The following is a 110183-nucleotide window of genomic DNA, read 5'->3' as shown; positions in this document are numbered from 1 at the left end:
GCTGCTGCGCGACCTCGCGATCAACCACCAGATTCTCGCGCTGCCGGCGGGGCGCACGGTGTTGCGCCTGCTCCCGCCGCTGACGATCGAGCGGGAACACGCCGACGCGGTCGTCGACGCCCTCGCGGAGGTGATCGGGTGATGGCGACCGGAACGGAAACCGAACGCGACGAGGCCGGCGGCGAGGAGCGTTCCGACGACGACGTCGTCGCCGGCGGCGGCTACCCCGCGGCCTGCGACACGGCGGCCCGGAAGCTGCTGTACGACATGGTGTCGATCCCCTCGCCGTCACACGAAGAGGAGCGCGCGGCCGAGCGCCTCGTCGACTTCTTCGAGGCGAACGGTCGGGAGGCGTGGATCGACGAGGTCGGCAACGTCCGGGCGCCCGCCAACGACGCCGTCCTACTGACTTCGCACATCGACACAGTGCCGGGAGACATCCCGGTCGAGGTGCGGGCGGCGCCGCCGGCGGGAGAGCTGCCGGACCCGTCCGACGTTCGCGTCGGCGAGCCCGGTGAGCCCGTGCTGTGGGGCCGCGGGGCGGTCGACGCGACGGGACCGCTCGTCGCCATGGCGGTCGCGGCGGTGAAGACGGGCGTCTCCTTCGTGGGCGTCGTCCGCGAGGAGGTCGACTCCGGCGGTGCGAGACACCTCATCGGCGACCGCGACGCGCCAGACGCGGTGATCAACGGCGAGCCGTCGGGCTGGCAGGGGATCACGCTCGGCTACCGCGGCCTGCTGGAGGGGACGTACGTGAACACGAGCGAGTCGGGTCACTCCTCGCGGCCGGAGCCGAACGCGATCCAGCACGCGATCGACTGGTGGCACGGCGTCGAGGAGACGTTCACCCCTGACGACCCGGAGACCGCGGTGTTCGATCAGGTGACGACGAAGCCCATCTCGATCGACGGCGGGCTGAGCGACGACGGGCTCGCGGTCGAGACGACGATGAGCGTCCAGCTTCGGGTCCCGCCCTCCCGCCCTGTCGACGAGATCCACGAGCTCGCGGAGGCAGAGCTCTCGACCGGGTCGGTCCACTGGGGCGAGCCCATGCCGCCCGTGATGGAGAGCCCCCGGACGGACCTGGCGCGCGCGTTCCGCGTCGCGATCCGCGGCGCCGGCGGCGACGTGCGGCTGCTCCGGAAGACCGGGACGAGCGACATGAACCTCTTCGCGGCCGCGTGGGACTGCCCGATGGTCACCTACGGCCCCGGAAACTCAGACCTGGACCACGCGCCGGACGAGCGGCTCCCGCTCTCGGACTTGGACCGTGCCGTGACCGTCCTGACCGACGTCTGTCGCAAACGCCTGTAACCACCGTCTCACCGACATTCGGAGACGGGCCCGTTTTTCAACGACACCACACCACACACCACACACGATGCCACTCGCCACCGACAACTTCCTCGACATCGACGACGTGACGCCGACCGAACTGGACGCCCTGCTCGACCGCGCCGCCGCGATGAAGGCGGGCGAGACCGATCCCCGACTCAACGACGCGACGCTCGGGATGATATTCGAGAAGCCCTCGACGCGCACCCGCGTCTCCTTCGAGACGGGGATGACGCGACTCGGCGGCCACGCGATGTTCCTCGGTCCCGACGACATCCAACTCGGGCACGGCGAGCCGCTGCGCGACACCGCGCGCGTGCTCGGTCGGTACGTCGACGGGGTGATGGCGCGGCTGTTCGACCACGAGGACGTGGAGACGCTCGCTGCGTACGCCGACTGCCCCGTAATCAACGGGCTCACCGACGAGGCACACCCGTGCCAGACGCTCGCCGACCTGCTCACCATCCGCGAGACGGTCGGTGAGGACGCCACCGTCGCGTGGGTCGGCGACGGCAACAACGTCGGGCAGTCGTTCGTCGTCGGGGCGGCGATGGCCGGAATCGACGTCACCGTGGCCACGCCCGCCGACTACGGGATGGACCCCGACGTCTTCGACCGCGCCGCCGAGTTCGGTGCGGACGTGACGCCGACCACGGACCCCGAGGCCGCGATCGAGGGGGCCGACGTGGTGTACACCGACGTGTGGATCTCGATGGGGCAGGAGGACCTGCGCGAGGAGAAGCTCGCCGCCTTCGACGGGTTCCAACTGAACGCGGACCTGCTGGCGGGCACCGACGCGAAGATAATGCACTGCCTGCCCGCGCACCGCGGCGAGGAGGTCACCGACGAGGTCTTAGAGTCCGACCGCGCCCTCGTTTGGGACCAGGCCGAGAACCGGATGCACGCGCAGAACGCGCTGCTCGTCGAACTGCTCGGCGGGGAGTAAGTGTGACTCAGCCGGGGTTGCACACTCGAGGGTCTATTGAACCCCTCTGCCGCAGATAGTTCGATGAGGTCGTGTTGCATAGAGCGGCGCGAGCCGGTCAGTGGCCCCTACTGACTGACGTGGAATCTGAGTAGGTGATACTGAGGAGAACTAAAACACGCCTGCCTCCGATACAAGTTATATCGGTTCGACACGTTTGGTAGCGAATGGGAAGTGCCGGGATCATCTCTCGTCGGTTCAGGGGCGAGAAGAACGCAATACCACAATTTCTGGATGGCGAGACAACAGGAATGCTCTCGGTCGGTCGTCGCCTGTTCGAGAATCCGTCTACCGTGGAACTCGCGGACGGACGGAAGCTTGGGTACGCAGAGACGGGAGCCTCGGACGGCAACCCGGTCCTCGCCTTTCACGGAATTCCCAATGGCCGGTTGGGGGCTGCCGTATTCGACCACGTCGGACGCGAACTCGGCGTACGTATCATCGCTCCCGAGCGCCCTGGCGTAGGCGTGTCAGATCCCGATCCCACTCGAGTGCTAATGGATTGGCCGGCCGACGTCGCCGAGTGTCTGGACGCACTCGGTATCGACGCTGCCCCCGCACTCGGAATTTCTGGCGGCGGGCCGTACGCTCTGGCGTGCGGCGCAGCAGCCCCCGAGCGGTTTCCTCGTATCGCCACCTGTTGTGGGCTCGGCCCAATCGAGTCGGCCACTCGCCCACTCCGTCTTCTATTACGTGGAGCGAATTCCCTGCCCTGGGCTATCCAGGCGTTCCTGGGTGTAGAGGTGCGTGCTGCCAAGTATGCGCCCGGGTGGACGATTGATCGGCGCGTCAAGGGCTCCGCGCCAAGGGACGAGGCGATATGGCGTGGCGACGTTGGTAAGCTTCTCGTCGCGTCGATGCCGGCCGCTTGCCAGGAGCACGGGACCAAGTCTTTCGTGAGAGACATCCAGTTGTCCGGGCGAGACTGGGGATTCCCACTCGACTCCATCGACGTGCCGGTCGGGATCTGGCACGGACAGGCCGACCGAATCAATCCGGTCGAAATGGGCGCTTACCTTCGGGACGTGATTCCCAACGCGGAATCGTACATATACCCTGAGCTCGGACACCTCTCCATCTTCGTAGAACACGACGCAGAACTGTTCGAGTGGCTAACACGGTAGACCGGCCGTCCGCGATTCGGTCGACTCAGTTCCGGTGCTCGCATCAGCTTACGGTCGTTCGACGAGGGCAACGCTCTCAGCGGGTCAGACAGAGACACGTCGGCCCGAGAGCAACGCCACCGATTCTTCACGTTGTGGATATCCGACCGCGTTGCTCGTCAACGGTTTATAAAGAAACCCGTGCGCTTCCACAGGTGCTTATAAATGTCCGCGCCGCGGGCTAGTTCCCGGTCCAGCGCAGGACCGCGAGCGTCCCCTCGTACAGGACGATCATCGTGAGCGTCACGATGATCGGTGCCATCCCCGTCGGGTCGGGGCTGAACAGGAAGGCGATTCCGAGGAACGCCCCCCAGAACAGCAGGCGCTTCGCCTCCAGCCACTGCCGGGTGACGAGGTTCATCATGATCGCGAGCATGATGAACAGCGGGATCTGGAAGACGATCGCCATGAACGCGAGCATGATGACGATGAGGTTGAACGTCTCCGCGAGTCCGAACGCGATCGTCGCGGCGTCGGAGGTGTAGGTGGTGAAGTACGAGAAGATCGCGGGCAACACGAGGAAGTGCGCGAACGCGATGCCGATCCCGCCAAGGACGAGGCTCGTCGGGACCGCCGCGAGGTAGTAGCGTCGCTCATTCTCGTACAGGCCGGGCTTCATGAACCGGTACGTCTCGTAGACGAACGCCGGAAGCCCGACGACGACGCCCGCGAGGCCGGCGACCTTCAGCCGCGTGAGCGGGAGTTCGAGGGGGCCGTACAGCCGCGGTCGGTTCACGAGCGGTTCAGGGATGTGGTAGCTCCAGAAGTAGTTTATCAGCTCCGTCGACTCGGTCACGACGACGAGCGTCGCGAGCCCGCCGAAGAGGAAGACGACGGCGAGCCGCCGCATCATCTCCTCGATGTGGGCCGCCAGCGGCATCTCCTCGTCGGACTCCGGCGACTCCAGTCCCTCGAAGGAATCGTCGGCGATGGGCGCGTCTTCGACCGTCGTCGGGATGCCGCCGTCGTGGAGGCCCTCAGCCTCTTCTTCGTCGTCCGATTCAGCCTCTGCGTCGTCGTTCGACTCGTCCTCTGCGTCGTCGTTCGACTCGACCGGATCCTCATCAGTCGACTCGACGCCGCCGTCGTCGGTCGCGTCCGCGACGTCGCCGGAGTCGACGTCGTCACCGTCCGCCTCGTCGTCGGAGGCGTCCGCGGCCTCGTCGTCAGAGGCGTCATCCTCGGGCGTGACCTCCGGAGAGCCCTCAGAGTCGACGGAATCGGTCCCGTCGTCGGGGACCGCGTCCGCGTCGGTGCCGTCGCCGTCGCTGGCGGCGTCGTCGGCGACCGAGTCGTCTTCGGGGGCCGACGGCTCGTCGCGCGACCGGTCCGAGTCGTCCATTCACTTCATCTACGCAACCGGGTGATTATAGGCCTTTTCGGATGGAGCCGAGAGAAGTCGGGGATCGCGGCCCGCGAGGCGGGTCGAAAAGGTTGATAACGGGGACGGACTTCGGTTCCCGTATGGCGAGTGCCCTCGACGAGGATACCCAGCAGTCGCTCGCGGAGGGACGCGAGTCCGCGAAAGCGTTCCTGCGATCGATCCAGAAGGATCTCCAGAAGGTGTTCGTCGTCTTCCTGCTGGGCTTCCTCGCGACGTTCTGGGCGCTCCGCGTGTACGTGTGGGAATTCCTCTACACCGTCACCAAATCGAACATGTCCCCGGCGGTCGCCGCCGAGGCAGACGTCATCGCGACCACCCCGTTCGAGGTGATCCTCCTCCAAGCGAAGATCGGTCTCATCGTCGGCGCGATCACCGCGATTCCGCCGCTGATCTACGTCTCCCGCGACGAACTCCGCGCTCGGGGTGCGTGGCCGAAATCGCCGGTGTCGCGCTGGAAGCTCGCCGCGATGGGACTCCTCGGCGTCGGTCTGTTCACCGTCGGCGTCGGGTACGGAGTGTACGCGTTCTTCCCGATCATGTTCTCGTTCCTGGCCGGCTTCGGGCTGGAAGCGGGGATCCAGCCCACCTACTCCATCGTGATGTGGACTGAGTTCATCGTCTTCCTCTCGCTGTCGTTCGGCCTCGCCGGGCAGATGCCGCTCCTGATCACCGGGCTCTCGTATTCCGGGATCGTCCAGTACGAGACGTTCCGCGACAAGTGGCGCTACGCGATCGTCGCCATCTTCGTCTTCGGCGCGGTGTTCTCGCCGCCGGACCCGTTCACGCAGCTGATGTGGGCGTTCCCGCTTATCGCCCTCTACGGCTTCAGCCTCTACCTCGCGAAGCTCGTCGTGACGGCCCAGCGGAGCTCAGACGGTATCGACGTGCTCGGGTCGGTCCGAAACCACTGGAACGTCGTCGGCGGCGCGGCCCTCCTCGGCGGCGGGCTCGTGTACGCCTTCTACGAGTACGGCGGCCGGACCGCGTTCAACGACCTCCTCCGGCTGGCCAACAGCGACTGGCGGTTCCTCGAACCCGGCGCCGGCCTCGGTGTCGACCCCGCGACTGCCGCCGGAGTCTACGCCTTCGCGTGGGGGCTCGCGTTCGTCGGCGTCGCGACGCTGTGGGCCGTCTACGTCGACCTCGACACGACGAGCGCGGGGTACCAGTACGGCGACCCCACCGCGATCGACGTGGGCGAACTCGACGCCGCCGGCGTGCTGGCGGCGCCTGGCGACGTCTTCACCGAGATGGACGAAGAGGAGTCCATCGCGCTCGCACAGGCCGCGATCGAAGACGACGACCCGGAGAAGGCACGGGCGATTCTCGACCGCTTCGACGAGGTGAACAGCGGCGACGAGGGAGAGGAGGGTAGCGACGACGCGTCGGGCGACGCCGCAGGGGCCGGCGGACCCGGAGGCGCCGGCGAGTCCGGCGACCAAGACGGGTTGGTGGGCACGATGCAGGACCGGACCTCGCGCGCGAGTTCGACGTTCCTCTCCGAACTCACCGACGGCAACGAGGACGAGGCCGAAGACGACATCGGCGGCTACTACACCGACCTCAAGTTCATCTTCGACTCGCTGCGGTCGCGCTCGTTCCGGCTCGTCGCCGTCTTCGGGGGCGTGATGGCGGCCGCGTTCACGTGGCTGTACCTCGGCGGGCTGGCGACGGTCCGGAACGACCTCGAACAGCGCGTGCCGGCCGAGATCGAGGGCGGGATCAACATCATCTCGCTCCACCCGGTCGAGGCGCTGATCTTCATGGTGAAGTTCTCGGTCCTGCTCGGTATCGTCGCCGTGTTCCCGGTCGTGCTCTACTACGCGTGGCCGGCGCTCCGCGAGCGCGGCTTCGTCGCCGGCCGGCTCTCGCAGGTGTACCTCTGGACGGGCGCCCTGCTCGGCGGGCTGCTCGGCGGCTTCGCGCTCGGGTACACCTACATCGCGCCGGGGCTCCTCGGGTGGCTCGTGACCGACGCGCGGCTCGCGGACATGGTCATCACGTACCAAGTGAGCGACTTCCTCTGGCTCGTCGTCTACACGACGATCGGGATCGGCTTCCTCGCCGACATCCCGATCCTCATGCTCCTCCTGAACAACGCCGGCGTCCCGTACGACGTGTTCCGGAGCCGCTGGCGCGAGGTCACCGTCGGGATCATGCTGTTCGCGGCGGTGTTCACCCCCGCGGACGTGATCACGATGTTCCTCGCGACGCTGCCGCTGATGGCGGCGTACGGGCTCGGGGTCGGCCTCCTGTTCCTCGTCACGTTCGGTGGGCGCCGGAACCTCTCGCCGCCCTCGAAGGTCGTCGATCGCTAAGCGGGACTGACCGCGGGTGACGACCGCCGAGCGTGGCGAACTCGCGGCGTCACCGGACCCGCCGACTCGGGGAAGTCACCGGATCGTCCACGCGGTCGACCACTTTCTACCGGTTTTTCGCTACGTCGTCCCGGTCTCGTACTCTCGTCTCCGATACACTCAATCGAGTATCACAGCCTCGGTCATCACCGTGGGGCCGGAAACAGCATCACGAACAACGAGGTCCGCGGAAGCGGCGAAAACGGTATCCAAGTCGACGACGCGAGAGTCCCCATCGCCGGCAACACGGTGCGAGACAGTGCCGAGGCGGGAATCCTCCTCTTCAACGCCTTCAACTCCGAGGTGAAAAACAACCTCGTCCGCGACAGCGGTATCAACGGCATCGAACTGGACATCGGCGCCGGCAACCACGTCGCCGGGAACCGGGTCTTCGACAGCGAGGGAGCCGGCATCATTGCGGTGGGCTTCCCTTCCCAACCCAGTGAAGACCACCGAATCGTCGACAACTTCGTGCGGAACAGCGACGGCGACGACGGTATCGAACTCACCGACACGACGACCGACAACGTCGTCATCGGTAACGAGTTCAGGAGGAACGACGAGGATCAGATCGACGACGACGGAACGAACAACACCGTCGTCGGAAACGTCGTCTGATCCGCTCTCCGCCCCGTTTCGAAGTTCCGTAACCGACAGGTACACGTCCGTCAGTTCCCTATCCGGGCGTAGATGAGCAAGGACTTCATCGAGGTTCGAGGCGCGGAGGAACACAACCTCAAGGACCTCGACGTCCGGATCCCACGCGAGGAGTTCACCGTCGTCACCGGGCTCTCCGGGTCGGGGAAGTCGTCACTCGCGTTCGACACCGTCTACGCCGAGGGACAGCGCCGGTACATCGAGTCGCTGTCGGCGTACGCTCGCAACTTCCTCGGCCAGATGGACAAACCGCAGGTGGAGGCCGTCGAGGGGCTCTCGCCCGCCATCTCCATCGACCAGAAGAACGCCGCGAACAACCCCCGCTCGACCGTGGGGACCGTCACCGAACTGCACGACTATCTCCGGTTGTTGTACGCGCGGATCGGCACCCAGTACGACCCTATCACGGGCGAGGAGGTCGGCGAGCAGTCCGCCCAGGACATGGTGAAACAGATCCTCGAACTCCCCGAGGGGACGCGTGCGAAGATCGCCGCGCCGGTCGTTCGCGACCAGAAGGGCGCGTTCGAGGAGCTGTTCGAGGAACTCGTGAGCGACGGGTACGCCCGGGTCGAGGTCGACGGCGAGCCCGTCGACCTGACGCTCGACGACCCCGACCTCGACAAGAACTACGACCACACGATCGACGTGATCGTCGACCGCGTGACCGTCTCTCCCGACGCCCGCTCGCGGATCACCGACTCCGTCGAGACGGCGCTGGAGGAGGCCGGCGGCGCGCTCAAGCTGATCGTCCCGGACCCGCCCGCGGACGTGCCGTTCGCCTCCAACGCGCGCTCGACCGGGTCGCTCGCGGCGGACGCCGACGTCGACGACCGGCTGATCGTCGAGTTCTCCGAGGAGCTTGGCAACCCCAACTCGGACTTTCAGTTCTCCGAGGTCGAGACGCGCTCGTTCTCCTTTAACAGCCCGTACGGGGCCTGTCCCGAGTGCGAGGGGATCGGCTCTACGAAGGAGGTCGACGAAGACCTCGTGATCGAGGACGCCTCGAAGCCGCTGAAACACGTCTTCGAGCCGTGGAGCTACGACCGGACCTACTACTCCCGCCAACTCGACAACGTCGCCGACCACTTCGGCGTCTCGCTTGAGACCCCGTTCGAGGAGTTGGACGAGACGATCCAGCGGCAGTTCCTCTACGGCACCGACGACCTGGTCCACTTCGAGTGGACGACGAAGAACGGCACCCGCGAGAAGACCGAGCGGTTCGAGGGTGTCATCCCGAACTTGGAGCGCCGGCACGTCGAGACCGACTCGGAGCGCGCCCGCGACCACATCGAGGAGTACATGGCCGTCACCACGTGTCCGGACTGCGAGGGTACTCGCTTAAAAGAGCAGTCGCGTCACGTGCTCGTCGACGGCACCCCGATCACCGAGGTGAACCAGATGTCGATCGCCGACGCCCGAGCGCACTTCGAGGGAATGGAGGCGCGGCTCGGCGAGCGCGACACAAAGATCGCCGAGGAGATTTTAAAAGAGATCCGCGCGCGGCTCGGCTTCATGGAGGAAGTCGGCTTGGAGTACCTCACGCTCGACCGCGAGGCATCGACGCTCTCGGGCGGCGAGAGCCAGCGCATCCGGCTCGCAACACAGGTCGGCTCTGGACTCGTCGGCGTACTGTACGTCCTCGACGAGCCGTCGATCGGGCTCCACCAGCGCGACAACGACCGCCTGCTCGACACGCTCACCGGCCTCCGTGACCTCGGGAACACCCTTGTCGTCGTCGAACACGACGAGGAGACGATGCGCCGCGCCGACGAGATCATCGACATGGGACCCGGCCCCGGCAAGCGCGGCGGTGAGGTGGTCGCACAGGGCGACTTCGACGACATCGTCGCGGCCGACGAGTCGATCACCGCCGACTATCTCTCGGGGCGCAAGGAGATTCCGGTGCCCGCAGAGCGGCGCGAACCGGACGGCGAACTGACCGTGCGAGGCGCCCGCCAACACAACCTCAAGGACCTCGACGTGTCGCTCCCGCTCGGCACGCTGACGACCGTCACCGGCGTCTCCGGTTCCGGGAAGTCGACGCTCGTCCACGACGTTCTTTATAAGGGGCTCGCCCGCGAGATGAACGACAACACCTCCGTCGACCCCGGCGAGCACGACGCCATCGAGGGCATCGAGGAGATCGAGACGGTGCGGCTCATCGACCAGTCGCCCATCGGTCGGACGCCGCGCTCGAACCCCGCGACGTACACCGACGTGTTCGACTACGTCCGCGAACTGTTCGCGGAGACCAAGCTCTCGAAGCGCCGCGGCTACGAGAAGGGCCGCTTCTCGTTCAACGTGAAGGGCGGGCGCTGCGAGGAGTGCGGCGGGCAGGGAACGGTGAAGATCGAGATGAACTTCCTCTCGGACGTGTACGTCCCCTGCGAACAGTGCGGCGGGGCGCGCTACAACGACGAGACGCTCGACGTTACGTATAAAGGCGCGACCATCTCGGACGTGCTCGACATGAGTGTCGACGAGGCGTACGACTTCTTCAAGAGCCACCAGGGACTCCAGCGCCGGCTGAAGCTCTTAAAAGACGTGGGGCTCGGCTACATGGAACTCGGCCAGCCCTCTACCACGCTCTCCGGCGGCGAGGCGCAGCGCGTGAAGCTCGCCGAGGAGCTCGGTAAGAAGGCGACGGGCGATACCCTCTATCTGCTCGACGAGCCGACGACGGGACTCCACAAGGAGGACGAGCGCAAGCTGATCGACGTGCTCCACCGCCTCGTCGACGGCGGCAACACGGTGATCGTCATCGAACACGAGCTCGACCTGGCGAAGAACGCCGACCACATCGTCGATCTCGGCCCAGAGGGCGGCGAGGGTGGCGGCCAGCTCGTCGCCAGCGGGACGCCGGAGGCGGTGGCCCGCACCGACGACTCTCACACCGGGCGCTACCTGCGCGACCTGCTCCCCGACGTCGACATCGAGGGACCGCGAGACGACCGGCGGAAGCCGGCGGCCGCCGACGACTGAGGGGGCTCCAAGGACTCCAGAGATTCCGAGAACTCCGGGGACTCCGGGGACTCCGGAGACTCCGGGGAGCGCGACAGACGACGGACGGACCGAGGGACCCGCATCGAGTCCCGGTACCGTTTTGTGTGCCCCACGTGCCCCACGTGCATGGACAGTCAGGCGGAGGGGGGCCAGGCGGAGATCGCCATGTCCCAGCGGCCCGGAAAGCGGTTCACCTCGCTGCCGGAGCGAGAGTGGCGCGACGCCTTCTTCGCACTCACGGCCGACGTTAGGGCCGCGGTCGCGACCGACATGAGTCGGGTGGAGCTGGAGGCGTTCCTCGACCGGCTCGACCCCGACGAGATCACGGACGTGCTCGGTTACGTCGACGAGTCGATCCGCGAGACGCTGCTCGACACGCTCAACGCCACTCGCCGCGAGAAGGTCGAGTTCCTGCTGTCGTTCGATCCCGAGAGCGCGGCGGGAGTGATGCATCTGGATTACGTCACCGTCGACGCCGGCCGGTCGTTCGAGGCGGTGACGGAACGCGTCCGGAGCTTCGAGGAGCGGACCGGGCGGATACCGACCATCTTCGTCACCGAAGACGACGTGCTCCTCGGCGAACTGCCGGGGTCGGCGCTCTCGACCGCCGATCCGGAGACGGATACGATCGCCGACTACGTGCGTGAGACGCCCTCGGTCCGGTACGACAGGGCGGACGAGGAGGTGTTGGCGGTGTTCCGGCAGAACAGCGAGCGGACCGTCGCCGTGCTCGACGAGGACGACGACATCCTCGGCGTGATTTACGCGAGCGACCTCCTGGGACTGATCGGCGAGGCCACCGGCGAACGGCTGTACGAGTTCACGGGCGTCGCCGAGGAGGAGAGCGTCCTCGACGGGCCCGGCGTGAAGATCCGCCGGCGGTACAAGTGGCTCATCCTCAATCTCGGGACCGCGTTCATAGCCGCGGCGGTGGTCGGCCTGTTCGAGTCGACGATCGCCACCATCGCGATCCTCGCCGCCTACATGCCGGTCATCGCCGGAATGGGCGGAAACGCGGGCACGCAGTCGATGGCGGTCACCGTCCGCGGCATCTCGCTCGGGCAGGTATCGCTGGCGACGGGCAAGCGCATCATCGCGAACGAGGCCGTCGCCGGGGCGGTAAACGGGATCATCACCGGCGCGCTCGTAGCGGTCATCGCGACGGCCCTCTCGTACGGTGAGTTCGGAATCCTGCTCGGTGCCGTTATCGGCGTGTCGATGATCGCGAACCTCGTCATCGCGGGGTTCTTCGGTGCGCTCATGCCCCTAACACTCGACAAGTTCGGCATCGACCCGGCGACGTCAGCGACGATATTCATCACCACGGCGACCGACGTGCTGGGGTTCCTCGTGTTCCTCGGACTCGCCCGGACTGTGTTGATCTGAGCGCCTCCCCGGGGCACGTCCGCGACCCGTGTCTTGATGTGTGTATGCGTCGTGGCTCCGATCGATGAAAGAGATCACGAGCGACGACGTGCCGGAGGCCCTCGGACCGTACTCGCAGGGGATCGTCTCCGGCGACACGGTTCACGTGTCGGGGAAGACGGGCGTGGATCCGGACACCGGTGAGGCCCCCGAATCGGTCGCCGAGCAGACGACGCAGACGCTCGAGAACGTCGCCGCGATTCTGGAAGCGGCCGGCACGACCGCGGACGCCATCGTGACGGCGAACGTCTACCTCACCGACATGGACGACTACGACGCCGTGAACGAAGCGTACGAGTCGTTCCTCTCGAAGCCGTACCCGGCCAGAACCTGCGTCGAGGTGTCCCGACTGCCCGCGCCGCTCGATATCGAGATCACGGTCACGGCCGAACTCGACGGCGACTGAGGCCCGACGAGGCCCGCGATGCGGGATCGACCGTCTCAGAATTTCTCTAAGAGGTCCTCGTAGAAGTCGGTGTCACGGTCGCCGGCGAGCTTCTCGACGATGAGCTCCGGCGTCGAGCGCGCAAGGTGCCCCTTCCGCGGGGAGCGGTTCACCCGGAGTTCGCCGTCGACGAGCCCGGCCGCCTCGATACCGTCGACGGCGATGTCGAAGTCGGCCGCGTCGCGGATCTCGCGGGCCAAGTGAGAGACGAACACCGCGGTGGCGTCCTGTCCGTCGAGCGCCTCCAGGATGCCCGCGATGATCTTCGCGGAGGCGCCGGGCTCCGTGATCGACTCCAACTCGTCGACGAGGACGAGGCGACCGTCGGCGCCCTCGACGAGGTCGCCGAAGTCTCGAAGCGTCGCCTCGAACGCGCCAGCGTCGAGCGTTCCCTGCGACTTCGCGTAGTAGTGGATCTCCTCGAACCGCTCGACCGTCGCCGACTCGGCGGGTACGGGCATCCCCATCTGCGCGAGCACGACGACGAGCGCCACGAGGTCGAGCGTAGAGGTCTTCCCGCCGGAGTTGACCCCCGAGAGCAGCGTCGCGCCCGACACGGCGTAATCGATCGGCTCGGCGTCGGCGAAATCGACGTCGAGGAGCGGAGAGCGGCCGCCCTCGATGCGGAATCCCGGATCGGGGGAGTCTGGCGCGACCACCTCCGGCATCGCGCAGTCGAAGTCGCGGGCGAACCGCGAAATGGCGAGCTCCACGTCGAGTTCGAGAGCGTCGCGAACGAGCGCCTCCACCGGCTCGCGCAAATCGCCGAGGTCGCTCGCCAACTCGGCCTTCAACCGGGCGGCTCGCCGGTCGCGGGCGGCGGCCAGTTCGGTGCTGAGTCGCGAGACGGCCGTCTCGTCGTGGTCGACCGGAAACGAGGGGTCGTCGCCGAAGACGCGGTCTGCGAGCTCCGCCTCCTCCGGCTCGAGGCGGAGCGCGTCGGCGAGGTGCTCGCGAGCGCGGGCCATCGCGTCGTCGTACTCGTCGGCGAGCTCCCGATCCAAGAGGGAGTCCACGCGGGCCCCCTGCTCGACGAGGGAGAGGAAGTCGGTCCCCTCGATGGTCACGTTGCGCTCGCGGATCGCCTCTCTGAGGCGGTCGTCCGCGACCGACTCCGCAGTCGACACCGCGGCGTCTAAATCGTCGACGGCGGCGGTCAGCCGCGACAGCTCCTCGTCGCCGACGATGGTCCCGTCGTCGTCGAGCCGCGCGAGGGCGTCGCGGAGGGCGTCGGGGTCCGCCGCGGCCGAGCGGTCGGCCGCCTCGTGGACCGCCGCGGCCGCCTCCAGTCGCTCGCGGTTCGCGGCGAAAAAGGACAGGAGGCGCTCGGGCACGGTCTCCGCGGGCGTCTCCAGCGCGTCCGGCCGGACGTGGACGTCGCCCTCGACATCGAGCCCGGCGAACTCCTCGTCCAAGACGATCACGGTCGCGTACGAGCGAGCGAGCTCGGAGACGTCGCGGGCGTTCTCGACGGTCTCGACCGAGAGCTCGGGGACGGCGGCCTCGGCCCGTGCGAGCGTCTCGGCGTCGGCAGTCGCGAGACAGCGGTCGCGAACCCTGACGGTGGGGGGATCGGCGAGCGGTTCGACGCCCGCGAGCGCCTCCCGGACCGCGGGGTCGGGAGCGCGGTCCATCGCCGACTCGACGAACGCCTGTGCCTCCTCGATCCGCGAGGCGGACGAACTGGGGTAGAACGTCTCCAGCCGCTTGGCGGCGTAGTCGGTGACCGTGCGCTCGCGCAGCAGGTCGATCGCCTCCCGATACACCTCGCGAGCGCGGTCGGTCGCCAGGACGCGGCCGTCGTCGCCGTGTCGCCGGCGGATCGCGCCGCGGGCGATCCGGGCCGCGCGGGCCTCGTTGACGCCCGGCGCGCGAGCGATCGCGGCGACGTCACCGGACTCGACGGTCCCGACCGGGTCGTCGAGCTCGCGCAACGCGGCGGCCGTCTTCGCCCCGACGCCGGGGATCGCCTCCAGATCCATCTACTCGCCGCTATCGCGGCAACGCGCAAAAGGATAGGGGGTCGCGATCCGAGCGACGCGGGAACCGGCCCGCGAATCGACCCGCCCGCGGCCGACGCGCTTTTTCCCGCCCCCCGCGAACGCGGGGGCATGAGTACTCACACCCTCGCCGCCGTCCGGGACGCGCTCGACCCCGAAACGGCGGCGAAGGCGGCGGCCGCACGCGACGCCCTCGGCGAGCGCGACGGGGTCCTCGTCGCCTTCTCCGGCGGCGTCGACTCCGCGGTCGTCGCCGCGCTCGCACGGGACGCCCTCGGCGACGACGCGGTCGCGTGCACGGCGCGGAGCGAGACGCTGCCGGCCGCCGAACTCGACGACGCCAAGCGGGTCGCCGGCGAAATCGGGATCCGACACGAGACGGTCACCTTCTCCGAACTCGACGACCCGAACTTCGTCGCCAACGACGGCGACCGGTGTTACCACTGCCGGACGATGCGGCTCGGTCGGATGTACGACGCGGCCAAAGAGCTCGGAATCGGCACGGTGTGCGACGGGACGAACGCCGACGACCCCGGCGAGGGACACCGGCCCGGCCTGCGCGCGGTCGAGGAGCTCAACGTGTCCTCGCCGCTGTTGGACGCAGAGATCACCAAAGACGAGGTCCGCGCGATCGCGGCGGCGTACGATCTGTCGGTCGCCGATAAGCCGTCGATGGCGTGTCTCTCCTCGCGGATCCCGACCGGACTGGCGGTGACTGAGGAGCGACTCACGCGCGTGGAGAAGGCCGAGCGAGTGCTCCGCGAGTGGGGGTTCGAGGGATTCCGCGTCCGCGACCACGACGGGCTCGCGCGTGTCGAGATCGCCCCGGACGAGCTTGAACGCGCCCTCGACCCGGCGTTCGCCGACGCGGTCCACGAACATCTCACCGATATCGGGTTCGACTACGTCACCCTCGACATGGCCGGCTACCGGACCGGGAGCGTGAGTCCGGGCGGCGAAGAGGAGGGCGATGACGCGGAGAGCGACGACAGGGGAAGCGACGCCGACGAGGGGGCCGGTGGAGACCGCGGAGACGACGCGGGCGGCGACCTCGATATCGGACGGCGCTACCCGCGCTGAGCGGCGGGAGCGAGCGCTTGCCGTCGGCATCGCACCTACGTTATCACCCGTGAGAGCCTGACGCGAACGCTTATTATCCGTGTTAGGAAACCGACAGCTATGAGCGAGGCACAGACGCTCGCGATCATCGCCGGGGGCGTCGGCGGCTCCGTCGGCGCGTTCGTCGGCGTTGCGGTCGGCGGGAGCGCGCTCTCGGCGACGCTGACGACGCTCGTGGTCGCGCTGCTGGTCGGCGGTGGCGTGGTCGCAAGCGCGGTCATCGCCGGCGACGTGGAGTTCTTCTCGAACGTCGACAGCGAATAAGCGGGGGAGGAGCTCCGAGTCGGTTCCTGATCCAAAATTGTCAGCGGATCACCGGTGAACGCCGGCAAATCCCGGCCTCGTCGGACCGGCGCGTCTCAGGCGATCTTGTCGTACTGCTCGGAGAGCTTCTCTGCGGCCTCGTCGAGCAGTTCGGTCTCGTACTCGTCGAGCTCCCACTCGACGACCTCCTCGACGCCGTTCGATCCGAGCTTCGCGGGGACGCCGAGCGCGGTGTCCTCGTAGCCGAACTCGCCGTCGAGCACGACCGAGCAGGGGAGCACCTCGCCGGTGTCGTTCAGGATGGCCTCGACCGTGTGCGCGACGCCGGTGGCCGGGCCCCACTGCGTGGCGCCCTTGCGGCTGATCACGTCCATCGCGGACTCCTGAAGGTCCGCGAGGATCTGTTCTTTCTCGTCGGCGTCGAAGCTCGGGTCGCGACCGTCGACGCGGACCTTCGAGAAGACGGGCGCCTGCGCGTCGCCGTGCTCGCCGAGGATCGTCGCCTCTACGTTCCGGACCGGCGCGTCGAAGCGCTCGGAGAGAACGTAGCGGAAGCGCGCGGAGTCGAGTCGGCCGCCGAAGCCGACGACCTTGTGTCGGTCGCGGTCGCCCGCCTCGTACAGGTGACGGTTCAGCAGGTCGACCGGGTTGGAGGTGGTGACGGTGACGAAGTCGTCGTTATGCTCGGCCAGCGACGAGCCGATGTCCTCCATGATGGGCGCGTTGTCGCCCGCCAGATCGATCCGGGTCTGCCCCTCCTGCCGCGGGATGCCGGCCGTGATCACGACGACGTCCGAGCCGGCGGTGTCCTCGTACTCGCCCTGCCGCACGGTCGTGTTCGAGTCGTACGCGACGCCGTGGTTCGCGTCGGCCGCCTGTCCGATCGTCGTCTCGCGCTGGTCCGGAATGTCGACGAAAACGAGCTCGTCGACCACGTCGCGCAGCGCGAGGTTGTAGCCGGCCGCGGCCCCGACGGTCCCCGCCGCACCGATGATGCTGACTTTTGTCATACCGTGTGAAGTGCGGCCGGCCGGCGAGTAAACGTTTCGGAAGCCCGTGATCGGTCGCAGCGATCCGGGCGTCTCCGGGCTCGGCCGGCGCTCCGATTCCGGCGGGCCGTCGCGAAAACCCTAACTCCCGCGGCCGCGCACTCCCACGTAGTGCCGACGTTCCGCTACCCGTGTCCCGGCTGTCGGACGACCAACAGCCTCCACGACGCCGACTGCGACTTCGAGGGCGTGAGCTGGCCGACCATCGAGAAGGCGTACACCGACCTGTTGACCGTCCTCACGGCCGAGGCCGACGGGATGACCGAGTCCACGCTCCGCGAGGCGGTTCACGGCGAGTGGGGCGGGCTCCACAAGGCCGCGCTCGACGCCTTGGAGCGCGAGCAGCGCATCGTCGAGGAGGGCGGTCGGCTTCGACTACTCACCGCCGCGGAGTTCAAGGAACTCGTCTCCGAGCCGACCCGCGACCCCATGCGGACCGTCTACGAGTACGGCTCCGTCCCCGGCTGTCACGACAACGCCGTCTTCGCGATGGTCGCGTGGTACGAGATGGTCGGGCTGTCGTGGCCCGAGACGCGCGAGAACGTCATCGAGTGGCTTCACGAGTCGGGCACGTGGGACCGCGGCGGCTTCGAGGAGTCGACGCCCGAGGAGCTCGTCGACGCCAAGCGCCACGTGTACGACGAGGGGTACGGCTGGAAGGAGAAGGGACAGGCGGCAAAGCGCGTCATCGAGCGTCACCTGTAGTTGTCGAGCGGGGAACGGGCGGTCGAGTTCGCGACTGCGCCGGCCCGCGTGTGACCCATTTTAAGTTGACGCGCGGCCTCTCGCCACCGTGACACACCCGGAGGCCGGACCGGCGTCAACCGACCCGACGGGCGGCGACGACGGTGACGCCACGGTCGCAGGCGACGCCGACCGTCCCCCGGCCGTCGCCAACCCGCGGCGCGCGCTCGCGGTCGTTATCGGCGTCGTGTTCATCGACCTGGTCGGGTTCGGGATCGTGATCCCGATCCTGCCGTTTTACGTCCGGTCGTTCGGCGTCAGCGACGCCTTCATCGGGCTGCTCGCGGCGTCGTACTCGCTGGCCCAGTTCCTCGCAGCGCCCACGCTCGGGCGGCTCTCCGACCGGATCGGGCGGCGTCCAGTCCTCCTCGCGTCGCTCGCGGCCGCCGGCGTCGCGTGGGTGACGTTCGGCTACGCCGGAGTGTCGGGGGCACGCTTCGGCACCGTGGCGGCGTTGGCGACGCTGTTCGCCTCTCGGACGCTCGCCGGGGCGATGGGCGGCAACATCGCCGCCGCGCAGGCGTACGTCGCCGACATCACGCCGCGAGACCGGCGTGCGGGCGCGCTCGGTCTCGTCGGCGCGTCGTTCGCGCTCGGCTTCGTCTTCGGCCCGGCGATCGGGGGGCTGCTCGCAGCCGACCCCGTGGTGGCCCGCGCGGACGCCCTCTTCCCGGCGTTCGTGCCGGCGACCGCGTACTCGCTGCCGAGCTTCGCGGCGGCGGGGATGAGCTTCCTCGCGGTCGCCATCGGCGCGCTCTTCCTCGAGGAGCCGAAGCGGACGCGCCCGGCCGGAGAGCACGCCGGCGGGCAGACCACCGCCATCGGGCAGTTCCGAGAGGCGCTGGCCTCGGCCACCCTCCGACCGCTGACTATCGCGTACTTCGTCGTCGCCGTCGCATTCGCGGGCGTGCAGGTGATGTTCATTCCGTACGTCGCGGACGCGTTCGGCTACGACGCGACGGCCGCGGCGTTCCTCCTCACCTACGTCGGCGTCCTCGGCGCCGTGAATCAGGGCGTGCTCGTCGGCCGGCTCTCGCGGATCATCTCCTCGCGGACGCTCGTCGCGACCGGGGCGGTCGTCCTCGCGGCCGCGCTCGTCGCGATCCCCGCGACCGGCGTCGTCGACCGGAGGGTCGGTGACGTGGCGATCGGCGGACCGGCGTGGCTCACGCTTCCGTTGGTGACGCTGCTCCTCGCGCTCGCGGCGCTATCGCTCGGGAACGCCCTGGTGAACGTCTCGCTCGCGACGCTCGTCTCCGCGTCCGCCGGCGACGAGGAACAGGGGGCCGCCTTCGGGGTGACCCAGGGCGCCTCGAGCCTCGGTCGAACTGTGGGGCCGCCGCTGATGGCGATCCTCTACACCGTCGCCGTCGCGTCGCCGTTTCTCATCGGCGCGCTCCTCCTCGTCCCGGTCGCCGCGGCGTTCCGCCGGGCAGGAGACTGAGCCGGCGACTCCGGCGCGGTGCGGACGCGAACCGCCCCCGCGCGACAGTTTTACCCCATCCGTCGCCGTCGTACTCGACAGATGGCCGTTGACACCGTCCCCGCGTGGCCCGCCGTCGGCTCGATCGCGGGCGGGGCCGGGGCGATCGGCCTCGCGTTGGCGATCCGCGAACACCGGGGACGCCCCGGTGTCGACTGGTTCCTCGGGGTGTTCGCCGCGCAGGCAGTGTGGTGTCTCTCGTACGGCGTCGGCCTCCTCGTCACGGAGCCGTCGCTTCGGGCCGTACTGGAGACGACGATGTGGCTCGGGATCGTCTGGACCGGCGTCGCCTTCCTCGGCTTCGCGCTGGAGTACACGGGCCGGAGCGACGTGGTTCGCGGTCGCCTGTTCGCAACGATCGTCGGTTTCGGGGCGCTCTCGACCGCGCTGCTCGCCACGAACCCGCTCCACGGTGCGTTCTGGACCGAGTTCGGGATCGACCCCGCGTTCGGCGTCGCGACGGTCTCGTACGCGTTCGGCCCGTGGGCGTACGTCGTCGTCGCCGTGGAATCCGTGCTCGTCGCCAGCGCGGTTTTCCTGCTTGTCGACACCCTGCTCAGCTACGGTCCGCTGTACCGGCGCGAGAGCGCAGCGGTCGCGCTGAGCTCGCTGCCGCCCGGGTTCGCGCTCGTCGCGTGGACGCTGGAGATCGGATCGGTGCCGCAGCTCCAGCTCGCGCCCCTCATGTTCGTCCCGCACGTGCTGCTCGACGCGTACGCGTTCAACCGCGCGGAGATGTTCGACCGCTACCCGACCACCAGCCGGGCCGCCGAGCGCACCGCGATCGACGACCTCGCCGATCCGATCGTCGCGCTCGCGCTCGACCGGACCGTGGTCCGTCTCAACCCCGCGGCCGGGGCATTGCTCGGCGTCGACGCCGAGACCGCTCGGAATCGCCCGCTCGATGCGTTCCTCGACCGCTCGATCGGCGTGAACGAGAATCCCGACGACGGGCGGTCCCGCGAGACGATCGAGGTCGAATCCCGAGACGGTGCGGAGCGTCGCACGTACGCGGTGTCGGCCTCGCCGTTAACCGATCCGAGCGGAACGCACGTCGGCTACACGGTCGTCTTCTCGGACGTGACGGAGCGCGAGCGCCGACGCCAACAGTTGGAGGTGCTGAACCGCGTCCTCCGACACAACCTGCGTAACGACGCCGGCGTCGTCCACGGCTACGGTGAACTGCTCGTCGAGCGACTGGACGACCCCGATCTGGCGCGGATGGCCGACGCAATCGAGCGTCGATCCGGCGCGCTGGCCGCGCTCGGCGAGAAGGCCGGCACCGTCGAGCGACTCCTCTCCGACGGCGAGGCGAGCGCGGTCGCGGTCGACGAACTCGTCGAGAACGTCGCCGCCGACGCCCGCGGAGGCGAGCAAAGAGGATCCGTCGACGTGGATATCGAGCGAGAGGCCGGACGCGGCGAGGGGGACTGGACCACCCGCGTCAGGGCCGACGCTCTCCGCGCGGTCGTCGAGAACACCGTCGAGAACGCGCTCGTCCACCACGACGGCGAGGGCGTCGAGCGCGCGGACGGTGGCCCGTGGGTCCGGGCGTCGCTCCGGCGAGAAGCCGACGGAAGCGACGCCGACGGCGACCGTCCCGCCCGGTTCGTCCTCACCGTGGCTGACGACGGGCCCGGCATCCCGGACCACGAGACAGCGGCCGTCGAGTCGGGGCAGGAAACGGCGCTCGAACACGGCTCCGGGCTGGGGCTGTGGGTGGTTGCGTGGGGTGCCGCCGCGGTCGGGGCGGACGTCGACTACGACGAGCGAGAGCCGCGCGGGACCGTGGTGACGGTGTCGATTCCGGTCGTAAACGGAGACGCGAGTCGGTGAGAAGTCCTGTCGAGAACTGCTCGGAGGGCGCCGTAATCGGCTGTTTCAGTCGCTCTGGATCCGCGGAGCGAGCATGAACGTCACGTTGCCGAGCCCCTCTGCGAAGCCGTAGTGGAGTTTGACGGGGAACTCCTCGCCGAGTTCGATGGTGACCTCGGCGTCGCCGGGGATGGCCTTGTTCATGTCCTTCAGGTAGTCGAGGCTGAACAGCGAGTCGGCGGGACCGGCGGTGAGCGCGATCAGGTCCTCGCGGGTGAGTTCGAGGTCGACGTCGTCGGTGTCGCCCTCGGCCTCGATGAAGAACGCTTCGTCGGCCTCATCGACGCGGAGGCGGATGTGGTCGGAGACCATGTCGGCGGCCTTGATCCCGCGGTCGATCTGAGCGCCCTCGACGACGATTTCGGCGGCCAGGTCGAGGTCCGGGATGTCCGGCTCCTGCCGGATGGAGTCGGGGTCGATGAGCGCGAGCGTGTACGAGAGCCCGTCGATCTCGATGTGGAGCTTGCGCGTCTCCTCGTCGAGTTCGAGGTGGATCAGGTCGCCGGATTTGGCCATGCCGGCGATGTCTTCGAGGCGGGCGAGGTTGACGCCGATGACGCCGCCGTCGGCCTCGTACGACTCGAATGCCGCGGCTTCGAGCGTGAGGTCGACCATGCCCACGTTGGCGGGGTCGACGGCGCGGATCGAGAGCTCCTCCTCGTTCAGGCGGATCTTACACTCGTCGACCAGCACGCTCACCGAATCGAGCGCGTCCTGAAACGTCGACGCGCCCACGATGGCCTTGAACATATACGTTTGGCTAAGGCGGTATCACCTAAAAAGGCACCCAATCGCACCGCCACGGAAACGCTCAAAGCGACCGGATGAGACGGGCGACGACGACCGCGAGCGTCACCAGCGCCCGCCACAGTCGGAGCCGCTCGAGCCGGTACGCGAGGGGGTCGTCTGTGGGGTCGTTTCCGTCCGAATCGTTGTCCGAGTCGTCGTCCGGGTCGCCGTCGCTCGACGGCGTTCTGGGGGCGTCTTCAGATGGCGGACTCACAGCCTCGTTGGGTGGGTCCACCCCGTCTCGGGTCCGTGGCGGGACCGACCCGGTCGCGGGCGGTCGGCCGTCGGGTCGTCGTTGGCTATCTGTCGGTTCGGGTTCGGTGCCGTCGGTCGGTCCGTGACCGGAGTCGGGCGCCGGTTCGTTCGTCGTCGAGCGCGCAGGCGACTCGTCGTGCATGGGTATCGCGGCCGGAGGGCGGCCGCACACGACGGTACGGGGTTAATTTATAAATATTCGAGCCGAATGCAAAGTGGAACTGAAAGTCGTCGCCGGCGGGTCACGACGAGCCGACCCGCTCCGGGTCGGCCGCGATCAGATCAGCGGTTCGACGATCTCGCGGCCCTCCGCGAGCAGTTCGTCGACCGCAGCGCCGCTGTCGGCCTCGGCGTACACTCGGAGCTTCGGCTCCGTGCCGGAGGGGCGCACGAGCAGCCACGAGCCGTTCTCTAAGAGGAGTTTGAACCCGTCGAGCGTGACGACTTTCGCGACGGGGGAGCCGCGGACCGACTCGGGGATGTGATCCTCTAGTTCGTCGAGGACGCCCTCCTTCCGGTCGTCCGGGCAGTCGAGCGACACCTTGCCGGCCGCGATCCGTCCGTACTCGTCGAGCAGGCCGTCCACCCGCTCGTCGAACGGCTCCGCGGCGTGGGTCCCGGCGGCGAGCAACGCCATCAGCACCCCGTCCTTCTCCCGGACGTGCCCGCGGAGGGTGAACCCGCCCGACTCCTCGCCGCCGAACAGCGCGTCGTGCTCGCCCATCGCCTCGGCGACCCACTTGAAGCCGACCGGGGTCTCGTACACCTCCTCGCCGTGCGCCTCCGCGATCCGGTCGACGAGGAACGTCGTCGAGACGGTCCTGACGGCGGGGCCGGAGTCGTCTTCGAGGAGGCGGTCGTAGGTGGCGGCGTAAAAGAGGTTAGCGTCGAGCACGCCGCGGTCGGGCGTGACGACCGCGATCCGGTCGGCGTCGCCGTCGTTGGCGATCCCCAGATCGACGTCGCTGTCGGGGTCGGTGACGCGAGCGGCCAGTTCCTCGAGGTGCTCGGCGCTCGGCTCGGGCGAATCACCCCCGAACGTCACGTCGCGCTCGCAGCGCAGTCGGACGACCTCGGCGCCGGCGGACTCGAGGAGCGCGTCGGTGACGCCGCGCCCGCTCCCGTGCATCGCGTCGTACGCGACCGTGAGCCCGTCGAGGTCGGTGCCGACGAGGTCGCGAGCCGCGTCAGCGTGAGCGCTCACGAGGTCGACCCGGGAAATCTCGCCGCGCTCGGCCTCGGGGAGCAGATCCGGCTCTGCGAGCCTGTCGACCACGTCCTCGGTGACGTCCGGGAGCGCGGGCGCGCCGTCGTGCGGGATGAACTTCACGCCGTTGTACTCGGGCGGGTTGTGCGAGGCGGTGACCATGCAGGCGCCGGCGAGCCCGCGGTCGACGATGGCGTACGCGATAACGGGGGTCGGCGCGTCGCGCTCGGGAAGGATGACGTCGAAGCCGTTGCCGGCGAGCACCTCGGCGAGGCTCTCGGCGAACCCCTCCGAGGTCTCGCGGGCGTCGTAGCCGACCGCGACCGGCTCGTCGTGCCCCGCCGCATCGAGGTGGTCGGCGATAGCCTGCCCCACGATCCGCACGCGCTCGTCGGTGAACGTGTCGAGCGTCGCCCGCCAGCCGTCGGTGCCGAAGGAAATCTGCTCCATACCTCCCACGTCGGCGGCCGGGACAATAATGCCCGGTGCCGCTCGCGATCCTTGCGCGGGCGCATCGGAGGCGAAGGAACGAGACGTAGTGAGCGGAGGGAGAGACAACGGCGTACGGGCTGGGAGAATGCGGACGGCGGCGACTGCGACGGCGAGCGATCAACGGAACTCGACCTCGAAGTCTGGCGACTCGCCGTTACCCCGGCGCGTTGAAGCTGACGTCGTCGTCGAGTTCGTTCGACATGCGCTCTAAGTACGAGTACACCGCGCCGTGAGGCGCCCCGTCCAGCAGCATCCCGACCGCCCGACGGACGACTTCCAGCTCCTCGGGCTGCCCGACCGCGCCCACCGTCGACCCGTAGACGACGACGTTCGCGCCGGATAGCTCCTCCAGTAGCTCTCGGGTGCGGCCGTTCTCGCCGATGATCCGACCCTTCTTGCGCTGGAGGTCGTTGTCGTTGCGGGTGTGCTCCGAGAGGTCGATGAGGTCGAACGTCCGGAGGTCGTGGTCGAGGATCGACAGCGCCGTCTCCGGCGTGAACCCCCGCCCGATCGCTTTGATGACGTCCGGTGCCACCATCGCGGCGACCGGGTCGTCGCGCTCCTCGATGGCGACGCTGCCCGACTCCGAGTCGACGTCGAGCCGCACGTTCGCTCGCTCCTCGATCTCTCGCATCGTCTCACCGCCGGCGCCGATGACGACGCCGATACGGTCCTGCGGAACCGTCACGTGTTGCATACGCTGAGATACCCGGCCAAGCCTTTTAAACGTGTTCCGGCGGCTCCGGGTGTGCGGTCCTGTGACGGGGATACTCGGCGGCTCGGGCGCCCGCCACGGTCTATTCGTCGGGCGTTTCGGTCGACGCCGCGTCCGGGTTCGGGTCCGAGTCCGGCTCCTCGCTCGACGCCGCGTCCGGGTTCGGTTCTGAGTCCGGCTCCTCGCTCGACTCCGGCTCCGTCACGTACGCGCGGAGGTCGGCGGGGTCGACGTCGATCCCTTCCCGGGTGAAGAAGGTCGCCACGTTCTCACAGTCGCGTGCGAGGAACTCGCCTGCGTTGGGGTGATGAACGGTCACCGCCTGCCCCAGATCGATGATCACCAGTTCGCCGTCGTGGATGATCATGTTGTACTCGGAGAGGTCGCCGTGGATCAGCCCGGCGCGGTAGAGCCGGCGCATGTACTCACGGACGACCTCGTAGGCGGTCTCGGGGTTCTCCACGTCGACCTCGTTGAGCCGCCGGGCGCGTTCGTCGGCGTGACCGACCAGTTCCATCACGAGGACGTTCCGCTGGACAGCGATGGGCTCCGGGACGCGCACACCGGCCTTGCGCGCACGTTTGAGGTTCGCGAACTCCTTGCGCGTCCACGCCAGCACGACCGCCTTCTTGTCGCTCGCGATTCCCTCGAACCGGGGGTCGCCCTCGAGGTAGTCGCGCATCTGCCGGAAGTTCGAGGAGTTGATCCGGTACACCTTCACGGCCACCTCGCGCTCCGGGGTGACGCCCTCCGGACCGCCGCCCGCGGCCGCGGAGCCGGGTTCCGGTCGCTCGCCCGCCTGCCCGCCGAGCGCCTCGAAGACGCTCGCTTCCTTCCCGGTCGACACCGGGCCGCCGAAGGCGTCGATGTAGCCGTCCTGCACGAGTTTGTAGAGGGCAGCCAGCGTCGCGTCGTCGAACACCGATTCCTGGAGTTTGAACTGCTCGGTGTCTTTGATCCGCTTGCGGAACTCGTCGAACTCCCGGTCCTGCCGGCGGGCGATCCGGTCCGCCTCAGTCTCTGAGACGTCCAGTTTCTCCCACTCGTCTCCGGGCTGATCGTCGGGCTCAAGCAGGACGAACTCCTCGCTCATTCGGTTGAAGTTCGACGCCGCGACGGATAAGCAGGCGGGTCCGACGGCGCCGATTCGAGCGCGAGTCGCCGCGTCCGGTTCGGTCGCGGTCGTGAAAGATGTCGGCCGTTCACAGCACGTCGAGCGCGTCCTCGACCGGCATGTGCCCGTCGCGGACCGCCTCCAGCACCCCGCGGCGCTCCGCCGTCTCGGGGTCGACTCCGTCGTCGCCGTCGGCGCCCACCTCGTCGAGGGTCACCTTCTCCGTCTCGCCGACGAACTCGGGGAAGTCGGTGCCGTCGGCGAGCGCTTTCTCCTTTTTCACCCGGTACGACCCGGCGTCGGTGGTGTAGAGGTCGCCGGGGTGGAAGAAGTACCAGTCCTCGCGGTCGAACCGCACCGCGATCCGCGCCTTCGCGCCGAAGTTTTGCGCGAAGAACAGCAGCGCCTCCACCTCCTCGCCGGTGAGGTAGATCGGGTCGCCCGCGCTCGACTTCGCCTCGATGGCGTAGAACGTCTCGCCGTCGCCGGCGAGCACGTCGGGGAGTTCCCGCTCCGTGGCCGACCCGCTCGCCGGCGCGCGCATCACGGCGAAGCCCGCCTCGTCGAGGGCGTTCACGAGTTCGCGCTCGCGACGGTCGCCCTTCCGGTTAGCGGACACGGTCGTCGTCACCCGGTTCTGTCATACGCGCCGTAGGAGCGAGGCGGTCAAAAGGGCGGCGGGTCGGCGTCCCGGTCACCCGCGGAGTCGCCACCACAGCGAGCGGAGTCGGTAGCCGAGCGAGTTCCGCTCGTACCCGTTCCACCCGCTCATCCCGCCCGCGAGCGTCGACGCTTCGTACCCCGCGTCGTCGAGCACGCGTGTCGCTCGTTTGGCGACGATCCCCATCTTGCAGACGGTGACTATCTCCCGGTCGTCGGGCAGTTCGCCGAGCCTATCGCGGAGGGCCGACTCGTCGCCGGCCCGGAGCGCGTCGTACACGGGGACGTTTCGACTCGCGTCGATCGCACCGTTCGCGTACGCCGACTCGGGGCGGATGTCCAACACGAACGGTTCGTCGTCGGTCCCGAGGCGCTCGCTCAGTTCGGCGGGGAGAATGCGGCTCATCGGCGCAGCCGCTCCGCGTGCTCGACGACGACCCGGGCCAACTGCTCCGTGCGCTTTCGGAGGTCATCGTCCGCGATTCCCGACCCGTCGACCACCGACGAGGCGCCCCGGATGCCGACCTCGTGGGGCACGGTCCACGCGTGGACGTTCCGGAACGTCGCCCGCAGATGTTCGAGAGTGCCGCCGTACGAGCCCCCGCCGGCGGTCGCCAACAGGCCGACCGCGGTGTACTCGTACTCCGTCGACCCGCAGAAGTCGTGGAAGTTCTTGAACGTCGAAGAGTAGGAGCCGTGGTAAACGGGCGTGCCGACGAGCACGCCGTCGGCCTCGCGCACCCGCCGTTTCAGCGCCTCGCTGTCGCCCTGTGCGTCCTCGTCGGGGTGGTACAGCGGGAGGTCGACCGCGCCCAGATCGATCATATCGGTCTCGGCGCCGGCGTCGGCCGCGGCGTCGAGCGCGACCGACAGGGCGGCCCGCGTGGTGCTGTCCGCGTGCCGGCTGCCGGAGATCGCGACGATTCGAGTCATACCCCCAATTCAGAGCCATCGGCAGAAAACAGACGCGATCGACGGGAATCGAGGGGGATCGAGGCGCATCGAGAACGGGAGTTCGAGCGTCTCGGCCGCGACCGACGCCGGCGACGGTGGGGGTATATAAACACCCATGAGAATGAGCAACACACCACTTGTCTTCCGGCCACCGTGTTGCGGTTTCCCATGCACTGAGCGGAAGGTTTATATAGAATCACAAACAATCAATGGCTGTAATGTCACAGCGCCAGCGGATGGGCAATCAGCCCATGATCGTACTTTCCGAGGAGTCACAGCGAACATCCGGAAAGGACGCTCAGAACATGAACATCACGGCCGGCAAGGCGGTCGCGGAGTCCGTCCGCACCACGCTCGGCCCGAAAGGGATGGACAAGATGCTCGTCGACTCCGGCGGATCGGTCGTCGTCACGAACGACGGCGTCACGATTCTGAAGGAGATGGACATCGATCACCCGGCGGCCAACATGATCGTCGAGGTCTCCGAGACGCAGGAGGAGGAGGTCGGCGACGGCACCACCTCCGCCGTCGTCGTCGCCGGTGAGCTCCTCGATCAGGCCGAGGAGCTCCTCGACCAGGACATCCACGCGACGACCCTCGCACAGGGGTACCGTCAGGCCGCCGAGAAGGCCAAGGAGATCCTCGAGGAGGAGGCCATCGAGGTCTCCGAGGACGACTACGACACGCTCGTCGAGATCGCCCAGACGGCGATGACCGGCAAGGGCGCCGAGAACGCGAAGGACATCCTCGCGGAGCTCGTCGTCGACGCCGTCATCGCTGTTAAGGACGACGACGGCATCGACACGGAGAACGTCTCCGTCGAGAAGGTCGTCGGCAGCTCGATCGACCAGTCCGAGCTCGTCGAGGGCGTCATCGTCGACAAGGAGCGCGTCGACGAGAACATGCCCTTCGCCGTCGAGGACGCGAACGTGGCCCTGTTCGACGGCGCCATCGAAGTCAAGGAGACGGAAATCGACGCCGAAGTCAACGTCACCGACCCCGACCAGCTCCAGCAGTTCCTCGACCAGGAGGAAGCGCAGCTTCGCGAGATGGTCGACCACCTCGTCGACATCGGCGCCGACGTCGTCTTCGTCGGTGACGGCATCGACGACATGGCGCAGCACTACCTCGCGCAGGAGGGCATCCTCGCCGTCCGCCGCGCGAAGTCCGGTGACCTCAAACGCCTCGCCCGCGCGACCGGCGGCCGCGTCGTCTCCAACCTCGACGACATCGAGTCGGACGACCTCGGCTTCGCCGGCTCCGTCGCCCAGAAGGACATCGGCGGCGACGAGCGCATCTTCGTCGAGGACGTCGAAGAGGCGAAGTCCGTCACCCTCATCCTCCGCGGCGGCACCGAACACGTCGTCGACGAGGTCGAGCGCGCCATCGAGGACTCGCTCGGCGTCGTCCGTACGACGCTGCTCGACGGGCAGGTCCTGCCCGGCGGCGGCGCCCCCGAGGCCGAGCTCGCACTGCAGCTCCGCGACTTCGCCGACTCCGTCGGCGGCCGCGAGCAGCTCGCCGTCGAGGCGTTCGCCGACGCGCTGGAAGTCATCCCGCGCACCCTCGCCGAGAACGCTGGGCTCGACCCCATCGACTCGCTCGTCGACCTCCGCGCTCGCCACGACGCTGGCGAGTTCGGCGCCGGTCTCGACGCCTACACGGGCGACGTGATCGACATGGAGGCCGAGGGCGTCGTGGAGCCGCTCCGCGTCAAGACCCAGGCCATCGAGTCCGCTACCGAGGCGGCCGTCATGATCCTGCGCATCGACGACGTCATCGCAGCCGGCGACCTCAAGGGCGGCGGCTCCGACGACGGCGGCGACGAGGGCGGCCCCGGCGGCGCGCCCGGCGGCATGGGCGGCATGGGCGGCATGGGCGGCATGGGCGGTGCGATGTGAGCTTCGCGTAGGCCACACCACACACCCAACACCGACCGCCGACCGCCGAACCGATCCGCCGATCAACATCGATCGTCGCGCCCCTCGCGGGCCCGACGACGCGCGCTTTTTATGACCGACCGACCGCGTAGCCGATGGCTCACCGTTGACGGGCGCCAAGTAGTCGTCCCGGCGACACGACGATAACACCGGTGTAACCACCCGACACGAGTGTTCGCGAGCCGTTAAGTGTCGGCCACGCGTTTACTTAGTCCACGAGGCGTGGACGCCGTGAGCGCGCGGTTCGGCGTGTCCCGTCCGATTTGATATATAATGTCACAGCAGAAAGCAGACTACGTAGACGACGCCGAGATAGACGACTCACTGGATCAGCTACCCGACGACGAGACGCTCGACGAGACGGTCGCGAACCTCGAAGCCAACGGGTTCGACGTCGTCGTCGTCGACTCCGCCGCGGAGGCGCTGACGGCGGTCGAAGCGCAGATCCCTGCGGGCGTGTCCGTGATGAACGGCCACTCGACGACGCTCGAAGAGATCGGCTTTGAGGAGCTCCTGAGCGAGGGGGACCACGAGTGGGAGAGCCTCCCGGACGAAATCTGGAGCATCGACGACGACGCCGAGCGACAGGACGCACGCCGACAGTCGCAGACGGCCGACTACTTCCTCGGCGGCATCAACGCGATTGCCCAGACGGGCGAGCTCGTCGCCGCCGACCTCTCCGGGAGCCGCATCGGAGCGTATCCGTTCGCCGCCGGCAACGTGGTCATCGTCAGCGGCGCGAACAAGATCGTTCCCACGCTCGACGACGCGTTCGACCGGCTGGAGTCGGTCGCGTACCCGCTGGAGAACGAGCGCGCACAGGAGGCGTACGGGGTCGAATCGGCGGTCGCGAAACAGCTCGTCTACCGGCGCGAGACGGAGGACGGTCGGACGACGATCGTGCTCGTTCGCGAGCAGCTCGGGTACTGAACGGCCGGCGCAGTTTCGACGGCGGCGTCACTCTCGATTTCTTTATACGTCCCGTGAGCGCCGCCGCCGCTTACGGAGTACTCTCGTCGGTCGCAAGAAAACGGGCCGGGAGGGATTCGAACCGGAGCTAGAGGTTCCTGCTCGCTTCGCTGCGCGGGCTGCCTCTAGCAGGGTTCGAACCCTCCCTCAGCACAACACCGTCGCTCGCGATAGTGCTCGCGGCGGTACAGCGGGCCGGGAGGGATTCGAACCACGCCCAGACGTGCTCGCTCACTTCGTTCGCTGCGCGCGACTGGTCTCCTCGAATCCCCCTGGCGTTTTCACTGCTCCCGTTGGTCGCAAGAAAACGGGCCGGGAGGGATTCGAACCCCCGACCGTCCGGTTAAAAGCCGGACGCTCTCCCTAACTGAGCTACCGGCCCAGACACGAATCGGTACGGACAGACCACGGATAAACGTTTAGAAACCACCCGCGGGGAGGGCCGTTGCTCGGCGGACCCGAAACGGTTTCCGGGCCGGTACCGTCGCCGCGAGCATGGACTTCGACATGCGCGCGTTCGCCGCCGACCTCTGTCGGTTCGCCTCCACCGCCGGCGAGGAGGCGGCCGCGACCGACTTCGTCGAGGGACGCCTCGATGACCTCGGCTTCGAGACGTACGTGTGGGACGCCGATCCCGACCGACTCGCCGACCACCCCTCCTTTCCGGACGACCTCGACGCCAGCGACGTGACTGGACGACGGAGCGTCGGCGGCGTGCTCGCGCTGGGCGGCGCGAGCGCGGCGGATGACGAAACGGGCGACTCCGCGAACGAGACGCCGACGGTCGTGTTGAACGGCCACATCGACGTGGTCCCGGCAGAGCCCGCGGAGTGGTCGAGCGACCCCTTCGAACCGGAGTGGGACGACGCGGGTGCCGACGACGGCGGCGAGACCCTCACCGCCCGCGGCGCGGCGGACATGAAGTCGGGGGTCGCGGCGTGCGTGGGCGCGGCGGTCGACGTTCGGGAGTCGGTCGCGGCCGGCGACCTCGACCTGCCGCCGGGCGGGCTCCGCGTCGTCGTCGAGGCGGTCGCGGGCGAGGAGGACGGCGGATACGGAGCGGCGACCGCGGCGCTCTCGAACCCCTACCCCTTCGAACGCGACGCGGCAATCGTGGCGGAGCCGACCGAGCTACGTCCCGTCGTCGCCACCGAGGGGTCGCTGATGGCGCGGTTGGAGCTGAGCGGGCGGAGCGCGCACGCCGCCACGCGCTGGCGCGGCGAGGACGTCCTCCCGCGGTTCGAGGCGATCCGAGGCGCGTTCATGGACTTGGAGACGGAGCGGGGCGAGGCGGTCGATCACCCCTTATACGCGGAGTTCCCGGTCCCGTGGCCGGTGGTCTGCGGGACCGTCGAGGCCGGGTCGTGGGCGTCGACGGTGCCGGCGACGCTCACGGCCGAGTTCCGGATCGGCGTCGCACCGGGAGAAACGGTCGACGAGGTGGAGGCGGCGTTCCGCGAGCGACTCGCCGATGTCGTCGCCGAGGACCCGTGGCTGCGCGAGCATCCGCCGTCGTTCGAGCGCTTCTCCGTGCAGTTCGAGGGGAGCGAGGTCGCCGTCGACGAGCCGATCGTCGAAGCGGCGCGGGCGGGACTCGTCGACGCCGGCCTCCCGAACCCGGAGCCGACCGGGGCGACCTACGGCGCCGACTCCAGACACTACGTCGCGGCGGGGATCCCGACCGTGTTGTTGGGGCCAGGGACCATCACGGAGGCGCACTATCCGGATGAAACGATCGCGTGGGGGGAAGTCGAGCGGGGACGGGCGGCGATCGCGGCCGCAGTCGGTCAGTTCGCCGAGCGCTACGGGGACTCGTCGGCAGCGAAGTAGTCGTCGAGCGCCTCGGCGACGAGCGCGCCGGGCTCGACGTTTTGATTCGAGGCGCGTCGGCGGAGCTCCACGTACGTGTCGAGCGGGAGCTGGAGGCCGACGTGGCCGAGTTCGACGCCCGCCTCGCGGACCGCGGTCTCGATATCGGTGCCGTCGTTGACGGCGGACGCGATGGACCGCACCTCGCGCACGGTGAGGTCGCCGTCGATGGCCGCCCACGCGAGCAGGTACCGGTCGGTACCGCCGAGGCGCGCGACGTGTTTCGCCGCGCTCGGCGCGATCCGACCGCTCGCGACTTGACGGCGGATCGCCCGTGGGAGGTCGTGGACGCGCGCCCACTTGCGGATAAACGCCACGGAGACGCCGTCTCCAGCGCGCTCGGCCGCCGTCTTGTACGAACCGACGCCGCGAACGAGCGCGGCGCAGGCGGCCGCGCCTCGCAGCATGAGCACGTTGTCCTCGTCGCCGACGTCGCCGGCCGCGAAGCGGGCCACCGTCTCGGCCGCCTCGGCGACGCTCTCTGGATCGTCGGGGTCGAAACCGACCGCCTCCGCGGCCCGCTCGCCCGTCACCTCGGGGTCGGCCCGAACGACGGGCTCGCCGACCGGAGAGCGGCGGTCCGCGCGGGAATCCTCGGTCATACGATTACCTTCGGGTGTACGTATATAAGCGGCCGGCACCGGGGCAGGATTCGCTCACGACCGGGACGCGCGGCGAGGAACCGGGAGACGGCCGACAGCGACCTCGAGCGGACGATAAGCGCTCTACGACAGCGAGTTAGGTATAAATAGATCCCGAGACGGCGTCTCCATTATTTATAAACGAACGGTGGCGCGTGCCGACGAGTCGTCCACCGGGCGCGAGTTGCACGCGCGAGAGACGGGAACTCGAAGTGCGACCGCGAGGGCTCGCGCTCGGGCGCTGAGGGTGGGTAGCGCAGAGAAATCGGAGAGATGGGCGTACCCGATTGCGACTGCGGGCGAGTCCACCGTGTCGTCACCACTGACAGCGTACTCGTTCGCTCGCTGACGCAACCCTTACGCCGCGTGAACGTCAAAACTGGGTATATGACCGACGAACGCGACGACGACCGCCACGAGTTCTCCGCGGGGCAGGGCGTCGACGCCAACTACGAGGAGTTCACCCTCGACCCCGAGGAGATCGACGCCGACCCGAACACGGTCGACCCCGTCGACTCGCGCGTCCTCACGGACATCCTCGACAAGCGGAACGTCGAGAGCGATTCCATCGACGTGGAGCGCCTGATCGACGTCGGACTCTCGTACATGGGGATCAACCGCTTCGAGGAGGCGACGGAGACGTTCGAGCGCGCCGCCAGCTTCGCCGAGGAAGACTCGCTGGAGGCCCAAGAGGCGTGGGTGAACAAGGGCGCGGCTCACGCCCAGTTAGAGGAGTTCGACCAGGCGGTCGGCGCCTACCAAGAGGCGCTGCGGATCGACGACGACTCCGAGCACGCCGCGACCGCCGAAACTAACCTCGCGTACGCGCTGTGGGAGTCCGGCCGCGGCGAGCAGGCGCTCGAACACGCCGAGCGCGCCGTCGAGACCGACCCGCGCTTCGCCGAGGCGTGGTACAACCGGGGGTTCCTGCTGGTCGAACGAGGCCTCGCCGAGGACGCCGTCACCTGCTTCGACAACGCGATCCGCCTCGGCTACCGGAGCGCGGGCGTCTTAGAGGAGAAGGCGCGTGCCCTCGAAGAGGCCGGCGAACACGAGAAGGCCGAGGAGGTCGCCGACCGTGCCGATGAGATCCGGCGCGAGGCGGAGGGACAGATGGTCGAGGAACAGACCGGACAGGCCCCCGGCCCGGGCGGCGCCGGCGGGCGCGGCGGTGCCGGCGGTCAACCGGGCGGCCGCGGCGAACCGACCGAACCCCCGGAGCGCGAACTCCAGGGCGAGGGGCCCGAGGGCTTCTGAGATGGGCGACCGAGCCGCCGGGATGCTCCTCCGCGAGCGCGAGACCGCGGAGGGGACGCTCGTCTCCGTCTGCGACGCGGACTGCCTCGGCGAGACGTACGAGGACGGCCCCGTGACGCTCACCGTCAGCGAGGAGTTCTACGCCGGCGAGGGCGCCGTCGAGGCCGACGCCGAGGCGGTCGTCGCCGGACTCCACCGCGCGCAGGTCGCGAACATCGTCGGCACCGAGGCCGTCGGCGTCGCGGTGGAACACGGCCTCGTCGACGAGGAGACGGTCCTGGAGTTCGAGGAAACCCGACACGCACAACTGCTCTGGCTGTGACCGGGGACGCATGAAGCGACTCACGCGGGCGGAGTTGGCGGACCGTCTGGGCCCACTTCCGCCGTCGGACGCGTTCTGGAACCGAGCGGTCGAGGCCGAGCGCGGGGTCATCAGCGTCGCGCCGACCGTCATCGGCGCAGACGGCGAAGAGGCGAAGCAAGTCCGCCGAAACCGACGCCGACGCGGCGTCCCCGGACCGGACGGCCCGCTGTCGACGGGCGACATCGTCGACGTCGGCGACCACTCGTTCGTCGTCGTGGAGGTCGAATCGACCGAAGCGGGCGGGCGGCGGTACCGGATCGACCTGGTCGAGCCGCGGTCGGACGGGTAACGGCGAAAAAGAGGCGGGGAAGACCGCTTACAGGTCCGCCACGTCTTCGATCGCGTCGGTGAGTTCTTTCACGCTCTCGACGGTGTGCTCGCCCATGTGACCGATGCGGAACGTCTCCTCGGCGATGTCGCCGTACCCGTTCGAGAAGGCCATGTCGTACTCCTCGCTGACCTCCTCGATGGTTGCGGCGACGTCGATACCCTGCGTGTTTTCGATGCAGGCGACCGTCTGCGACTCGTACCCCTCCTCGGGAAACATCGCGAAGTGCTCGTCGGCCCAGTCGTGGACGTATTCCATCATCTCGCGGTGGCGCTCGTCGCGGGCGTGGTGCCCCTCCTCGAGCATGTATTTCATCTGCTTGCGGTACGCTAACATGATCGGGATCGCCGGCGTCGAGTGGGTCTGTCCCTTGCGGTCGTAGTAGTCGATGGCGCGCCGGAAGCCGCCGTACCACGAGGAGTCCCCCTTCTCGACCTCGCGGTCGTAGGCGTCGTCGCTGACGACGCAGACCGCGAGCCCCGGGGGCATCGCGAACGCCTTCTGCGTGGACGCGAAGATGACGTCGATGTTGTGCTCCTCGATGTCGACGTAGTCGCCGCCGAGCGACGAGACGGCGTCGACGGCGAAGTAGGTGTCCGGGTACTCTGAGATTACGTCACCCATCTCCTCGATGGGGTTGCGGACGCCGGTCGAACTCTCGTTCATCACGCCCGCGACCATGTCGTACCCCTCCTCACTGGCGTCGAGCGCCTCGCGGATGTCCTCGGGCTTGACCGCCTCGCCCCACTCGTACTCCAGTCGGCTGACGTCTTTCCCGAGGCGCTCGGCGACGTTGGCGTACCGCTCGCTGAAGCTCCCGCAGGTCGGGACCAAGACGCGCTCGTCGACGAGGTTCAGCGTCGTCGCCTCCCAGAACTCCGTGCCGGAGGCCGTGAGGATGATCACGTCGTTGTCGGTGCCGAGGAACTCCTTGGTGTCCTCGACGATGGTCGTGTAGAGGTCGGTCATCCGGTCCATCCGGTGTCCGAACGTCGACTCCGTCATCGCCTCGATCACGTCCTCGCGGACCTCGGTCGGACCGGGGATGTACAGCGTCTTGTCGTCGTAGTCGTCTCGGTATTCGCGTTTCTTCGTCACGGGATCCACCTGTTGGATCGGATCCGGTCGCGAGGGGCTATGGTCCTTGTGATACGTTCGAAAAAGAGAGCGTGTGGCGGCGACGACGCCGGCAGCGGTGCCGACGGAGAGTCGGGCCGCGCCTCACCCCCAGTGCCAGAAGCTGTTCCGGTCGGCCTCGACGGGGTCGGTGCGCTCGCGGAGGTCGACGACGTCCGCCTCGGTCGGCTCGTGATCGTCCGGGAGCGACTCCATGCACTCGAAACAGAGGAAGAACTCCGCGCCGTCCGTGAGCTCCACGGTCATTCCCTGCGTCGACTCGAACGCGAAGTTCCACAGGTCGCCGATTCCGCCGGCGATCCTGACGGACCGCTCGCAGACGTCACACGACTCCGAAGCCATACCCGAGATAGGGGTTCGGGGCGGTAATGCGTGTCGCCGTTGGATGCAGATCGGAGGGCAGTGTTGACCGCGAGAGAACCACTCCCGGAACGGCGGCGGACCACGTCAGCGCCCGAGTCAATTACTTATAAACACCTGACCGCGCATCGGCGGGTAACCGCTCCGAATCCCCCGCTCCGCACGGCACCGCGGCCTCACGCCTCCAGTTATAAATCGTCGTCCGTCACGCGGGGTCGGCCGTCGATCACGTGCGCATCCGCGGGGTCGAAGCCGACGACGACCTCACCGGAGAGCGGGTCGAGTGTCCGAACGACGAGGTCGCGATCGCCCCAGTCGAGGGTCACGCGCGTCGTCTCGCCCAGGAACTCCGCGCTCGCGACGGTCGCCGCGAGTCGGCTCTCCCCGCCGTCGATCCGCAGGTATTCGGGGCGGACGCAGAAGGTGAGGCGGTCGCCGGGGGTCACGCCTGTGGGATCTTCCACGCCGACTCGGAGCGTCTCGCCGCCGACGTCGACAGCGGCGGTCGGGGGGTCGCCGTCGTCGTCGCGGCTCGCCGCGGCTCCCTCCTCGACGGCCGTGACCCGGCCCGCGAACACGTTGTTGTCGCCGACGAACTCGGCGACGAACCGCGTCGCCGGCTCTCGGTACACCGTTCTCGGCTCAGCGACCTGCTCCGGCGCGCCGTCGCGTATCACCGCGACGCGGTCGGAGACCGCCAGCGCCTCCTCCTGGTCGTGGGTGACGTATATCGTCGTGATGCCGAGCTCCGACTGGATTCGTCGGACCTGCACGCGGAGCCGCTCGCGGAGCCGCGCGTCGAGCGCGCTCATCGGCTCGTCCAAGAGGAGCACGTCCGGGCCAGGTGCGAGCGCCCGGGCCATCGCGACGCGCTGCTGTTGCCCGCCGGAGAGGTTCTCGGGGTCGCGGTCGGCGGCGTCCGGCAGATCGACCAGTTCGAGCAGTTCGGTAACGCGCTCCTCGCGAGAGACGCCGCCGGGCGGCTCGGCGAAGTTGAGGCCGTACGCGACGTTCTCGCCCACGGTCATGTGCGGGAACAGCGCGTAGTTCTGGAAGACGACACCCACGTGGCGGTCCTCCGGCGGCACCCCAGCGACCGAGTCGCCGAAGAAGCGGACCTCGCCGTCGGTCGGTGCCTCGAATCCCGCGATCAGCCGGAGCGTCGTCGTCTTCCCGCAGCCCGAGGGCCCGACGAGGGTGAAGAACTCGCCCTCTCGCACCCGGAGGGTGACGTCGTCGACGGCGGTCGTCTCGCCGTAGCGCTTCGTCACGCCGGCGAGTTCGACGGCCGGCGGGGCATCGGCCGAGCCTCCGGCACCCGCGCTCGGTCCCTCAGAGTCCACGGCTCTCACCCCCGAGGCGGTCGATGACGACGAAGCTGAGTCCGGTGACGACGAGGAGGACGACGCCCATAGCGGTCGCCGGTCCGAGCCGACGCCCGATGAACCGTTCGATGGCGACCGGCATCGTGTACGCGTCGGCGCCGGTGGCGAGTACGACCGTCGCCGTGAACTCGCCGACCGAGATGGCGAACGCGAACGCCGCGCCGGCGACGACGCCGGGCCACACGAGTGGAAGTTCCACGTCGCGGATCACCCGCGCCCGCGACGCGCCGAGCGCCCGAGCGGACTCGATCAGCGAGCGGTCCAACCCCTCCAGTCCGGGTGCGACCGTCCGGACGACGAAGGGATAGCCCGCAACGGCGTGCGCGACGACGATGGCGACCGCGCCGGACGCGGCGATCCGCCAGCCGGCGACTTCGATCCCGAAAACGAGCCCGCGGAGGAGCCCGAGGCCGACGATGATCCCCGAGACCGCGAGCGGCGCCATCGCGGCCGCGTCGACCAGTGTCCGCCCGCGGTAGCGTCGGGTCGTCAACACGGCGACGACGACGCCCATCGGCAAGGCGATCAGCGTCGCCGCCGACGCGAACGCGAGCGAGTTGCGGATCGCGGGCCACGGCCGCACCTGAAACGCCGCCCCCGTCTGCTGGCGCTCGAGAAGGAACCGGTAATGTTCCAGCGTGAGCGCGCCGTCGCCGCCCGTGACGCTCGCGAGGACCATCGAAGCGATCGGCGCGAGGAAGAGAGTCGCCGCGACGACGACGTAGGCCGCGAGCCCGACGCGCGGCAGGAGTTCCCGCGCGGTCGGCGCCGACGGGAGCAAGCGCCTACGCGGGAGCGGCCGGGCGCCCCGAGCGCTGACCGCGTTCTTCGCCTCGTAGCGTAGGTACGCGAGCAACACCCCGAGCGAAATGGCGAGTTCGACGAGCGCCAGCGCGGCGGCCTCGGCGTAGTTCAGGTCGCGGACGAGTCGGTAGACGAACACCTCGATCGTCGCGAGTTCGAACCCGCCGAGCGCGAGCACGATGGGGAAGGTGCCGAAGGTGAACACGAACGTCAGCGCCGCGCCCGTCAGGACGGCGGGGTACACCTGCGGCGCGACCACGTCGTAGAACGCTCGGATCGGCCCGGCACCGAGGCTCCGGGCGGTCTCGACCGCGCGCGCGTCGACCGACTCCCACGCCGCGGTCGTCACCCGGGCGACGAGGGGCGCGTTATAAAAAGCGTGGGCGATCACGATCGCCTGAAGCGAGAACAGGAGGTCGACGGTCGGGAGCCCGAGCGCCGACAGAACGGCGTTCAGGGTTCCGTTGGTGCCGAACGTGGCGACGAAGCCGACCGCGACCATGATCGACGGGAGGACGAACGGGACGATGGTCAGCGACCGCAACGTCCGCCGGCCGGGAAACTCGAAGCGCGCGAGCAGGTACGCCGCCGGGAGCCCGAGCGCCACGCTGGCGACCGTCGACAGCGCGGCCTGATACGCGGTGAACCCGACGATACCGAGCCGGCGGTCCGGACCGAGGAGCGCTCGGGCGACCGCGAGCGGCGACTCCCCCGCGAACAGCCGGGCCAGTTCACCGAAGTAGAACGGGTCGCGAAACAGTTCGGCGAACACCGCGAGCGTGGCGACGCCGTCGACGACGATCGCCTCGATAAGCACCGTGCCGACCGGATAATAAAAGGCGACGACGAGGACGACGCTCGTGAAGACGGCGAGCGCGGCCAACAGTCGCCCCTCGATGCGATCGCGGAGCGAGCGAGTGCGACCGCGACTCGCGGCGCCGCGGTCCGGCTCCCTATCGCCGTCGCTGCGACGGTTGCTCACGCCGTCGACCTCAGTTCCCGGCGTACTGTCGCTCCCAAGCGTCGATCCACTCACTGACCGAACCTCGGAGCTCGTCGTACGTGAACGTCACCGGTTCGGCCGGCTCCTTGGCGAGTTCGGAGTAGTCGTCCGGGAGCGTCGCGGTGTCGGTCGCGGGGAAGGCGACGTTGCGCTGGGCGATCTCGCCCTGCACCTCCGGCTCCAGCATGAACGACATGAACGCCCGCGCCAGCTCCGGCTCGTCGGCGTCGGCGAAGACGGCCATCCCCTCGGGGGTCGCGTACGCCTGGTCGTTTAAGAATCGGATCTGGTGCCGTTCCAGGTCCTCGCCCGCGTCGGCCGCGAACACCTGATCTGTCGAGTAGGAGACGACGACGGGCGCCTCCCCGTTGCTCCACGCGGTGTACGCGTCCTCCCACGAGCCGAGTACGCGAACGTCGTTGGCCTGCAGATCCGCCCAGTAGTCGAGGTAGTCGTAGTCGGGGTCGCCGTCGCCGCCCTCGATCGCCTCCCCGTCGCCCTCGCTCGCGACGCCGCCGTCGCCGAAGCGGTGGATCGTGTGGAGCAGGAACGCGCGTCCCGTCGAGGAGCCGCCCGGGTTCTGCGCGATGAGCGCGCCGGCGTGCTCGTCCGCGAGCAACCCCTCGAACGTCTCTGGCGCCTCCGTCACGGTGCCGTCGTAGACGAGACTGACGTAGCCGGTGTCGAAGGGGACCGCCCGGTCGAACGGGTCGAAGAGGAGCCCCTCGCGGACGTCGGCGAAGCCGTCGACGTCGCCGCGCTCGGCGAAGAGGTCGTCGTCGAGCCGGTCGTCGACGCGCACGAGGTCCTCGGTGGTGAGGCCGACGTAGAGGTCGGCGTCGACGGACACCTCGGAGGCGGCCCGCTCGATGTAGTAGTTCAGCTCGTTGTCCGGAGTCGCCCACTCCAACTCGGCGTCGAATCGAGATTCAAACTCCGCTTTGAGCCACTCGCCCGGGCTCACGGAGGGCGCGTCGATGAAGTTGGTGTACGTCGCGACCGTGAGCGTGGGCGTCTCGCCGTCGTCCGAGTCGTCCGAGTCGTCCGAGTCGTCAGAACCGTCGGACCCGTTCGACCCGTCCGAGCCGTCGGCGGCGCCGTCGCTCCCGTCACCGGTCCGCCGCGCGCTACAGCCGGCGAGCGCGAGCGCGCCCGCGGTTCCGCCGATCGACAGGAACCGGCGGCGAGTGGAGCGTTCGGACCCCGCTTCGGTTCGTTGAGCGCCCGGATCCGCCGCGCGAGCCGCGTCCGTGTCGTCTGCCATTACTTGGTTGTTACACTCGGTGGTTATAAGCGATCCGTGTCGGCATCCGGAGTGTGCGACCGACCGCGAGCGACGCGAAACCGGCGTCGCGGGCGCCACGCCTCCGCGAACCGACCCGTTTAATCCGCGCCCGCGACTCCCGACGGGTATGAACGACTTCCCCGAGTTCGAGGTTATCCCGGCGGTCGACGTCCAGGACGGCGAGGTCGTCCAACTGGTCGGCGGCGAGCGCGGCACCGGCAAGCGGTACGGCGACCCCGTCGAGGCCGCCGAGCGCTGGATCGAGGCCGGGGCGCGGACGCTCCACCTCGTCGACCTCGACGGAGCGTTCGAGGGCGAGCGCGTCAACGCAGAGGCGATCGAGGCGGTAGTCCGGAGCGTCCCGGACGCGGTCGGCCTCCAACTCGGCGGCGGCATCCGCGCGGCCGACGGCGCGCGGGAGCTCCTCGACCTCGGGCTGGACCGCGTTATCTTGGGCACGGCGGCGATCGAGACGCCCGAGATCGTCGCCGCGATAGACGAGACTCACCCCGGGAGCGTCGTCGTCAGCCTCGACGCGAAGGACGGCGAAGTCGTCGTGAGCGGCTGGACGGAGGGGACCGGCCTCGACCCCGCCGAGGCCGCGACGCGCTACGAGGACCTCGGCGCGGGCGCGGTCCTCTTCACCAACGTCGACGTCGAGGGACAGTTGGAGGGGATCGACCGCGACGCGGTCGCGAGCGTCGTCGATGCGGTCGACATTCCCGTGATCGCCTCCGGCGGCGTGGCGACCGTCGACGACGTGGTCGCCCTGAAGGGGGCGGGAGCGGCCGCGGTCGTCGTGGGGACCGCGCTGTACGAGGGGCGGTTCACGCTGCGGGAGGCGCAGGCGGCCGCTGACGACGTCTGAGGCGGGCGCTGGGAACGCTCCGCTCGTCGCGGACGCCGGCTACTCCTCGGGGCGAGCGCGCTGGACGACCAACACCGGGCCGAGAAAGCGCTCGGCCACCTGTTTCGACGGCATCCCGAAGACGAACGTCGTCACCGACGGGTCCGTCTCGCCCATCACGACAGCGTCGTACGACTCTGCCCTGGCGGCGATCAAATCGATCGGGACGCTCGCGTCTTCGACGAGGGTCGCGATTCGGTCGGGCGCGATACCTCGCTCGACGAGGTCGGATTTGACCCCGTTTAAAAATGACTCCCCATCGTCTGGTGATTCGCCGTCGCCGGGGGCGTGGTACAGCGTCACGTCGACGTCCGCGTCGGCGAACAGCCCGACGACGAGTCGGGTGTTTCGCTCGATCCCGACCGTGCCACGGAGCGCGACGAACACCGACGACACCTGCGGCGTGCTGTTCGGAACGAGCACCGCGAGGCAGTCGTGCTCGTAGATGAGGCGATCGATCGTGGCCGCCTCGTCGTGGGTGAACACCAGTCGCGTCTCGACGTCGGCGCCGGCCGCGGCGAGTTCGGCGGCGAACTCGTCGAGTTTCGCCATCCCCGTCTCGCCGAACTGCTCGCGCGCCTGCTCGGCCGCCGTCTGCTCGGGGATGACGTGGTATCCGAGGAGGACCACGCGGGCGTTCGCGAGCAGTTCGGCCGTCCCGTTCGGGAGCGATTCGCCCTCCAGCACCGCGAGCGGGACTAACACCGCGGGTCGGCCGGTGGCGGACTGTTCCTCGTCGTCGGTGGGTGCGGCGGTCATCTCAGAAGTCACCTTTGAGTTCGACGTCTGTCGCGTAGAACCGGTACCAGCCGTAGGCGGCGAGCATCACTCCTGTGCCGACGCCGATCGACGCCGGCTGCATGAACGCGATGAGCGCGAAGCTCGCGAGGCCGCCGACTCCGGCGACGGCGACGCCGGCCGGACACCGAAACGACGGGTCGTACCACGAGGGGCGCTCTCGTCGAAGCCGAATCAGCGCGACGCAGATCAGGCCGTACATCACGAGATGGAGGAACGAGGCGACCTCGGCGAGCAGCGCCACTCGCCCCGTCGCGGCCAGGACGACGATGGGGCCGCCGGCGAGCCCGAGGGCGACGTGTGGGGTGCCGTACGCGAGGTTGAGTCGGCTCGCGGCCTCGGGCACGACTCCGTCGCGGCTCACGGCGTACACCGCCCGAGAGGCGCTGAGGATGGAGGCGTTCGCGCTGGAGAACGTCGCCAACAGTCCGGCGACGACGATCGCCACCGCGCCCGGCAGGCCGACGAACGACCGCGCGACCTCGACCATCGCGGTCTCGCCGAACTCGCCGAGCCGGGCGCTGCCGAACGCGCTGGTCGCGACGAAGATGGTGACGACGTAGAGGACGCCGACGAGGAGCACGGAGCCGACCATCGCCAGCGGCAGGTTCAGGCTCGGCTCCTTGATGTCGCCTGCGACGGTCGCGACCTGTGCGAATCCGAGATACGAGGTGAACACGAGCGCTGCGGTCTGCAGCACCGGCAGCGCGCCGCCGGGCGGGAAGAACCGCTCCGGCAGGCGCTGGGCGCCGAACACGCCGAGCGCGTCGAGAGAGCCGTAGGCCAGAAAGAGGGTGAGGATGACTAAGAGGAGGACCACGATCGCGTTCTGGAGCGCCGCGGTGTTCTTCGTCCCGAAGAGGCTGAGCGCCGTGAGCCCGACGCCGAACGCGACGCCGAGCGGGACCGCGGGGTCGATCGGGAGCGCGACGCCCGCTTCGAGGAACACCTGTCCCGCGTAGCTGCCGAGTCCGACGAGGTAGAAGGCGGAAGCGAAGACGAGCCCGAGCCAGAGCCCGAGCCCGACGACCGCGCCGGCGGCGGTCCCCAACCCGCGCGAAATGAAGAAGTACCCGCCCCCGCTGCGCGGCATCGCGGTGGCGAGCTCCGATGCCGGCAGCGCGACGAGGAGCGCGATGACCGCCCCGATCGCGAACGAGAGCGACGCCGCCGGCCCGGCGTTCGCCGCCGCCAGCCCCGGAAAGACGAATATCCCCGCGCCGACCATCGTTCCCACGCCGATCGCGAGACCGCCCACGAGACCGATCGTCCGTTCGAGCTCCCCCTCCCCGGTGTCGGCGTCGACGGCGGCGGCGACGGTCTCCGAACCCGCGAGATCGGGTGACTGAGGGCCTGACGTGGACGCCGGCGTGGGCGTCGCGACGGGCTCGTCGGCGGGCTCGGAGTCGTCCATACCGTGCTAAGTCGACTCACGGAGGCGACAAATATCCACCGCCGCCCGGGTCGGCGGGCCGGGGGCGGCCGGGGAACTGCGGGCCCGACCACCCGCAACCGACTTACGAATCGCCTGTGACGACCCGGTATGAGCGAGCACGACCGGACGGCCGCGGTCACCCGCGAGACGAGCGAGACGACGATCCGGCTCACCCTCGCGGTCGACGGCGACGGCGACAGCGAGGTCGACACCGGGATCGGCTTCTTCGACCACATGCTGACGTCGTTCGCCAAGCACGGCCTCTTCGATCTCACCGTCGACTGCGACGGCGACACCGAGATCGACGACCACCACACGGTCGAGGACGTGGCGATCTGCCTCGGCGAGGCGTTCGACGAGGCGCTCGGCGAGAAGCGCGGCATCCGTCGGTACGCCGACCGGCGGGTCCCACTCGACGAGGCGGTCGCGAGCGTCGTCGTCGACGTCGCCGGCCGGCCGTACTACGAGTTCGACGGGGAGTTCTCCCAGGAGTCCGTCGGCGAATTCACCAGCGTGATGGCCGATCACTTCGCGCTGTCGCTGGCGCACAACGCCGGCCTGACGCTCCACGCCGCGGTCGAGACGGGCGACAACGCGCACCACGAAGTCGAGGCGCTGTTCAAGGCCCTCGCACGGGCGCTCGACGACGCGACGCGGCTCGACGGTCGCCGCAGCGATACGCCGAGCACCAAGGGCGAGTTGTAGGAGCGGCGGCGGTCGCGCGACGTCCGACTTCCTCCACCGCCCCGTTCCGACGGTTTAAATCGGGTCGGGACCCACCCTTCACCAATGCAACCGAGTTCGCTCTCCGGACTTCCCGCGGGCGTCGGCGAGGCGCTCGAAGCGGAGGGCGTCGCCGAGCTGTACCCGCCCCAAGCGGCCGCGGTCGAGGCCGGCGTCGTCGACGGCGAGAGCCTCGTCGCCGCGGTCCCGACGGCCTCCGGAAAGACCCTGATCGCCGAGCTCGCCATGCTGTCGGCGATCGAACGCGGCGGCAAGGCCCTGTATATCGTCCCGCTCCGCGCGCTCGCCAGCGAGAAGAAGACCGAGTTCGAGCGCTGGGCGGACCACGACATCACCGTCGGCGCCTCCACCGGAAACTACGAGTCGGACGGCGAGTGGCTCGCCACCCGAGACATCATCGTCGCCACCTCGGAGAAGGTCGACTCGCTGATCCGGAACGGCGCCCAGTGGATCGACGACCTCACCTGCGTCGTGAGCGACGAGGTCCACCTCGTCGACGACCCGAACCGCGGGCCCACCCTCGAAGTCACTCTCGCGAAGCTCCGAAAGGTGAATCCCGGCCTGCAGACAGTCGCTCTCTCGGCGACCGTCGGCAACGCGGACGTCATCGCCGACTGGCTCGACGCCGAACTGGTCGAGTCCGACTGGCGCCCGATCGACCTCCGGATGGGCGTCCACTTCGGTAACGCGATCGACTTCGCCGACGGGAGCAAGCGCGAGGTGACCGTCGAGCGCGGCGAGGACCAGACCGCTCGACTCGTCGGCGACGCGCTCGACACGGAAGAGGACGGTCAGGGCGGCTCCTCGCTCGTCTTCGTCAACTCACGGCGCAACGCCGAATCGTCGGCTCGAAAGCTCACCGACGTCACCGGGTCGCGCCTCACCGATGGGGAGCGCGACCGCCTCCGCGAACTCGCCGAGGAGATCCGTGGCGTCTCCGACACCGACACCTCCGAGGACCTCGCCGACGCCGTCGAACAGGGGTCGGCGTTCCACCACGCGGGGCTCGCGAGCGAGCACCGGTCGCTGGTGGAGGACGCGTTCCGCGACCGCCTCATCAAATGCATCTCCGCGACGCCGACGCTCGCCGCCGGCGTCAACACCCCCGCTCGGCGAGTGATCGTCCGCGACTGGCGCCGCTACGATGGGGATTTCGGCGGCATGAAACCCCTCGACGTGCTGGAGGTCCACCAGATGTGCGGCCGCGCGGGCCGGCCCGGACTCGACCCGTACGGCGAGGCGGTGCTGCTCGCGAGCGACGCGGACACCAAAGAAGAGCTGTTCGAGCGGTACCTCTGGGCCGACCCCGAGCCGGTCCGGTCGAAGCTCGCGGCCGAGCCCGCGCTCCGGACGCACGTACTCGCCACCATTGCCTCCGGGTTCGCCTCCACCCGTGATGGACTCCTCTCGTTCCTCGACAACACACTCTACGCGACGCAGACCGACGACGAGGGGCGGCTCGCGGCGGTCACCGACACCGTCCTCGACTACCTCGCCGTCAACGACTTCGTCGACCGCGACCGCGACGGCGGGACGGAGAGCCTGACCGCGACCGGTATCGGCCACTCGGTCTCGCGGCTCTATCTCGACCCGATGAGCGCGGCCGAGATGATCGACGGCATCCGCTCGGTCGGAGACCGCGAGGCCGCCGGTCAAGGGAGCGGCGACGGCGACGCCGGAGCGTTCGTCAGAACCGCCGACGACGACGGCGACGAGCCCGGATTCGGGACGTACACGCGAGCCGACGAAGACGGCGACGAGAGCGAATCGGCGGGTGCCGCGGCCGACGCGACCGCAGATGGCGAGGGCGATTCGGACGACTCGTCACCCAAAGTCACGCCGCTCGGCCTCTACCACCTCGTCAGTCGCACCCCCGACATGTACGAACTCTACCTCAAATCGGGAGACAGAGAGACGTACACCGAGATCTGCTACGAGCGCGAGACCGAGTTCCTCGGGGACGTGCCGTCCGAGTACGAGGACGTGCGGTTCGAAGACTGGCTCGCGTCCCTGAAGACGGCCCGCCTCCTGGAAGACTGGGCAAACGAGGTCGACGAGGACCGCATCACGGAGCGCTACGGCGTCGGCCCGGGCGATATTCGCGGGAAGGTCGAGACCGCCGAGTGGCTGCTGCGCGCGGCCGAAACCCTCGCGCGAGACGTGGAGGGGATAGACGGCGACGTCGTCGTCGCGGTCCGAGAGGCGCGAAAACGGATCGAGTACGGCGTCCGCGAGGAACTGCTCGACCTGGCCGGCGTCCGAAACGTCGGTCGGAAGCGCGCCCGCCGGCTGTACGAGGCCGGCGTCGAGGACCGCGCCGACCTCCGCGAGGCCGACAAGGCAGTCGTGCTCGGCGCGCTCCGCGGCCGCGAGCGCACCGCCGAGCGCATCCTCGAACACGCGGGGCGCGAGGACCCCTCGATGGATGACGTGCGGCCGGACAAGTCGGCCTCGGCGGCGGCGACCGCCGGGTCCGCGAGCGACGAGAACGGCGAGGGACAGGCGAGTCTGGGTGATTTCGAATGAGCGAGAGAGCGCCTGTCGGCGCTCCATCGGACGACCGGCCGGCCGACCCGCAGACCCCGGCTCACCACCTCGTCAGCGGGACGGTCGCTATCGACGACCTCGACGCGTTCCTCTCGCGACTTGACGGGATCGCCGCCGAGACCGGCGCGATCGTGCAGGCGTTCGACGCCGACCTCGTCGTCTCCGACGCGCACCTCCGCGCGGCGACCCGCCTCGCGGCGCGGGCGATCGCTCGCGGCGAGGCCGTCGCGCGCGATCCGGGGGTAGAGGTCCTGCTGTACGCGGCCGGGCGGCGACAGATAGATCGCGCGCTGAACCTCGGCGTCACCGAGGGCGAACAGCGCGCGGTCGTGCTCGTGGCCGACTTCGGCGGCGTCGAGGGGGCAGACAGATCCGCCGCCGACCTCGACGCGGCGGTGAGCGCCGTCGAAGCGCTGACGACTCCGACCGACGCTGAGATCGAAAACGGGTTCGACGCGGATCGAGTCACCGCGTTCTTCGACGTCTCCGACCGCGAACTGGCGGCGACGGCCGGCGGGCTGGCCGACGTCGTCCGCGAACGCGTGGCGCTGCTCGACGTGGAAAAGTAGTCAAAAGGCGCGAGCGACCGGGGACAGATACCCCTTAGTTTCCACTGGAAACCGCATGACTGAGGTCGCGTTCGATTCCAGGCGAACCGAACGGTCGAGTCGAACGAGACGGTCCACCCGAAACGGTCCCCGGGAGACCAGAGAGCGGGAGGGAGCGGTCTGGAATCGAAGCGGCGAACCGCGAGAATAGTCCATCCTGGATTCGAACCAGGGTCGTTGCCCCCAGAAGGCAACAGGATTGGCCACTACCCCAATGGACTGTGCGCATCCATCGATAGCCTGTGCGTGTTTGTAAGCGTTGCGCGTTGCCGGCCCTCTGTCACGCGTTCACAGTCGGTGACGGAACCGCGAAGACGGACGGAACCGCGACGCGACCCTTCGGTCACCGGTCGAGTCGTTTGCGATCGACGAACGTGCGTATATCGATGCGCTTTACTCGACAGAATAGCCACGAATCTGTATGTACGTCGGACGATTCGTCGTCGTCGCTCCCGGAATCGGTGCCTACCGAGTCTCCTCGCGCTCGTTCCCGAACCGGCGCGTGCTCGACCGCGACGGAACCCTTACCGTGGGACCGACGCCGGACGCTCCGGAGACCGACAACCCGTACGTCTCGTACAACTGCGCGCGCGAGGTTCAGACACCGACGGCCGAGCCGCTCGCGGTCGTCGGAAACGGCTCGCACGTCGACCCGATCGCAGAGAAGTTGGGACTCGGCTACCCCGCTCGCGACGCCCTCGCAACCCCGCTGCTCGCGCTGGACTTCGAGAAGGACGACTACGACACGCCCCGGATCGCCGGCGTCGTCGGAAGCGAGACGGCGACGATCGGGGTCGTCCGACGCGACGCGCTGCTCGTCGAGGCCGTCGACGAGCCGACGATAGTCGCCACCTACGAGACCGACAGCCCCGAGCCGTACGCCCTCTCGGCGGCCGAGGCCGAGGTACCGGACGCGGCGGCGGCCGCGACCGAACTCCTCGACGCCGACTTCGAACACCCCGTGTGCGCCGCGGGCGCGACCGTCGACGACGACGGCGTGACGCTCGCGTTCGACAACGGCGAGGCGTAGTCGACTTCGGGGGAAGTCGCCCGAGCCGACGGCCGACCGCCTTTCCGGCTCCCGACGCCTTTTGCCCGCGGCAGCCGATCCGTCGCCATGGATCGCGTCACCGCGGCCGACTATCACGACATCGCCACGCCCGCCGACCCGCGGCTCTCGCCCGACGGAGACCGGGTCGCCTTCCTGCGACGCCAGCCGACCGACGACGAGGCCGTCGAGTCGACCGTCTACCTCGTCGACGCTGCCGGCAGCGACCCCCGACGCCTCACCCTCACCGAGGGCAACGACGCGGAACCGCGCTGGAGCCCGTCCGGCGACCGCATCGCGTTCACCTCGACGCGAGGCGCCGCCGACGACCGCCAGCAGCTCTGGGTCCTCCCGGTCGACGGCGGCGAGGCTCAGCGAGTCACCGACGTCGTCGGCGGCGTCAGCGAGATCGCGTGGTCGCCGGACGGGGAGCGGATCGCCTTCGTGCAGTCGGTGACCGCCGACGATCGCGAGGCGGACCGAGACCTGTCAGTCCCCGAGGAACACGAGCCGGACGATCACCCCGATCCGCGCGTGATCGACCGCACTGTCTACCGCTCCGACCAGCAGTTCTTCGACGGCCGGTGGGCCGGCGTCTACGTCGTCGCCGCGGACGCGGCGGTCGGCGGCGCGACCGGAGCAAATCCCGCCGAGGGCGTCGAGCGGGTGACCGATCGCGACGCCGACTTCTCGGCGCCCGACTGGGGCGACGACGGCACCCTGTACTTCGCCGAGGAGGTCGGCGACGACCCCGACGACTCCGCGGAGATCGCGATCCGCGTGCACGACTTCGAGACGGGCGACACCGAGCACGTCCACACGACGACCGGCTGGGGCGCCGCACTCGCCGCGACCGCCGACGGCCGCGTCGCCTTCACCCACGCGGAGCCCGAGCAGGTGTCGATGCAGCCGGTCGACCTCCGCGTCGTCGACCGCGAGACGGGCGCGGTGACCGATCTCACCGGCGATGTCGACCACGGACTCGGCTACGAGGCCGCGCCGCAGTGGGGCCCCGACGACGCGACGCTGTACTTCGCGACCCCCGACGAGGGGAAGACCGCGCTGTGGCACGTCCCCGCCGACGGGAGCGAGACCCCCGAGCGCCTCCTCCGGCCGGGGACCGTCTCCGGCGCGACCGTGGGCGGCGACGACGGTGCCGGTCCCGGCGAAGTGACCGTCGCGTTCGCCGCCAGCGAGTGGGACCACCCGGGTGACGTCTTCGCGCACGATGCGTCGAGCAGCGAGACGACGCGACTCACCGAACTGAACGCCGCGTACCTCGCGGAGCACGCGGTCGGAGAACCGGAGGAGATCCGGTTCGAGTCCGACGGAACGGAGATCCAAGGATGGGTGCTGACGCCGCCCGCGGTCGACCCTGACGGCGAGGGGAGCGAGGCGGACGAGGCGTACCCCCTCGCGGTCGAGGTCCACGGCGGCCCTCACGCGATGTGGTCGACCGCGGGGACGATGTGGCACGAGTTCCAGACGCTCGCGGCTCGCGGGTACGTCGTCTTCTGGTCGAATCCGCGCGGGTCGACCGGCTACGGCGAGGCGTTCATGCAGGCGATCGAGCGCGATTGGGGCGCGGTGACCCTCTCGGACGTGATGGCCGGCGTGGAGGCGGTCGCCGAGCGACCGGCCGTCGACGAGACGAACGCCTTCCTCACCGGCGGCTCCTTCGGCGGGTTCATGACGGCGTGGGCGGTGGGACAGACCGACTACTTCCGCGCGGCCGTCTCCCAGCGCGGCGTGTACGACCTGACCGGATTTTACGGGTCGACGGACGCGGCGTACAAGCTGGTCGAGGGCGACTTCGACACCGTTCCCTCCGAGGAGCCCGAGTGGCTGTGGGAGCAGTCGCCCACCGGCCACGCCGACGCGGTCGACACCCCCACGCTGCTGATCCACAGCGAGGACGACACCCGAACGCCGATCTGCACGGCGGAGCTGTATCACCGAATTCTCCGGAAGAACGGCGTCGATACGCGATTCGTTCGCTACCCGCGGGAGGGGCACGAGCTCTCGCGCTCCGGAGAGCCGGGACACGTCGTCGACCGCATCGAGCGGATCGCTCGCTGGTTCGACGGCTACTCCGACCACCACGACGCGCCACGGGCACTCGACCGGCCCGCCGACGATGGATTAAGCGCCGCGAACGAGGCGGACGACGAGGACGAGGAAGAGGAAGCGGACGGCGAGTAGGCTCACTCCCGATCGTCCGGGTCGAACGCGTCGATCGCCGTGTGGACGCCCTCGACCCACTCGTCGAGCGCGTCGTGGAGCCGTTCTTTCGCCTCCGGCACCGGGATCGCCGTGTACTGGTAGACGTAACCGCCGGAGTCGAGCAGCCGTCGACGGCGCTCGACGAGTCCTTTGTCCCGCAGCGTCGACAGGGAGCGGTTCACGTTCGACCGGTCCCGGTCGAGGGTTTCGGCCAGTTCGGCGACGGTGCTCCCCGGGTGATCGAGCAGCGTCAGGTACGTGCGGCTCTCGTGGTCTCGAATGCCGAACACGCAGGAGAGCACGTGTTCGAACGAGGGAGAGACGTCGCCGACGAGGTCCTCGATCTCGGGGTCGCTCATGGCCGTCGTTCGACTGCGGCCGGGTTAAAAGTCGCCATCCGCGGCGGACTGCGGCCGAGAGGGGCGGCGACGGCGGCTACGGTCGGCCGACGACGGTCGGGTCAGTCGTCGGGATCGACCTCGACGCCGGCGTATCCCATCCGGTCGAGACAGCCGCGCATCTCCGATTCCTCCGTGTGACGGTGCAGGTTCGTCGGCGTGTCGCAGTGATACGTCTCGCCGTCGTATCGGAGCACGACCTCGTGACGACCGCCGGCGACCTCGACGTCGACGAGTATCCGGCGGCCGTCGTTGAGTGCGTCGATTATCTCGTCGGCCGACAGCTCGCCGGCCTCGATCCGGAGTACCTCGGGCATAGGCACTGTTTGTCGCTCGTCGAATTAAAACCGTGCGTGGCTCGGCGAGGGAGTTACGTCATCGTCGAATCCGGGCCGCCCTCCTTCTCCGGAGGTTCGACGCCCTCGGCGGCGGCGATGTCGTCCGTGCGTTTCTCGGTCTCGACGTGCCAGCGGTCTATCTCCGACTCGTAGTCGGCGAGGATGTCGCTCACATCCTCTTTCAGTTCGTCGTCGTTGACGTTCACCTCGAACTCGAACGTCTCGCCGGCCTCGCTGCGACCGACCTCCTGAATGTTGGCGCTGACGAGTTCGTTGTCGAAGTAGTACGGTGCCATCTGGGTCATCACGTTCCGGTAAACGGTGTCTTCGACCTTTCGGAGCGCCTTTCGGCTGGCCGAGTCGGCCGCGCGAGCGACGTGGCCGATCGACTCGCCCCAACTCTCCATCGCGCTCTCGGTGTCGTTCTCCTCGACCTTCTCGTAGGACTCGGTGAGCTTCTCTCCGGCCGTCTGGAGGTCGTCGCTCGGCGTTTTACCGGCCTGTTCGCCCTCGCCTTCGGAGACTGACGCCTGATCGGCGGTCTTCGCCGAGACGTCCTCGTCGATGCGCTCGTGGGCCTTCGGTCGCCACTCGTCGAAGTCGTAGAAGGCGTCGCTGTCAGAGCCCGTCTCGCGGAGTGCTAAGGTGATCCGTTCGCCGTGCTCGACGACGTCTCCCCAGTCCCCGCGCGTCTTGAAGCCGGAGATGCTCTCTTCCATCGGGTTGCCCCCAATACGTAACGGACGCGTATAAGTCTCTCCGACCTGACGTGAGCGATCGGCTCAATCGACTGACCGATCGCGACCTACTTTCCGTACGAAAGCCGACGCCCAAGGTCGTCGACCCGGTCCTTGAGGTCGGCGAGGAACCCAGCAGGCGACACTCGGCGGATCGAGGACTCGGTGACCTCGATGCGCTCGCCCGCGAACGGGTCGTGCTCGGCGCGTTCCGCCGGGTCCTTATCGCCGTTTACCGCACCCACGACGGTCGACATCGAACACCGTCCGCACGCCTCGGACTGTATCTCTTCGTCGGACATGTGATTCTCTACCGAACGATCGTGTTCAACGCTCATAAAACCCGCCGTCGGCAGTGCTGCGGCGGTTCTTCGGTGACCGACGGCGGCTCGGAACCGACCGACGCTGCCCCGATGAGCTTTTCAATCGGTCCGTGGAATGTGTTCTCATGGGATACCGCGTCGTCGACACGGACTCGGTGGAGCCGAAGCCGGATCGCCCCTGCGAATGCCGAAAGCTCTCCGAGCCGGGCGGCTTCGACTCCGCGGCGATCAACCGCTTCCATGCCGAGCCGGGCGAGCAGCTGCCGTTGGCGTACCACTACCACGAGACCCAGGAGGAGGCGTTCTACGTCCTCGACGGGACGCTCTCGGTGGAGACGCCGGAACAGACCTACGAGGTGCCCGCGGACGACCTGTTCGTCGTCGATCCGGAGAGCCCGCAGCGGGCGTACAACCCGGCCGACGCGACGGAGCCGGTGACCGTACTGGCGATCGGGGCGCCGCCCGTCGACGGCGATGCGGTCGCGTACGATCCGGACGATGAGTGACGCCGCCGAGGGGAGCGACGGCCGACGCGACCCCGAGGAACTACCGGCCGAGATCCGCGAGGCGGTCCCCGACTACGACGACGAGTACCTCGACCGCGTCTCCGACCGGCTGATGTACAGCTACGACCTCGAGGCCGACGTCGTCGTCGACGGCGAGCGCTTCGATCTGACCGCCGAGATGCGGATGCGCAATCAGAAGCAGTTCCTCCACCCCGCCCTGAGCTACGCGGACCACGACGTGATGGAGTACCTGTTCGCTCGGCACGTGTCCGACCCGACGGTCGGCGAGTTGGAGCGGCTCGTGGAGTTCGCCCACGGCGTCGCCGACGAGCGGGTCGAGGGGAACGAACAGCACTACGGCACCGACGTCACGGTCGTGATCGTCGCCGACCGGATCTCGGACCAGGTCGCTGAGTTCGTCGACGGGTTCCGGGACCGGACCCTGCTGAAGTTCGGCTACTACGGTCACTACGAGGTGAATCTCGTCGTGGTCGCGCCCGACGAAGAGCGCCTCGTCGCCAGCGAGGCCGCGAGTAGCGCCGAGGCGCTTCGGCTGTGGGCGCCGGTCGAGAACCCCGACGACGGCATCATCTCGCGGTTCACGAAGCGGTTCTGGCGCTGATCCGGTTGAGATTTTACCTAAAAAATTCGACACCGCGGAGCCGCGTCGTCGTCAGTCGTCGCTTGGTTCGGCCGCGGGCGGCTCGCTGCTCCGGACGGACTGGAGGTTACCAATCCCGATCCGGACGAGCGACAGGGCGATGTAGATCAGTACGAGGCCCAAGATCAGCTGTGCCGCGGACGACAGCTGTGCGCCGATCGTGCCGGCGCCGCCCTGGATGAGGTTGACGTAGAGGTTGTTGTACAGCGCGATCCACGCGAGCCCGAGCACGGTGATAGTCACCATGATCGCCATCGGGACGCCCGTGGAGACGAGCTGTTTGGACTCGTCCCAGTTGGCGAGCCACACCGTCGCCGTCAGCAGCGCGAGCGCCGCGAGGAGCTGGTTCGCACCGCCGAACAGCCCCCAGAGCGTCTGCCACTGGCCCGAGATGATCAGGACGTACGCGATACCGATCTGGATGACCGGGTTCGTGTACCGACCGCGGGCGGCCGCCCCGATACCTCCGGAGAGCCCGGAGACGGTCATGCCGTCGTCTATGCCGACGATCTCCTCCATCATGTAGCGACCGAGGCGGACCGCGGTGTCGGTGGAGGTGAGCAGGAAGCTCACCAGGACGAGCGCCATGAAGACGCTCCCGATGGCAATGGGCACACCCAGGCTCGTCAGGATGATTCCGCCGCCGTCGGCGAAGTTCGGGAGAGCTCGACCGATACCGCCGCCGCCGGTCACTCCGGCGACCGCGACCGTCGACAGCGCGAGCGCGCCGAGCAGGCCCTCACCGAGCATTCCGCCGTAACCGATCAGGCGGGCGTCGCTCTCCTTGTTGAGTTGTTTCGAGGTCGTCCCCGAGGAGACGAGCGAGTGGAACCCGCTGATCGTCCCGCAGGCGATGGTGATGAAAAGCAGCGGGAACAGCGGGAACAGTCCCGCGGCCTCGACGCCCCAGAAGCCCTCGAAGACGCCGATCGAGTCGCTGATGACAAGCGGCTGACTCGACGTGCCGAGGATCGTGCCGACGATGATCGCCAGCACGCCCCCGCCGACCCCGCTGTACAGCAGGAACGACGAGAGGTAGTCACGCGGCTGGAGCAGCACCCACACCGGGAGCGCGCTCGCGATGCCGGCGTACAGCATGACGAGCGGGATCCAGCCGGCGGTGTTACCGCCGAGCGCGGCTGCGCCGGGGACCCAACTGCCGGTGCTCCCGCTGAACAGTACGATCGTTCCCGCGGGGTGGCTCCCCTCGGCGAGCGCGAACAGCGCGAACGGGTACTGAATGCCGACCCAGACGCCGGCGAAGACGCCGGCGACGAACAGGATCGTCCCCGGGACGAACGGGCCGTTGAGCTGGTAGAGGTACACCCCGAAGAGGAGCGCGAGCCCCACGTAGACGGTACTCGCGGTCGTCACCTGCGGGTACGCGTTGAACACGATCCCGACAACGAGGGCGAACACCGCGACGACGAGGATGATCGTGAGGAACGCGAACCACAGCAGGAGGTTCTTCCCACGCTCACCGACGTACTGACCCACGATGTATCCGATCGACCGCCCCTCGTGACGGATCGAACTCGACAGCGAGATGAAGTCGTGGACCGCGCCCATCAGCGGGTTCCCGATGGCGATCCACAGCATCGCCGGGACCCAGCCCCAGATTACTCCCGCAGTGATCGGACCGACGATCGGCGCGCCGCCCGCAATACTTGAAAAGTGATGCCCCAATAGTACCGGTTTTTTCGACGGTACATACTCCTGCCCGTCCTCGTACTTGTGTGCCGGCGTCTCTCGCTCGTCGTCGAGATCAACGAACTGCGAGAGGTACCGCGAGTATCCCATATACCCGACAGAGAACGTTCCGAGGACCGCGACCATTATCCAGATTACGTTTGTCATGTATAGCCCTGCCTCAGTAACGCGGTTTGGAAACAGCGTATTAAGTATTATCGTCAACCGTGATAGTTACGCGATTCAACCGCAGAAACACCGACGAGAGCGACCTGTCAACGTTCGTTTCGTCTGGCAGGTTATTGATTCTACGCTGACCGTCTCGGTTCTTACTCGCGCGCGCTCACGGGCGCTCCGGTCTCCACGTCGAGGGCGGCAGCAACGTCCGACAGCACGTCCCCGCGGACCTCGCTGGTTCGCGATTCGATTTCGGCGACCAGCGGCGGGTCGAACTCCTCGCGGACCTGATCGAGACGGTCGCGCTCCGTCGCGACTTTCTCACGGAGATAGGTGGCTCCGCGCCCCGCTTCGTCGTCGTCCGGCGACGGGGTGAGTTTGTTCGCGACGAGCCCGCGGACGCGCAGGTCGCGCTCTGTGAACCCCTCTATCGCTCGACCGGTCTCGTTGACCGACAGCTGATCGGGGTTCAACACGAGGAAGAAGGCGGCGTCGTTCCGCATCGTATCGCCCGCGAACTCGAAGAACTCCTTGCGTCGCTGGAGCCGTTCCAAGACGGGGTCGCCGTCCATCAGGCGCCGCGGCTCCATGTCGCCGATGGCGGCCTTCTCGAACAGATCGATCGATTGCTTCCGCTTGTACAGCAGGCGGTCGATCCAGTCGCCCAGAAAGTCGGGGAGCCCGAGCAGTCGGAGCGTCGACCCGGTCGGTGCGGTGTCGAAGACGATCCGGTCGTACGGTTCGCTCTCCTCGCGCATCACACCCACGAACGCGTCGAAGAGGGCGGCCTCGTACGCCCCCGGCGTCCCGTGCGACATCTCCAACTGTCGGTTGATCTCCGAGACCATCGCCGCCGACACCTGTTCCGAGAGCCCCTCGCGGATCTGTTGGAGGTGCCGCTGCATCTCGTCTTCGGGGTCAATCTCCATCGCGTCGAGCCCCGAGACCCCGTCGACCGGTTCGGGGTCGTCACCGAACTGTTGGTCGAACACGTCGGACACCGAGTGCGCGGGGTCGGTCGAGACGACGAGCGTGCGCAACCCGGCGTTCGCACAGCGGTAGGCGTACGCACAGGAGACGGTGGTCTTGCCGACCCCGCCTTTGCCGCCGAAGAAGACGAACTGCTCCATCAGAAGTGGTACTGCTGGCCCTTTCGTTCCATGAGGCTCTCGCGGTCCCACAGCCGCCGTTCCCACGCCTCGAACTCGTCTTCGAGGTACGGGAGCAGCTCCGCCGTGTAGTACGAGACCGGCGAGGGGATGCCGAAGGCGTCCGGGAAGCACGCGAGCATGAACTCGTCTTCCGTGTCCTCGGCCTCCTTCTCGATCTTCTCGTAGGCCGGATGCGTGAACATCCCGTGATACAGGCCGCGGAGCCATTCCTCAAGGGTGGCTCGGAACGTCTCGATCCGGTCTGCGACTGTCATTGTCGTGCGTGACGGTCGGGGCGTGTTAAAAGCTGTCGCGGTCGCGCGTCGAGCGCTCGCAGGGGTCGGGGTGGGACGCTCGACGATGAGGCCGACGCGGTTCGGTCAGGCCGAGTTGCCGTCGGCGGCCAGTTCGGCCTGCAGTTCGTCCGCGTCAGCCGACTCGTCGTCGCCGAGCTCCGGCTGCTCGTTTGTGTCCGGACTCGGCGCGTGTGCGTCCCCGTCGAGCGCGCCCCAGACGAGGTACAGCATCGCGATGACCATCAGGAAGGTCATCACGACCGCCACGAAGCTCACCGCCGACACGTACTGGAACATGGTCGTCGGTCTGCGGGCGTAACGTATCAACGTGTCGGCTTTCGGCAGTCACGGATGCGGGCCGAACAGCAGCGCGAGCCCCGAGGGGTCGGTCTGCGGCCGGTTTGGACGGTCCGTACGCCGGGGAGAACGCTCCGTGTCGGCGGCAGAATGGAGCCGTGTCGAATCGACTTCGACCCGCAACGCCGAGACGCCGCAACCGTGACGCCGAGACGCCGCAACCGTGACGCCGAGACGCCGCAACCGTGACGCCGAGACGCCGCAACCGTGACGCCGAGACGCCGCAACCGTGACGCCGAGACGCCGCAACCGTGACGCCGAGACGCCGCAACCGTGACGCCGAGACGCCGCGACGTTGAAGGGGCGCGCCCACTGACCGACCTGCATGGACGACGATCGGATTCCGGTGACCGTACTCTCGGGGAGTCTCGGTGCGGGGAAGACGACGCTGTTGAACCACCTCCTGCGGAACGCCGGCGATCGCGACATCGCGGTGCTGGTCAACGACATGGGGGACGTCAACGTCGACGCCGAGCTGATCGCCGAGGAATCCGAAGTCGACGTCGAGGGCGTCACGGAGCTGTCGAACGGCTGCATCTGCTGCGAGCTGCAGGACGACCTGGAAACCGCCGTGGTCCGGCTGGCGAACGAGCGCTCCTTCGACCACTTGGTCGTCGAGTCGTCGGGCATCTCCGAGCCGGCACCGGTCGCGCGGCTGTTCACGACAGAGTCGCGCGCGGCCGCTCGATACCGCGTCGACGCGCTCGTGACCGTGATCGACACGCGGCGGTTCCTCGACGCCTTCGCCGGCGACGGGACCCCCGAACGGCGCGTCGCCGCGGAGGACGACGAGGAGGCCCGCCCGCTCTCCGACCTCCTGGTCGAACAGGTGGAGGTGTCGAACCTGGTGGTGTGTAACAAGGCCGACCTCTGTACCGAGGCCGAGTTGGACGAGGCGGTCGAACTCGTCGGCGCGCTGCAGCCCGACGCGGAGACGGTCGTCACCGAATTCTCCGCGGTCGACCCCGATCGAATACTCGGCGTCGGGCTGTTCGACGCGAGCGAGATCGGCGACCTGCCGGGGTGGAAGCGCGCACTGGCCGAGGCCGACGCGGACCACCACCACGACGGGGAGAGCGACGGAGACGAGGGGCACGCCCACCGCCACCCGGACGAGGTGTACGGCGTCACTTCCTTCACCTACCGCCGACGGCGACCGTTCCACCCGGACCGGATCGCCGACGTCCTCGGCGATCTGCCCGCGGACGTCGTCCGGTCGAAGGGAACCCTCTGGATCGCCGGCACGGACCAGCGTCAGCAGGTGGGGCAGGCCGGCGCGTCGGTTCGCGTCAGCGCACTCGGGCCGTGGATCGCGAGCCTCCCGTCGGTCGAGCGCGACATGCTGCGCTCGAACCGGCCGAACCTCGACTGGGACGAGGAGCACGGCGACCGTCTGACGGAGTACGTCGTCATCGGCACGGGCATCGACGAGGCGACGATCCGCGAGCGCCTCGACGAGGCGCTCGTCACCGACGAGGAGTGGGCGGCGTTCGAGGAGGGTGAAAGCGACATCGGCGGCGGACTCCCCTTCCCGACCGAGCAGGGCGAGGAGCTGGCGCTCCGCGAGCCCTAAAAAGCGTCTCAGATTGCCGGACCGAAGCCGGCGAGGTCAGCAAGCGCAGCCGGTCCCGCTCGCACGCTCGAACCGCATCGACTCGCCGCAGTCGGGACAGGCGGGCGTCCCGTTGTCATCGCGGTCCAGCCCTTCGTCGTCGACCGCGACGTCTCTGACGCGCACCCCGCAGTCGCCACACCAGTACGAGCCCTCCGAGCCGTCGTCGCCGGCGTTTCCCGGCGCGTGCTGCGTCGATCCGGCCATCATGTCCGTCACCGTATCGAGAATACCCATGAACGATCGTAGACGTTCCGAGGTCTTATTCTCCCGGTGCTGTGTGACTCAGGCGCACAGCCGCGTCGGGACGGCGAGCGCGGGGCGAAGGCGGCTCACAGCAGCGGGACCGTGAGCGCGACGATCAGAACGCCGAGGCCGATACCCGCGTACAGCAGTCGCTCGATCCGTGGACCGGGCGGGAGCGGACCGGCGTCGAGCGGCGGGGCGCGGCGGACGAGTTGTCGGTAGGCGACCGCGGTCGCGCCCGCGAACGCCAGCGTCGACAAGGCCAGCGACGTCGCGAGCGTGAGCCCGTACGAGAGCCCGTATATCGGGCCGAACGAGAGCGCGAAGGTGAACGCGAGCCCGGCGGTGACGAGGAACGGAACGGGGTCGATCCGGTCGCCGCGTCGGTTATGAACGTGGACCTCGACACTCATGCGACCCCATACGAGCCGCACGGACAAAGAGCTAAGTACCGGACTCCCACGAGTTCCCCTATGAGCGAGGAGCCGAAGGGAATCCGCGAAGGCGTCGAGAATTCGAAGGGAGACCCGCGGCTGATCCTTCTGTTGAACGCGGTCCTGTCCGCGTGGTTCGCGTGGACCGTCGTCTGGGGACTCGACCGACTGGGCGTGGCGGCGCTGACCGTGGCGAACGTCGGCACGCTCGCGCTGATCATCTTCGGCGTGACGTACGTCGCCGTGTTGCGGTGAGTCGGCGGCGCTGACGAACCGCGGCGAACGGGCGGGGTTCGCCACGTTTTAAGCCGGATGCGGTCCCTCTCCCGACAATGACGATCGAAGACCGCGACGACGCGTACCTCATCACGCACGCGCTGGCGAAGGACACCCTCTCGCGGCTCCGAGACGTCGAGACCGAGCAGGTCGGCTTCCGGAAGGGGCTCGTGAAGCTCGGCCGCATCTGCGGGTACGAGATCATCGACGGCGCGATGGAGACGGAGTACGTCCCGGTGACGACGCCGCTGCAAGAGACCACCGGCGAGCGCGTGAAAGGGCTCGACGACGTGGTCATCATCAACGTGCTGCGGGCCGCAACCCCGTTCGTCGAGGGTCTTTTAAAGGCGTTCCCCCGCGCGAAACAGGGCGTCATCTCCGCCGGCCGCGACGAGGAGGCCGGGATGACCGACGGAGAGTTCCCGATCACCATCGACTACGTGAAGCTGCCCGAAATCGGCCCCGACGACACCGTCATCGTCGCCGACCCGATGCTCGCGACCGGCTCGACGATGTGCGCGGTGCTCGACCACGTCCTCGACGAGGCCCCCGATTTCGAGGACCTGTTCGTCCTCTCGGCGGTCTCCGCACCCGACGGGCTCGTTCGCGTGAGCGAACAGGTTCCCGAGGCGGACCTGCTGACGGTCGCCATCGACGACCGGCTCAACGACGACGGGTTCATCGTCCCCGGCCTCGGCGACGCTGGCGACCGCGCATTCCGAACGGTGTAACGTCGTCGCGGCGGCCGCCGGGCTCCCGTCCGCCGACGTACTTTTAAGAGCCGCCCCCGCGACCGATGGGTATGAGCGACGCGCCGACGACTGAGCCCTGTGACGGCTGCGGCGAGCCGACGACGAACGCGCTCTCGCGGACCGTCCGGCTGAGCGTCGACCGGGCGAACATCGACACCCAGCGGCTCTGTCCGGACTGTTTCGCCGACTGGATCCAGCGCTACCAGGACCGGCTCGGCTCCGGGGATGACGGCTCCGACGAGAGCTCCGAGATCATCGTCGACTGAGCGCCCGCGGACCGCTCTCGGTCCCGACTCGCGCCCACGCCCACCCGATTCGCCCCTGCTCGTCCCGACACACACAGACGGCAACGTCCGTCCCGACCGCCCGTCTTAAGCCGCACCGGCACGGACGGCGACGTAATGGACCTCGCTATCGACGCCCCGACCCCGGCGGCGCCCGACTGCGCCGACGACGGGACGTGGCTCGCCTGCATCGAGTGCGACGAGACGTTCGCCCCCTTCGAGGACGTCCGGTACACCTGCGACGCGTGCGACGGGTTGTTGGAGGTGCGCTACGCCGATCCGCCGACGTTCGACCAGTTCGGGTCGGGCGCGTCCACAGACGGCCCCGACCGCGGCGTCTGGCGCTACCGCGAGTCGCTCCCGTTCGACCTGGGCGTCACGCTCCCCGAGGGTGACACCCCCCTCCACCGCGTTCCGCGGATCGAGGAGTCGGTGGGCGTCGACACGCTCCGCATCAAACACGAGGGGATGAACCCCACCGGCTCGTTCAAGGACCGCGGGATGACCGTCGGCGTTCGCGTCGCCAAGGAGTTGGGCGTCGGCGCGCTCGCCTGCGCCTCTACCGGGAACACCTCGGCCGCGCTCGCAGCCTACGGCGGACGCGGGGACATGCAGACGCTCGTGCTCCTCCCGCAGGGGAAGGTCGCCGCCGGGAAGGTCGCGCAGGCGAGCCTCCACGGCGCTCGCATCCTCGAAGTCGATGGCAACTTCGACTCGTGTCTCGACATCGTCCAGGAACTGGCCGCGCGTGGCGAGGCGTACCTGCTCAACTCCCTGAACCCGTTCCGTCTGGAGGGGCAGAAGACCATCGGATTCGAGATTCTGGAGGAGTTCGACGCCGACTACGGGACGTTCCCGGACCGGATCGTCCTCCCCGTCGGCAACGCGGGCAATACCGCTGCCCTTTATAAAGCGTTTCGCGAACTCGTTCAGGCGGGCGCGCTCGACGTCGACGACGTCCCCAAGCTGACCGGCGTGCAAGCCGAGGGCGCCGCGCCGATGGTCGAGGCTATCGAGGAGGGGAACGACGAGATCCGTCGGTGGGAGGAGGTCGAGACCCGAGCGACCGCGATCCGCATCGGCAACCCGGTCAACGCGCCGAAGGCGATTCCCGGGATTCGCAACACCGGCGGCACCGCCGTCGCCGTCAGCGACGCGGAGATCACCGCCGCACAGCGCCACCTCGCCGCCGAGGGCGTCGGTGTCGAGCCGGCCTCCGCGGCGAGTCTCGCGGGGCTGAAGAAGCTCCGGCGCTCCGGCGTCGTAAACGACGACGAACGCGTGGTCTGTCTCACGACCGGGCACCTCCTGAAGGACCCCGAGGCCGCCTACGAGGCCGGAGGCGAGCCCGAACCCGTCCCGAACGACGTGGACGCAGTGCTCGATCACCTCCACGGGTAACCCACCGCCCCTCCGACGGAACGTTCGGCCGCTGAGCGAGACGCGGCGCGACTCCGGTCAGCCCAGTTCGACCGTCTCGATGTAGTCGAGATAGGATTCGAGCCCCTGATTCACCGCGTACTGGACCGTTTCGGTGTCGGCGTCGTATCGGACGATCCCGACCGCTTCGAGCTTCGGCAGGTGCGTGTGGATGAGTTCGGTCCGAACCGCCTCGCACGTGGCGTACTCGCGGACCGGCAGCGACCGATCGATGGCGTGGACGTCTTCGACGAGGTCGTCGAGCGGGAACTCGTCCGTCGACTGGTTTTTCAGGTAGTACAGCAGCGTCCGTCGACGCGGAGACGACAACAGGTCCAGTAAGGTATCGAAGGAGTGCCGCATCGGGACGGTTTCGGGGCGGTCGGGGTCCGTCTTCGCGCGTCCGCCCGGCGGAGGCGTCGTCGAATCGAACGACGGCCTCGGTTCCGTCGCCTCGCTCTCCGTCGGGATCCAGTCGCCTTCGGGGGTGTACCTGAGCACCGCGTCGTACAGCGGGCGGAGCGTCGTCACCGTTTCGTCGTCGAGCGCGTCCGGATCGGCGTGGTGGTGAGCGATCGCGTCGTGTTCGTCGCAGAGGTCGTTGAGAGCGGTGATCAGACTGAACACCTGATCGGCGTCGTACGCGGCGAACAACGCCGTTAGCGAGTTGAGACACACGGCCGTCGACTCGTCGGTGTTCCGCCAGATGCCAAGCTGGTTGGCGATGGCGAGACCGATATCGTGTAGATCCGGATTTTCGGAGAGCTCGCGGACGGACAACGACCCCGAGTCCGAGGTCGGAAGCCAGCCGTCCGTCGTCCCCGTGCGCCCGTCGACGATCACTGTCCGGGCCGGGAGCTCGTCGCCTGACTCGCGCTGCCAGGTGGACAGCTGTTCGGAAGGCGACGCCGAGAGCGTAACGCCCAGTACGTTGGTTTCGCTGGGCGGTTCCCGAGTCAGCAGGTCCATACAAGCGCGGTCGTCCGGAGGGCTGTCCGCCGGCGCGAGGAGAAGAATCGTCGTCGAGTCGGTGAGATAGTCACCGAGCGATCGATACGATTCTGTCACCTCGGACATTCGACAACAGACTAAGATAAGTGTGTCGCCCGCTCGCAGCGTGTGAGAGTGCAGCGGGGCGTCAGAGCGCGTATCGACTCGTATCGGACGTGTTCGATGCGACAGCCCCGTCTCGGTCGACGGCGCGGTCCGCGTATCCCGCGTGGTTCCACCGTGTCGCTCTGCAGAAGGGTCACACCTCGCACCGCGGGGAAGCTACCAGCGTCCGATAAGAGGGCGCAGCCGGCCCGTTACTCGGCCTTCCGCTCGTCGGCATCGTCCAGCGTGATCTCGGTGACCTCGACGATGCGGTCGTCCGCGAGCAACGTCTCGATGGCGGCGTCGGGAACGTCGTGGTCGAGGTTGTAGACGGTGAGCGCCTCGCCGCCTTGCGTCTCCCGAGCGTTGTACATCCCGGCGATGTTGACGTCGTAGTCGCCGAGGACGGTGCCGATGAGCCCGATGACGCCCGGCTCGTCGGTGTTGCGCGCGACCAGCATGTGGCCGTACGGGACCGCGTCGACGCGGAAGCCGTCGATCCGGACGATCCGCGGGTCATCACCCGCGAACAGGGTGCCCTCCACGGCGATGGAGTCCTCGCCGTTGTGGACGGTGATGCGGACCAGGCTCTGGAAGTCCTTGGTCTGGCGGGTCTTCGACTCGGTTACGTCGATGCCGCGCTCCTCGGCAAGCCGGGGCGCATTCACCGAGTTCACCTGCCACTCCAGCGGCTCGAAGACGCCCTTCAGGGCGCTCGCGGTGACGAGTTCGACGTCCTCCTCGGCGATGTCGCCCTCGTAGGTCGCCTCGACGCTCGTGATGCGACCGTCGAGCAGTTGCGCGGCGACCTTCCCGGCGGTCTCCGCCACGGCGATGTACGGCTTGATCCGCGGGAACGCCGTCTCGTCGACGGAGGGCGCGTTAAGCGCGGTGAGCACCGGTTCGTCCTCGAACGCCGCGAGCACGGCCTCCGCGGTGTCGACCGCGACGTTCTCCTGTGCCGCCTCGGTCGACGCGCCGAGGTGCGGGGTCAAGACGATTTCCTCGACGTCGAGCAGCGGGGAGTCCTTCGGGAGCGGCTCCTCGGCAAAGGAGTCGAGCGCGGCGCCCGCGAGGACGCCGTCGTCGACCGCCTCGGCGAGCGCGTCCTCGTCGACGATGCCGCCGCGGGCGCAGTTGATGAGGTACCCACCCTCCAACTGGGCCAGTTCGGCCTCGCCGATCATCCCTTCGGTCTCGGGGAGGAGCGGGGTGTGGACCGTCGCGAAGTCGCCGCGAGCGAGCGCCTCGTGGAGGTCCTCGACGAGTTCGGCGCCGAGTCGATCAGCGCGCTCCTCGGAGATGTACGGGTCGTAGACGACCAGATCCATCCCGAGCGAGTCGAGTCGCTTGGCAACCTCCTGGCCGACGCGGCCGAGGCCGACGATGGTGAGCGTCTTGTTGTTGACCTCGGTGCCGAGGAACTCGCCTTTCGCCCACTCGCCGGCGAGGAGGCGACTGTGCGCCTGCGGGATCGAGCGCGCGACGGCGAACGTCATCGCGACCGTGTGCTCGGCGGCGGCCCGGACGTTCCCCTCGGGCGCGTTGGCGACGATGACGCCGTGGTCGGTGGCGGCTTCGATGTCGATGTTGTCGACGCCGATTCCCGCTCGGCCGACGATGACGAGTTCGGAGGCGGCCTCGAAAACGGCCTCGTTCACGTCGGTTCCGGAGCGGACGATAAGCGCGTTGATGTCGCTCACAGCGTCGAGGAGAGCTTCCCCCTCGACCTCGTAGTCCGTTTCGACCTCGTGGCCGGCGTCTCGGAGTCGGTCCAACCCCGCGTCCGCGATGGGGTCGGTCACGAGTACCTTCATGCCCGTATCCACCGGCGGGGCGAGGTTAACCCTTTCTTCATCGCGCCGTGTTTTGTTCCTGAATGATCCGCGATTGTGCGCATCCAACCCCTTCGTTTCGGGTAGAACCACCTCGTTCGTGCTGTCCAGATCGCGGTGGGGGGCGACGCCCGCATCGGCGATCGTTCGTCGCCGTTGCCGGCGTTTGGTACGCCATAACTTGGTATATCAGCTCTTGGTACACCATATCTTGGCACGACACCACTTGGCTCGCCGCCGTCCTCCCGCTCGTGCATCGGACTCGCTCGCTCCACGGCGGTACTGCCTTTTATATCCGGCCGCACGGACAAACATGGACATCACCATCGCGTTCGTCGGCGTGGCCGCCATCCTCGTGTTGACGGGGATCAGCGCCTTCTTCTCCAGTTCGGAGTTGGCCGTCTTCTCGGTGCCGATCCATCGGATCGACTCGCTGCTCGCGGCCGACGTACCCGGCGCACGGGCGCTCTCGGCGCTCCGCGAGGACTCGCATCGATTCCTCGTCACCGCCCTCGTGAGCAACAACGTCGCCAACATCGCGGCCGCCTCGGTCGCGACCGCCGTCTTCGTCCGGTTCGGTTTCTCCGGAGGACAGGCCGCGACCGGGTCGACGGTCGTCACGAGCGTCTTCGTCATCGTCTTCGGCGAGATTGCCCCGAAGTCGTACGCGGTCGCCCACGCGGAGAAGCACGCGCTCCGCGTCTCTCGTCCGGTCGTCGCGCTCCAGCGCGTCATCCGGCCCGTGCTGTACGTCTTCGAGGCGCTTTCCGGGGTCGTCAACCGTTTCACCGGCGGCGAGTCGGACATCGAATCGTACCTCACCCGCGAGGAGATCGAGACGCTCGTGCTCTCGGGAGAGGCCGCGGGCGCGATCGACCCCGAGGAAGGGGCGATGATCCGCGGCGTCCTCGACCTGGAATCGACGCCCGTCTCCGCGGTGATGGTCCCTCGCACGGACATGGTGGCGCTGCCGAACACCGCAACCCCGGCCGACGTGCTCGCGACCGCCGGGCGAGAGGGCGTCACCCGGATGCCCGTCTACGGCAAGAACCGGGACGACGTGGTCGGAACCGTGGACGTGCGTGACGCCATCGGCGCCCACGAGCGGGGTGACCCCCTCGCGAGCGCCGTCCACGAGCCGACGTTCGTCCCGGAGACCAAGCCCATCGACGAACTGTTCGACGAGTTCCGGTCGACCGGACGGCGAATGGCCGTCGTGGTCGACGAGTTCGGCGCGGTCGTCGGGATCGTCACGCTGGAGGACGTCGTCGAGGAGGTCGTCGGCGAACTCGTGGGGGGGTGGGAGACCGATCACGTGGACGTGGTGGCGCCCGACGCCGCGGTCGTCCGCGGGTGGACCACCGTCGCGCATCTCAACGAGACGCTCGGACTGGACCTCCCGGTCGACGGGGGCGTCGAGACGGTCGCGGGGCTGATCACCCAGCGAATGGGCCGGATCGCGGCCGAGGGCGACACCCTCGCGCTCGGGGAGGTGACGCTCACCGTCACCGGTGCGACGCCGACGCGGGTGACGCGAGTCCGGGTCGAGCATCCGGGCGCGGAGAGCGGCGGCGAGACCGACGGCGGTCAGAGTTCGAACGACGCGAGCGACTCGTAGACGGGTCCGTCGATCGTCAGCGTCGACCGCACAAGCCGGACCGCGTCGACCTCGAACCGACCGATATCTGGGTCTCGCTCGCGGACAACCCACTGCACCAGCCCCTTCCCGCGGGAATCGTTCATCCGGGCGAGCGTGACGTGCGGGGTGAACACGTGTTCTTCCGGGTCGACGCCGAGCGCTGTCGTCTCTGCCTCCAGCGATTCGTGAAGCGCAGTCAGTTCCGTGCTCCCGGCGCCGACCCCCGCCCAGACGACCGAGACGTAGTCGAGGCTCGGGAAGACGCCGAAACCCTCGATGGAGCACTCGAAGGGCCTCACGTCGGCGGCCGCGACCGCGCGTTCGCCACCCGCGATCACGTCGTCGAGAGAGGGTGAGGAGTCGTCGTCGGCAGCCGCCTCGCCGATCTCGCCGAGGAACTTCAGCGTCACGTGCGCCTGTTCGGGGTCGACGAACCGCAGGCCCTCGACGCCGTCGAACGCGGCCTGCGCCTCCGCGACCGATTCCGCGAGGTCGTCCGGCAGGTTGACGGCGAAGAACGCTCGCATGACGGTCGGAGAGTTGGGCGAGGAGACGGATAAATAGTCGATGGGGGAGGAGAACGCCTCCGAGGTGACGGCCGCTCGGTCGCGGGTACGCGTGTCGAATGCCCGATCCCATCGGACCGTCGGTACGTGTTCCGAGTAGAGACCTTCAGGATTCGTCTACAGAGCATCTCTGAGCTTAGATTACATATGAAATACATAACAATCTGAGGCCGACGAGAGCCGACTAACGCTCCTTCTGGGAGTACCAGAGATGACAGACGACAATTCACAGCCCCGATTCACCCGACGGCGTGCGCTGACGGCCGGCGGCGTCGCGCTCGGTGGATTAGCACTCGGCAACGCGACCGTACTGGCACAGAACGACGGCGGAAACATGAGGACGTATCGAGTGACGGTCGCGAACCTCACGCGGGGACAGCCGTTCACTCCTCCCGCGGTGGCGCTCCACCGCCCCAGCGTCGAGGTGTTCTCCGTCGGCGACCCGGCTAACGAGGCGACCAAAGAGATCGCTGAGAACGGAAATCTCGACCCGCTCTCGACACTGATCAGCGAGACGAACGCGATCAGAGGCAGCGCCGTGGCGCAGGGGCCGCTCGTCCCGGAAGCCGACCCCGGTCAGACCGGGTTGCCGTATTTCACGGAGTTGCAGGTCTCTGCTGACGCCAGCGCGACCAAGCTGACGTTCATCAGCATGCTCGTCGGAACCAACGACGGGTTCGTCGGGCTCGATACCGTCGACCTTCCGACGGAGGTCAACGAGTCGAAGACGCTCTATGCCAACGGGTACGACGCCGGAACCGAACAGAATACCGAACAGTTCGGTGACCTCGTTCCGCCGGCCAAGACGCTCATCCTCGGCGGCCAACCGGAAGGGACCGGTCAGAGTAACCCCGACATCGCGGAAGACGACGTGATCCGCCCCCACCCTGGGATCCAAGGGGTTGGAAACCTTCCGCCGTCGGTCTACGATTGGCGCGAGCCCGCCGCGGTGGTCCACGTCGAACGGATCGAACCTCAGTGACGATCCGCCCGTTGAGTCCCCGTCCCACAGTCGCATCTCGCGGCACCTCAGCCCCGTCACCGACACTCACGAACGTGCTGGCCCGCGGCCGACCGACCGCTCGCAGACGTTCGTGTCGGCTCCATTGTTATACGTGACTGCCGCCGGTTGCGGCGTTCGGTTACAACCGTGCTCGGAGCGTCGCGGCCGTCGTCTCGCCGATACCGTCGACGTCGGTGAGGTCCTCGACTGACGCCTCGCGCACGTTCTCGACCGACCCGAACCGACGGAGGAGTCGGCGCCGGGTCGCGGGACCGATGCCGGGCACGTCGTCGAGGACCGTCTTCACCTCGTCGCGGACGGTCTGGTGGTAGGAGACGGCGAAGCGGTGCGCCTCGTCTCGCACGCGCTGGAGCAGGTGCAGTTCGGGCGCGTCGTCGTCCCATCGGCGGGTGCCGGTCGGGGTGACGACCAGCTCCTCGGCCTTCGCGAGCGCGACGACGGGCACGTCCCAGCCGGTCTCCGCGAGCGCGTCGCGGGCCGCGCCGAGCTGGCCATCGCCCCCGTCGATGAGGAGCAGGTCGGGGTCGGGGCGGTCGTCCCGGCCTTCGACCGCGCGCTCGGCGCGCCATCGGATCAGCTCGCGCATGTTCGCGTAGTCGTCGTTGCGGTCGGTGAGCTTCTTCCGTCGGTAGTCGGCCGTCTCCGCGCTCCCGCCGACGAAACAGACGTCGGAGCCGACGACCGCGGTGCCCTGGGCGTGGCTCACGTCGAACCCCTCAATGCGTTCGGGACGACTGATCCCGAGCCGTTCGCCGAGTGCGCCGACCGGGTCGTCGCGGCCCCCGCGTTTGCGGGCGTTTTTAAGTGCGAGTTCGACCAGCTTTGCCTCCCGGCCCGCACCGGGCACCCGGACCGCGACCCCCTCCGCCTCCAGCCAGTCTACCACGTCCGGGTCCGACGGGCGTTCGGCCAAGAGGACCGCGTCCGGGAACTCCCGCTCCGCGTAGTACTGGGTGAGGAAGGCGGACAGCACCCCGGCGGGGGTGTTGGCGTCCGAGTCGATCGGATCGGTCGGATCGGTGGCTTCAGTCGGATCGATCGCTCCGGTCGCTTCGGTCGGATCGGTGGCTTCAGTCGAATCGATCGGGTCGGCCAGCACTCCGTCGGAGTCGTCGCCCACCGCCGCCGCGTCCAGCCGATGGCGACTCCGGTCGACCAGTTGACCGCGCTCGCTGTGGAGGCGGGCGACGCGGGCGACATCGCCCTCGACCGCGGCCGCGAGTACGTCGACGGTGCGGTCGTCAGACCGGTCACTGACGGCCTCACCGCCCTCACCGTGGAACGCCTCGACGGCTTCGAGGCGGTCCCGGAGGTTGGCGGCGCGCTCGAACTCGGCGCCCTCGGCGGCGGCCTCCATCCGCCGACGCAGGGGGTCGGCGAGGACCCCCGTCTCGCCCTCCAAGAACCGGTGGACGGCGGCCACGTCCTCGGCGTATTCCTCGGGCGTTATCTCGCCGGTGCAGGGGGCCGAGCAGATACCCACCTCGTAGTCGAGGCAGGGCCGGTCGCGGTTCGCGTACTTGTGGTCCGAGCAGCCGCGAAGCCGGTACTCGTCGCGGACCGCTTTCACCACGGTCTCGACGCGGCCCTTGTCCGTGAACGGGCCGTAGGCGACCGCGCCCTCCTCAGGGTCGCGGGTGACTTCGATCCGGGGAACCGGGTGATCGCTGAGCGCGATCAGCGGGTACGACTTGTCGTCTTTCAGGCGGACGTTGAACCGAGGCTGCAGCCGCTTGATGAGGTTCGCCTCCAGCAGCAGCGCCTGCGTCTCGGTGTCGGTGACCGCGAACTCGATGCGGTCGGCACGCGCGATCATTCCGCGAATGCGTCCCGAGCGCGGGTCCGCGTACGACCGCACCCGGTCTCGGAGGTCGACCGCCTTGCCGACGTACAGCGTCGTCTCCCCCGCGCGGAACTGGTACACGCCGGGCTCGGCGGGGAGGTCCGCGGCCCGCTCGCGCACGGCGTCGGCGTCCATCGGCCCGAGGTAACCGCCCGACGCGTTTGAACGCTGCGGGCGGGCCGCCGGCGAGCGGGAGAGTCGGGACGCGGCCAACAGGGCCGAGGAGCGTCCTATCGTCCGACGACTGAGGTGGTTATCAGACCTGAATACTGGAGAGTGCAGTTTATTTGGGGGCTTCAGAGAGAGTCCGTATATATGACGGGACTTCGAGGGCTGCTCCGAGGCGTGTTCGGACGGGATCGGAACTCGCGGTCGGTCCCGGACGGCGGCGTCGTCGTCGACGACTCCGCGGCCGACGACCGCCCCGACGGCGAGCACGGATCGGGCGGCGCCGACGGCAACGAGGTCGCAGTCACCGAGGAGGGCATCGACCGGGCCGGGACGGTGGCCAGAGCGGGATTCGAGCAGGTTTTCGACGCGACGAGCGTTCCGACGTTCATCCTCGACGCCGACGGCAACGTCGCCGAGTGGAACGAGTTGATCGTCTCGCTCACCGGGAGCGAGCGCGAGGACGCGATCGGCCACGGCCACGTCTCGGAGCTGTTCTACCCCGACGGCCGTCGGGCCGACACCCTCGCCGATAAAGTGCTCGACGCCCCACAGAACGCGGACGAGGTGTACGGCGTCGAGCGCTGCGACTCGGTCCGAAACCGCTACCGTGACACCAGTACGATGATCGACCAACACGGCGAGCGGAAGCACATCGAGTTCACGGCGACGCCGCTGTACGACGGCGACGAACTCGTCGGCGTCACCGAAGTCGTCATCGACCGCACGGAGAACGTCGAGGAGCGCGACGCCACGAAGAAGCTGGTCTCGGAGATCCGCGGCACGGCCGAGGCGATCGGCGAGGGGAACCTCGACGCCCGCGCCGTCTGTCACGAGGAGTGCGAGATCCTGGACACGGAGCTGTTGGGCGTCATCGACGTCGTCAACGAGATGGCCGAGAACCTCCAGGACCTCTCCGAGAGCGTCCACCAGCAGGCCAAGCAGATCGACCAGACCGTTCAAGAGGCGAGCGGCGCCGCCGCCGACATCGCCGAGAACGTCGACGAGCAGAACGAGCTGTTAGAGGAGAGCGTCTCCGAGATGCAGTCCTTCTCGGCCGGCATGGAAGAGGTCGCCGCCACGGCCGATCAGGTCGACTCCGCGGCGGTCGCGGCCAGCGAATCGGCGGACCAGGGGCTCGACGCGAGCGAGGACGCTCGCGAGGCGACCGAGGACGTGATCGAAATCGGGGACGAACTCGTCGAGAGCGTCGGCGCGCTCTCGGACCGGATGGACGACATCGAGGAAGTGATCGAGGTCATCTCGGACGTCGCCGAGCAGACGAACCTACTCGCGCTCAACGCCAACATCGAGGCCGCCCGGGCCGGCGAGGGGGGCGACGGCTTCGCGGTCGTCGCCGAGGAGGTGAAGAAGCTCGCCGACGAGACTCGCGGCTACACCGAGGACATCACGCAAAGCCTGGCCGAACTCCAAGCGCAGTCGGACGAGACGAGCACTGCCGTCGAGCGCTCGCACGACCGGATCGAGGACGCCGGGACGGAGATCGAGACCGTGCTCGACTCGCTCGAAGAGATCGCCGACGCGGTCGACGAGGCCGCCGCGGGCGTCGCGGAGGTCGCCCGGACGACCGACGATCAGGCGGCGACCGTCGAGGAGCTCACGTCGTCGCTGGAGGCGGTCAGAGAGCGCTCCGACCGCACCGAGGCGGCGACCGATCGGATCGTGAAGGCGACCGACGATCAGGAGGTCGCCGTCGACGAGTTGATCGCGCGAGTCGAGCGGCTGGACGCCCAACAGTAAGTTGGCTGAATCGGTCTGATCGACCGCGTCGGCCGTGCGCTCGGCCGTCTCCCGCCGAACGTTTAACCTCGCCGAGACCTTGTTTCTCGTATGTCCGCCACGCCGCCCGGACCCATCGGCGACCCGGTCTTCGGCAACGGTCGCCAGTACGCCGACGACCCGTTCTCGTTCATGCACGCCTGCGCCGACAGCTACGGCGACGTCGTCCGCTTTGACCTCGGCCCGCGAGAGACGTACCTCCTGACGAACCCCGCCGACATCGAGCGCGTCCTCGTCGCCGATGCCGAGCGATACCGGAAGCCGCAGTTCGGCGACGACGCCATGGACACCCTGCTGGGACAGGGCCTCCTCATGAGCGAGGGGGAGACGTGGCAGCGCCAGCGGAAGCTGGCGAACCCCTCGTTCCACAACCGCCGGATCGGAGCGCTCGCGGGGACGATGGTCGACCACACGCAGTCACAGCTCGCGGACTGGAACGACGGCGAGATTGTCGACATTCAGTTGGAGGTCGCCCGCCTCACCGTCAAGATCATCGTCTCAGCGATGTTCGGCGCCGACATCACCGACGAGGAGGTAAAGACGGTCCAGAAAAAGCTGGAGCCGCTCGGCGCCCGGTTCGAGCCCGACCCGCGCCGCTTCCTGATCCCGAACTGGGTGCCGACCCGCGAGAACCGCGAGTTCGACGCCGCCATCGACACCCTCGAATCCGTGATCGACGGCATCGTCGAGCGCCGCCGGGGGACCGAGCGCGACCCGAACGTCGACCCGGCCGGGCCCCAGGGCGTCGCGGTGCGCGGACCCGCCGGCGACGGCGACGGCGACCTCCCGATGGACCTGCTGTCCGTCCTGTTACGCGCCCGCGACCGGGGCGAGCAGTCCGACAAGAACCTGCGCGACGAACTGGTGACGATGCTGCTGGCGGGGCACGATACGACCGCGCTGGCGCTGACGTACACCTTCTACCTGCTCTCGAACCACCCCGAGGCGCGGGAGCGCGTGGCCGCCGAGGCGACGGCGGCGACCGCCGACGGCCCCCCGACCGCGACCGACGCGCGCGAGATGGCGTTCACCGACCGCGTCCTCAACGAATCGATGCGGCTGTACCCGCCCGTCTACACCCTGTTCCGCGAACCGAAACTCGACGTGAAACTGGGTGGGTATCGGATCCCAGAGGGCTCCGCGCTCATGCTGTCGCAGTGGGTGATCCACCGATCGTCGCGCTGGTACGACGATCCCGAGCGATTCGACCCGGCCCGCTGGACGTCCGAGCGCCGGAGTCAGCGCCCGCGGTTCGCCTACTTCCCGTTCGGCGGCGGCCCGCGCCACTGCATCGGGAAGGCGTTCTCGCTGCTGGAGGCGAAGCTGATCCTCGCGGAGGTGTGTTCGCGGTACGACCTCGACTACGAGGGGCCTGACCTCTCGCTGCGCGGGTCGCTGACGATGCACCCCGATCACCCGGTCCCGATGCGAATCCGCGAGCGGTAACCGACCCCCGACGGCGAGGCGCTTCGTGTCGCCGGCAGCAGCTGCGGTGATCACCGGCGAACGGAGCACGCGGAATAGGGAACCTCGAGCGACCATTTATAAGCGATCGACCGAGAAATTGAGCGGTTCGCCGCCGAAACCGAGTCAGCTACTTATAATTCGATCGTCGCTGCGACCTCGCGGAACTCGGGGTCGTACACGTCGAGCGCGTGGACGCGCCACCGGATCGGGTCTATCTCGGAGTCCACCAAATCAGCCACGACGCCCGGTTCGGGGTTCCCGCCGCGCGCCAGCGTGATATGCGGGACGTAGTCGTCCCCCTCGATCCCCTCTATCGCGCCGTAGGCGGCGCACAGGCGGTGATGGAGCCGAACGAGTCCGTCGCTCTCGACGGCGAAATACACCACCGGCCGCGACCCGGAGGCCGGTGCGTCGAACACGTCGACGCCGGTCACCGCCGCCTCGAAGGGATCGGTCTCGGAGAGGTGGGGGCGGAGGTCGTCGCACAGCGCCGCGACCGCGTCGGTTTTGTCAGCGGTCGGATCGTCGGCGGGATCGGCGTCCGACCGGTCTGAGCGGTCGGAGCGGCCGGATCCGCCACCGTCTGCGACGCGGTTCGGAAGGTCCTCGACGCCGAAGCGTTTGCAGACGAGCGTGTGCCGCTCTCGCACGCGATCGAACCCCGCTTGTTTCGGGTGGAGATCGGCCGCGAGACGCCCGACAGTCGGCGGCAGCGGGACGTTCAGGCTGAACACGCCTCAGAGTCGATCGGTGAGCCGTAACGCGATCAGGACGACGATGGCGACGACGATCAGCATCGGCAGCGCGTCCAAGAGGGCGAACGTGAGGTCCAGCACCACGCCGAGAATCTCCAATAGAAGCCATACGATGGCGAGCCCGAGAATGACCTTCAGGAGGTCGTCAACGTCGACGTCGGCGCGGTCCGCGGCTGGTCGGTCCATGAACGGACGAAGGGCGGCGGCGGGTAAAAAGGGCGGTGAGCCCGCCGCCTCGGTGCGCGATCAGGTATTTAAAAACCCCTCCGGGCCGAACGTGGCCCATGAGCCTCATCGCGTTCGACTTCGACGGCACGCTCTCCGACTCCGAGATGACGGTCCTGCTCGCCGAGCGCGCGGGCGTCGCGGACGAGGTGGCCGAGATCACGGAGCGGGCGATGAACGACGAACTCAGCTACGCCGAGAGCCTCTATCAGCGCGCGGAGCTACTCGCCGGACTCGACGAGGACGCGGTCGCGGCCGCGTTCGACGAGGTGACGCTCCGACCGGGCGCCGGCGACCTGATTGAGCGCCTGCAGGCCGAGGGGCACCACGTCGCGGTGCTCACGGGCGGGTTCGAGCGCGGCGTCGAGCGCGCGCTCGCGAAGGAAGGCGTCGAGGCGGACACGATCGTCGCCAACCGGCTCCCGATGGCCGGCGGGAAACTCACCGGAGACGCGGAGGGACCGCTCATCGAGGGCACCAAGGACGACGCGCTGGCCGATCTCGCCGCCGACCTCGACGTACCGATGACCGAGACGGTCGCGATCGGCGACGGCGCCAACGACCTGCCGATGCTGGAGGTGGCCGGACTCGCGATCGGGTTCGTTCCGAAGGACGCGGTCCGGCCCGTCTGCGACGCCGTCGTCGCCTCCATGTTCCGGCTCGGGAAGGTGCTGGAGGGGCACGGCGTGCTGTCGGTCGAGGCGTAGTCCGACCGATCGACGCGCCGAGCGTCGCCATCGCGTACGTGTACACGACGCCGTGGATCAGCTACATGATCCGACGCGGGGCGTGGTGGTACGCGGACGGGGCCGTGGTTCGCGCTCTACCCCGCGCTGGCGCTCGCGGCACTGCTCCCGATCGGCGCCGTGACCCCCTTGTTTCCGGTGGAAGTCGGCGTCGCGACGTTCGCGCTGGGCACGCTTGTTATTGGGATGGCCCACGGCGCGGTCGACCACTCTCGTCCCCCTCCGAGCCGCGCCTGACGCTCCCCCACGTCATCGTCGTCGCGTGGCTCGACCGGAAACAGGGCGTCTGGCGGCCGGACGAAGCGAGATAGAAGCCGGGCGACCCCGCCACCGCGCACCTCTTGGCCCCGGGAAGCGTAGCGCCGAGAAATGGACGAGATCGCACTCCGAGCGCCGCGACCCGGGGACGCCGAGGAGCTTGAGACGCTCATCACCGCGCACTTCACCGAGGGGAGCACCTACGGCGTGGACCTCGGTCTCGACGACCCGACGTACCACGTGCTGGTCGCGACCGAGGTCAGCGGCGGTCAGGGCGAGGCCGACGGCGACGGCCCGATCCTCGGGGTCATGGCGCTTCGCGAGTTCGACGACCCGGTCGCCGTCACCGACGAGATGTACTTCTTCGACGATCCGGGACTGATCCCCGCCGCGGAGCGGTACGGCCACCTCGAGATGGGGTACGTCCGAGACGGGGCGACCGGGCGGGGTATCGGGAGCCGGCTACTCGAGCGACTGCACGCGATCGGTTCGGAACGCGGAGTCGACCTGTTCCTCGGGGACTCGTGGTACCACGGGGGCGACGACTCGCCGGAGAAGCTGTTCGACCGCCACGGATACGAGACGGTCCACCGTGATCCGATCGAGCGGCCGGCCTCGGAGTGCTCGAAGTGCGAGGTCGAGTGCACCTGCGAGGCCGCGCTCACGGTGCGGCGCGTGGAGGGGGGAGCGGAGTGAACCACGACCGCGTCCACGCGCGAGAGCCGTCGCACCACGTCGACCGATGGTCGGTCGGTGCGATAGAGTCGATCGACGAGCGCGACGGCCACGCGGTGGTGACGGTTCGCCCGGTCGCGTCCGAGGGGGACGAGGGGACACAAGCAGATGACGCCGGCAACGACCCCGTCGAACTCGTGATCACGCTCGCCGTCAGGGACCTGTTCGTGAAGCGGCTCCGGATCGACGAGGGCGAGTCGCCGGTCGGCGAGCGCGTGTGGTATCGCAAGCGAGGCGGGTGAGCGCGGGCGACGGGAACTCGATAGCCGGGACGGCGTCGACGGTCGTTCGTCCCGTCAGTCCCACCCCGGCGTCCCGGGCGCGCCCGCGTCGTCCTCCAGTTCGCTGACGAGGCGGTCGCGGGACTCGGCGTCGAGGTCGACACAGTCGCCGTCGGCGCCCGCGCGGTCGGTCCACTCGCGAACGGCGCGCCCGGCCCACGAGTCGGCGTCGCGGGCACGAGCGCGGGCCTCGGCCATGCGGTCGCGGTCGACTGACAGCGATCCGGGACGCGAGCCGACTGCGGCGCCCACGAACCGGGCGCGGTCGTCGGCGGTGAGCGCGTCGGCTCGAATCCGGTCGACCACGCCGTCGAGGTCGTCGGGGTTGGGGTACGCGAAGATGGTCGCCCCGAGCGCCTGCGGGCCGAACGCCGGCGGCGGGAGGTCAGGGGGCGACTCGTCGTCGAGGAGGCGGTCGCCGCCGCCCGCGTCCTCGACGCGCTCGCACTCGGTCTCGACCCCGAGTTCGAGGTTGTGTCCCGGGTAGGTCGCGCAGGTCCGGGGGTAGCGGTCGTCGTCGTAGATCCGACACTGGAGCGTCGTCGGGTCGAGGAAGACGCAGGCGTCGAGCCATCGGGACTCCTCGGTTCCGATCGGTGCGACCGGCTTGGGCGGTTTCCGGAGACCGAGCACGAACACCGGGCGGTCGCGGGCGGCGGCGACCTCGACCCCGTCGATTGAGACGCTCAGGTCGCGTTCGGCGGGCTCGAACAGCCGAGGGACGAGGATGTCGCCCAGTCCGTCGTCGAGGAAGGCGGCGACTTCGTCGCGGGTGAGCGGGACGAGGTCGTACGCGTCGTCGAGTGGGGGGCGTTCACCGGCGCGGTCAGAACCGGCGGCGTCCGGGTCGAGCGGCCGCCAGTCGACGCAGCAGCCGGCACAGCCCTCGCAGCGGAGCTCCATCGGAGAATGTACATGTTACCGAGTCACACAATTAAAGGATTCGGCGACCGACCCCCGAATGCGACCGCTTTCGGTCGGGCGTGCGGCTCACTCAGGTGTTGTCGGCCGAGTTGACGACGATGCGTCGGTTGCTGAAGATGTCGACGCGCAGGCCAGTCACCTGGAACGAGATATGGAGTCCGAGTGTCGGCTCCTCGCCCGAATTGTTCACCAGATCGTCGAGTGCGTCAGAGTCGAGCTGTGCGTAGATGGGTTCCAACTCCAGCGGATCTTTCCCCTTCACCGCGGCGACCGCCTCGACCACCGCTTCGGACGGTGGCTGGTCCTCGCTGAAACAATGAGCGTAATCGGCACCGCCGTCCGACTGAGCCGGCTGGACGATAATTTCACCGCGGCTCGCAACCGTGACCTCGTGGCCGTTGTAGGCAAAGCTCACCTGAATGGGCCGGCGTCGACGCCGAACTAAGGAATCAAACACGATGGGGTCGACGACGGACCGGATCGGTTCCAGTTCGTCCGCAGATCGTCCCGTGATCTCCGCAAGGGCCCAGACGACGGCTTCGCTCGCCGAGTCGGAGTCGGAGTCGAAATTAGCCCGGTATGTGGTCTCGTCTGGATCGAACCGAAGAGATGGGTTAGAGAGATCTGATTTACTCATACGAAGGTAACGGAGAGTGCACGTATACAACTTTCTTGACAATATTATAGGTTTTTATCACATCCACACATAAACACCCAATATCTGTTTTTAAAACAATCTGTGGATGTTAAAATGGCAAATGTAGGCCACAAACCTGCGTTTTTAACAGATGAGACTCACTCCGCCGACTCGCCGTCTTCCTGCGTCTCGACCAATGACTCGGAGAAGTAGAAGTGGTTGAACGGCTGCGATTTCCGTTGTTTCATGATCTCGGAGCTATCGACTTCGACCCCCATCTCGTGGATGTTATCGGTGACGCGCACGATGTCTTCCGTGCTCTTCCCGACCACCTCGACGTGGATGTTCCGCCGCCCCGTGAGCATCTCTCTGACGTCGACGACGCCCTGTAGGTCCATGAGGTTCTCCACGACTTCGCCCCGGTCCGTCGGGGGTGCAGTGACGACGAACATGACGCGAAACGGGAGGTTCGCCTCCTCGTAGTTTATTTTCGGCTGGTAGCCGGTTATGACGCCGTCGTTTTCGAGGCGCTCGATCCGGTTTCGGACGGTGCTCGCTGAGACGCCGACCTTGTCCGCGATGTCTTGGGACGTGGTGTTTCGGGCGTCGATTTGGAGCATGTAGAGGATGCCGCGGTCGACGTTGTCCAGTTTTCGAGCCATACACGGATTTCGGCGGACTGGATAAAGAATTCTGTGCTTCAAGCGGTTTCGCGGCCGTAGATGGGCGGTTTCTGGGCCGTAGATGGGCGATTTCGGGGACAGCAGAGAAATTTCCGTAGTTTCCCGCCGAAGTCGAGACGATACCGAACGCGCCGAAAGCGTGACGGGCAGGGTTCGAGACGCGACGTGCGAACGGGGGCATGGCACGATGCAAGGCGGGTTCAGGGCGCGGCGCAAGCCGGGTTCAGGGCGCGACGCAAGCCGGGTTCAGGGCGCGGCGCAAGCCGGGTTCAGGGCGCGACGCCGACCGTCAGCAGCGTTCCCCACGTCCGGTAGCGGTCGACCATCGCCTCGCGGGAGTCCCACTCGTCGGTGGGAAACGCGTCGGCGTCCGGGATTTCGATCTCGCGGTCGGGGACGTTGTCCTGGCCGGCGACGTGCAGGCCCGCGTCGCGGAACGCCTCGCGGTACTCCTCTCGGCTCCACAGCGTCATCTCCACGCCGATGTTGTCCTGCCACGCGTGGCTCGCCTCGTTCTCCGCGTAGTAGTTGACGGCGCAGTAGAACGTGCCGCCGGGCTTCAGCACGCGGCGGATCTCCCGGAGCGTGTTTCGCGGATCGGCCGCGTAGTAAAACGCCTCCATCGAGAAGACGTGGTCGAGCGAGTTGTCGGCGAAGGGGAGCGCGTCGAAGTCGCCGACGAGGAAGCCGACCGCGTCGTCGTCGGTGTACGTCCGGGCGTTGCGGACCATCTCCGGCGCCCCGTCGAGCCCGTACCCGCGGCCGATGCCACGCTCGCGGAGCGCGCGGAGCGCGTAGCCGGACCCGGTGCCCAGATCGAGGACCGCATCGCCGGGTTCGATCGGGATCCGCGCGAGAACGTGTTTGGCGGTGTGCCAGTGTCGGTCTTCCATCCCGCGGTCCTTCCCCGATGTCGCCCACTCGTCGAACTCCTCGCGAACGCTCATGGGGAGACGACGGGCGGCCGGGTGAAAACCGGTTCGGAGAGTCCCGGTCGCGGTGCGCGGGCGACCGGCCCGTGAGGAATGGCGAACGATGCAAGAGGCGGGCGATAAACGCCGTCGTTTTATCCGCTGCCACTCCATTCGTGGGGTATGAAGCGTCCCGGGAGCCTCCGCCGACCGAAGTTCCGCATCGCGGACTCCGCCCAGCAGGCGGTCGGCGGGTTCCTCCTCGCGGGACCGTTCGTCGTCACCGGAGAGGTGTGGGACTTGGCCGCGGGCATGAACGCAATCCAGGGGGTGTTGACCGCCGGTCTCGTCGCGCTGATCGGCTACGCGGCGCTCTACCGGGCCGACACCGACCGCGACCCCGAGACTGAAAAAGAGATTGTGGGGATTCCCGCCCGTTTCGTGTCGTTGATGATCGTCGCGTTCGGCTCCGTGGCCGTCCTCGCCGTGCTGTTCGACGCGCCTGACACCTTCCTCATCCAGCAGGGCGTGACGGGAGTCGAGCTGTGGGCGACGACGTTCAAGGCCATCTCCGTCAGCGCGGTGTTCAGCGTCGTCGGCGCCGCGACGGCCGACAGCGTGTTCTGATCGCGGGCGAGCGACTATCGGGGTTCAGACGATGACCGAGACGACGGCGAAGAGGATCAACACGCCGGCGATGTCGCAGACGTTGGTGACCACGGGGATGGTCGTGTCGTCCGGGTTGAACCCCATGCGATAGGAGATTTCCACGGCGGCGACGCTGGTGACGACGACGAGGACGGCGAGGAGCATTCCGGAGATCAGCGAGACGAGGAGCACGCGCCCGAGTCCGAGGGTGCCGCCGAGTGCGACGCCGATGGCCCAGGCAGCGACGCCGACCACTCCGAAGACCGTCGCCGCGAGCGCGAACACGGCGCCAGCGTTCGCCCTGAGGTCCGGGTTCGACGGGTCGAGTTCGTAGGTCCCGAGGTACAGTTGGGTCGTGAGCCGCGAACAGGTGATCGACGCGAGGTTCCCCGCGGTCCCGATCTGCACCGGGACCAATACGAGCAGCGCCGGGTTTTGAATGAGGACCGCTTCGTACGTCTCGAGGACGGTGCCGGAGACGAGTTGGAGCAGCGACAGCGTGGCGAGGATGGGGACCATCGTCCGGACGATACGAGGGATCGACCACTCGTCCGGTATCGTCGTCTCGCCGGAGCTCGAGGAGCGGTCAGCCGCGTCACGGTCCGTCACAACACGGCCCCCACAGCGTAGATGCCGACGAGCAGGAAGAAGACCCCGAACACGTCACCGAGCGTCGTGACGACCGGTCCGATCACGTTGTCCGGGTCGAGCCCCCGCCGGTACCCGGTGAAGATGACGACGATCAGTACCGAGATCATGAGCCCCGCCGAGAGCATCCCTGCGACGACCATGATGCCGACCAGTTGGAGGAGGTCCCCCTCGGTTCCGAGGAAGGTCAACCAGAGGTAGGTGACGACGGCGATGAAGACGGAGACGCTCATCCCGTTGATGAACGAGGCGACGATCGCGTTGGTGAGCCGCCGGTCCAGTCGGAATCGGGGCTCGATGACCCCCTGATGGAGGCCGGTCGAGAGGCGCGCGCCGAGCGAACCGTAGACGCCGCCGCGCGTCGCGAGAAACGCGGGAAGCAGCAGGAGGAGACCGGGGACCTCCGAGATACCGGCCCGCATCGTTTCGGAGCCGAGGATGGTGCCGGCAAACAGTCCGGCGACGAGACTGACGAGGATCACCGGCAGCGCCTGTCGGTAGACGTCGCGCGCGGTGTCGTGGCCGACCATCGTGCGTCCCGACGGCGGGCACGCTGAAAAAGCGGTCGGCCGGGGCGGCCCGGTGGGTGTCTCGTTCGGGTGGAGCGGCCCGCATCGTTAAGTCGGTCGGGCGGTTTCCGATCCCATGGACTACTCGCTCGCCATCGAGAACGGGCCGGAAACGATCCCTGGCGGCACCGGGCTTCTCCTCGTTCATCCGAGCATCGGCGAGACGGACCGGATCGACACCGACTTTTTGAAAACCGACACCGACGCGTTCCTCGTCGTCTCGACGCGGACGACGGCGCGAGAGGTCGAACAGAAACTGGAGTACTACGACGTCGACGAGACGAAAGCGACCATTCTCGACACGCTCTCCGTGGAGCGCGGCTACTCGCGACGCTCCAGTGACGACGTCTTCTACGTCTCCGCCCCGGACGACCTCGACGGCGTCGTCGACCGGGTCGAGCGGTTCCTCACCGAGAGCGAGGGGAAGCGACGCGTCTCGGTCGATTCGCTCACCGAGATGGCGTACTACGCCGACGACGAGGCGGTGTACGAGGCCGCAAAGGACATCCTCGACCTCCTCGACGAACACGACGCGGTCGGGATCTTCCACCTCTCCGAGGAGGTTCACGAGGTCGCGACGCTCGACCGGTTCCGCGACCTGTTCGAGGGCGTCATCGAACTCGACGGCGACGGCAACGTTACCGTCGACATATAAAGGCGAACGGCCGTCGACTGGTGGAAACCAAAGGGCGTCAGGCGTCGGCGTCGACCATCGACTCAAACGTTTTCTCCGCCCACTTCACCGCGTAGGGAGCGCCGCGCTCGCGGTAGGCACCCGTGTCGAGCGCGGCGAACGGCGCCGGGAGGTCGAGACCGTGTCGGACGGCCGAGCAGGCGTACTCCGTCGCGCTCGCGAAGTCGGTCTCGCCGCGAGCGACCTCGCCGACGAGGTCGCCGAGACGGCCCTCCAAGCGAGTGCCGGCGTCGACCCACGCGTCGTACAGTCGCGGGTGGCGCCCCTCCCACGACGCGAAGACGTCGCGGGTGTGTAGTCCGACCCACGCGTCGTACAGCGCGACGGCGACCTGGAACACGTCATTTGGGCCGTATCCGGTGGTTGAGGCGCCCGTGTCGGGATCTGGTCGTCGGATCGCTGCGTCGAGGTTGCGGTACCGATCGCCGAAAAACGGGAGGAAGCTCTCGGGGAGGCGATCCGGGGGCGTGCCGTCCGGGAGCGATCCGGCGGGCGGCGAGACGCCGACCTGTACCAGCCGCTCTGCGATCAGGAACGCGAGGAACCCGTCCGGGGTCCCCTCCGCCCGCTTCTTGACGAGCACCGTCTGCGGGTCGGTCTGGGTCGTTCGAACGACGGTGCCGTCTCCGGGGAGACCGACGGTGAACGTGGGGCCGGCGTACCGCCGGAGGAGTGCCGGCACGTCGTCGGGGAGCCACTCCGTCGGAAACGACGCGGGCGAGAGGGAGTCGACGAACAGACCGAGGTCCTCGGCGGCCGCCGGCGGGAGGGTCTCGAAGTCCGCATCGACGTCGAGGACGGGCGATCCGGGGGCGTGATCCCCGCGGACCGCGTCGAGGTCGTCGTCGAGCGGCCGGGAGGAGAACATCAGCCGAGCACGTACGAGAGGATGATGAGCACGGACAGGGCCGCCGACACGCCGATCGTTCCGAGAACGATCGTGGTGGTTTTGGACATGTTGAACGTTGCGTCCGCGGGTTGTTTAAAACTATATTACTTCGAGCGAGCGGGAAGCGGTTCCGACGGCAGCGGATTTATACAGAGTCGTCGGTTAGCGGCGGTATGCGAATCCGCGACGCACTCGAATCCGACGCCGACGCGCTGGCGACGGCGACCGATCGGCCGCGAGAGGTCATGCGGAACATGATCCACGACCGGTCGGTTCGAGTCGCGGTCGAGGAGAGTGGCGGGGAGGGCGGTGAGGGAAGTGGCGACGGCGAGGGCGGTGAGGGAAGTGGCGACGGCGAGGGCGAAGATGACGACGGCGATGAAAGCGACGGCGAGAACGGGAATGACGACGGTGATGAAAGCGACGGCGAGGGCGAAGATGACGACGGCGATGAAAGCGACGGCGAGGGAGAAGATGACGACGGCGAGGAGACGGTACGGGGATTCGTCGCTTTCGACGTTCGCGCCGACACCGTTCACGTGACCGACTTCGACGGAAGCGGCCCGACGATCGAACGCCTGTTCGAGGAGCCGCGCCGCTTCGCGCGACGAGAGGAGATGGGCGTCGAGGTCGTCGTCCCGAACGACGAGGAGACCAGCGAGATTATCGAGGCGTCGGGATTCACGGCCGCGGGGAGCGGCCCGCGGTTCGAGGGACGACGAACCACCCGCTACCGGATCGAGTTCGACGAGTTGGACGGTCGGAACGAAGCGTAGTTCGAGAGCGAAGGCGAGGTCGAAATAGAAGACGGCAGTGGGTCGTCAGTCGAAGCGTCGTTGGACGATTTCGAGCGCCGCTTCCTTGTCGTCCCAGTCGACGAACACCGCGACCGACGTCGCGCTCGTGATGAGGTCGATGATGTTGATCCCGTCTTCGGCCAGCGGGGCGATTATTTCCTGAATGACGCCCGCCTGGTTGGGGAGTTCGCCGCCGGTGACGCGGATGACCGCGATCGGATCGGCGACGGTCACCGACGAGAGCGCCTCGTCGTCGACGACGGCCTCGTGCAGGAGCGCCTCGGCGGTCTCTGCCTTGTCGACGTCGACGTAGAACGTGACCGAGTCCATTCCGGAGGCGACCGCGTCGATGTTGATCTCTTCTTTGCGGAGAGCGTTCGCGAGCTGCGAGAGGATTCCTGAGCGGTTTCGGATCGCGCGTCCGGCGATGGTGAGACACGCGAGCGGCTCCTCGCGCATGTCGATCAGGCTCTCGAACTGCCCCTCGATTCGGGTCCCGCCCCTGAGGAGGTCGCCGTGTTGATAGTGGACGACGCGGACGTCGAGGTTCTCGTCCTTGTACGAGAGCGCGGAGGGCGCGACGACCTCGGCACCACGGAACGAGAGATTTCGCAGTTCATCGACGGTGATCTGGCCGACGTTTCGCGCTCCCTCGACGACGCGAGGATCGCCGGTCATGACGCCCTCGACGTCGGTGACGATCACGACCTCGTCGGCGTGCATGTAGTTTCCGAGCATCACCGCGGTGGTGTCGGAGCCGCCGCGACCGAGCGTCGTGACGTTGCCGTCGTGGTCTTCCGCGAGGAAGCCGGTGATGATCGGAACGACGCCGTCGAGTCGCTCCGCGATCGCTTCCGCGCGCTTCTTGGTCTCCTCGACGTCGACCTCGCCGAGTTCGTTCGTGATCACCGGCCAGTCGGGATGTCCGGGTTCGAGGAAGACAGCGTCGATGCCGCGAACCGAGAGCGCCGCTTTGAGCATCCTGACGCTGGTTCGCTCGCCCATCGAGACGATCTCGGCGCGATCGGCGTCGTCGGTCTCGAAGGTGATATCCTCCAGGAGATCGTCGGTCGTCGACCCCATCGCGCTCGCGACGACGGCGATCTCGTGGCCGGCCTCGACCGCGTTCGCGACCGAGTCGGCCGCGCGTTCGATCCGATCGCCGCTACCGAGGCTCGTTCCGCCGAATTTGGCGACTACGCGCATACGGACACCCCGTCGAATGAGTTCGAGCCGGTTTCGTCGCAGCCGTGTAGACGAGAGACGTCTCGACCCCCCGAATTGAAAACGCGATCAGCAGACATGAGCGCCCGTAACGGAGGAAGCCGCATAACTGTGTCCAATTCGACAAGGGTCGCCCGAACGGGCGGACGGGGGAGGGAGACCGACGGGACGAGAAGTCGGTTAGAAGCGGTGCGCGTGGGACGGTCTGTCGGCCGTTATTCGTCTTGGATGCCCCACGCGTCGGGCATCTCGATGATGTACCGTCCGTCTTCCTGCAGGGAGATGATGTACTCCTGCCGGTCGTACAGCTCCATCAGGTTGAGCTCGTACTTGCCCGGGCTCACGATCCGGATGCTCTCGAACTGCTCGTTGAGTTCGTCGCGGAGTTCGTTGATGTCGGGACGTGGGCCGTCAGGGGCGGCAGCGTCGTCGGCGTTGGGGTCGGAATCAGAGCTAACGGGTTGGCTCGCTCGGTCGAGTTCGTCCGGCGAAACGACGTCGGACCGAGCGCTCGCCTGCGCGACGTCTTCCTCGCTCCGTTCCCGGACGTGTTCCGTTCCGGTCGTCGGATCGGCCGCGTCGGCCGGTTCGGGCGGTTGATCGTCTGAAGCCGGTGTATCCCCGGAGTGCTCGTTTGCGGATGACTGCCTGTCGGCCGTTGGTGCCGGATCGGCGTCGGCGCTGGCATCTACCTGGCCAGTGGGCGTCGGCTGCTCGGTGGAGGTCGACTGCTCAGTGGACGTGGGCTGCTCAGTGGATGGTGGCTGCTCAGTGGACGTCGGTTGCTCAGTGGATGGTGGCTGCTCAGTGGACGTCGGTTGCTCAGTGGATGGTGGCTGCTCAGTGGACGTCGGCTGCTCGTCGGTTGTCGCGCCTGCGGGTTTAAATTGGAACTTGTTCCCACCGCAGTCCGGACAGCCGGAGAGCATCTCCTTCGAACCGTCGGGGAACGCCCGGCCACAGGTGGTACACTGGTGGGGCATCTATTTGCGGGAGACGAGCGTGCTGATGAGATTCTCGTCTTTGTGCAGCGTCTCGATCCGGTTGGCCGGGCCGATGACGGTGAGCTTCTGCGCAGAGTTCCGACCCATCAGTTTGTCGAGGAAGCTCTGGTTGCTCGTCTCCGCCTTGGGGTACGTCTCGATTTCGATTCCGGTGAAGTCGTCCGGGCTAATCTCGGTCATCGTCACCTCGATCAGCTTCGACTCCTCGTCGGGAGAGAGCCCCTCTTCGAGGATGACGATGTTCCCTTCGCGAACGCCGTCGAGGATGAGACGGATCTTCTCCATCCCGGTAAGCCCCTCCATCCGGGCGCCGCTTATCATGTCGATCCGGACGCCACCGTCGTCGGAGTCGTCGGAGGAGGCCCCGCCATCGACGTTGGGGGTCGGGCCAGGCATCAGCCGAAGTACTCCGCGATTTTCGTGTACACTTCGTCCATGTTCTCGCCTTCGAGCGCCGAGAGCGGAATCGTCTCGTGCTGCGGGAACGCGTTGGCGATCTGTTGGACGTCCGATCCGGGAAGGTCCGTTTTGTTCGCGAGGATCAGCGCCGGGAGGTCCTGCGACTCGATGATCCCGATAAGCATCGTGTTCACCTGGGTGAACGGGTCCGTGCTGGAGTCGAGAACGTAGATGACCCCGTCGACGTCCTCGCGGAGCCAGTGCATGGCCTCGGCGACGCCTTCCGTCGCTTCGCGGGAGCGACGCACTGCGTCCTCCTTCTCCATGTCGTGGTCGAGGAATTCCTTGTAGTCGACCTTCGTCGTCACGCCCGGCGTGTCGACGATGTCGATCGTGACTTTCCGTCCATTCCGCTCGATTTCGACGTTCTCTTTGCGTCGAGCGCGTCGAGTCTCGTGCGGGATGTGGCTCTCTGGCCCGACGGCGTCGCCCGTCCAGTCACGTGCGATCCGATTTGCGAGGGTCGTCTTCCCGGCGTTCGGCGGTCCGTAGATCCCAATTCGTTTGGGTTCGTCGGCCGCGAACAGCCCGTCAGTGACCCGTGATATGCTGTCTTTAAGATTCGTGAGCAGTCCCATCCTAGCCTCCAATTTCTCCCAAACGATCCGTGTTGTGTGCTACCGTCCGATCCGGCCGTGATCTTGGTTCGTTCGGGGGATTAACGTAGAATCCACACCCCTCTCACTTAAGAACTGCGTCAGACGAAGCGATCGGCCGAAATCCCCGGTCTACGGATTTGTATCGTCTGATGCCGTTTTCGTTTCGACGGTTCGAAATGAACGGTTGGGGGCTGATGCTTCGGTTGAAGCGTACGACCTCGACGATCCGGCCGTGTGGTTAGACGAGATCGCACTGACAAGAGGCGTCGAGAGATAGACGGTCGGTGTCGATTCACGAAAGCGTCCAGTGTCGATGTTGGTAACCGCCGTCACCCTAACCGCCACCATTCTCATATCCGCCAGCCTAACCGGTGTCGCCCCCCACCCCTTTGTTTCGAGTGGAGACGGTCAGTGGTGTCGGTGGGTGGGTCGGGGGATGCCCCGCTGGTTGTCGTCCCCTATTAATATCGTATTAAATCAGAGTTCAAACAAACAAAAACCAACCACAATCTATGTGAGGGCTTTGCCGAGGGTACTGTTATAGCACATTATATATAAAACCACTCGTTTCAATAGCCTCGTTCAGAATGCCCACCCACCCTCACAACGAGTTCCACCCGAAACAAAGGGGTGGGGGGGTCGGGGAACCGACCTCTCTATATCAGCTCTGTCTCACATCGGTCGCCTCAACTGTCCGGGTTCGTTCACCCTCAGAGATGGGTTACGAGTTTTCCACGAGATCAACGATACCGACCGTTCAGACGAAACGCCCCCATTTCACGTCGACAGGACTGTCGCATCTCTCCTCCGCCGTTCCCAAATATCGCTCGTGATCCGGGGGAGACGTACTCCGCATCGGCGCGCCCGCTTCGAAATCTCACGCGTCCCTCCTTCGAAACCTCCCAGCCGATCGACGGCAGAACACTACGACTGACGCCAGCATACGGCGACGACAACAGACCACCCGATTCGTTATGGAGCGTCGGCGTCCGCGCCCTCGGTATGGACGCGACCGTAAGAGACCGAGAGTCACGTCCGCCGACTGTCGACGTCCAGTAGAGACGAATCACTCGTCGCCGTGTTTTCGAACCGACGGTGTGTTTCGAGTCCGGAGAGCAACACTTTAGTACCGCCTCTTCATCTGGTTCGACTGCATCAACTGGACATCGGTACGCACGAATCGCGTCCGATGTCTACGTTTCAGGGCGGAACGCGGCGTAGCTCGCCGCAAACGGCAACATCTCCACCTGAAACAAAGGGGTTTACATGGACGAAACAGAGCACACATCGCAGGCGGGTGAATCAGGAGACAACGGCGGGGAAACCGACGATCCGCCCGTGACGGACGAGGGTCTCGATGATCCGCCACCGGATTCGTCGGACGGCGCAGTCGAAGCGGACGCCGGTGACTCCAGCGCCGCACCGAACGCCGACCGAGATGTCGCGAACATCGATCAAAACGACACCGATAGTCCGCACTCTGACGTGGAGCTCCCAACTGGGGGAGAGACTCCAACCGACGGACGACAGTCTCCCACCGACGGAGAGCGCGTCTCCGATGCGGAGACAACTGTTGACGATGAGAACACGGTCGATGAGGAGATAATTCCAGACGCGGAGGACACCGCAGACGAATCGGTCACTCCCGACTCGGAGGTCACCGCTGACGCCGACGTTAAGCTCGGAAGCGGCGGACGGGATCGCTCCTCTCCCGACGTCGACCTCGATGGCGTCGTCCTCGACGACGACGACAGTCAAGGACTGTTCGACGACCTGCTCTCCGGCGAACCCATATTCGAGAATAAGGAGGTACTCCGTCCATCGTACACCCCGCACGAGCTCCCGCACCGGAACGACCAGATCAACCGGATGGCGACGATCCTCGTCTCCGCACTCCGCGGCGAAACTCCCTCTAATATCCTCATCTACGGTAAGACGGGCACGGGAAAGACCGCGTCGGCGAAGTTCGTCTCACAGGAGCTCGAATCGACCTCCCAGAAGTACGACGTCCCCTGCGAGGTCGAGTACATCAACTGCGAAGTGACCGACACCCAGTACCGCGTCCTCGCCCAGCTCGCCAACACGTTCATCGAGAAGAACCAGCAGGTCATCGCGGACCGCCTCGACGAGTACCGAGCCCTCAGGTCCGACGCGGTCGACGACTCGGAAGTGCTCTCAAGCACCGAGTTCGCGACGCTCGAAGACCTTGACACGCGGATCGAGGAACTCGAAGACGACGCCGAGGAGATGGAAGAGGTCCCGATGACCGGGTGGCCGACCGATCGGGTTTACACGACGTTCTTCGAGGCGGTCGACTACCACGAGCGCGTGGTCGTGATCATGCTCGACGAAATCGACAAACTCGTCGAGAAGAGCGGCGACGACACCCTGTACAACCTCTCTCGAATGAACTCCGAGCTCACTCGGTCTCGGATCTCCATCATGGGGATCTCCAACGACCTGAAGTTCACCGACTTCCTCGACCCCCGCGTCAAGTCCAGCCTCGGGGAGGAGGAGATCGTCTTCCCCCCGTACGACGCGAACCAGCTCCGGGACATCCTCCAACACCGCGCCGACATCGCGTTCAAAGAGGAGGCGCTCACCGACGATGTGATTCCCCTCTGTGCGGCGTTCGCGGCCCAGGAGCACGGCGACGCCCGCCGCGCGCTCGACCTCCTCCGGACCGCAGGCGAGCTCGCCGAGCGCTCTCAGGCCGAGATCGTCGAGGAGAAACACGTTCGCCAGGCCCAGGACAAGATCGAACTCGACCGCGTCGTGGAGGTCGTCCGAACGCTCCCGACCCAAAGCAAGATCGTCCTCTTCGCTGTGATCCTCTTGGAGAAGAACGGCGTCCACAACATCAACACCGGCGAGGTGTTCAACATCTACAAGCGCCTTTGTGAGGAGATCGACGCGGACGTGCTCACGCAGCGCCGCGTCACCGACCTCATCAGCGAACTCGACATGCTCGGGATCGTCAACGCGGTCGTCGTCTCGAAGGGCCGCTACGGCCGCACGAAGGAGATGGGGCTGTCGGTGCCCGTCGAGGAAACCGAAGCGGTGTTGCTGTCCGACTCCCGTCTCGGCGATATCGAGAACGCGCAGCCGTTCGTTCAGGCCCGATTCGACAACTGAACCGCGTCGGTCAGCCTGCTGGCATCACGGCGCTACGCTCGCCAGCGATCCTCCACCTGAAACCGTCGGCCAACCGCTCGCGTCTGGTTCGTCCAGCTCGTCGGGTCCCTGCGTCTCGTCGTGTCCACCGCCCCTTTCGAGTCCGTCGACCGCGACGTGATCCGCCGCCACGGTCGTCCCGAGGACGTCGCCCAGTTCAGCCTGCCCGCTCGCTATCAGACGAACGTACCCGAGGTACGGAACGCGCACTCGCGCGACACCCGTAACCCATTCGGCCTTGACCGGAGCCGCGAGGCCGTTCGCCTGGTCGTACGCGCCGTTGTTGTCGCCGAGCGTGACGAACCCGCTATGCGGCGCCGGGCAGTTGCGAAGCTCGGCGCACCCCGCCGCGTTGTGGTACTCCTCGTCGGCGCGGTCGTACCAGTTCTCTCCCTCCTCGACGTGAAACATCGCCCGGTGGATGATCGGCGAGGCCGTCCGTCCGGGCGGTCGGTATATCACCACGGACCCGTACGACCCGAACGTCCGGTAGTCGGCGCGTCGGCCTTCCTCGTACGTCACCACGCCGACGTCGTTGGTCGCCGCGTCGGGCGCGAGCCGCCCCGGCTCTGTGACGAAGACGAGGTCGCCGACCTTCATGTTCGGCTCCATGCTTCCCGACTCGACGGCGACCATCGGCGGCCACACTCCGCTGATCCCGAACAGGAGCAGTCCGATCACCAGGACGATGGCGACGCTGGAGAGCATCTCCCGAATCCACATCAACGCGCCCTCCTTGTCGTGACGGAATCGATAGACCAAACTCTCCGTCTCTTCCGCGGACGGCTCAACTGCGGTCCGAATCGGTCGTTCGCCCCGGTTGTCATCCCCGTGGAACCGATCCTCCTCCGAGGTGCCGCTCGGATCAAGCGATTCGGATACATCGGGTCCGTTCGCCCCTGAGTCAGGTCCGTTCGCCTCTGAGTCAGGCCCGTTCGTCGCCGAGTCGACTCCGTCGACGTCGGACACGTCGGACACGTCGGCCCGCTCGGCCGGGTCGGTCTCGGGCCCCGGCCGATCCTCTTCGTCCATTACGTTCGGGTTGTCGGGTTTCGGTGATAAGCTTCCGGGTCACCGCCCGTCCGAACCCGTGACACGGCCGCGGTCTCCGGAACCGTTTTGGGTCGACCCCCCCTCTCATCTGTCGTGCCGCTGGAGTCGAACGCCCGGATCGCGAAGGAGCTCGCACGTCGGGGATACAACGCGGAGCGGGAGGCCGTCACCCTGTTAGCGAGCGCCGCCGACTCCACAGCAGTCCTCGACGCGGCCGTCGAACGCGCGCCGGACGACGCCCTCCGCATCACGGCCGACCACGTCCGCGCAGCAGTCGACGCCGGCGACGGTGGCTCCCGGTCCGCGGCCCGATCCGGAGGGGGCTCCGAAGGCGTGTCCCGATCCGAAGGCGCCGTCGACCCCACACCTGTATCGACCCCCGAATCGAGGGGAGAGGCGGGGGAATCTCCAGTCGAAACGGAGGGGTCTGCTGGTCACCCTGTCGGCGGCTCGACCGGTGAGCCGGCAGATCGCGTCCCCGCCGATGACGGGACCGACGCCGCCGATGACGAACCGGCCGACACCCCCGACCGCGACCCGAATCACCGGTCGTTGGAGGTCGGCAACGACATGACCGGACGGAGCACCGGGACCGGCGAGTACGCCGACTTCGTCCGGACGTTCCGCGATCGGTACGAGCGACTCTCGAAAATCCTCCGCGGTCGCGTCAACCACCGTCCGGCGGAGGCGATCGCGAACATGCCCGGCGGCAGCGACGCCGCGATGATCGGACTCGTCAACGACGTCCGATCGACCAAGTCCGGCCACTGGCTCATCGAACTGGAGGACACCACCGGCACCTTCCCCGCGCTGGTGATGAAAGACAAGGGGCTCGCCGACGTCGTCGACGAGATCCTGATGGACGAGTGCGTCGCCGTCGAAGGGACGCTCGCTGACGACTCCGGCATCCTGTTCGCCGATTCGCTTCACTTCCCGGACGTCCCCCGGACGCATCAGCCCGGCGCGGCGGACCGCCACGTGCAGGCTGCGCTGATATCCGACGTTCACGTCGGCAGTGACGAGTTCATGGCCGACGCCTGGCACAGCTTCACCGACTGGCTCCACTCGCCCGAGGCCGAGCCGGTCGAGTACCTCCTGCTCGCCGGCGACATGGTGGAGGGCGTCGGCGTCTACCCCAACCAGGACGAGGAGTTGGACATCGTCGACATCTACGACCAGTACGAGTCGTTCTCGGAGCATCTCAAGGAGGTGCCGGCCGACACCGAGATCGTGATGATCCCCGGGAACCACGACGCGGTTCGGCTCGCGGAGCCGCAGCCCGGGTTCAACGACGAGATTCGCGACATCATGGACGTCCACGACGCGCAGATCGTTTCGAACCCCGCCACGGTCAGCGTCGAGGGGGTCGACGTGCTGATGTACCACGGCGTCTCGCTCGACGAGGTGATCGCGGAGCTCCCGGAGGAAAAGGCGAGCTACGACGAACCGCATAAGGCGATGTACCAGCTCTTAAAAAAGCGACACGTCGCGCCGCAGTTCGGTGGGCACACGCGCGTCGCGCCGGAGGAGCGCGACTACCTCGTCATCGAGAACGTCCCCGACGTGTTCCACACTGGCCACGTCCACAAGCTCGGGTGGGGGAAGTACCACAACGTGCTCGCGGTCAACTCCGGCTGTTGGCAGGCGCAGACCGACTTCCAGAAGTCGGTTAACATCAACCCCGACTCGGGCTACGCGCCCATCCTCGACCTCGACACGCTGCAGATGACCGTGCGGAAGTTCGCGTAGCCCACCTCGGTCCCTCAAGCGACACTCGACCGCGCCCGTACAGGCCTCGACCGTTCTCCGATAGACCGCGCCCGACGAGCCGCCGATCGGTCTCAGTCGATCTCGACCCGACCGCTCGTCGCGCTGTTGAGCCGCTCGACCAGTTCGTCGATGTCGGCCGTCGGAACGCGGAGTTCGAACCGCACGCGTTCGTCGTAGTCGGCGTCGAACGAGACGCCCGATGACTCGATCACGCCTCGAACGGTGCCCGAGTCGTCGTACACCGTCTCGACCACCAGTCGTCGGTGGGGACGTTCCTCGACCACACCTGCCGCATCGACACCGTCCTTCACCGCACGCGAATACGCGCGTGCGAGGCCGCCGACGCCGAGGTTCGTCCCGCCGTAGTAGCGAGTCACCACCGCGACGACGTTCCGGATCTCGCGCTGTTGGAGGACGTTGAGCGCCGGCTTTCCGGCCGACCCGGAGGGCTCACCGTCGTCGTCCGCGTACTCTCGAATCATCGTACCGGTCCCGGGGGTTCGCTCGGACGCCTCCCCGGCCGGCACCCGGTACGCCGGCACGTTGTGCGTCGCGTCAGCGTATTCGTCCCTGACGCGCTCGACGAACGCTTCCGCCTCCGCGACCGTATCGACCGGGGCGACGTGCCCGAGGAACTCCGATCCCCGGACCTCGAACGTCGCCGTCGCGGGCCCCGCGACCGTCAGATACGTCTCGTCGGTCACGGCTCCGACCCCTCGCCCGCGGGATCGCCGCTCTCTCCACGATCCCCCTCGTCGGCGGCGTGCTCTCGACGTTCGAGCACGACGCTCGTCGGCGGCGCGAGTCGGTAGAGCGCGAGGAACGCGACGACACCGACGACCTCGGCGCCCTTCGCGACGATAGCCAGCGGATCCGCCGCGAGCGCCGACCCGACTGCGGCGCCGTGCCAGCCGACGTAGCCGATGAGGAACGCGGCGAGAGTTCCCGCGCCGAGCGCGTACAGCCGCCGGTACTCCGGCGCGCGCAGCGTTGCGACCGCCACGGCGACGGTGAACGCGCCGCCGAGCACGAACACGGCGGGTCGCGGATCGCCTCCGGTACCCAGCCGCGGCCACGCCCAGAGCAGGTGCACGGCGGCGCTCACCGCCGCGGCCTGCGCCGCTATCATTCGACCCGCGCGCTTCGTCGCCGCGTTGCGGCCGCCGTGCCCGTCGGCGTTCGACGCGCTCATCTGGTCATTCCCACGGGCGGTTTCCGGGCGCGTCCGGCCACAGCGGGTACCAGTACGCCTCGTCGTCTTCGAGGCCGAGCTCCCCGTCGAGAACGGACTGAAGCTTGAACTCGACCTGTTGATTTCGACTGTTCGTCCCCTTCGGCGAGAAGGGGTAGTACGCGCCGCGCCGGAACGAGTAGATCCAGTAGACGTCGGTGTCCCCGCGCTCGAAGCCGAAGACGGCGGCGAGCAGCCGGGAGCCGAACCCCTCCTCGATAAACTGGTCGGCCGCGAAGTGGACGCTCGTCACGAGGTCTTCCGGGTCGTCGTCCTCGAGCACGAACCACTGGTAGCCGTGGTCGTCCTCGTGGCGGTGGAACCCCGTACCGGTCTCTATCTCGCCGGCCTCGAGAATGGCCTCGACGGTCTCGACGGCGTCGTCGAAGCGGGTGCTGTCAACTCCGGAGAAACACAGCGCGGCCTCCCCGCAGTGGTCGTATCCGAGGTCGGCCTCCATCGTCACGTACGCGGTCGACATTCCGAAGAGATCCTCGGGGTCGGCCTCTCGGGTCGCGTCGGTCTCGGCGCTCGTGCCGAAGACGGCGCGGATCGTGTCGAAGATACCCATTGATATCTCGAACCTAGGCGACGCGGGGTTTAGGAGGTTTGCGTCGGAGTCGGCGACGACCCTTCGGCGTCACTCCTCGTGCTTCGCGACGTAATCGAGGTACGCGAGGACGCCCCGGACGTTCAGGCTCGCGTTGGCGCGGGCGCGTTCGGGGTTCCAGAACTCCATGTGCCGGCTCGCCGCCTCGAAATGCTCGACGACCAAGTCGTCGTCGCCGAGTTCTTCGCGCTTCTCTCGGATCGCCTCCACCCACTCCACGTACGCGCGCTTGATCTCGCCCGCCAGTTCTGGCTCGTACTCGCGGGGTCCGAAGTGACCGAAGCAGATGGTGTCGGGGTCGATGTCCTCGATCGTGCGGACGTCGGCGAGACACTGGTCGAGGTCGAACTGCGGCGGCGGGCTCGTCGGCTCGATACCGTCGACCGAGGGGACGTAGATTCCCGCCGCGTCGGCCGAAAAGACGACATCGGCTTCCGGATCGTGATAGATCGCGTGGTGTGGCGCGTGACCGGGCGCCTCGTACACGACCAGCTCGCGGTCGCCGAGGTCGATCCGGTCGCCCTCCGTCAGTCCGGAGATGCGGTCCTCGGGGACCGGTTCGGGATCGCCGTAGTACTCCCACTGCTCTTCGACCGCCGACTTGGTGCCGGCGACGAGCGCTTCCGGATCGACGAGGTGTCGCACGCCCTTCTCGGGCACCACGACCTCCGCGTTCGGGTAGCGCTTCGCGAGATGGCCCGCCCCGCCCGCGTGGTCGAGGTGGGCGTGGGTCGGGAGGATCCACGCCAACTCCTCGCGTCCGATCCCGATCTCCTCGATCGTCTCGAACAGCGCTTCCCGGTTCGCGCCCGTTCCCGTATCGATCACGATCGGGCGCTCGGCGTCGTACACGTACACGGACCCGTACTCATCGGTGTCGAACATGCCGGTGTCGTGGACGTACAGGTCCGGCACTCCCCGGATCGGCTCGAACTCGCCTGCGTGCATGCCAGAACGAGCGCAGCGCGGGCTCTTTTAACGATCGGTCGCGGCGACGGGACCGACCGTGACGGGTGCTTATGGTCGTTCCACACGAGGGATCGGTATGCGCGTACTCGTCACCGGTGCCACGGGATTCGTCGGGAACCGACTCGTTCCGACGCTCCTCGACCGCGGCCACGAGGTCGTCGCGCTGGTCCGCGACGCCGACGGCTACGCTCCGCCCGACGGCGTCCACGTCGTCGAGGGCGACCTCCTCGATCCGGAGACGCTTCCGCCTGCGTTCGCGATCGACGGCGAACCGGTCGACGCTGCCTACTACCTCGTCCACTCGATGGACGGCGGTCCCGGCTACGAGGAGCGGGACCGCAACTGCGCGACCAACTTCATCGAGGCCGCGTCGGACGCCGGCGTCGACCGAGTGATCTATCTCGGGGGGCTCGGCGAGGATCGTGAGGCGCTCTCCGAACACCTCCGCTCCCGCCGCGAGGTCGAGCGGATACTCTCGACCGGCGATCCGGCGCTGACCACGCTCCGGGCGGCGATCATCATCGGCGCCGGAAGCGCGAGCTTCGAGGTCATCCACGGGCTCGCGAGTCGACTTCCGGTGATGACGACGCCGAAGTGGGTGGACACACTCTGTCAGCCCATCGCGATCGACGACGTCGTGGGGTACCTCGCCGGGGTCCTCGACGTCCCCGAGACGCGCGACGACACCTTCGAGATCGGCGGACCGAACGTGTTGACGTACGCGGAGATCCTCCGCCGGACGCGCCGCCAACTGGGCCACAAGCTGTGGATCATCCGCGTGCCGGTGTTGAGTCCCGAACTGTCGGCGAAGTGGCTCCGACTCGTCACCGACGTCAACCCCTATCTGGCCCGGTCGCTCGTCGAGGGGCTCCGGAACACCGTGATCGTCGAGGACGACCGGATCCGCGACCTCGTCCCGATCGAACAGACGCCGTTCGAAGTCGCCGTCGCGAAGGCGATCGACCGCCCCCGACGCGGCGCTTCAACCGACGAGCCCCCCGATATCGATCTGGGGGCCGAGCAGTGAGTCGAACCTACGGCGAAACGTGGGTGTACGAGAGTCTCGTCGGCGGCATTCCTGGACTGGGAATCTCCCGCACGCTCGCGGTCGCGATCCAGTTCGTACTGTTTGAGGTCGGCGTGGTCCTCCTCGGCTGGTACTACGGGCTGTGGGACGCGGTCGTCGCGGGAACGGTCGCCGTCCTCGTCGCGGCGATCGGGAGCGTCGAAATGCATCGGCTCGGTGCGGGGAACCGTCGCCTCTCGACGCCTCCAGAACACAAGCGGCTGCTGTTCGGGTCGAGCATCGAAATCGTTCTCGGCGTGCTCGCGTTCATCGCGCTGCTCACGTACATGATCGCGTGGGACGGGACGCTGATCGAGCGCCTGTTCGGCACCGATCCGCCGATCCCGGTGGTGTATCTCACCCTCCTGATCCTCTGGGATCTCACCTACCGGATCGGTACGTCGTGGTGGAGCGCGGTTGTCGCGCTCTGGCGGGCGGTGAACGTCGACCTCAGTCCCACCGACACGTCCCGCGTCAGGCGGCTCGACGCGGAGAACATCGCGTTCTCGGCGCTTCAGTTGGTTCTCGTTCCGTTCTTGATCGAGGAACCCGTCCTGCTCGGGGCCGTCGTCGGTCACGTCCTCGCGGTCGCGCTCGTCTGTTCGGCCGCGATCGCGTTGACCTGAGTCCGAAACCCGTCCGCGCTCTCTTCGCGCTCGTCGTTCTTTCGGCACGTCGGGAAGGCGTCACTCCCGCGTGCGCTCCGCTCAGACACGTGGATCACCGTCGACAACGAAACCGTCGAATCTTCAGAAAAGCGACCCGCGCCGCTCTCTCACTTGCCCTGTAGCTCCTGGAACTTGTCGAGGAGTGCCTCCGCAGAGTCACCGGAGTCGTACGTGAGCGATCCGCAGTACTCCGGCCGCTCGGCGTCGAAGTCGGCGTCTACTTCGCTGGTTTTCTTCTCACGACGCTCGTGTTCGGCTTCATCATAGGCACCCATTGACATGGCACATGTTCACTTGGGTACTGGGATGTGATATAAGTGTCGGTGAATCATCCGTTTTTCGAAACTAATTCCCGTCTCTCGGGTCGCGGTCGACCGCGGCTCGCCCCCCGTGGCCGGCGGCCCACGGTCCGGGGTCCGAGTCCGAGTCACCGGAACCAATTAGACCCGGGGTCCGGTAGCATCGCCGTGGCACAACCGCTCCGATTCAGGCGGGCTCCCGGTCGGTGGAGCGCCGACCGCGTCCGCTCGCAGCTCGAACGGCCGCTCGACGACAACCTCGGAGCGACCGCGAGCGATCCGTGGTTCAGTCCGCCGCCGGGGTACGACGCCCGGCGGTTCGACATGGACGACGGCTCGTTCGCCCTGTTCTGTTGGACGGACGACGATGCCGACCCACCGTCGGGCGCGGGTAGCGGACCGGTCGGGTACTGGATCGGCAACACGGAGACGCCGAGCCAACTGTGGCGCACGGACAAGTACGGGTTCGACGAGGTTCCCTACCCGGTCTCCCGGTGGGTTCAGCGGGAGTTACTCGCGGGTCTCCACGACGACGAGCCCTGGCTCGCGGCGTACCCGCACGTCTCGTGGTACTTCCTGCCCGTGTTCTGCTCGAAGGACGGCGCGGAGACGACCCGAGCCTTCTTCCGAGACCACGCGGCCGGGTTCCCGGAGGCGACGCGCGAGGAGGGGACCGGGTTCGTCGAGGAGACGCTCCGGTCGGGGACGCTCGACGACTACCGCGAGACGATGGCGGGCAAACTCGGCACCTCGGCGGTGCTCGACCTCGTGCGAATGAGTGCGGCGATTGCCGAATTCACCGCAGCGCGGATCCTCACCGAATCCGGCTACGAGGTGACCCCGGAGATCGAGGTGACGACCGGACACTCGCTCGACTTCCGCGCGACCGACCCGGACACCGGGCACGCATCGCTCGTCGAGGTCACGCGCCCGCAGCCCGCATCGAATCGGTCTGCAAACGGGCCCGTCGCGGCGGTCCGTGACACCGCGGAGACGAAGACGAGCGGTCAGTTAGAGGCGCACGGGGGCGGCGTCACCCTCCTCGTCGACTGCACCTCGTTCCCCGCGGACGACTGGGCGGCGGTCTGCGACGCCAAACCCGACGTCCGGCACCGCCCGGCGGTCGTCATGCGAGCGCGACCCGACGGGCACGTGGAGGGGTATCGAAAGGGGTCGGTTCCGATCGACCTCTCGCCGGTGATCGACTGGGTGTAGGCCGGCGCGACCGTCGTCCGCGCCACCGGTACGCGAGACCCGTCGCCGTTGCTGGCGAGACGGGGGGTACTGCGAAAAATCGGCAGCGGTGTCGTTCAGAACGAGACCGGCGAGGGTCCGTCCTCGGCGGCGCTCATCGGGTCGCGGTCCGAGTAGAACCGCCGACCGACTCCTCGGTGACAGACGCCCGCGCGGAGCGTGGTGAACACGTCTTCCGCGTTGTCGAACGTCTGGTTCCCGAACCGCTCCAGCACATCGCCGAGACGCTCGGATCCCTCCGCGAGTTCTACGGTCGCGTTACCGTGGGCCGCGATCAGTTCTTCCGAGGTCGTCGGATATTGGTGCCGTTCGAGTCGGTCGTCGACGCCATTCAAGCGCATCAACAGATAGAAATCGCTGATGGTTCTTAATGATTGTCCATGCACAACCTTAGTTCGGCGTATCTAATTATATTTCCTTATATTGGTGCGTGTTCACGAGCCTCGATCGGCGCCGATTAGTACGGCGGTCGCCGAGTCGAACTCATGGACACGGACCGTCTCGTCGCCGACCTCCACGCGCACACGACCGTTTCCGACGGCACCATGACGGCCGCCGAACTCGCCGCGACCGCCGCCGACGCGGGACTCGACTGGGTCGCCGTCACGGACCACGACCGGGTCCACCCCGACCTCGACGCGCCCGTCGTCGAACGTGAGGGCGTTCGCGTCGTGCGGGGGATCGAACTACGCGTCGACGCGGGCTTCGAACGGCTCGATCTGCTCGGCTACGCGGTCGAGCACACCGCCGCGCTCGACGCCGAGATCGACCGACTTCAGGCGAACAGGCAGCGACGCGGCGCGGAGATCCTCGACGCGGTCGAGGAGCGTCTCGGCGTCGACCTCGACCTCGAACCCCGTCCCGGCCTCGGACGGCCGCACATCGCCCGCGCCATCGAGGCGTCGGACGCGCCATACGACTACGCGGGCGCCTTCGAGGAACTGATCGGGAACGACGGACCCTGCTACGTCGCCCGCGACGTGACCGGTCTGGACCGGGGCGTCGAACTTCTCGCGGACGCGTGCGCGTTCGTCGGCCTCGCGCACCCGTTCCGGTACGACGATGTCGACGCCGCGCTCGACGTCGCCCGCGAGTTGGACGCGGTCGAGCGGTTTTACCCGTACGGCCGCCCGGTCGACGACGCTCGCGTCGAGCGGGTCGCCGCCGAAAGCGATCTCCTCCTGACCGGCGGGAGCGACGCCCACGAGCGAACCCTCGCCGAAGCGGGGTTAACCGCGGCGGCTTTCGACCCCGTCCGTAAGCGATTACCGGAGCCGCCTGTCGGCGCCGACTGAGCGACCACACCAGCCGGTCGCCCGGGCGTCGAATCGACGGCCGATCCTCCTCCTCGACCGATCCTCCCCGATCGACAAACAACATTAAGCACGGTGCCCACAGAGTAGCGAGTATGCGGTGTCACTACTGCGAACGAGAGGCCACGTACGAGGCCGAGCAGAGCGGTGTGGTCGTCGGCCTCTGTGAGGAGCACTTCAAGCAACGCGTCGAGGAGCTCGCGGAGTCCGATGAGCTCTCGTCGCTCCGCGATCGGATCGACGTCGAATCCCCTGAGTAGCTCGCTCGAATTTCGCGTTCGAATCTCCGTTTCTCACCCCTGCTCTCCCCGAGTCTCGTCACTTTGTGCCCCCTCTCGACCCGGTTCGCCGCGGACGGATCATAAAAGACCGCCCGGAGCCAACGCCCTCGCATGCACCCCACCGACCGGCCGCGACGACTCCGGACCGACGGCGTCCGCCCGCTCGTCAGTGAGACCTCGCTGTCGGCCTCGGACCTCGTCGCGCCCGTCTTCGTCGACGCCACGACGGACGAGCGCGTCCCGATCGAGACGATGCCGGGCCACGAGCGCGTCCCCGTGAACGAGGCCGTCGACCGGGTCGAGGAGATCCGCGAGACCGGAGTCGAGGCGGTGATCATCTTTGGGATCCCCGAGTCGAAGGATCCCGAAGGCAGTCGCGCGTACGCCGAGGACGGCGTCGTTCAGCGCGCGGTCCGACGGATCGCGGCCGAGACAGACGCGTACGTGATCGGCGACGTCTGCCTCTGCGAGTACACCGACCACGGCCACTGCGGCGTGATCGAGGACGACGCCGAGACGGACCCGACGCTCACGGTGAAGAACGATGAGACGCTCGCTCTCCTCGCGGCGACGGCCGTCTCGCAGGCCGACGCGGGCGCGGACATGGTCGCGCCCTCCGCGATGACGGACGGGCAGGTGCGAGCGATCCGCGAGGCGCTCGACGAGGCCGGACACGACGAGGTGGCGATCATGAGCTACGCCGCCAAGTACGAGTCGGCGTTCTACGGCCCCTTCCGCGACGCGGCCGACGGCGCGCCCGCGTTCGGCGACCGCCGCCATTATCAGATGGACCCGGCGAACCGCCGCGAGGCGCTCCGCGAGGCCCGTATCGACGCCGAGGAGGGCGCGGACGTGCTAATGGTGAAACCCGGCCTTCCCTATCTCGACATCGTCGCCGACCTCCGGCGGGAGTTCGATCACCCGGTCGCCGCGTACAACGTCTCCGGCGAGTACGCGATGCTGCATGCGGCCGCTGAGAAGGGATGGCTCGACCTGGAGGCGACTGCCCACGAGTCGCTGCTTTCGATCAAGCGCGCGGGCGCGGACCTGATAGTCACCTACTTCGCCGAAGATCTGGCCGACCGGCTATAGGCAGTCGAGTCATTCGACGAGGTTCTCTTCCCACTCCAGATATCGCTTCATCGCTCGTGTTCCCTGTGCGTACGGCTTCCGTACCGCCTCGCGTGGCTCGATCACCGTGCGTCCGTCTCCCGTCTCGACGTCGCGCTTGGAGTCTCGCCACGCCGCAACTCCTCCCTCGAGAACGAGGATCGTCACGTCGGCTGAGACCGGCGAAACGTCTTCGTGAGCGTCCCCCCGCTGCCCCTCGATCGAATCCCGGCAGTGTTCGAGTTGTGCCGCCGCGAGCGCGGACACCTCGCCCGACTCGCACGCCAGTACCACCGTCCCGTTGTCCTCCTGTTCGGCGGCGATTGCGGACTCGATCTCGGAGCGGGGTGCCCACGCCGCGCCGGGGACGTGACCGTCCGCGAACGAGTCCCGTGCGCCGATGTCGAGAACCGTCGGTCGATCGACATCAAGCAGGTCGGCGAGTTCGTCCGGGGAAACGGTCGTAACCGTCGCTGCGACCCGGGCGGTCCCGAGCGGTTCAATCGTCTCGGGTCCCTCGACGAGGTCGGAGCCAGCGTCCTCCCAGGCGCGCGTCCCGCCGCGAAGCACGTGGACGTTCGGATATCCCATCTCGGCGAGCCAGTACGCGGTTATCGACGACCGGACGTGCGTCTCCGAAACGAGGACGATCGCCGCGTCACGGACGGCGATGTGTTGGCCGGCGGTCTGGATGAGCTGTCCACCGGCGACGGAGCGCGCCCCGGGGACGTGTCCCGTCTCGAACTCCGGTTCGGTCCGTACGTCGAAGAGATACGTCGTTTGCCCGTCGTCGGTCTCGGCGCGGAAGGCCGCCAGTTCGGTTGGAGAGAGGTACGACGCGTTCGACCCCTGCAGGAGTTCCTCGACGGAGGACCGGAGGCGACGATATCGGTCAGAGTCGATGTCGACGCGATCAGGTTGACCGGGACCCGCCTCCAGTTCGTGGCCCGCAAGCTCCCACCCCATCGTCCCGTTTTCCAGCTCGTACACCTTCTCGATTCCGAGCGCTTGGAGGGTCGCAGCACCGATGATGCTCCGTGTTCGACCGGCACAGTGGACGACCAGCGGTTCGTCGTCCCGGAGCTCGTCGGCGTACAGCGCGAGGTCGACGCCTTCGACGTTGATCGACCCGGGGATCGTCCCATACCGCTCGTATTCGGGGGGGTTGCGAACGTCGACGACGGTGACCGCCGCCCGTCGCTCGGCGACCTCGTTGGGTTCCATCTTCGGGAGGTCTCGTGACGCCTCGACCCGTTCGCCGAACTCCTTGCTCTCGTAGCCGAACGCTGTCGCATGGACGCCATCGACCGCTTCCACGAGGTCCAGCCCGGCGTTCCGCCACGCCGCTATCCCGCCGTCTAGATAGTCGACGCGGTCGTAGCCGAGCGACTCGATCCAGTGTGCGTCGAGCGCTGCGCGCTCACCGTGCTCGTCACAGAGGACGATCGGTGTCGAGCGATTCGGGACTAGCGCCGGAAGCCGGCGTTCGAGGTCGCTTCGCGGGACCCACGTGCTCTCCATGACGTTCCCGTTGACGTAGTCGAGCGACTGCCGGATGTCAAGTATCGCGACCGGATCGCTGGAGTCGATCGCGTCACGTACCGCCGAAGGTAAGAGTGGAGCTCCCATCGTATGTCTCTTCCACAGGCTCTATCACTATTTATAATAGCGCGGGGGTATTCGCGCGCTACGCGAGAATCGACTGAACTATCCGTCGAAACGGCCTACACGACCTGTTCACCGTCCTTATACACCTCGATGGCGTCGACGGGACAGACCCGCGCCGCGAACTTCGCGTCGAACTCCTCGCCGTCGGGCACCTCGACCACGAACTTCCCGTCCGACTCCTCCTCGCTCCCTCGCAGGTCGGCCTTCCCGGCGTTCATGTTCTTCTCGAAGGCGTCCCACTCGGCGACGCACTGGTACATCCCGACGCAGGTGTCGCGGTCGAACTTCACGTACATACCACCTCGTTCGGTGACGCGGTACAAAGCGATGACGACGAAGCGACGGCCCGGTCGACGACGGGTTCTGACGGATGTCCGTCCCGACCGTCCTTTTTAAGCATCGGAGCGTACGAGACTCCGACATGACCACGGTCTGGCTCGTTGACCGGCAGTTCGACTCGAAGGGACTCGTCCGACTCACCTACGCCACCGAGGACGGCGTGCGGATGCACACGAAGGAGTTGGCCGAACAGCGACTCGTCACCGGCGACGGGATCACCGCCGCTCGCGACGTCGATGAGAACGCGCTCGGCGAGAGCCCGGACGATGAGGTCGAGCGGTTCGCGTCGGAGGCGTCGCGGATGGCGGCCGAGCACGACCCAGACGACGTGGTGTAAGGGACGCCGACCGGCTCGCCGACCCCGACGACACACCCCCTGGCGCGCCCCCACAACCGAGGCCGTTAAGGGGGAACCGCGGGAAGGGGAGCCTGAAATGCCCAGTGGTGAGTACGACCCCGAGACCGTCGAGCCGCGGTGGCAGCGGCGATGGGTCGACGAGGAGACGTACGCCTATCCCGACGACGACCCGGTCGACCCGAACACCGTCTTCTCCATCGACACCCCGCCGCCGACGGTATCCGGGAGCCTCCACATGGGTCACCTGTACGGATTCACCCTTCAGGACTTCGTCGCTCGCTTCGAGCGCATGAACGGCGGAGAGACGTTCTTCCCGTTCGGCTACGACGACAACGGCATCGCCTCCGAGCGGCTCACCGAGGACGAACTCGACATCCGTCATCAGGAGTTCGAGCGTCGCGAGTTCCAGGCGAAGTGCCGGGAGGTCTGCGCGCAGTACGAGGAGCAGTTCACGGAGAACGTCCAGTCGCTCGGCGTCTCCGTCGATTGGGATCACACCTACCAGACGATCGAGCCGCGGGTCCAGCGCGTCTCGCAGCTCTCGTTTATCGACCTGTACGAGCAGGGCCGCGAGTACCGCGAGAAGGCCCCCGCTATCTGGTGTCCCGAGTGCGAGACGGCCATCTCGCAGGTCGAGACGGAGGACGACGAGCAGGGGAGTCACTTCAACGACATCGCCTTCGACGTCGTCGGAGAGGCTCCCCCCGCCGAGGAGTTCGTCATCTCCACGACGCGGCCGGAGCTCCTCCCCGCGTGCGTCGCCGTCTTCGTCCACCCCGACGACGAGGAGAACCAGGACCTCGTCGGCGAGTCCGCCGAGGTCCCGCTGTTCGGCCACGAGGTGCCGATCATCGCCGACGAGCGCGTCGACATGGAGACGGGCTCCGGCATCGTGATGTGCTGTACGTTCGGCGACCAGAACGACATCGAGTGGTACCAGGTCCACGACTTGGACCTTCGCGTCGCCATCGACGAGTCCGGACACATGACGGAAGTCGCCGAGAAGTACGAGGGGCTGCACTCGTCTGCGGCCGGCGAGTCCATTGTCGACGACCTCGACGAGGCGGGCGCGCTGTTGGACCGCCGCGAGATTACGCACACGGTCAACGTCCACGAGCGCTGCGGGACGAGCGTCGAGTTCCTCGTCACCGAGCAGTGGTACATAGAGATGCTCGACAAGACCGACGAGTACCTCGACATCGGCCGGGAGATGGAGTGGTCTCCCGAGAAGATGTTCACTCGGTACGAGCACTGGGTCGAGGGGCTGCAGTGGGACTGGCTCATCTCCCGCCAGCGCTCCTCAGGAATCCCGTTCCCGGTGTGGTACTGCGAGGGCTGCGGCGAGGTCATAGTCGCCGAGAAGGCAGACCTTCCCGTCGACCCCCTCTCGGACGACCCGCCGGTCGACGCGTGCCCCGCGTGCGGGCACGACGAGTTTGAGCCCGAGAACGACGTGCTCGACACGTGGGCCACGTCCAGCCTGACGCCGCTGATCAACGCCGGCTGGGACTGGGACGAGGCGGCCGGCGAGTTCACCATGGAGCACCCGGAGCTGTACCGGTTCGACCTCCGACCGCAGGGCCACGACATCATCAGCTTCTGGCTGTTCCACACGCTGGTGAAGTGCTACGAACACACCGGCGAGGTCCCGTTCGAGGAGACGATGATCAACGGGCACGTCCTCGACGAGAACCGGCAGAAGATGTCGAAGTCGGTCGGCAACGTCGTCGAGCCCGAGACGGTGTTGGCCGAGTTCCCGGTCGACGCCACGCGATACTGGGCCGCCGGCACCGCCGTCGGCGACGACTTCCCGTTCAAGGAGAAGGACCTCCGCGCGGGCGAGAAGCTGATCCGTAAGCTGTGGAACGCCTCCAAGCTCGTCGAGTCGCTCGCTCCGGAGCCGTATCCCGACGCGCCCGCCGACGGGGAGCTGCGCGAACTCGACCGCTGGCTGCTCGCCGAGCTCGACGACCAGGTCGAGCGGGTCACCGAGCTGTTCGAGGACCGCGCGTTCTCGAAGGCCCGCGACGAGCTCCGGAGCTTCTTCTGGAACACGTTCTGTGACGACTACCTCGAGATCGCCAAGCAGCGCGAGGACGACGCTGCGGCGTACACGCTCCGCACCGCGCACCGTCGGTTCCTCATGCTGTTCGCACCGCTGCTCGCGCACGTGACGGAAGAGCTCTGGCACGATATGTACGCGGAGGGGGCGGCCGACCCCGACGCGGTCGACGCCCCGGTCTCCGACGGCGCCTCCGACTCGATCCACCTCGCCGACTGGCCCACCCCGCTCGGACTGGACGCGGACCACGAGGCCGGCGCCGCCGCCACCGCTGTCGTCGGCGTCCTTCGGAAGTACAAGAGCGAGAACCAGCTTCCGCTCAACGCCGCGGTCGACGCCGTCGAGGTGTACGCCGACGTCCGCGGCTTCGAGGACGACATCACGGGCGTGATGCACGTCGACGACCTCACCGTCCACCCCGACGCCGACGCTCCCGTCGAGACGGTGGTCACGGGGATCGACCTCGACTACGCGACGGTCGGCCCGAAGTACGGGAATCAGGTCGGCGACATCGAGGCCGCAATCGCCCAATCGGAGTACGAGATCGACGGCGACGAACTCCACGTCGCCGGCGTCACGCTCGCCAGCGACGAGTTCGCGGTCGAAGAAGAGCGACAGTACCGCGGCGACGGCGAGCTGTTAGAGGCCGACGACGTCGTCGTCATCGTTCGCAGCGAGGCGTAGGCCCGATACGCCCGGCGACGGGCCGCTCACAGGTCCGCGCCGACTGCCTCGGTGATCGAGTCGAACCCATCGCGGTCGAGCAGTTCTAAGAGTCCCTCGTTGATATCGCGAGCGAGGCTCGGCCCCTCGTACACGAGACCCGTATACAGTTGAACGAGCGAGGCCCCCGCGCGTATCTTCTCGTAGGCGCCCGCCGCGTCGGTGATTCCGCCCACGCCAATTACGGGCACGTCGGTGCGCTCGGCGACGAACCTGACCCGACCAGTGGCGAGCTCCTCGATCGGTTTTCCGGAGAGTCCGCCTCGCTCCGCGCGGTTCGGGCTCTTCAGCGACTCCGGGCGGGAAGTCGTCGTATTGGTCGCGATGACGCCGTCGAGACCGAGGTCGTCGACGACGCCGAGCGCGTCCTCCACCGCTGGCTCCGGGAGGTCCGGCGAGAGTTTCACGAGGAGCGGGCTCGCGCCGGCGTCGGCGAGTCCACCGAGAATCTCCTCTAACGCCTCTCGGTTCTGTAGTTCGCGAAGGCCGGGAGTGTTGGGGCTCGACACGTTGACGACGAAGTAGTCGCCCGCGTCCGCGACGCGCTCGTAGGTGTACAGGTAGTCGTCCGGCGCGTCCGCGAGCGGCGTCGACTTCGACTTCCCGATGTTGATCCCGACGGGCACGTCGGGCAGCGGCTCGCGGTCGAGCCGAGCGCCGACGGCGTCCGCGCCCTCGTTGTTGAACCCCATGCGGTTGATCAGCGCCTCGTCCTCGCGGAGCCGGAACAGTCGCGGTCGCGGGTTCCCCGGCTGTCGCTCGGCCGTCACGCCGCCGACCTCGACGTGTCCGAATCCGAGCGACGCGAGCGCGCGCGGCACCTCCGCGTTCTTGTCGAACCCCGCAGCCACGCCGACCGGGTTCGGGAACGCGTTTTCGAACGCCTCGACGCGAAGTCGCGGGTCGTCGACGACGTATCGGTCGCTCAACGCGCTGGTGACTGCGGTCCCCTGTACGGCTCGCAACAGCCGGTGTGTCATCTCGTGTGCCGTCTCCGCCGGCAGGCCGAACAGCGCCGGTTTCAACAGATCGTACGCACTCATTGTTTCGGAATCGTCACGACCGGGCATCAATCCGCCGACCGACGGGTCGCGTCTCTCGCTCTGTCCGTCGGCTCCGGGTTCGCCGTGTACGCGGAGAGCTCGCGACGAATAGACACGGATCGAAAACCGAGCGACGCCTCAGAAATCGTGTTCGAGCTGCTCGGGGTCGGAGTCCGCCTTCTGGATGATTATCTTCCCGTCTCGGACCCGGACGAACACTTCGTCCCCGATCTCCATGCCGGCGACGGCGAGTTCGTCCTCGTGGAGGTTCACGTGGACGTTGTGGTACTGCCCGTCGTCGTCCTTGGCGCCACTGGGACTGAGCTTCTTTTTACGGACCATCGCGGTTGTACTGGTCGCATTTCGCCATAGCAGACACATAAGTGTTGTTTACCCACCCCGAAGCCTCCTCGACGCTTTGTGGGTCTGACCGAGCGTCGTCTCAGGCCGATTCTCTCGGACCCGCTTTGCGTGATTCGCGACCGTCCCGCCGAGGTCACGGGCAACGAACGTGGATTTTCGGCCCGAAACCGATAGCCTCCGAAGGGTTGTATATAAATGTTTTCCACCTCCAGCTTTCATTTCCCCGATATATTTATTACACACTGTGTGCTGGATTCTCATGGAGTATAATCATGGTACGTGAAGACGGTAAGCGAAACTTCGCCCTTCGAGAGGAAGACGGATCGGAACCGAGTGAGTTCTCCGGAAACATGCCGCGACAAGCGGCACTCAAAGCCGCTCGAACCCTCGAGCCAGCTCCCTCCGAAGAGGAGGCCGAACGAACGACGCTTCGGCTCCGCGAGAAGGGGACGAAGAAGGTTCACGAGTACGAAGGGTGGGCGTGGAAGGACAGCGCCCCGGAAGTCGACGAGGCGGACGACGACTTCTGGCTCAATGATCTCGACGATATCACGAAGGCCAACGTCTCGAAGCAGGGAATTGAATACATCGACGAGGAGTAGTCGCCGTATTCGTTCGGTTTTTTGTTATTCGCTCCCGTAGGTGTGGGTTCGTTCACAGTTCCCCGTCATGAAACCGCATGACGCGGCGCCGATAGTTCGACGGGGTTAAATACAACCCGGGCATCGTGACTAATGCGAAGAACGCATCCGCGAACTCGGGCCGTTCAACTCGGCCCGGTTTCGCTGGACTTGGAACGCTTCGATGGGTTTATACCCGTTCGAAGGGTACAATCAAGTCCGCGAAGATGAGGATTTCGCCCCCTGCGCTCCGGCGTAAGAGGAAATCTGATGTGAGCCGTGGTCGTTCGGTGTCATCCAGGTC

The 110183-nt window shown here is 67.6% G+C and carries 112 protein-coding genes, 2 tRNA genes and 2 pseudogenes (1 of these 116 running past the window's edge); 56 read left to right on the top strand and 60 right to left on the bottom strand.

Features of this window, described 5'->3' with window-relative positions:
- The 4 genes from ACNS84_RS05765 to ACNS84_RS05750 form a co-directional block, all read left to right on the top strand.
- A protein-coding gene (locus ACNS84_RS05765) for an aspartate aminotransferase family protein (RefSeq protein WP_435073894.1) crosses the window boundary here: on the top strand, positions 1-142 show its end. It extends 986 nt beyond the left edge of the window; only the last 142 of its 1128 coding nucleotides appear in the window; its start codon lies beyond the left edge, outside the window; the stop codon is at positions 140-142.
- On the top strand, positions 142-1314 hold the full coding sequence (locus tag ACNS84_RS05760; RefSeq protein ID WP_435073893.1) for a [LysW]-lysine hydrolase: 1173 nt from the start codon (positions 142-144) through the stop codon (positions 1312-1314). The genes ACNS84_RS05765 and ACNS84_RS05760 overlap by 1 nt, the downstream gene beginning before the upstream one ends.
- 67 nt (positions 1315-1381) lie before the next feature.
- Positions 1382-2281, top strand: a complete 900-nt coding sequence (argF, locus tag ACNS84_RS05755) for an ornithine carbamoyltransferase (RefSeq protein WP_435073892.1) — start codon at positions 1382-1384, stop codon at positions 2279-2281.
- A gap of 206 nt (positions 2282-2487) precedes the next feature.
- A complete protein-coding gene (locus ACNS84_RS05750) occupies positions 2488-3444 on the top strand; it encodes an alpha/beta fold hydrolase (RefSeq protein WP_435073891.1) in 957 nt (318 codons plus the stop codon).
- Positions 3445-3664: 220 nt separating this feature from the next.
- On the opposite strand, the gene tatC (ACNS84_RS05745) is transcribed toward ACNS84_RS05750, so the two are convergent.
- Entirely contained in the window at positions 3665-4825 is a 1161-nt protein-coding gene (gene tatC, locus ACNS84_RS05745; protein WP_435073890.1) for a twin-arginine translocase subunit TatC, read from the bottom strand.
- Positions 4826-4947: 122 nt separating this feature from the next.
- Between tatC (ACNS84_RS05745) and tatC (ACNS84_RS05740) the strand changes: the two genes are divergently transcribed.
- The 5 genes from tatC (ACNS84_RS05740) to ACNS84_RS05720 all read left to right on the top strand — a co-directional run bounded on the left by tatC (ACNS84_RS05740) (position 4948) and on the right by ACNS84_RS05720 (position 12715).
- A complete protein-coding gene (gene tatC / locus ACNS84_RS05740) occupies positions 4948-7185 on the top strand; it encodes a twin-arginine translocase subunit TatC (RefSeq protein ID WP_435073889.1) in 2238 nt (745 codons plus the stop codon).
- A 6-nt stretch (positions 7186-7191) separates the two neighbouring features.
- A complete protein-coding gene (locus ACNS84_RS05735) occupies positions 7192-7842 on the top strand; it encodes a right-handed parallel beta-helix repeat-containing protein (RefSeq protein WP_435074710.1) in 651 nt (216 codons plus the stop codon).
- 72 nt (positions 7843-7914) lie between these two features.
- Positions 7915-10863: an excinuclease ABC subunit UvrA gene (gene uvrA / locus ACNS84_RS05730; RefSeq protein WP_435073888.1), complete on the top strand. Its 2949-nt coding sequence runs from the start codon at positions 7915-7917 to the stop codon at positions 10861-10863.
- Positions 10864-11010: 147 nt separating this feature from the next.
- On the top strand, positions 11011-12270 hold the full coding sequence (locus tag ACNS84_RS05725) for a magnesium transporter (protein WP_435073887.1): 1260 nt from the start codon (positions 11011-11013) through the stop codon (positions 12268-12270).
- 64 nt (positions 12271-12334) lie between these two features.
- A complete protein-coding gene (locus tag ACNS84_RS05720) occupies positions 12335-12715 on the top strand; it encodes a RidA family protein (RefSeq protein WP_435073886.1) in 381 nt (126 codons plus the stop codon).
- A 35-nt stretch (positions 12716-12750) separates the two neighbouring features.
- Here the strand turns inward: ACNS84_RS05720 and ACNS84_RS05715 are convergent, their stop codons facing one another.
- The gene (locus ACNS84_RS05715) at positions 12751-14736 is read right to left on the bottom strand and encodes a MutS-related protein (RefSeq protein ID WP_435073885.1); all 1986 of its coding nucleotides are present in this window, start codon (positions 14734-14736) and stop codon (positions 12751-12753) included.
- Positions 14737-14865: 129 nt separating this feature from the next.
- On the opposite strand from ACNS84_RS05715, the gene larE reads away from it, so the two are divergent.
- Complete coding sequence (larE, locus tag ACNS84_RS05710) at positions 14866-15834, top strand: ATP-dependent sacrificial sulfur transferase LarE (protein ID WP_435073884.1); 969 nt, start codon at positions 14866-14868, stop codon at positions 15832-15834.
- A gap of 99 nt (positions 15835-15933) precedes the next feature.
- Positions 15934-16137: a hypothetical protein gene (locus tag ACNS84_RS05705; protein ID WP_435073883.1), complete on the top strand. Its 204-nt coding sequence runs from the start codon at positions 15934-15936 to the stop codon at positions 16135-16137.
- A gap of 95 nt (positions 16138-16232) precedes the next feature.
- Here the strand turns inward: ACNS84_RS05705 and mdh are convergent, their stop codons facing one another.
- Positions 16233-17147, bottom strand: a complete 915-nt coding sequence (gene mdh, locus ACNS84_RS05700) for a malate dehydrogenase (protein ID WP_435073882.1) — start codon at positions 17145-17147, stop codon at positions 16233-16235.
- A gap of 150 nt (positions 17148-17297) precedes the next feature.
- Here mdh and ACNS84_RS05695 point away from each other — a divergent pair, with 150 nt between their 5' ends.
- The 3 genes from ACNS84_RS05695 to ACNS84_RS05685 all read left to right on the top strand — a co-directional run bounded on the left by ACNS84_RS05695 (position 17298) and on the right by ACNS84_RS05685 (position 21249).
- Positions 17298-17891, top strand: coding sequence for a DUF7474 family protein (locus ACNS84_RS05695; RefSeq protein ID WP_435073881.1), 594 nt, complete (start codon positions 17298-17300; stop codon positions 17889-17891).
- Positions 17892-17979: 88 nt separating this feature from the next.
- On the top strand, positions 17980-19374 hold the full coding sequence (locus ACNS84_RS05690; protein WP_435073880.1) for an MFS transporter: 1395 nt from the start codon (positions 17980-17982) through the stop codon (positions 19372-19374).
- Positions 19375-19455: 81 nt separating this feature from the next.
- Positions 19456-21249 carry a histidine kinase N-terminal 7TM domain-containing protein gene (locus tag ACNS84_RS05685; protein WP_435073879.1) on the top strand — a complete coding sequence of 598 codons (1794 nt, stop codon included), beginning with the start codon at positions 19456-19458 and terminating at the stop codon, positions 21247-21249.
- Between the two features lie 45 nt (positions 21250-21294).
- On the opposite strand, the gene ACNS84_RS05680 is transcribed toward ACNS84_RS05685, so the two are convergent.
- The 8 genes from ACNS84_RS05680 to ACNS84_RS05645 form a co-directional block, all read right to left on the bottom strand.
- Entirely contained in the window at positions 21295-22038 is a 744-nt protein-coding gene (locus ACNS84_RS05680; RefSeq protein WP_435073878.1) for a DNA polymerase sliding clamp, read from the bottom strand.
- A 61-nt stretch (positions 22039-22099) separates the two neighbouring features.
- Positions 22100-22474: a hypothetical protein gene (locus ACNS84_RS05675; protein ID WP_435073877.1), complete on the bottom strand. Its 375-nt coding sequence runs from the start codon at positions 22472-22474 to the stop codon at positions 22100-22102.
- Positions 22475-22609: 135 nt separating this feature from the next.
- Entirely contained in the window at positions 22610-23989 is a 1380-nt protein-coding gene (locus tag ACNS84_RS05670) for a phosphoglucomutase/phosphomannomutase family protein (RefSeq protein ID WP_435073876.1), read from the bottom strand.
- A gap of 196 nt (positions 23990-24185) precedes the next feature.
- A complete protein-coding gene (locus ACNS84_RS05665) occupies positions 24186-24728 on the bottom strand; it encodes a KH domain-containing protein (RefSeq protein WP_435073875.1) in 543 nt (180 codons plus the stop codon).
- Between the two features lie 100 nt (positions 24729-24828).
- Positions 24829-25839, bottom strand: coding sequence for a serine/threonine-protein kinase Rio1 (rio1, locus tag ACNS84_RS05660; RefSeq protein WP_435073874.1), 1011 nt, complete (start codon positions 25837-25839; stop codon positions 24829-24831).
- A 109-nt stretch (positions 25840-25948) separates the two neighbouring features.
- A complete protein-coding gene (gene hjc, locus ACNS84_RS05655; protein WP_435073873.1) occupies positions 25949-26491 on the bottom strand; it encodes a Holliday junction resolvase Hjc in 543 nt (180 codons plus the stop codon).
- Positions 26492-26554: 63 nt separating this feature from the next.
- On the bottom strand, positions 26555-26926 hold the full coding sequence (locus tag ACNS84_RS05650; RefSeq protein WP_435073872.1) for a rhodanese-like domain-containing protein: 372 nt from the start codon (positions 26924-26926) through the stop codon (positions 26555-26557).
- Positions 26923-27453, bottom strand: coding sequence for an NADPH-dependent FMN reductase (locus tag ACNS84_RS05645; RefSeq protein ID WP_435073871.1), 531 nt, complete (start codon positions 27451-27453; stop codon positions 26923-26925). The genes ACNS84_RS05650 and ACNS84_RS05645 overlap by 4 nt, the downstream gene beginning before the upstream one ends.
- Before the next feature lie 272 nt (positions 27454-27725).
- Here ACNS84_RS05645 and thsA point away from each other — a divergent pair, with 272 nt between their 5' ends.
- Entirely contained in the window at positions 27726-29375 is a 1650-nt protein-coding gene (thsA, locus tag ACNS84_RS05640) for a thermosome subunit alpha (protein WP_435074709.1), read from the top strand.
- A 312-nt stretch (positions 29376-29687) separates the two neighbouring features.
- Positions 29688-30344: a lactate utilization protein gene (locus tag ACNS84_RS05635; protein ID WP_435073870.1), complete on the top strand. Its 657-nt coding sequence runs from the start codon at positions 29688-29690 to the stop codon at positions 30342-30344.
- Positions 30345-30691: 347 nt separating this feature from the next.
- On the opposite strand, the gene ACNS84_RS05630 is transcribed toward ACNS84_RS05635, so the two are convergent.
- Positions 30692-30765 (bottom strand) — tRNA-Lys (locus tag ACNS84_RS05630).
- A 113-nt stretch (positions 30766-30878) separates the two neighbouring features.
- Between ACNS84_RS05630 and ACNS84_RS05625 the strand changes: the two genes are divergently transcribed.
- A complete protein-coding gene (locus ACNS84_RS05625) occupies positions 30879-32213 on the top strand; it encodes a M20/M25/M40 family metallo-hydrolase (RefSeq protein WP_435073869.1) in 1335 nt (444 codons plus the stop codon).
- On the opposite strand, the gene ACNS84_RS05620 is transcribed toward ACNS84_RS05625, so the two are convergent.
- Positions 32186-32854 carry a DUF7119 family protein gene (locus ACNS84_RS05620; protein WP_435073868.1) on the bottom strand — a complete coding sequence of 223 codons (669 nt, stop codon included), beginning with the start codon at positions 32852-32854 and terminating at the stop codon, positions 32186-32188. The two genes, ACNS84_RS05625 and ACNS84_RS05620, sit on opposite strands and share 28 nt — an antisense overlap.
- 426 nt (positions 32855-33280) lie before the next feature.
- Between ACNS84_RS05620 and ACNS84_RS05615 the strand changes: the two genes are divergently transcribed.
- The 3 genes from ACNS84_RS05615 to ACNS84_RS05605 are packed head-to-tail and all read left to right on the top strand — an operon-like array spanning position 33281 to position 34803.
- Entirely contained in the window at positions 33281-34150 is an 870-nt protein-coding gene (locus tag ACNS84_RS05615; RefSeq protein WP_435073867.1) for a tetratricopeptide repeat protein, read from the top strand.
- 22 nt (positions 34151-34172) lie between these two features.
- Positions 34173-34472, top strand: coding sequence for a DUF424 domain-containing protein (locus ACNS84_RS05610; RefSeq protein ID WP_435074708.1), 300 nt, complete (start codon positions 34173-34175; stop codon positions 34470-34472).
- Positions 34473-34482: 10 nt separating this feature from the next.
- Positions 34483-34803 carry a hypothetical protein gene (locus tag ACNS84_RS05605; RefSeq protein ID WP_435073866.1) on the top strand — a complete coding sequence of 107 codons (321 nt, stop codon included), beginning with the start codon at positions 34483-34485 and terminating at the stop codon, positions 34801-34803.
- 27 nt (positions 34804-34830) lie between these two features.
- Here the strand turns inward: ACNS84_RS05605 and ACNS84_RS05600 are convergent, their stop codons facing one another.
- The 5 genes from ACNS84_RS05600 to ACNS84_RS05580 all read right to left on the bottom strand — a co-directional run bounded on the left by ACNS84_RS05600 (position 34831) and on the right by ACNS84_RS05580 (position 40795).
- On the bottom strand, positions 34831-35940 hold the full coding sequence (locus ACNS84_RS05600) for a pyridoxal-phosphate-dependent aminotransferase family protein (RefSeq protein ID WP_435073865.1): 1110 nt from the start codon (positions 35938-35940) through the stop codon (positions 34831-34833).
- Positions 35941-36063: 123 nt separating this feature from the next.
- Positions 36064-36321 carry a DUF7561 family protein gene (locus tag ACNS84_RS05595; protein ID WP_435073864.1) on the bottom strand — a complete coding sequence of 86 codons (258 nt, stop codon included), beginning with the start codon at positions 36319-36321 and terminating at the stop codon, positions 36064-36066.
- Between the two features lie 206 nt (positions 36322-36527).
- Positions 36528-37682 carry an ABC transporter ATP-binding protein gene (locus ACNS84_RS05590; RefSeq protein WP_435073863.1) on the bottom strand — a complete coding sequence of 385 codons (1155 nt, stop codon included), beginning with the start codon at positions 37680-37682 and terminating at the stop codon, positions 36528-36530.
- Positions 37672-39510: an ABC transporter permease gene (locus ACNS84_RS05585; protein WP_435074707.1), complete on the bottom strand. Its 1839-nt coding sequence runs from the start codon at positions 39508-39510 to the stop codon at positions 37672-37674. The genes ACNS84_RS05590 and ACNS84_RS05585 overlap by 11 nt, the downstream gene beginning before the upstream one ends.
- Positions 39511-39520: 10 nt before the next feature.
- The gene (locus ACNS84_RS05580; RefSeq protein ID WP_435073862.1) at positions 39521-40795 is read right to left on the bottom strand and encodes a thiamine ABC transporter substrate-binding protein; all 1275 of its coding nucleotides are present in this window, start codon (positions 40793-40795) and stop codon (positions 39521-39523) included.
- 148 nt (positions 40796-40943) lie between these two features.
- On the opposite strand from ACNS84_RS05580, the gene hisA reads away from it, so the two are divergent.
- Positions 40944-41684, top strand: coding sequence for a 1-(5-phosphoribosyl)-5-[(5-phosphoribosylamino)methylideneamino]imidazole-4-carboxamide isomerase (hisA, locus tag ACNS84_RS05575; protein WP_435073861.1), 741 nt, complete (start codon positions 40944-40946; stop codon positions 41682-41684).
- 39 nt (positions 41685-41723) lie between these two features.
- Here the strand turns inward: hisA and ACNS84_RS05570 are convergent, their stop codons facing one another.
- Together ACNS84_RS05570 and ACNS84_RS05565 are read right to left on the bottom strand one after the other, a co-directional pair.
- Positions 41724-42482: a universal stress protein gene (locus ACNS84_RS05570; protein WP_435073860.1), complete on the bottom strand. Its 759-nt coding sequence runs from the start codon at positions 42480-42482 to the stop codon at positions 41724-41726.
- Between the two features lies 1 nt (position 42483).
- Positions 42484-43935, bottom strand: a complete 1452-nt coding sequence (locus ACNS84_RS05565; RefSeq protein WP_435073859.1) for an APC family permease — start codon at positions 43933-43935, stop codon at positions 42484-42486.
- 129 nt (positions 43936-44064) lie between these two features.
- Here ACNS84_RS05565 and hisB point away from each other — a divergent pair, with 129 nt between their 5' ends.
- The 3 genes from hisB (at position 44065) to cgi121 (ending at position 47816) form a co-directional block, all read left to right on the top strand.
- Positions 44065-44661 carry an imidazoleglycerol-phosphate dehydratase HisB gene (gene hisB, locus ACNS84_RS05560; protein ID WP_435073858.1) on the top strand — a complete coding sequence of 199 codons (597 nt, stop codon included), beginning with the start codon at positions 44065-44067 and terminating at the stop codon, positions 44659-44661.
- Positions 44662-44745: 84 nt separating this feature from the next.
- Entirely contained in the window at positions 44746-47226 is a 2481-nt protein-coding gene (locus ACNS84_RS05555; RefSeq protein ID WP_435073857.1) for an ATP-dependent DNA helicase, read from the top strand.
- On the top strand, positions 47223-47816 hold the full coding sequence (gene cgi121 / locus ACNS84_RS05550; RefSeq protein WP_435073856.1) for a KEOPS complex subunit Cgi121: 594 nt from the start codon (positions 47223-47225) through the stop codon (positions 47814-47816). The genes ACNS84_RS05555 and cgi121 overlap by 4 nt, the downstream gene beginning before the upstream one ends.
- Before the next feature lie 187 nt (positions 47817-48003).
- On the opposite strand, the gene ACNS84_RS05545 is transcribed toward cgi121, so the two are convergent.
- A tRNA-Gln gene (locus ACNS84_RS05545) sits at positions 48004-48076 on the bottom strand.
- A 200-nt stretch (positions 48077-48276) separates the two neighbouring features.
- Here ACNS84_RS05545 and ACNS84_RS05540 point away from each other — a divergent pair.
- Both ACNS84_RS05540 and ACNS84_RS05535 read left to right on the top strand, forming a co-directional pair.
- Positions 48277-48885 (top strand): IMP cyclohydrolase, encoded by a 609-nt coding sequence (locus tag ACNS84_RS05540; RefSeq protein WP_435073855.1) that lies wholly within the window; start codon positions 48277-48279, stop codon positions 48883-48885.
- An 87-nt stretch (positions 48886-48972) separates the two neighbouring features.
- The gene (locus tag ACNS84_RS05535) at positions 48973-51105 is read left to right on the top strand and encodes a S9 family peptidase (protein ID WP_435073854.1); all 2133 of its coding nucleotides are present in this window, start codon (positions 48973-48975) and stop codon (positions 51103-51105) included.
- Positions 51106-51107: 2 nt separating this feature from the next.
- Here ACNS84_RS05535 and ACNS84_RS05530 read toward each other — a convergent pair whose 3' ends face one another.
- The 4 genes from ACNS84_RS05530 to ACNS84_RS05515 all read right to left on the bottom strand — a co-directional run bounded on the left by ACNS84_RS05530 (position 51108) and on the right by ACNS84_RS05515 (position 52937).
- Positions 51108-51485 carry a helix-turn-helix domain-containing protein gene (locus ACNS84_RS05530; RefSeq protein WP_435073853.1) on the bottom strand — a complete coding sequence of 126 codons (378 nt, stop codon included), beginning with the start codon at positions 51483-51485 and terminating at the stop codon, positions 51108-51110.
- A 101-nt stretch (positions 51486-51586) separates the two neighbouring features.
- A complete protein-coding gene (locus ACNS84_RS05525) occupies positions 51587-51841 on the bottom strand; it encodes a DUF8001 family protein (RefSeq protein WP_435073852.1) in 255 nt (84 codons plus the stop codon).
- A 53-nt stretch (positions 51842-51894) separates the two neighbouring features.
- Positions 51895-52581 carry a DUF5828 family protein gene (locus ACNS84_RS05520; RefSeq protein ID WP_435073851.1) on the bottom strand — a complete coding sequence of 229 codons (687 nt, stop codon included), beginning with the start codon at positions 52579-52581 and terminating at the stop codon, positions 51895-51897.
- 86 nt (positions 52582-52667) lie between these two features.
- Entirely contained in the window at positions 52668-52937 is a 270-nt protein-coding gene (locus ACNS84_RS05515; RefSeq protein WP_435073850.1) for a DUF8007 family protein, read from the bottom strand.
- A gap of 110 nt (positions 52938-53047) precedes the next feature.
- Here ACNS84_RS05515 and ACNS84_RS05510 point away from each other — a divergent pair, with 110 nt between their 5' ends.
- Positions 53048-53428 carry a cupin domain-containing protein gene (locus ACNS84_RS05510; protein ID WP_435073849.1) on the top strand — a complete coding sequence of 127 codons (381 nt, stop codon included), beginning with the start codon at positions 53048-53050 and terminating at the stop codon, positions 53426-53428.
- Complete coding sequence (locus ACNS84_RS05505) at positions 53421-54050, top strand: DUF8052 family protein (protein WP_435073848.1); 630 nt, start codon at positions 53421-53423, stop codon at positions 54048-54050. Before ACNS84_RS05510 ends, ACNS84_RS05505 begins: the two co-directional genes overlap by 8 nt.
- 51 nt (positions 54051-54101) lie before the next feature.
- Here ACNS84_RS05505 and ACNS84_RS05500 read toward each other — a convergent pair whose 3' ends face one another.
- From ACNS84_RS05500 to ACNS84_RS05485, 4 genes are all read right to left on the bottom strand, one after another.
- Complete coding sequence (locus ACNS84_RS05500) at positions 54102-55946, bottom strand: carbon starvation CstA family protein (RefSeq protein WP_435073847.1); 1845 nt, start codon at positions 55944-55946, stop codon at positions 54102-54104.
- A 161-nt stretch (positions 55947-56107) separates the two neighbouring features.
- Positions 56108-57085 (bottom strand): ArsA family ATPase, encoded by a 978-nt coding sequence (locus ACNS84_RS05495; RefSeq protein WP_435073846.1) that lies wholly within the window; start codon positions 57083-57085, stop codon positions 56108-56110.
- Entirely contained in the window at positions 57085-57381 is a 297-nt protein-coding gene (locus tag ACNS84_RS05490) for a DUF7990 family protein (RefSeq protein WP_435073845.1), read from the bottom strand. Before ACNS84_RS05490 ends, ACNS84_RS05495 begins: the two co-directional genes overlap by 1 nt.
- Before the next feature lie 105 nt (positions 57382-57486).
- Complete coding sequence (locus tag ACNS84_RS05485; RefSeq protein WP_435073844.1) at positions 57487-57699, bottom strand: hypothetical protein; 213 nt, start codon at positions 57697-57699, stop codon at positions 57487-57489.
- Positions 57700-58084: 385 nt separating this feature from the next.
- Here ACNS84_RS05485 and ACNS84_RS05480 point away from each other — a divergent pair, with 385 nt between their 5' ends.
- Positions 58085-59332, top strand: coding sequence for a CobW family GTP-binding protein (locus ACNS84_RS05480; protein ID WP_435073843.1), 1248 nt, complete (start codon positions 58085-58087; stop codon positions 59330-59332).
- 36 nt (positions 59333-59368) lie between these two features.
- Here ACNS84_RS05480 and ACNS84_RS05475 read toward each other — a convergent pair whose 3' ends face one another.
- Together ACNS84_RS05475 and ACNS84_RS05470 are read right to left on the bottom strand one after the other, a co-directional pair.
- Positions 59369-59608, bottom strand: a complete 240-nt coding sequence (locus ACNS84_RS05475; RefSeq protein ID WP_435073842.1) for a hypothetical protein — start codon at positions 59606-59608, stop codon at positions 59369-59371.
- Between the two features lie 95 nt (positions 59609-59703).
- A complete protein-coding gene (locus ACNS84_RS05470) occupies positions 59704-60030 on the bottom strand; it encodes a hypothetical protein (protein WP_435073841.1) in 327 nt (108 codons plus the stop codon).
- 60 nt (positions 60031-60090) lie between these two features.
- Between ACNS84_RS05470 and ACNS84_RS05465 the strand changes: the two genes are divergently transcribed.
- From ACNS84_RS05465 to thrC, 4 genes are all read left to right on the top strand, one after another.
- Positions 60091-60306 (top strand): DUF8107 family protein, encoded by a 216-nt coding sequence (locus ACNS84_RS05465; protein WP_435073840.1) that lies wholly within the window; start codon positions 60091-60093, stop codon positions 60304-60306.
- Positions 60307-60383: 77 nt separating this feature from the next.
- Entirely contained in the window at positions 60384-61058 is a 675-nt protein-coding gene (upp, locus tag ACNS84_RS05460; RefSeq protein ID WP_435073839.1) for a uracil phosphoribosyltransferase, read from the top strand.
- A gap of 71 nt (positions 61059-61129) precedes the next feature.
- A complete protein-coding gene (locus tag ACNS84_RS05455; RefSeq protein ID WP_435073838.1) occupies positions 61130-61345 on the top strand; it encodes a DUF7569 family protein in 216 nt (71 codons plus the stop codon).
- A 135-nt stretch (positions 61346-61480) separates the two neighbouring features.
- A complete protein-coding gene (gene thrC, locus ACNS84_RS05450; protein WP_435073837.1) occupies positions 61481-62764 on the top strand; it encodes a threonine synthase in 1284 nt (427 codons plus the stop codon).
- Positions 62765-62821: 57 nt separating this feature from the next.
- Here the strand turns inward: thrC and ACNS84_RS05445 are convergent, their stop codons facing one another.
- Positions 62822-63850, bottom strand: a complete 1029-nt coding sequence (locus ACNS84_RS05445; RefSeq protein ID WP_435073836.1) for a DUF7504 family protein — start codon at positions 63848-63850, stop codon at positions 62822-62824.
- A gap of 239 nt (positions 63851-64089) precedes the next feature.
- Complete coding sequence (serA, locus tag ACNS84_RS05440) at positions 64090-65694, bottom strand: phosphoglycerate dehydrogenase (protein ID WP_435073835.1); 1605 nt, start codon at positions 65692-65694, stop codon at positions 64090-64092.
- 331 nt (positions 65695-66025) lie between these two features.
- Here serA and ACNS84_RS05435 point away from each other — a divergent pair, with 331 nt between their 5' ends.
- Positions 66026-67330 (top strand): hemolysin family protein, encoded by a 1305-nt coding sequence (locus ACNS84_RS05435; protein WP_435073834.1) that lies wholly within the window; start codon positions 66026-66028, stop codon positions 67328-67330.
- Here ACNS84_RS05435 and thpR read toward each other — a convergent pair.
- On the bottom strand, positions 67300-67878 hold the full coding sequence (gene thpR, locus ACNS84_RS05430; RefSeq protein ID WP_435073833.1) for an RNA 2',3'-cyclic phosphodiesterase: 579 nt from the start codon (positions 67876-67878) through the stop codon (positions 67300-67302). The genes ACNS84_RS05435 and thpR overlap by 31 nt on opposite strands.
- Before the next feature lie 250 nt (positions 67879-68128).
- Between thpR and ACNS84_RS05425 the strand changes: the two genes are divergently transcribed.
- Complete coding sequence (locus tag ACNS84_RS05425; protein WP_435073832.1) at positions 68129-68899, top strand: spondin domain-containing protein; 771 nt, start codon at positions 68129-68131, stop codon at positions 68897-68899.
- Positions 68900-69059: 160 nt separating this feature from the next.
- Here ACNS84_RS05425 and ACNS84_RS05420 read toward each other — a convergent pair whose 3' ends face one another.
- Positions 69060-70919, bottom strand: coding sequence for an excinuclease ABC subunit C (locus ACNS84_RS05420; protein ID WP_435073831.1), 1860 nt, complete (start codon positions 70917-70919; stop codon positions 69060-69062).
- 180 nt (positions 70920-71099) lie between these two features.
- Here ACNS84_RS05420 and ACNS84_RS05415 point away from each other — a divergent pair, with 180 nt between their 5' ends.
- Positions 71100-72713, top strand: a complete 1614-nt coding sequence (locus tag ACNS84_RS05415; RefSeq protein WP_435073830.1) for a methyl-accepting chemotaxis protein — start codon at positions 71100-71102, stop codon at positions 72711-72713.
- A 90-nt stretch (positions 72714-72803) separates the two neighbouring features.
- A complete protein-coding gene (locus ACNS84_RS05410) occupies positions 72804-74198 on the top strand; it encodes a cytochrome P450 (protein WP_435073829.1) in 1395 nt (464 codons plus the stop codon).
- A gap of 152 nt (positions 74199-74350) precedes the next feature.
- Here ACNS84_RS05410 and ACNS84_RS05405 read toward each other — a convergent pair whose 3' ends face one another.
- Both ACNS84_RS05405 and ACNS84_RS05400 read right to left on the bottom strand, forming a co-directional pair.
- Positions 74351-74953 carry a 2'-5' RNA ligase family protein gene (locus ACNS84_RS05405; RefSeq protein WP_435073828.1) on the bottom strand — a complete coding sequence of 201 codons (603 nt, stop codon included), beginning with the start codon at positions 74951-74953 and terminating at the stop codon, positions 74351-74353.
- Between the two features lie 3 nt (positions 74954-74956).
- Positions 74957-75160, bottom strand: a complete 204-nt coding sequence (locus ACNS84_RS05400) for a DUF7554 family protein (RefSeq protein ID WP_435073827.1) — start codon at positions 75158-75160, stop codon at positions 74957-74959.
- 98 nt (positions 75161-75258) lie between these two features.
- On the opposite strand from ACNS84_RS05400, the gene serB reads away from it, so the two are divergent.
- The 5 genes and pseudogenes from serB to ACNS84_RS05375 all read left to right on the top strand — a co-directional run bounded on the left by serB (position 75259) and on the right by ACNS84_RS05375 (position 77180).
- Positions 75259-75906, top strand: coding sequence for a phosphoserine phosphatase SerB (gene serB, locus ACNS84_RS05395; RefSeq protein ID WP_435073826.1), 648 nt, complete (start codon positions 75259-75261; stop codon positions 75904-75906).
- 23 nt (positions 75907-75929) lie between these two features.
- A pseudogene (locus ACNS84_RS05390) lies at positions 75930-76025 on the top strand (lycopene cyclase domain-containing protein); the annotation flags it as partial.
- A gap of 7 nt (positions 76026-76032) precedes the next feature.
- Positions 76033-76180: pseudogene (locus tag ACNS84_RS05385) on the top strand (Brp/Blh family beta-carotene 15,15'-dioxygenase); the annotation flags it as partial.
- A 134-nt stretch (positions 76181-76314) separates the two neighbouring features.
- Positions 76315-76899 (top strand): GNAT family N-acetyltransferase, encoded by a 585-nt coding sequence (locus tag ACNS84_RS05380; RefSeq protein WP_435073825.1) that lies wholly within the window; start codon positions 76315-76317, stop codon positions 76897-76899.
- A complete protein-coding gene (locus ACNS84_RS05375) occupies positions 76896-77180 on the top strand; it encodes a DUF7861 family protein (RefSeq protein WP_435073824.1) in 285 nt (94 codons plus the stop codon). The genes ACNS84_RS05380 and ACNS84_RS05375 overlap by 4 nt, the downstream gene beginning before the upstream one ends.
- A gap of 54 nt (positions 77181-77234) precedes the next feature.
- On the opposite strand, the gene ACNS84_RS05370 is transcribed toward ACNS84_RS05375, so the two are convergent.
- From ACNS84_RS05370 to ACNS84_RS05355, 4 genes are all read right to left on the bottom strand, one after another.
- Positions 77235-78122 carry a YkgJ family cysteine cluster protein gene (locus ACNS84_RS05370; protein ID WP_435073823.1) on the bottom strand — a complete coding sequence of 296 codons (888 nt, stop codon included), beginning with the start codon at positions 78120-78122 and terminating at the stop codon, positions 77235-77237.
- A gap of 91 nt (positions 78123-78213) precedes the next feature.
- Positions 78214-78780, bottom strand: a complete 567-nt coding sequence (locus tag ACNS84_RS05365) for a HalOD1 output domain-containing protein (protein ID WP_435073822.1) — start codon at positions 78778-78780, stop codon at positions 78214-78216.
- Positions 78781-78938: 158 nt separating this feature from the next.
- Positions 78939-79442, bottom strand: coding sequence for an Lrp/AsnC family transcriptional regulator (locus ACNS84_RS05360; RefSeq protein WP_435073821.1), 504 nt, complete (start codon positions 79440-79442; stop codon positions 78939-78941).
- Between the two features lie 290 nt (positions 79443-79732).
- Positions 79733-80410, bottom strand: coding sequence for a class I SAM-dependent methyltransferase (locus ACNS84_RS05355; protein ID WP_435073820.1), 678 nt, complete (start codon positions 80408-80410; stop codon positions 79733-79735).
- 147 nt (positions 80411-80557) lie between these two features.
- Between ACNS84_RS05355 and ACNS84_RS05350 the strand changes: the two genes are divergently transcribed.
- Positions 80558-81001, top strand: a complete 444-nt coding sequence (locus tag ACNS84_RS05350) for a DUF2391 domain-containing protein (protein ID WP_435073819.1) — start codon at positions 80558-80560, stop codon at positions 80999-81001.
- A 24-nt stretch (positions 81002-81025) separates the two neighbouring features.
- Here ACNS84_RS05350 and ACNS84_RS05345 read toward each other — a convergent pair whose 3' ends face one another.
- Both ACNS84_RS05345 and ACNS84_RS05340 read right to left on the bottom strand, forming a co-directional pair.
- Complete coding sequence (locus tag ACNS84_RS05345) at positions 81026-81541, bottom strand: magnesium transporter (protein WP_435074706.1); 516 nt, start codon at positions 81539-81541, stop codon at positions 81026-81028.
- 86 nt (positions 81542-81627) lie between these two features.
- On the bottom strand, positions 81628-82200 hold the full coding sequence (locus tag ACNS84_RS05340) for a magnesium transporter (RefSeq protein ID WP_435073818.1): 573 nt from the start codon (positions 82198-82200) through the stop codon (positions 81628-81630).
- A 115-nt stretch (positions 82201-82315) separates the two neighbouring features.
- On the opposite strand from ACNS84_RS05340, the gene ACNS84_RS05335 reads away from it, so the two are divergent.
- Positions 82316-82894, top strand: coding sequence for a DUF7090 family protein (locus ACNS84_RS05335; RefSeq protein ID WP_435073817.1), 579 nt, complete (start codon positions 82316-82318; stop codon positions 82892-82894).
- 37 nt (positions 82895-82931) lie between these two features.
- Here the strand turns inward: ACNS84_RS05335 and ACNS84_RS05330 are convergent, their stop codons facing one another.
- Positions 82932-83801 (bottom strand): DUF7089 family protein, encoded by an 870-nt coding sequence (locus ACNS84_RS05330; RefSeq protein WP_435073816.1) that lies wholly within the window; start codon positions 83799-83801, stop codon positions 82932-82934.
- A complete protein-coding gene (locus ACNS84_RS05325; RefSeq protein WP_435073815.1) occupies positions 83801-83890 on the bottom strand; it encodes a hypothetical protein in 90 nt (29 codons plus the stop codon). The genes ACNS84_RS05330 and ACNS84_RS05325 overlap by 1 nt, the downstream gene beginning before the upstream one ends.
- Positions 83891-83995: 105 nt before the next feature.
- Between ACNS84_RS05325 and ACNS84_RS05320 the strand changes: the two genes are divergently transcribed.
- Positions 83996-84598, top strand: a complete 603-nt coding sequence (locus ACNS84_RS05320) for a hypothetical protein (protein WP_435073814.1) — start codon at positions 83996-83998, stop codon at positions 84596-84598.
- A gap of 45 nt (positions 84599-84643) precedes the next feature.
- Here the strand turns inward: ACNS84_RS05320 and ACNS84_RS05315 are convergent, their stop codons facing one another.
- The 4 genes from ACNS84_RS05315 to ACNS84_RS05300 form a co-directional block, all read right to left on the bottom strand.
- A complete protein-coding gene (locus ACNS84_RS05315) occupies positions 84644-85825 on the bottom strand; it encodes an aspartate kinase (protein WP_435073813.1) in 1182 nt (393 codons plus the stop codon).
- A 233-nt stretch (positions 85826-86058) separates the two neighbouring features.
- A complete protein-coding gene (locus tag ACNS84_RS05310; protein ID WP_435073812.1) occupies positions 86059-86826 on the bottom strand; it encodes a Zn-ribbon domain-containing protein in 768 nt (255 codons plus the stop codon).
- Positions 86827-87243: a DUF2073 domain-containing protein gene (locus ACNS84_RS05305; protein ID WP_435073811.1), complete on the bottom strand. Its 417-nt coding sequence runs from the start codon at positions 87241-87243 to the stop codon at positions 86827-86829. It abuts the gene before it with no gap.
- Positions 87243-87884, bottom strand: coding sequence for an Era-like GTP-binding protein (locus ACNS84_RS05300; RefSeq protein WP_435073810.1), 642 nt, complete (start codon positions 87882-87884; stop codon positions 87243-87245). The genes ACNS84_RS05305 and ACNS84_RS05300 overlap by 1 nt, the downstream gene beginning before the upstream one ends.
- A gap of 1287 nt (positions 87885-89171) precedes the next feature.
- Here ACNS84_RS05300 and ACNS84_RS05295 point away from each other — a divergent pair.
- On the top strand, positions 89172-91040 hold the full coding sequence (locus ACNS84_RS05295) for a Cdc6/Cdc18 family protein (RefSeq protein WP_435073809.1): 1869 nt from the start codon (positions 89172-89174) through the stop codon (positions 91038-91040).
- A 24-nt stretch (positions 91041-91064) separates the two neighbouring features.
- Here the strand turns inward: ACNS84_RS05295 and ACNS84_RS05290 are convergent, their stop codons facing one another.
- Positions 91065-92111, bottom strand: coding sequence for a S24/S26 family peptidase (locus ACNS84_RS05290; RefSeq protein ID WP_435073808.1), 1047 nt, complete (start codon positions 92109-92111; stop codon positions 91065-91067).
- Positions 92112-92225: 114 nt separating this feature from the next.
- Between ACNS84_RS05290 and ACNS84_RS05285 the strand changes: the two genes are divergently transcribed.
- Complete coding sequence (locus ACNS84_RS05285) at positions 92226-93881, top strand: DNA-directed DNA polymerase II small subunit (RefSeq protein ID WP_435073807.1); 1656 nt, start codon at positions 92226-92228, stop codon at positions 93879-93881.
- Positions 93882-93973: 92 nt separating this feature from the next.
- Here the strand turns inward: ACNS84_RS05285 and ACNS84_RS05280 are convergent, their stop codons facing one another.
- From ACNS84_RS05280 to ACNS84_RS05265, 4 genes are all read right to left on the bottom strand, one after another.
- Positions 93974-94606, bottom strand: coding sequence for an IMPACT family protein (locus tag ACNS84_RS05280; RefSeq protein WP_435073806.1), 633 nt, complete (start codon positions 94604-94606; stop codon positions 93974-93976).
- Positions 94603-95094: a hypothetical protein gene (locus ACNS84_RS05275; protein WP_435073805.1), complete on the bottom strand. Its 492-nt coding sequence runs from the start codon at positions 95092-95094 to the stop codon at positions 94603-94605. The genes ACNS84_RS05280 and ACNS84_RS05275 overlap by 4 nt, the downstream gene beginning before the upstream one ends.
- Before the next feature lie 4 nt (positions 95095-95098).
- Positions 95099-95704 (bottom strand): PspA-associated protein PspAB, encoded by a 606-nt coding sequence (gene pspAB, locus ACNS84_RS05270; protein WP_435073804.1) that lies wholly within the window; start codon positions 95702-95704, stop codon positions 95099-95101.
- Between the two features lie 69 nt (positions 95705-95773).
- Entirely contained in the window at positions 95774-96691 is a 918-nt protein-coding gene (locus ACNS84_RS05265) for an MBL fold metallo-hydrolase (protein ID WP_435073803.1), read from the bottom strand.
- 97 nt (positions 96692-96788) lie between these two features.
- Between ACNS84_RS05265 and ACNS84_RS05260 the strand changes: the two genes are divergently transcribed.
- Together ACNS84_RS05260 and ACNS84_RS05255 are read left to right on the top strand one after the other, a co-directional pair.
- Positions 96789-97739, top strand: a complete 951-nt coding sequence (locus ACNS84_RS05260) for an NAD(P)H-binding protein (RefSeq protein ID WP_435073802.1) — start codon at positions 96789-96791, stop codon at positions 97737-97739.
- Positions 97736-98404, top strand: coding sequence for a DUF7530 family protein (locus ACNS84_RS05255; protein ID WP_435073801.1), 669 nt, complete (start codon positions 97736-97738; stop codon positions 98402-98404). The genes ACNS84_RS05260 and ACNS84_RS05255 overlap by 4 nt, the downstream gene beginning before the upstream one ends.
- A gap of 149 nt (positions 98405-98553) precedes the next feature.
- On the opposite strand, the gene ACNS84_RS05250 is transcribed toward ACNS84_RS05255, so the two are convergent.
- Positions 98554-98721: a DUF5786 family protein gene (locus ACNS84_RS05250; protein ID WP_435074705.1), complete on the bottom strand. Its 168-nt coding sequence runs from the start codon at positions 98719-98721 to the stop codon at positions 98554-98556.
- A gap of 192 nt (positions 98722-98913) precedes the next feature.
- Between ACNS84_RS05250 and ACNS84_RS05245 the strand changes: the two genes are divergently transcribed.
- Entirely contained in the window at positions 98914-99960 is a 1047-nt protein-coding gene (locus tag ACNS84_RS05245) for a DUF5784 family protein (protein WP_435073800.1), read from the top strand.
- A 95-nt stretch (positions 99961-100055) separates the two neighbouring features.
- Here ACNS84_RS05245 and ACNS84_RS05240 read toward each other — a convergent pair whose 3' ends face one another.
- Positions 100056-100340 carry a DUF5789 family protein gene (locus ACNS84_RS05240; RefSeq protein WP_435073799.1) on the bottom strand — a complete coding sequence of 95 codons (285 nt, stop codon included), beginning with the start codon at positions 100338-100340 and terminating at the stop codon, positions 100056-100058.
- A 144-nt stretch (positions 100341-100484) separates the two neighbouring features.
- Between ACNS84_RS05240 and ACNS84_RS05235 the strand changes: the two genes are divergently transcribed.
- From ACNS84_RS05235 to hemB, 3 genes are all read left to right on the top strand, one after another.
- Positions 100485-101294: a PHP domain-containing protein gene (locus ACNS84_RS05235; protein ID WP_435073798.1), complete on the top strand. Its 810-nt coding sequence runs from the start codon at positions 100485-100487 to the stop codon at positions 101292-101294.
- A gap of 113 nt (positions 101295-101407) precedes the next feature.
- Complete coding sequence (locus tag ACNS84_RS05230; RefSeq protein WP_435073797.1) at positions 101408-101572, top strand: DUF6757 family protein; 165 nt, start codon at positions 101408-101410, stop codon at positions 101570-101572.
- A gap of 132 nt (positions 101573-101704) precedes the next feature.
- Positions 101705-102685 (top strand): porphobilinogen synthase, encoded by a 981-nt coding sequence (hemB, locus tag ACNS84_RS05225; RefSeq protein WP_435073796.1) that lies wholly within the window; start codon positions 101705-101707, stop codon positions 102683-102685.
- Positions 102686-102694: 9 nt separating this feature from the next.
- Here the strand turns inward: hemB and ACNS84_RS05220 are convergent, their stop codons facing one another.
- Together ACNS84_RS05220 and ACNS84_RS05215 are read right to left on the bottom strand one after the other, a co-directional pair.
- Positions 102695-104332, bottom strand: coding sequence for a rhodanese-like domain-containing protein (locus ACNS84_RS05220; protein ID WP_435073795.1), 1638 nt, complete (start codon positions 104330-104332; stop codon positions 102695-102697).
- Between the two features lie 95 nt (positions 104333-104427).
- Positions 104428-104667 carry a ferredoxin gene (locus ACNS84_RS05215; RefSeq protein ID WP_435073794.1) on the bottom strand — a complete coding sequence of 80 codons (240 nt, stop codon included), beginning with the start codon at positions 104665-104667 and terminating at the stop codon, positions 104428-104430.
- 125 nt (positions 104668-104792) lie between these two features.
- On the opposite strand from ACNS84_RS05215, the gene ACNS84_RS05210 reads away from it, so the two are divergent.
- On the top strand, positions 104793-105047 hold the full coding sequence (locus ACNS84_RS05210) for a DUF7967 family protein (RefSeq protein ID WP_435073793.1): 255 nt from the start codon (positions 104793-104795) through the stop codon (positions 105045-105047).
- Between the two features lie 97 nt (positions 105048-105144).
- A complete protein-coding gene (locus ACNS84_RS05205) occupies positions 105145-107814 on the top strand; it encodes a valine--tRNA ligase (RefSeq protein ID WP_435073792.1) in 2670 nt (889 codons plus the stop codon).
- A gap of 26 nt (positions 107815-107840) precedes the next feature.
- Here the strand turns inward: ACNS84_RS05205 and ACNS84_RS05200 are convergent, their stop codons facing one another.
- Entirely contained in the window at positions 107841-108896 is a 1056-nt protein-coding gene (locus tag ACNS84_RS05200) for a quinone-dependent dihydroorotate dehydrogenase (RefSeq protein ID WP_435073791.1), read from the bottom strand.
- A 138-nt stretch (positions 108897-109034) separates the two neighbouring features.
- Positions 109035-109238 carry an AbrB/MazE/SpoVT family DNA-binding domain-containing protein gene (locus tag ACNS84_RS05195; protein WP_435073790.1) on the bottom strand — a complete coding sequence of 68 codons (204 nt, stop codon included), beginning with the start codon at positions 109236-109238 and terminating at the stop codon, positions 109035-109037.
- Positions 109239-109531: 293 nt separating this feature from the next.
- Between ACNS84_RS05195 and ACNS84_RS05190 the strand changes: the two genes are divergently transcribed.
- The gene (locus ACNS84_RS05190; protein WP_435073789.1) at positions 109532-109861 is read left to right on the top strand and encodes a non-histone chromosomal MC1 family protein; all 330 of its coding nucleotides are present in this window, start codon (positions 109532-109534) and stop codon (positions 109859-109861) included.
- Positions 109862-110183: the final 322 nt, after the last annotated feature.

This window comes from Halorubrum wangae (assembly GCF_051194135.1).
Lineage (GTDB): Archaea > Halobacteriota > Halobacteria > Halobacteriales > Haloferacaceae > Halorubrum.
The sequence above is the reverse complement of the archived record's forward strand: the minus strand, read 5'-3'. Positions and strand labels throughout refer to the sequence as shown.

Coding starts and splice junctions, on each gene's coding strand:
- ACNS84_RS05760 (WP_435073893.1), top strand. CDS start 142: ATGGCGACCGGAACGGAAACCGAACGCGACGAGGCCGGCGGCGAGGAG.
- argF (WP_435073892.1), top strand. CDS start 1,382: ATGCCACTCGCCACCGACAACTTCCTCGACATCGACGACGTGACGCCG.
- ACNS84_RS05750 (WP_435073891.1), top strand. CDS start 2,488: ATGGGAAGTGCCGGGATCATCTCTCGTCGGTTCAGGGGCGAGAAGAAC.
- tatC (WP_435073890.1), bottom strand. CDS start 4,825: ATGGACGACTCGGACCGGTCGCGCGACGAGCCGTCGGCCCCCGAAGAC.
- tatC (WP_435073889.1), top strand. CDS start 4,948: ATGGCGAGTGCCCTCGACGAGGATACCCAGCAGTCGCTCGCGGAGGGA.
- uvrA (WP_435073888.1), top strand. CDS start 7,915: ATGAGCAAGGACTTCATCGAGGTTCGAGGCGCGGAGGAACACAACCTC.
- ACNS84_RS05725 (WP_435073887.1), top strand. CDS start 11,011: ATGGACAGTCAGGCGGAGGGGGGCCAGGCGGAGATCGCCATGTCCCAG.
- ACNS84_RS05720 (WP_435073886.1), top strand. CDS start 12,335: ATGAAAGAGATCACGAGCGACGACGTGCCGGAGGCCCTCGGACCGTAC.
- ACNS84_RS05715 (WP_435073885.1), bottom strand. CDS start 14,736: ATGGATCTGGAGGCGATCCCCGGCGTCGGGGCGAAGACGGCCGCCGCG.
- larE (WP_435073884.1), top strand. CDS start 14,866: ATGAGTACTCACACCCTCGCCGCCGTCCGGGACGCGCTCGACCCCGAA.
- ACNS84_RS05705 (WP_435073883.1), top strand. CDS start 15,934: ATGAGCGAGGCACAGACGCTCGCGATCATCGCCGGGGGCGTCGGCGGC.
- mdh (WP_435073882.1), bottom strand. CDS start 17,147: ATGACAAAAGTCAGCATCATCGGTGCGGCGGGGACCGTCGGGGCCGCG.
- ACNS84_RS05685 (WP_435073879.1), top strand. CDS start 19,456: ATGGCCGTTGACACCGTCCCCGCGTGGCCCGCCGTCGGCTCGATCGCG.
- ACNS84_RS05680 (WP_435073878.1), bottom strand. CDS start 22,038: ATGTTCAAGGCCATCGTGGGCGCGTCGACGTTTCAGGACGCGCTCGAT.
- ACNS84_RS05675 (WP_435073877.1), bottom strand. CDS start 22,474: ATGCACGACGAGTCGCCTGCGCGCTCGACGACGAACGAACCGGCGCCC.
- ACNS84_RS05670 (WP_435073876.1), bottom strand. CDS start 23,989: ATGGAGCAGATTTCCTTCGGCACCGACGGCTGGCGGGCGACGCTCGAC.
- ACNS84_RS05665 (WP_435073875.1), bottom strand. CDS start 24,728: ATGCAACACGTGACGGTTCCGCAGGACCGTATCGGCGTCGTCATCGGC.
- rio1 (WP_435073874.1), bottom strand. CDS start 25,839: ATGAGCGAGGAGTTCGTCCTGCTTGAGCCCGACGATCAGCCCGGAGAC.
- ACNS84_RS05650 (WP_435073872.1), bottom strand. CDS start 26,926: ATGAGCCGCATTCTCCCCGCCGAACTGAGCGAGCGCCTCGGGACCGAC.
- ACNS84_RS05645 (WP_435073871.1), bottom strand. CDS start 27,453: ATGACTCGAATCGTCGCGATCTCCGGCAGCCGGCACGCGGACAGCACC.
- thsA (WP_435074709.1), top strand. CDS start 27,726: ATGATCGTACTTTCCGAGGAGTCACAGCGAACATCCGGAAAGGACGCT.
- ACNS84_RS05635 (WP_435073870.1), top strand. CDS start 29,688: ATGTCACAGCAGAAAGCAGACTACGTAGACGACGCCGAGATAGACGAC.
- ACNS84_RS05625 (WP_435073869.1), top strand. CDS start 30,879: ATGGACTTCGACATGCGCGCGTTCGCCGCCGACCTCTGTCGGTTCGCC.
- ACNS84_RS05620 (WP_435073868.1), bottom strand. CDS start 32,854: ATGACCGAGGATTCCCGCGCGGACCGCCGCTCTCCGGTCGGCGAGCCC.
- ACNS84_RS05615 (WP_435073867.1), top strand. CDS start 33,281: ATGACCGACGAACGCGACGACGACCGCCACGAGTTCTCCGCGGGGCAG.
- ACNS84_RS05610 (WP_435074708.1), top strand. CDS start 34,173: ATGCTCCTCCGCGAGCGCGAGACCGCGGAGGGGACGCTCGTCTCCGTC.
- ACNS84_RS05605 (WP_435073866.1), top strand. CDS start 34,483: ATGAAGCGACTCACGCGGGCGGAGTTGGCGGACCGTCTGGGCCCACTT.
- ACNS84_RS05595 (WP_435073864.1), bottom strand. CDS start 36,321: ATGGCTTCGGAGTCGTGTGACGTCTGCGAGCGGTCCGTCAGGATCGCC.
- ACNS84_RS05580 (WP_435073862.1), bottom strand. CDS start 40,795: ATGGCAGACGACACGGACGCGGCTCGCGCGGCGGATCCGGGCGCTCAA.
- hisA (WP_435073861.1), top strand. CDS start 40,944: ATGAACGACTTCCCCGAGTTCGAGGTTATCCCGGCGGTCGACGTCCAG.
- ACNS84_RS05570 (WP_435073860.1), bottom strand. CDS start 42,482: ATGACCGCCGCACCCACCGACGACGAGGAACAGTCCGCCACCGGCCGA.
- ACNS84_RS05565 (WP_435073859.1), bottom strand. CDS start 43,935: ATGGACGACTCCGAGCCCGCCGACGAGCCCGTCGCGACGCCCACGCCG.
- hisB (WP_435073858.1), top strand. CDS start 44,065: ATGAGCGAGCACGACCGGACGGCCGCGGTCACCCGCGAGACGAGCGAG.
- ACNS84_RS05555 (WP_435073857.1), top strand. CDS start 44,746: ATGCAACCGAGTTCGCTCTCCGGACTTCCCGCGGGCGTCGGCGAGGCG.
- cgi121 (WP_435073856.1), top strand. CDS start 47,223: ATGAGCGAGAGAGCGCCTGTCGGCGCTCCATCGGACGACCGGCCGGCC.
- ACNS84_RS05540 (WP_435073855.1), top strand. CDS start 48,277: ATGTACGTCGGACGATTCGTCGTCGTCGCTCCCGGAATCGGTGCCTAC.
- ACNS84_RS05535 (WP_435073854.1), top strand. CDS start 48,973: ATGGATCGCGTCACCGCGGCCGACTATCACGACATCGCCACGCCCGCC.
- ACNS84_RS05530 (WP_435073853.1), bottom strand. CDS start 51,485: ATGAGCGACCCCGAGATCGAGGACCTCGTCGGCGACGTCTCTCCCTCG.
- ACNS84_RS05525 (WP_435073852.1), bottom strand. CDS start 51,841: ATGCCCGAGGTACTCCGGATCGAGGCCGGCGAGCTGTCGGCCGACGAG.
- ACNS84_RS05520 (WP_435073851.1), bottom strand. CDS start 52,581: ATGGAAGAGAGCATCTCCGGCTTCAAGACGCGCGGGGACTGGGGAGAC.
- ACNS84_RS05515 (WP_435073850.1), bottom strand. CDS start 52,937: ATGAGCGTTGAACACGATCGTTCGGTAGAGAATCACATGTCCGACGAA.
- ACNS84_RS05510 (WP_435073849.1), top strand. CDS start 53,048: ATGGGATACCGCGTCGTCGACACGGACTCGGTGGAGCCGAAGCCGGAT.
- ACNS84_RS05505 (WP_435073848.1), top strand. CDS start 53,421: ATGAGTGACGCCGCCGAGGGGAGCGACGGCCGACGCGACCCCGAGGAA.
- ACNS84_RS05500 (WP_435073847.1), bottom strand. CDS start 55,946: ATGACAAACGTAATCTGGATAATGGTCGCGGTCCTCGGAACGTTCTCT.
- ACNS84_RS05495 (WP_435073846.1), bottom strand. CDS start 57,085: ATGGAGCAGTTCGTCTTCTTCGGCGGCAAAGGCGGGGTCGGCAAGACC.
- ACNS84_RS05490 (WP_435073845.1), bottom strand. CDS start 57,381: ATGACAGTCGCAGACCGGATCGAGACGTTCCGAGCCACCCTTGAGGAA.
- ACNS84_RS05485 (WP_435073844.1), bottom strand. CDS start 57,699: ATGTTCCAGTACGTGTCGGCGGTGAGCTTCGTGGCGGTCGTGATGACC.
- ACNS84_RS05480 (WP_435073843.1), top strand. CDS start 58,085: ATGGACGACGATCGGATTCCGGTGACCGTACTCTCGGGGAGTCTCGGT.
- ACNS84_RS05475 (WP_435073842.1), bottom strand. CDS start 59,608: ATGGGTATTCTCGATACGGTGACGGACATGATGGCCGGATCGACGCAG.
- ACNS84_RS05470 (WP_435073841.1), bottom strand. CDS start 60,030: ATGAGTGTCGAGGTCCACGTTCATAACCGACGCGGCGACCGGATCGAC.
- ACNS84_RS05465 (WP_435073840.1), top strand. CDS start 60,091: ATGAGCGAGGAGCCGAAGGGAATCCGCGAAGGCGTCGAGAATTCGAAG.
- upp (WP_435073839.1), top strand. CDS start 60,384: ATGACGATCGAAGACCGCGACGACGCGTACCTCATCACGCACGCGCTG.
- ACNS84_RS05455 (WP_435073838.1), top strand. CDS start 61,130: ATGAGCGACGCGCCGACGACTGAGCCCTGTGACGGCTGCGGCGAGCCG.
- thrC (WP_435073837.1), top strand. CDS start 61,481: ATGGACCTCGCTATCGACGCCCCGACCCCGGCGGCGCCCGACTGCGCC.
- serA (WP_435073835.1), bottom strand. CDS start 65,694: ATGAAGGTACTCGTGACCGACCCCATCGCGGACGCGGGGTTGGACCGA.
- ACNS84_RS05435 (WP_435073834.1), top strand. CDS start 66,026: ATGGACATCACCATCGCGTTCGTCGGCGTGGCCGCCATCCTCGTGTTG.
- thpR (WP_435073833.1), bottom strand. CDS start 67,878: ATGCGAGCGTTCTTCGCCGTCAACCTGCCGGACGACCTCGCGGAATCG.
- ACNS84_RS05425 (WP_435073832.1), top strand. CDS start 68,129: ATGACAGACGACAATTCACAGCCCCGATTCACCCGACGGCGTGCGCTG.
- ACNS84_RS05420 (WP_435073831.1), bottom strand. CDS start 70,919: ATGGACGCCGACGCCGTGCGCGAGCGGGCCGCGGACCTCCCCGCCGAG.
- ACNS84_RS05415 (WP_435073830.1), top strand. CDS start 71,100: ATGACGGGACTTCGAGGGCTGCTCCGAGGCGTGTTCGGACGGGATCGG.
- ACNS84_RS05410 (WP_435073829.1), top strand. CDS start 72,804: ATGTCCGCCACGCCGCCCGGACCCATCGGCGACCCGGTCTTCGGCAAC.
- ACNS84_RS05400 (WP_435073827.1), bottom strand. CDS start 75,160: ATGGACCGACCAGCCGCGGACCGCGCCGACGTCGACGTTGACGACCTC.
- serB (WP_435073826.1), top strand. CDS start 75,259: ATGAGCCTCATCGCGTTCGACTTCGACGGCACGCTCTCCGACTCCGAG.
- ACNS84_RS05380 (WP_435073825.1), top strand. CDS start 76,315: ATGGACGAGATCGCACTCCGAGCGCCGCGACCCGGGGACGCCGAGGAG.
- ACNS84_RS05370 (WP_435073823.1), bottom strand. CDS start 78,122: ATGGAGCTCCGCTGCGAGGGCTGTGCCGGCTGCTGCGTCGACTGGCGG.
- ACNS84_RS05365 (WP_435073822.1), bottom strand. CDS start 78,780: ATGAGTAAATCAGATCTCTCTAACCCATCTCTTCGGTTCGATCCAGAC.
- ACNS84_RS05360 (WP_435073821.1), bottom strand. CDS start 79,442: ATGGCTCGAAAACTGGACAACGTCGACCGCGGCATCCTCTACATGCTC.
- ACNS84_RS05355 (WP_435073820.1), bottom strand. CDS start 80,410: ATGAGCGTTCGCGAGGAGTTCGACGAGTGGGCGACATCGGGGAAGGAC.
- ACNS84_RS05350 (WP_435073819.1), top strand. CDS start 80,558: ATGAAGCGTCCCGGGAGCCTCCGCCGACCGAAGTTCCGCATCGCGGAC.
- ACNS84_RS05345 (WP_435074706.1), bottom strand. CDS start 81,541: ATGGTCCCCATCCTCGCCACGCTGTCGCTGCTCCAACTCGTCTCCGGC.
- ACNS84_RS05340 (WP_435073818.1), bottom strand. CDS start 82,200: ATGGTCGGCCACGACACCGCGCGCGACGTCTACCGACAGGCGCTGCCG.
- ACNS84_RS05335 (WP_435073817.1), top strand. CDS start 82,316: ATGGACTACTCGCTCGCCATCGAGAACGGGCCGGAAACGATCCCTGGC.
- ACNS84_RS05330 (WP_435073816.1), bottom strand. CDS start 83,801: ATGTTCTCCTCCCGGCCGCTCGACGACGACCTCGACGCGGTCCGCGGG.
- ACNS84_RS05325 (WP_435073815.1), bottom strand. CDS start 83,890: ATGTCCAAAACCACCACGATCGTTCTCGGAACGATCGGCGTGTCGGCG.
- ACNS84_RS05320 (WP_435073814.1), top strand. CDS start 83,996: ATGCGAATCCGCGACGCACTCGAATCCGACGCCGACGCGCTGGCGACG.
- ACNS84_RS05315 (WP_435073813.1), bottom strand. CDS start 85,825: ATGCGCGTAGTCGCCAAATTCGGCGGAACGAGCCTCGGTAGCGGCGAT.
- ACNS84_RS05310 (WP_435073812.1), bottom strand. CDS start 86,826: ATGCCCCACCAGTGTACCACCTGTGGCCGGGCGTTCCCCGACGGTTCG.
- ACNS84_RS05305 (WP_435073811.1), bottom strand. CDS start 87,243: ATGCCTGGCCCGACCCCCAACGTCGATGGCGGGGCCTCCTCCGACGAC.
- ACNS84_RS05300 (WP_435073810.1), bottom strand. CDS start 87,884: ATGGGACTGCTCACGAATCTTAAAGACAGCATATCACGGGTCACTGAC.
- ACNS84_RS05295 (WP_435073809.1), top strand. CDS start 89,172: ATGGACGAAACAGAGCACACATCGCAGGCGGGTGAATCAGGAGACAAC.
- ACNS84_RS05290 (WP_435073808.1), bottom strand. CDS start 92,111: ATGGACGAAGAGGATCGGCCGGGGCCCGAGACCGACCCGGCCGAGCGG.
- ACNS84_RS05275 (WP_435073805.1), bottom strand. CDS start 95,094: ATGAGCGCGTCGAACGCCGACGGGCACGGCGGCCGCAACGCGGCGACG.
- pspAB (WP_435073804.1), bottom strand. CDS start 95,704: ATGGGTATCTTCGACACGATCCGCGCCGTCTTCGGCACGAGCGCCGAG.
- ACNS84_RS05265 (WP_435073803.1), bottom strand. CDS start 96,691: ATGCACGCAGGCGAGTTCGAGCCGATCCGGGGAGTGCCGGACCTGTAC.
- ACNS84_RS05260 (WP_435073802.1), top strand. CDS start 96,789: ATGCGCGTACTCGTCACCGGTGCCACGGGATTCGTCGGGAACCGACTC.
- ACNS84_RS05250 (WP_435074705.1), bottom strand. CDS start 98,721: ATGGGTGCCTATGATGAAGCCGAACACGAGCGTCGTGAGAAGAAAACC.
- ACNS84_RS05240 (WP_435073799.1), bottom strand. CDS start 100,340: ATGCGCTTGAATGGCGTCGACGACCGACTCGAACGGCACCAATATCCG.
- ACNS84_RS05235 (WP_435073798.1), top strand. CDS start 100,485: ATGGACACGGACCGTCTCGTCGCCGACCTCCACGCGCACACGACCGTT.
- ACNS84_RS05230 (WP_435073797.1), top strand. CDS start 101,408: ATGCGGTGTCACTACTGCGAACGAGAGGCCACGTACGAGGCCGAGCAG.
- hemB (WP_435073796.1), top strand. CDS start 101,705: ATGCACCCCACCGACCGGCCGCGACGACTCCGGACCGACGGCGTCCGC.
- ACNS84_RS05220 (WP_435073795.1), bottom strand. CDS start 104,332: ATGGGAGCTCCACTCTTACCTTCGGCGGTACGTGACGCGATCGACTCC.
- ACNS84_RS05215 (WP_435073794.1), bottom strand. CDS start 104,667: ATGTACGTGAAGTTCGACCGCGACACCTGCGTCGGGATGTACCAGTGC.
- ACNS84_RS05210 (WP_435073793.1), top strand. CDS start 104,793: ATGACCACGGTCTGGCTCGTTGACCGGCAGTTCGACTCGAAGGGACTC.
- ACNS84_RS05205 (WP_435073792.1), top strand. CDS start 105,145: ATGCCCAGTGGTGAGTACGACCCCGAGACCGTCGAGCCGCGGTGGCAG.
- ACNS84_RS05200 (WP_435073791.1), bottom strand. CDS start 108,896: ATGAGTGCGTACGATCTGTTGAAACCGGCGCTGTTCGGCCTGCCGGCG.
- ACNS84_RS05195 (WP_435073790.1), bottom strand. CDS start 109,238: ATGGTCCGTAAAAAGAAGCTCAGTCCCAGTGGCGCCAAGGACGACGAC.
- ACNS84_RS05190 (WP_435073789.1), top strand. CDS start 109,532: ATGGTACGTGAAGACGGTAAGCGAAACTTCGCCCTTCGAGAGGAAGAC.